Raw genomic sequence first — 113297 nt, forward strand, 5'->3', positions numbered from 1 at the left:
CTCGGTCACGGCCTCCGCGGCCGGTGCGGGCACGGTCGCCGCGCCCTCGGTGAGGGCCGAGCCGCCACGGGTGCGGCGGCGCTGACGCGGCGTGCGCGGCGGGCGCTCCTCGCGGACGGCGGGGGCCGAGGCGGCGGCGGACTTGCGGCCGCGGCCGCCCGTCTCACCGAGGTCCTCGATCTCCTCGGCCCGCAGACCGGCCCGGGTGCGCTCGGCGCGCGGCAGGACACCCTTGGTGCCGGCCGGGATGTCGAGGTCCTCGTACAGGTGCGGGGACGTGGAGTACGTCTCCGGCGGGTCCGGGAACTTCAGGTCCAGGGCCTTGTTGATCAGCTGCCAGCGCGGGATGTCGTCCCAGTCGACCAGCGTGATCGCGATGCCCTTGGCGCCCGCGCGGCCGGTCCGGCCGATGCGGTGCAGGTAGGTCTTCTCGTCCTCGGGCGACTGGTAGTTGATGACGTGCGTGACGCCCTCGACGTCGATACCGCGGGCGGCGACGTCGGTGCAGACCAGCACGTCCACCTTCCCGTTGCGGAAGGCCCGCAGCGCCTGCTCGCGGGCGCCCTGGCCGAGGTCGCCGTGGACCGCGCCGGAGGCGAAGCCGCGCTTCTCCAGCTGCTCGGCGATGTCGGCCGCGGTGCGCTTGGTACGGCAGAAGATCATCGCGAGTCCGCGGCCCTCGGCCTGGAGGATGCGCGAGACCATCTCGGGCTTGTCCATCGAGTGGGCGCGGTAGACGTACTGCGCCGTGTTCTTGACGGTCGTGCCCTCGTCGTCGGGCGAGGTGGCGTTGATGTGGGTCGGCTGCGACATGTAGCGGCGCGCCAGCGAGATGACGGCGCCCGGCATGGTGGCCGAGAACAGCATGGTCTGGCGCTTGGCCGGCAGCATCGTGATGATGCGCTCGACGTCGGGCAGGAAGCCCAGGTCCAGCATCTCGTCGGCCTCGTCGAGGACCAGCGCGCGAACCTTGGAGAGGTCCAGCTTGCGCTGGCCCGCCAGGTCGAGCAGCCGGCCCGGGGTGCCGACGATCACGTCGACACCCTTCTTGAGGGCCTCGACCTGCGGCTCGTACGCCCGGCCGCCGTAAATCGCGAGGACCCGCACGTTACGCACCTTGCCGGCGGTCAGCAGGTCGTTGGTGACCTGCTGGCACAGCTCGCGGGTGGGTACGACGATCAGGGCCTGCGGGGCGTCGGTCAGATCCTCGGGCCGGGCGCGGCCCGCCTCGACGTCGGCGAGGACGGTGACGCGCTCCAGCAGCGGCAGACCGAAACCGAGCGTCTTGCCGGTGCCGGTCTTGGCCTGCCCGATGACATCGGAGCCGGAGAGGGCGACGGGGAGCGTCAGCTCCTGGATGGGGAAGGGGGACATGATGCCGACGGCCTCAAGGGCCTCGGCCGTCTCGGAAAGAATCCCGAGGTCTCGGAACGTAGTCAGGGTGCTGCCTCTTCTGTGAGACGCGGTCCGAGGCGAACGAAGGGGGTCGTACCGTGCCGGGGGTTGGTCATCCGGCCGGAATAGGCCGGGTGGCGCGGGACCACTGCCGTCGCTCGAGCGCTCGTGCCGCTGAGGGGGCCCCTCACTGTGCGGTCGTACGTGTCGCACACACCGCGTGGAGGGCTGTCGGGTCGGAGCCGATCGGGCCACCGACCGGGCATCCTCATTCAATTTCGCGCCACGAGCAGATGCAAAGTGCTCAGTAAGCGCATTACCACTGTACCCCGGATTCGCGCATCTGTGTTGGGCGAATTCGTCGGAACGGTGTGACGCCGGTCGACGACCGCACCCTTCCGCTGGTCTGCGGGCGGGCTATTCTGCGCTGCATGGAGACGCCTGACAACGCCACTGAAGCCCCCGCGATCACCCGAATCGCCGACCAGGACTGGACCACCGCGTCCGCGCAGCCGCAGTACCGGGCTGCCGTGGTCGACCTGCTGGGAGCGCTCGCCTACGGGGAGCTGGCGGCCTTCGAGCGGCTCGCCGAGGACGCCAAACTCGCGCCGACCCTGGCCGACAAGGCGGAGCTGGCGAAGATGGCGTCCGCCGAATTCCACCACTTCGAGCGGCTGACGGAGCGGCTGACGGCCATCGAGGTGGAGCCGACCGGGGCGATGGAGCCGTTCGCCAGGGCGCTGGACGAGTTCCACCGCCAGACCGCGCCCTCGGACTGGCTGGAGGGCCTGGTCAAGGCGTACGTCGGCGACTCGATCGCCAGCGACTTCTACCGGGAGGTCGCGGTCCGGCTCGACTCCGACACCCGCTCCCTCGTCCTCGGCGTGCTCGACGACACCGGCCACGGCAACTTCGCCGTCGAGAAGGTGCGCGCCGCGATCGAGGCGGAGCCGAGGGTCGGCGGCCGGCTCGCGCTGTGGGCGCGGCGGCTGATGGGCGAGGCGCTGTCGCAGGCGCAGCGCGTGGTCGCGGACCACGACGCGCTGTCGACCATGCTGGTGGGCGGGGTCGCCGACGGCTTCGACCTGGCCGAGGTCGGCCGGATGTTCTCGCGGATCACCGAGGCGCACACCAAGCGGATGGCCGCCCTGGGGCTGGCCGCGTAGGTCGTCAGGCGGCGGCAGACCGGCCCAGCCGGCGGCTGCGCGGCCGGATCAGCAGGGACACCGTCACCGCCGCGATCAGCACCGCGCCCACCACCGTGGCCGCCCCATGGCCGGAGCCGAGCACCGAGTGCATGAGGGAGGCGCCGAACAGGGCCCCGAGCGCCCCGGCGCCGAACACGGTGCGGCGGGCCGGGAGGCGGCCGGGCAGCGAGCGCAGGGCCGCCCAGGAGAGGGCCACTCCGAGCACGACGGCGCTCAGCGTTTCCAGGATCACAGACGATCACCTCGCAGGATGGCGGGACGGGTATATCGGTCCTGGTCGTACTACCCGTGACCGGCCGGTCACAACCCTCCCGCGCACAAGGTTCGCTCAGCCGCCGCACAGCGAAGCCGGACGGGGGAAGCGGAGAGCGGGCAGCGCGAACGGAGAGCGGCCCGGCGGGATTCCGCCGGGCCGCTCTCCGCGGTTTCTGTGTCCGTACGCCGCTACAGCGTGCCGAACCCCACCCGTCGTGCGCTGGGCTCGCCGATCTCCACGTAGGCGATCCGGTCGGCCGGCACGAGGACCTTGCGGCCCTTCTCGTCCGTGAGGCTGAGCAGCTGCGCCTTGCCGGCGAGAGCCGCGGACACCGTGCTCTCGACCTCTTCGGCGGAAAGCCCGCTCTCCAGAACGATCTCCCGGGGCGTGTGCTGCACCCCGATCTTGACCTCCACGGCTATGTCCCTCCGACGGTCAGTCCCTGCGCGGTGAACCGCGCCGTACGCAGCACACATTAGCCCGCTGAGGGGACTCGTCCGGGCGCCGTGGGCCACGCCCGCAGCGAACACGGGCGCCGCCCGTCGGTCAGTGCTGATCGATGCCGTGCAGCGGGAAGCCCGCGATGCCGCGCCAGGCCAGCGAGGTGAGCAGCTGGACCGCCGTGTCGCGCGGAATGGCCGACTGGCTGGAGAGCCAGTAGCGGGCGACCACCTGGGACACCCCGCCGAGGCCCACCGCGAGCAGCATGGACTCGTCCTTGGACAGGCCCGTGTCACCCGCGATCACGTCGGAGATCGCCTCGGCGCACTGGAGCGAGACCCGGTCCACCCGCTCGCGGACGGCGGGCTCGTTGGTCAGGTCGGACTCGAAGACGAGCCGGAAGGCGCCGCCCTCGTCCTCGACGTACGCGAAGTACGCGTCCATGGTCGCGGCCACGCGCAGTTTGTTGTCGGTGGTCGACGCCAGCGCCGTACGCACCGCCTGGAGCAGTGACTCGCAGTGCTGGTCGAGAAGGGCCAGGTACAGCTCCAGCTTGCCCGGGAAGTGCTGGTAGAGCACCGGCTTGCTGACCCCGGCCCGCTCCGCGATGTCGTCCATCGCCGCCGAGTGGTAACCCTGCGCGACGAAGACCTCCTGCGCGGCTCCCAGCAGCTGATTGCGTCGGGCGCGGCGGGGCAGGCGAGTGCCCCGCGGGCGCGCCGCCTCGGTCTGCTCGATGGCTGTCACGCCGCCTCCCAAATTCGTGGTCCGACACAGCCGTTCCGTACACGCCGTGCCATACCGACATCGTACTTTTGGGTAACCCCGGTATGCGCGGCGCGGACGCAGAATTTCACGGACCGGACGGCTGCGGAAGCCGGAGGTCGCTCGGCTCCCGCCGCAGAGCGGGACGTATCAGCGGTAATCGTCCTCATCCTGCGGCACGACGCGGGCCTGGTCGGCCGCATCGCCCTCGCTGACGTCGTCGCGGTCGTGGTCCGTGAGCGGTTCGTCGTCCTCCGGGCGCAGGTCCGTCTGCTGCTCCGCGGCGTCCGCGTCGGGCGTCTCCTGGTCGGGCTCGTCCGGCTGGACGTCCTCGAAGGTCTCGGGGTCCCTCGGGTCGACCGTCATGGTGACTCCCTTCGTTGGTTCGAGCCTATGAGGTACCCCCGAAAGCCGCTATGCGATCTGTGACGGCGAACACATGAATCGTCGTGTGATCATCTCGTAACATTGCCGCATGTCTTCGACCGAGCTGCCGGGAGTCCGCGCCGCCGCCGCAGCGGTGGCACCCACGGTGAGCACCGTCAGGGTCTCGGAGGGGGAGCGGCTGCGCTCCGTCGAGCTGCCGGGGCTGACGCTCACCATCCGTTCGCGGCCCTCCCGGCGGCCCGGACTGCCGCCCGCCCTCTTCGTCCACGGGCTCGGCGGCTCCTCGCAGAACTGGACGGCCCTGATGCCGCTCCTGGAGGACGTGGTGGACTGCGAGGCGGTCGACCTGCCCGGGTTCGGCGACTCCCCGCCGCCCGACGACGGCAACTACTCGGTCACCGGGCACGCCCGCGCGGTGATCCGCCTGCTGGACGCCCAGGAGCAGGGCCCCGTCCATCTGTTCGGCAACTCGCTGGGCGGCGCGGTGGCCACCCGGGTCGCCGCGGTCCGCCCCGATCTGGTGCGCACCCTCACCCTGATCTCGCCCGCGCTGCCCGAGATCCGGGTCCAGCGCTCAGCCGCCCCGACCGGGCTGCTCGCACTCCCGGGCGTCGCCTCCCTGTTCGCCCGGCTGACCCGGGACTGGAGCGCGGAAGACCGCACCCGCGGAGTCATGGCACTCTGTTACGGCGATCCGGCACGGGTCTCCGAGACGGGCTTCCGCGACGCGGTGGCCGAAATGGAGCGCCGGCTGGAACTGCCGTACTTCTGGGACGCCATGGCGCGTTCCGCCCGTGGCATCGTCGATGCGTACACCTTGGGCGGACAGCACGGGCTGTGGCGCCAGGCCGAGCGGGTGCTCGCGCCGACCCAGCTGGTGTACGGCGGACGGGACCAGCTCGTCTCGTTCCGGATGGCCCGCAGGGCGTCCGCGGCCTTCCGCGACGCGCGCCTGCTGACACTGCCCGACGCCGGGCACGTGGCGATGATGGAGTACCCGGAGGCGGTCGCCCAGGCGTTCCGGGAATTGCTCGACGAATGCGGCGGGAGCTGATTCAGGGCGTGGGACGACACAGCCGTAAGGGCCCTGCGCCCAGGGTGCCCGAGACCGGGCAGGCGGAGGCGAACGAGGCGGGGCGCGAGGCCGCCCGGCCCGCCGCCGGCAGCGGGCGGCGCAGACGGCAGGCCGAGCCGGCCGGCCCAGGACCGTTCCCGGGCGCGCCCGAGGTGCGTGGCGGTCACCCCGAACAGCGTGAATCCGGCGGCGGTTGGGGCGCAGGACCCATGAGCCGCGCCACCGACGGTCCGGGCCCGGGCCGGCCCGGCCTCCAGGCGCCCGCGCCCGGCGGCCGCCCCGGCGTTGCGCGCCCCGCGCACCAGCCTCAGGACCCCGCGCGCGACCAGCGGGCGACCTCCACGCGGTCGCTGATACCGGGCCCGCGGCGCGAGTTCGTCGAGGCCTTCGACAACCCGCCCGCACCGCCCGCGCCGCACCGGCAGGCAGCGGCGCCCGCCGACCCGTACGGCTCCGTCACCGAGTGGGACGAGCGCCCGCCCGGGCGCGGGCGCGACGAGGCGGCCCCGGCCAGGGACGCCAGGGGCGGCAAGGGCCGTACGTTCACCGGCATCGCCGCCGCCGCGGTCACCACCGTGCTCGCGGTCGTCGTGGCCGGTCAGGTCGCCCACGACAGCACCGGCGGCAGCGGCACCGCGCAGGCCGCAGGCGTGGACCGGGACGAGGCCGACGACGCCTCCCGGTCGGACAGCCGGAACACCCCGTCCCCCGAGACGGCGGCGGTCAAGCCCCTTACGTATGAGCAGAAAATGGCCAAGCCTTATCCGCTGGCACCGACGCTCATGGGATCGGGGGACTTCGAGACCGTCCCCGGCTCGGCCGAGGCGCCGGGCAAGGGCACGAAACACCGCTACCGCATCGACATCGAGAAGGGGCTCGGGCTCGACGCCCAACTGTTCGCCCAGGCCGTGCAGAAGACCCTCAACGACGACCGGAGCTGGGCGCACGGCGGCGATATGACCTTCGAACGGATTTCCAAGGGTGATCCGGATTTCGTCATCACGCTGGCAAGTCCCGGCACCACCGGCAAGTGGTGCCGGAAATCGGGCCTGGACACCACCGAGGACAACGTCTCCTGCGACTCGGCCGCCACCGAGCGCGTGATGATCAACGCCTACCGCTGGGCGCAGGGTTCGGCCACCTTCGGGCCGGACAAGCTGTACTCCTACCGGCAGATGCTGATCAACCACGAGGTCGGCCACCGGCTCGGCCACAACCATGTGAGCTGCGGTACGGAGGGCGCCCTCGCGCCGGTCATGCAGCAGCAGACCAAGACGCTGGACATCGACGGCATCAAATGCCGCCCCAACCCCTGGGTGTATCCCCAGGGCTGAGCGGGCGTCAGGAGTCCGGTGTGCGGGCAGCCTCCGCCGTGCCATGAGCCTGACCCTGAGTGACCATCCTCCTCCATAGCGCGACTGAACGCTATCGGGGCGGGAAAGTTACGCCGGTTCACCCCTTTCGGTGGTGCGACGGACAACCGTCCGTCGCACCACCGGCGTATCCGCTTACGGTCGTCCCGCCGCGAGTCGCCGATCCAACGGCGGCCGCTCACAAGGGAGATCGGGGGTGCACTCGTGCGGATCGGACTGCTCACCGACGGTGGTTATCCGTACGCGACCGGTGAATTCCGGCTCTGGTGCGACCGTCTGGTGCGCGGGCTCGCGCAGCACGAGTTCGACCTCTTCGCGCTCAGTCGTACCGCCGAGCAGGAGGCGCGGGGCTGGGTCCGGCTCCCCTCCCGGATCGGCCATGTGCGTACGGCCCCCCTGTGGAGCGCCGACGAGGAATCCCTCGGCCTGCACGCACCCAGGGGCCTGCTCGGGCGGCTGCTGACCGGCGGGGGCGCACGGGCCTACGCCCGGCGCGAACGGCGGCGCTTCGCCACACACTTCACGGCCCTCGCGGCTTCGGTCTGCACGGCCGGCGCCGCGGGCACCGAGCGCGGCGACGCGGGCCCGGACACCGTACGGACCGCTGCCGGTACGCGGGTCGTCGCCGATCTCCGGACCGGCGACGAGCAGTTCACGCAGGGCCTCTACGGACTCGCCGAACTGGCCTGGGAGCACGGCGGACTGCCCGCCGCCCTCCGCTCCGAGACCGCGGTGCGCATCCTGGAGGCCGCCTGCCGCGCCCCCGGCACCGGACGCACCGTGCAGACCGCCACCGTCGCCGACCTCCTCGCCTTCACCGCGGAGCTGGACCGGGCGCTGCGCCCGCTCTCCCTCGACTGGTACGACGAGGACGGCCTCGGTGCCGTCGACCTCTGCCACGCCACATCCGGCGGTGCCGCCGCCCTGCCGGGCCTGCTGGCCAAACGCTTCTTCGGGGTGCCGCTGCTGGTCACCGAGCACTCCGTGCAGGTGCGGGCGCACTACCTCTCGTCGGGCGGTACGCCCGTCAGCGCGCCGGTGCGCGCCCTCCTGGCGAACTTCCACGGGCGGCTCGCCACCGAGGTGTACCGGCAGGCCGCGCTCATCACCCCCGGCAACACCCACGCCCGCCGCTGGCAGGAGCGCTGCGGCGCCGATCCCGCCAAGGTGCGGACCGTGTACCCGGGCATGGAGTCCGCCCGGTTCGCCGCGCTCGGCGAACGCGAGGACGACGGCGGCCCCGACACGCTCGTCTGGGTCGGCCGGATCGAGCCCGCCAAGGACCTGATCGCGCTCCTGCACGCCTTCGCCGAGGTGCGCCGGGCCGAGCCGAATGCCCGGCTGAGGATCATCGGGGCGCCGGCCCCGGGCCCTGCGGGCGCCACCTATCTCGCGCACTGCCGGGCCGTGGCCGCCGAGCTCTTCCCCGACGAGGCGGCAGGTACGCACACCGCGGACGGGGGCCCGGTCTCCTTCGAGGACATCGGCGGCGCCGAGGTGCCTGGCCTCGCCCAGGCGTACGCGGCGGGCGGTGTCGTGGTGCTCTCCAGCGTGGTCGAGGGCTTCCCGATCAGCCTGGTCGAGGCGATGTTCTGCGGCCGGGCCACCGTCTCGACGGACGTCGGCGCGGTCGTCGAGGTCATCGGCGGTACGGGGCTCGTGGTCCCGCCGCGCAACCCCCGGGCGCTCGCGGACGCCTGCCTCGCGCTGCTGCGTGACCCGGAGCGCCGTGCGCGCCTGGGCGCGGCGGCGCGCGCCCGCGCCCTCGAACTCTTCACCGTCGAACAGAACCTCGCGGCCTTTCGCGGCATTTACCTGGAGCTGATCGCGCAGGCGCCGGTACGCACCAGGCCGCTCCCGGAGGCCGACGACGGACCGCGCCCCTTCGCCACCCCGCCGGAGGCCCACGTCCTGGGCCTCTGGCCGGAACCGGTACCCGAGTCGAACCCCGGCGACCGCACCCCCAGCTGGGCGGGCGCGCCGGGCGCGGGGGAGAGCGATGCGTGACCAGGAGACGGCCGGCCCGGCCCGCCCGGGACCGCACGAACACCGGCCGGGACCGCACGAACAGCAGCACGGAGGAACGACGATGGGCCCCCAGACGGACGCCCGGACGGACGCCAGGGAAGACGCCGGGGCGGGGGTGGCGGGCGCGCCCGCCACCCCCGCGCCCGCCACCCCCGCTCCGGCGCCCGCGCCCGCCACCCCGGCGCACGCCCCCATCCGAGCGGGCGCCGACGCCTCCTCCGGCGCGCCCGCGCACACGCCCGCGCGCGCCCCCGAGGTGGCCCACACCTCCCCTGACGCCCCCGCGCGCAAGGCCGTCGGCGGGCGGCGCGGAACCGCCGACCCCGTGAAGGCCCTCATGCACCGGCACCGTGAGCTGTGCGAGCGGGCCGTCGATCCGCTGGAGATCGCCGCCGGGCTCGAAGCCCACGGGGTCACCGACCGCACCGCCGCCCGCTACCGGCACCGCGACGTGTTCTCGCTCGCCGAAGAACTCTTCGCGCGGGTACCGGCGGTCGCGGGGGAGCCCGCCGCGGTCGGCCCCGCTCCGGCGCGCGACATCGAGACGCGCGCCGCCTGGTCGCTGCGCGCCCTGCTGCCGGGTGCCGCCTGCCTGGCCACCTTCGTCGCACTGCGGCTCACCGACGGAGTCCTCGGCGGCGACGCACGGCTCGCCATCGGCTCCGGTGGCACGCTGCTCGCGCTCATCGGCCTCGCCCTCGCCCTGCGCACCGGCCCGCTCAGCGCCCCGGGCGGCTCCTCGGGCACCGCCGCCCTCTGCGCCTGCTGGCTCCTCGGCTACGTCCTGTACGGCGACGCCCTGCTCCACCAGGTCCTCAGCGGCGGCCCCGAAGGCCCCTGGACGCTGACCCCGGCGCCCCTGCTCGGGCTCGCCGTCGCGGTGGCCCCCGCTGCCTGGTGTGCCCACCTCTTCTCCCTGTACGCGCGCCGCAGACTCCACGGCAGCCGCGCGCTGGACGAGTTCGCCGCCGGCGTGCGCCCCCTGCTCTTCGGCGTCGTCGCGCTCTTCCTCTGCGTCCTCGCCGTACTGCTGTACCTCGCCCGGCTCGGGCTCGGCACCGGCGGCGCACCGGCCGGGGCCGCCGCCCTCGGGGTGCTGCTCCTGCTGGCCCGCCTCCTCACCGTCCACGGCTTCCCCGAACCGGCCGCCACCGGACTCGCCGCCGCCTGCGCGGTCGAGGCCGCGGCCCCCGCCCTGATCCTGGCCGGGCGGCTGCCCGGCCTCGACCCGCTCGCCCGCCCCGTCGACGCCCTCGTCGAGACGGCGGGCGCCGGGGCCGTACCCGCGCTCGCCTGCGGCGCGGCCGCACTCGGCCTGCTGACCACCGCCACACTCGCCCTCTCCCGGGCATCCGCCCACACCGCCGCCTGAGGCGCCCAGAACTCCCCGCGGAGCCGACGCCGCGGGTCGTCACCACCCGTTCAGCCCGTAACTGCCCCAAGGAGACACCGGACATGACCCCCCAACCCCCCGCACCGGCAACCCGCCGTCGGCTCCGAGGCGGTGCGCGATGAGGGTGCTGCTGCTCGGAGCCAACGGATTCATCGGCCGGTTCGTGGCCGACCGGCTGCTCGCCGACCCCGCCGTCCACCTCACCGCGCTCGGACGCGGCGACGACGCCGACGTACGGTTCGACCTCGCCGGCGGCAGCCCCGGAGCGCTCACCCGCTTCCTGGACGCCGTCCACCCCGGAGTCGTCGTCAACTGCGCCGGCGCCACCCGGGGCGGGGCGCGCGACCTCACCCGGCACAACACCGTCGCCGTCGCCACCGTCTGCGAGGCGATGCGGCGCAGCGGCTGCACCGCCCGCCTCGTCCAGGTCGGCTGTGCCTCCGAGTACGGGCCCTCGCAGCCCGGCTCGTCCACTGCCGAGGACGCCATCCCGCGCCCCGGCGGCCCGTACGGCGTCAGCAAGCTTGCCGCCACCGAACTCGTCCTCGGCTCCGGCCTCGACGCGGTCGTGCTGCGGGTCTTCTCCCCGGTCGGCCCCGGCACCCCGGCCGGCTCCCCGCTCGGCCGACTCGCCGAGGCGATGCGGCGCACCATGCAGTCCGGCGACGGCGAGCTCAAGCTCAGCGGCCTCGGCGTGCAGCGCGACTTCGTCGACGTACGCGATGTGGCGCGGGCCGTGCACGCCGCCTCGCTCTCCGCCGCGCAGGGCGTCGTCAACATCGGCACCGGCCGGGCCGTCCGGCTCCGCGACGCGGCGGCCGTCCTCGCCAAGGTCGCCGGATACGCCGGCGCGCTCCACGAGCTGGACACGCCCCCCGCCCGCCTCCCCATCGGCGCCCCCCGCACCTCCGCCGAATCGGTCATCGAACACCTCTCGGCCACCCCGTCCCCGTACCCGGACGGCTGCGGCGCCTGGCAGCAGGCCGACGTCCGCACCGCCCGCGACCGGCTCGGCTGGCGTCCCCGGATCAATCTGGAGGAGTCGCTCGCCGACATCTGGATGGAGGCGGCGTGCCGTATCTGACCAGCACCGGCACCGCCCGGCGGAGCAGCGGCGCCGAACAGCTCGGCTTCGGCGTCCCCGGCTACGCGCACCCGCTGCTCGCGGCGGCCGAGTGGGCCGAGCTCGCGCGCCCCGGCACCCCGCTGCACTGGGCCGTCCTCAACATCGACAACGGCCCCGGCAGCCGGCCCGACCCGCACTGCCTGGAGGCCGCGGGCCGGCTCCGTAACGCCCGCGCCCGCGCGCTGCACGGCGGGCAGCCGCTCGACACCGTGCGGGCGGCGGGCGGCCGGCTGCTCGGGCAGCTCGACCTCGCGCACGGCCGGCGGCCCTTCGCGGAGCTGCTGGCAGACGCCCGGTCCTTCCTGGAGTGGTACCGCGTGGACGGCTTCTACCTCGACCGCTGCCCGGCCGACCGCGCCGATCTGCCGGCCGTCCGCCGTCTCACCGGCACGCTGAGGGCCTTCCTCACGGACGCCGACGGGCCGCTCGTGCTGGGGCACGACACCCACCCGTACCCCGGGTACGCCGAGGCCGCCGACCAGCTCGTGACCTTCCGCGGCGCGTGGAGCGACTACCGCTGGTCGCAGGTGGCGGAGTGGACCGCCGCCTACCCGCCCGGCCGTTTCGCCCACTTCGTCCACGGCGTCCCGCGCACCCACCTGGAGGAGGCCATGCGGATCGCCCGCTGGCAGGGCGCCGGGACGATCTTCTTCACCGACCGCGGCGGGCAGTCGGAATCCGGACGCGGTCGCGGACAAAGCGACCCATTCGCGGCACTGCCCAGCTACTGGGACGAAATTGTCTCGCGGATCGGACCTGGTATCTCGGAATGAGAGGGGGCGTGGCAGTGTTACGGCAAGAACAACCGTACGTAGTCGAAGTACGTAGAAACCGACCACCTGCATTGTTGAGGTTCCTGTGTCGCTGCCACCCCTGGTCGAGCCAGCTGCTGAGCTCACCGTCGACGAGGTCCGCAGGTACTCCCGCCACCTGATCATCCCGGATGTCGGGATGGACGGGCAGAAGCGGCTGAAGAACGCGAAGGTGCTCTGTGTCGGCGCCGGGGGCCTCGGCTCGCCGGCCCTGATGTACATGGCCGCCGCCGGTGTCGGCACGCTCGGCATCGTGGAGTTCGACGAGGTCGACGAGTCGAACCTGCAGCGCCAGGTCATCCACAGCCAGGGTGACATCGGCAAGTCCAAGGCCCTGTCGGCCAAGGAGACCGTGCAGGGGATCAACCCCCTGGTCGACGTGGTCCTTCACGAGGAGCGGCTGGAAGCCGACAACGTGATGGACATCTTCTCCCAGTACGACCTGATCGTGGACGGCACGGACAACTTCGCCACCCGCTATCTCGTCAACGACGCCGCGGTCCTGCTGAACAAGCCCTACATCTGGGGCTCGATCTACCGCTTCGACGGCCAGGCGTCCGTGTTCTGGTCCGAGCACGGCCCCTGCTACCGCTGCCTCTACCCGGAGCCGCCCCCGCCGGGCATGGTTCCGTCCTGCGCCGAGGGCGGCGTCCTCGGTGTGCTCTGCGCCTCCATCGGCTCCATCCAGGTCAACGAGGCCATCAAGCTGCTCGCCGGCATCGGCGACCCGCTGGTCGGCCGGCTGATGATCTACGACGCCCTGGAGATGCAGTACCGCCAGGTCAAGGTCCGCAAGGACCCCGACTGCGCGGTGTGCGGCGAGAACCCCACCGTCACCGAGCTCATCGACTACGAGGCCTTCTGCGGCGTCGTGTCCGAGGAGGCCCAGGAGGCGGCGGCCGGTTCCACGATCACTCCCAAGCAGCTCAAGGAGTGGATCGACGCCGACGAGAAGATCGAGATCATCGACGTCCGCGAGCCGAACGAGTACGAGATCGTCGCGATCCCGGGCTCCCGGCTGATCCCGAAGAACGAGTTCCTGATGGGCAACGCCCTCCAGGACCTCCCGCAGGACCGGCGCATCGTCCTGAACTGCAAGACGGGTGTCCGCAGTGCGGAAGTCCTCGCGGTCCTCAAGTCGGCGGGCTTCGCCGACGCGGTGCACGTGGGCGGCGGCGTGATCGGCTGGGTCAACCAGATCGAGCCCGAGAAGCCGGTGTACTAGAACGACTCGAAGGGGCCGGTCCGCGTCTGCGGGCCGGCCCCTTCGGCGTGTGCGGAGCCGCTACGAGCAGGTCTTGCCGTCCGCCGGGACCTTCCCGTCCAGGAAGTAAGCGTCCACGGTCGAGGTCACACAGCTGCTGCCGCCGTAGGCGCCGTGCCCCTCGCCCTTGTTGGAGAGCAGGACGCCGACGCCCTTGCCCAGCTCGTCCGCCATCTTGCGCGCACCCTCGTACGGCGTCGCCGGGTCGCCCGTCGTCCCCACGACGAGGATCGGACCGGCGCCCGGGGCGCTCGCCTCGGGCGTGTCGTGCTCGCCCTTCACCGGCCAGTCGGAACACCAGCCCGCCGTGTCCCAGGCCAGGAACGCCCCGAAGACCGGGGACAGCTTCTCGAACTCGGGCAGCAGCGCCTTCGCCTCGGCCACTGTGGGCCGGGCCTTGCTGTCCGCGCAGGAGATGGCCCGCTGGGAGTGGTTCTGGGTGTCGTAGTGCCCGTTCTCGTCACGGCCGTTGTACGAGTCGGCGAGCTGGAGCAGCGTGGTGCCGCTCCCCTTCTCGGCCTCGTCCAGGGCCTGGGTGAGGACCGGCCAGTTGTCCTTGGAGTACAGGGGGAGCACGATGCCGGTGACCGCCAGCGACTCGTTCAGCTCGCGGTCGGTGCCGGTCGGCAGCGGCTTGGCGTCGATGCGCTTCAGCAGGGCGGCGATGCGCCGGGTCCCCGCCTTCGGGTCCTGGCCGCGGTCCTTGAAGTAGTTCTCCAGCGCCCGCTGGAAGCCGGTCGCCTGGTTGCGGGCGTGCCCCGTGTTGTCCGCGGTCGGGTCGACGACCGCGTCGAAGACCGTACGTCCCACGTTCTCCGGGAAGAGGTGGGCGTACGTGCCGCCCAGCTCGGTGCCGTACGACATGCCGAAGTAGGTCAGCTTCCGGTCCCCGAGGACCTCGCGGATCAGGTCCATGTCGCGGGCGGCGTTCGTGGTGCCGACGTAGGGGAGGACCTTGCCCGAGAGCCGTGCGCAGCCGGCTCCGAAGTCGGCGCCGTCCTTCATGAACGCGGTCTCCTCGGCCGCCGTGTCCGGGGTCATGTCGACCTTCCGGTAGGCGTCCTCCTGCTCCCGGTCGCTGCGGCACCGCACCCCGGCGCTCTCCGCGACCCCGCGCGGGTCGAAGCCCACCAGGTCGTAACGGGAGTTGAGGTTGGTGTACGAACCGGCGGCGCCCGGCAGTATCGAGACGCCCGAGCCGCCGGGCCCGCCGAAGTTGAACAGCATGGAGCCCAGGCGCCGGCTCTTGTCGCGGGCCTCCTTGCGGATCAGGGCGATGCCGATCGTGTCGCCCTTGGGCTTCGCGTAGTCCAACGGCACCTTCACCTTCGCGCAGCGCCACTGCGCCCCCGGCGTGCTGCCGCCCTCGGGGGCCTTGCAGCGGGTCCAGTCCAGGCGCTGCGAGGTGAGGGAGGCGGGCAGCGCCGGCAGCCCGCCCGCGTCAGGGGAGGAAGCGGCGGACGGCGAGGCGGCCGATGAGGCCGTGCCACCGTCCGCCCGCTTGCCCGGCTTGTCGTCCGAACCGTCCTCGCAGCCCGCGAGCACCCCCGTCAGGAGCAGTGCGGCGGCGGCGAGTGCCCCGGCCCGTGCGTGTGCGACCACGTGTGCGTACCTCCCCGTTGAGCCCTGCCCGTCCGGCAGTTCGCCCATGGTAGGCGCGCGCGGGAGCTGCCTATCCGCAGACCGTTCCGTCGGCCGGCACCTTGCCGTCCAGCAGGTAGCCGCCCACCGCCTTCTGCACGCAGGCGTCGCCGCTGTTGTACGCGCCGTGCCCCTGGCCCTTGTACGTCATCTCCACGCCGACGCCCTTGCCCAGCTTCTCGGCCATCGCCTTGGCGCCCGCGTACGGGGTCGCCGGGTCACCGGTGTTGCCGATGACCAGGACGGGGGCGGAGCCGGGGGCGCTGACGTCCGGGGTCTTCCAGGCGCCCTTCACGGGCCAGTCGGTGCAGCCCATCAGGCCCCAGCCCAGGTAGTCGCCGAAGACCGGCGAGGCCTCCCGGAAGGCGGGGAGCTTCGCCTTCGTCTGCTCCAGGGTGAACCGTTCCCGGGAGTCGGCGCAGCTGATCGCGGTGTAGGCGGCGGCCGAGTTGTCGTAGCGCCCGTCCTCGGAGCGGCCGTTGAGGGAGTCGGCGAGCGCCAGGAGCAGCGAGCCGTTCCCGCCGTCGGCCTCGTCCACACCCTGTTCCAGCAGCGGCCAGGTCTCCTTGGAGTAGAGGGCCGCCGCGATGCCGGTGGTGGCCTGGGTCTGCGTCAGCTTGCGGGCGCCGATGCCCTTGACGGGCTTCTTCTCCAGCCGGTCCTGCAGGTCGACGATGCCCTGCTCGATCTCCTTCGGGGTGGACCCGGGCAGCTTGCAGGCGTCGCCCCGGTCCGCGCAGTCCTTCGCGAAGTTGTCCAGGGCGAGCTGGAAGCCCTTGGCCTGGCCGAGCGAGGACTGCTCGGCGTCCTCGGTCGGGTCGACCACCGCGTCCAGCACGGACCTGCCGACGTTCTTGGGGAACAGGTGCGCGTAGACGCCGCCCAGTTCGGTGCCGTACGAGATGCCGAAGTAGTGGAGCCGGTCGTCGCCGAGGACCTGGCGCATCAGGTCCATGTCGCGGGCCGCGTCGGTGGTGCCGACGAAGGGGAGCTGCTCGCCGGACCTCTTCTCGCAGGCGGCGGCGTAATCCTTGGTGTCCTTGACGAACGCCTTCTCCTCCGCCGCGTCGTCCGGTGTGCCGTCCTCCTGGTAGCGCGCGTCCAATTGCTTGTCGGTCTCGCACTCGACCCCGTCGCTGTTTCCCACCCCGCGCGGGTCGAAGCTCACCAGGTCGTAGCGGGCGCGCAGCTTGTCGTACTGCGTGCCGAACGCGGGCAGGGTGGCGACGCCCGAGCCGCCGGGGCCGCCGAAGTTGAAGACGAGCGAGCCGATCCGCTTCTTCCGGTTGATCGCCTTGGCGCGGATGAGGGCCAGCTCGATGGTGTCGCCGTCCGGCTTCGCGTAGTCGAGGGGGACCTTCATCGAGGTGCACTCCCAGGCGGCCCCGCCGGGCAGCGGGGAGGGCGCTTTTCCACCGCCCTGTGCCTGGGAAGGGGCGGGGCACTTCTTCCACGTCAGCTTCTGGGAGGCGAGGCCGGACGGGCTGCCGGTGGCGGCGTTCGCCGCGCGCGGCGGGCTGGTCGAGCGGTCGGTCGCGTCCTTGTCACCGCCGTCCGCACAGCCGGCGAGGGGAATCAGCACGGTCACGGTGGCGGCGAGGGCCGCGGCGCGCAGGGCAGGGGAGGTCCTCATCGCTCCATGCTGCGGCGGCGCCGGGGCGGGTGCACGGGGTGCCGGTCCAAGCGGGTGGCCGGTGCGTTGTTCAGAGCTCGCCCTTGCGGGTGAGGTGGTTGAAGCAGAGCCAGCCGGGAAGGACCGGCAGCCACAGGGTCAGCAGCCGGAACAGCAGCACCGCGGGGGCGGCGACCTCCTTCGGCAGCCCGACCGCGATCAGACCCAGCGTCAGCGCGCCCTCGACGGCGCCCATGCCGCCGGGCGTCGGGGCCGCCGAGCCCAGCGCGTTGCCGGCGAGGAAGACGACCGCGATGCTCGCGTAGCTGAGGTGTGGGGTGTCCGGTCCGCTGAACGCCCGCACCGACGCGTCCAGGCACATCACGAACACGCCGGTCAGCAGCAGCATCCCGCCGATGCCGGTGAGCAGCTTCTGCGGCCGCTGCACGACGTCGAGCATGCGCGGGACGACGCCGGCGAACAGCGACCGCACCCGGGTCACCACGAACTTCCGCAGGAACGGGATCGCCGTCACCACCAGCACCAGCACGGCGACCGTCAGCAGCCCCGCGATCACGGTCCTGGACGGGGTCAGCGAGGACGGGGTCTTCTCGGTGCCGGTCAGATAGCCGAAGGCGCCGAGCAGCAGGATGTGGCAGCCCAGGCCGAACAGCTGCGAGGCGCCCACACTGGCGACCGCGAGTCCCGGCCGGACCCCGGAGCGCTGGAGGAAGCGGGTGTTCAGCGCGACCCCGCCGACCGCCGCCGGGGCCACGATCTTCACGAACGAACCGGCGACCTGCGCGAGGACCGTCTTGGCGAACGACACCCGCTCGGGCACGAAGCCCAGCAGGCTCATCGCGGCCGCCACATAGCTGAGCGCCGAGAAGCCGACCGCGGCCGCCACCCAGCCCCACTCCGCCTGTTCGACCACCGCGCCGAAGTCGGCCTGGGTGACCTGGGAGATCAGGAAGTACGCGGCGATGGCACCGGCGATGAAGCTGAACAGGGTGCGCGGCTTGATGCGCTCCAGGCGGATCGGTTCGACGGGGGCCTGCGGCCGGATCAGCAGGACCTCCCGGCGGATCTGGGTGAGCAGGTCCTCCTCGCGCGCCTCCTCCAGCGCGTCGTCCATGGCCCGCTTCTCGGCCTGCTTCTCGGTGCGCAGCGACTTGCGGTCGGCCTTGCGGCCCCCGTCCCCGTCCTTGGACAGCTCCTCGGGGGCCTCCCCTTCCCCGGCCCTGGCCCGCTTCGCCGCGTCCGACGCGTCGAGCACGGCCTCGCGCTCGCGCTGCGACCGCTCCCGGGCGAGCCTGCGCAGGTGCGCCCGGGTGGACCGGCTGAGCGCGATCGGCTGGAGCAGGGGGAGGCTGTCGGCGACGGCGTCCGGGCCGAGTACGGCGAGCGCGGCGGCCACGGCCCGCTCGGGGCCCACCCGCAGACCGGTCGTCGTGAGCAGCTGCGCGACGTCCATCCGCAGCACCAGGTCACCGGCCGCGATCTCCCCGCCGCGCAGATCGGTGACGAACACCTTGCCGAAACGATCCACCAGGATGGCGTCTCCGGTGAGCCTGCGGTGCGCGATCCGGCGCGACTGGAGGGCCTTCACCTGGTGCCAGGCGCCGCGCACCAGCTCGTCGGTGATCTCGGCGTCCTCCAAGGCGTCCAGGGACCGGCCGCCGATGTGCTCGTAGACCAGCATCACGGCGTCCGGGCCCAGCTCGGACGTGGCGATCAGCTTGGGCGCGTTGGCCCCGGCGGCGATCGCGGCGTACGCGAGCAGCGCCTCCTGCTCCAGCGCCTGGCGCAGCGACTGGATGGATCGCCGCTGGGTGATGCCGCGCAGGGTGAGCCTGCGCCACACCCGGTAGAAGAAGCCCTGGGCCTGCTGCTCGCGGTCGACGACCGTCACATCCAGCGGTGGCCCGTCCTCCAGCGAGACCAGATAGCGGCGCCCCCGGTCGCTCTGGTCGCCGGAGTCGGGGGCGTCCTCGGCCCGCATCGCGGTGACCGGGCGGAAGCCGACGTGGCGCAGCCCGGCCATCAGGTGCTGCCCGGTCGGGCGGACGTTCGGTGAGCCGACCGCGTACAGCGTGCCGTACGCCACCGACCAGCCGATCAGGACCGTCAGGACGATGGAGAACGGGGTGGTGTAGCCGCCGACCAGCATGGCGAACGCGTCGAGCAGCAGCACCACCCACAGCACGACCCGCCAGCGTGGCCGTCGCGCCATCCCCACCGCCGTCATATAGGCGATCACGGGGGCGAGGTAGCCGTGCACGGGGTCGGTCACCGCGTCACCGGGCGTCGGCTGGGTCAGCGCGTCCTGCACGGTGCCGGATGCGGACTTGGCGACCCACAGATCCGTGGCGAGCGTCACGCCGTGCGCCAGCACCGCGGCCAGCACCCCGTCCGCGATCCGCAGCCCGTCCCGTTTGATCAGCCGCTCGATGGCGAAGGCGACCGGCACCAGGAGCACGGCGATGCTGGAGACCAGACCGGCCAGCTTGATGAGCAGGTCGGGGGCCTGGCCGGTGCCCTTGTTGATGTCCTGTTCGAGCCCGGTGGTCGTGCCGTGGGCGAAGGCGGCGACGGAGAACAGCACGACGACCAACAGCACCCCGATGAGCAGGCGCAGCAGGTCGGAGGGGCGGTGCACCCGGGCGGGCAGCAGGGGTTCGTCCCCCGAGACGCGCTCGGCGAGCGCCTCCTCGGAGGTGGCGAGCGTCGAGCCGGTCAGATGTCCGGAAGAGCTCTCCGCGTCCGTGTCCGGCTCCTGCCGGGCCTTGTCCGGACGCGGCTCGGCATCGGAGGCGTCGTCGGCCGCCTTCGGTGGCTGCACGCCCTGCTCCTTCGTCGCCTCTGGTTGGTCTTCGTGGTCTCGTATCACCGGTCACCGCCCGCATGATGGTGGCACGGCCGACGAGCACAGGGGGGCATCAGGGTGCGATGCGGGGGCGTGCGATGCGCAAGATACGCTCCTTTTCCGCCGCGCGCACGCTGCGTGTGCGCCCGGACACGCACCCCGCCGGGCTGTCGGTGGCGTACGGCAGGATGGGCCCGGTGAGCGAACACCCGACGGGCGACGCGCTGCCGGAGTACGCGGAGCGCGTGCTCGACGTCGCCGATCTGATCCCGCCCGGCCGCGTCATGACCTACGGCGACATCGCGGAGTGGCTGGGCGACGGCGGCCCGCGCCAGGTCGGCCGGGTCATGGCGCTGTACGGGGGAGCGGCGCCGTGGTGGCGCGTGGTGCGCTCCGACGGCGCGCTGCTGCCCGGCCACGAACTGCGCGCCCTGGACCACTACCGAGAGGAGAACACCCCGCTGCGCGAGGCCCCCCGCAGCGCGGAGGGCCACCTCCCGCGCCTGGACATGCGGCGCGCGCGATGGGACGGCGTGACGGGCGGCGGCGGTGGGGGAGCTCACACCTGACAGCTTCGGCCATCCGACGGCGTATCGGGCGGAGCCCGGTCCGTACGGTGTGCGCGGAGCGCGGCGCTGAACCGGGGCGCCGCCGTTCGCGGAACGTGACGATCCCCGCAGCCCTCCCGCCGCATTCGCGGTCCGCGCCGGAGTAGCGTCGTCAGTTCGCGGCAGACACCGCGCCCTCACCACCCGTACACCCACCAGGACCGGCGATCCCACGTGAGCACCTCCTCCACCACCCGGCACAGTCCTCGCCGTCAGGCACGGCAGGGGGCCCAGGGCCCGTACCGGCTGGTGCGCACCCTGCCGGGTTCCGTGGAGCCCCCTCTCCTGGACGCGGCGCAACGCGCGGTGGTTGACCATCCCGGCGGCCCGCTCCTGGTGCTCGCCGGACCCGGTACGGGCAAGACGACCACGCTCGTCGAATCCGTCGCCGCCCGCATCGCCCGGGGCGCCGACCCGGCGCGCGTGCTCGTCCTCACCTTCAGCCGCAAGGCCGCCGTCGAACTGCGCGACCGGATGGCCGCCCGGCTCGGCGCCGCCCGGGGACCGCAGGCCACCACGTTCCACTCCTTCTGTTACGCCCTGGTCCGCGCCCACCAGGACGCCGACCTCTTCGCGGACCCGCTGCGCCTGCTCTCCGGACCGGAACAGGACGTGACCGTCCGCGACCTGCTGGCCGGCCAGCTCGACCTGGAGAAGGAGGGCCGCCCGCACATCCGCTGGCCCGACGAGCTGCGCGCCTGCCTGACCACGCGCGGCTTCGCCGACGAGGTGCGCGCGGTGCTCGCCCGCAGCCGCGAGCTGGGCCTCGGCCCGGACGCCCTCGCCGACTTCGCCCGGCGCACCGGCCGGCCCGACTGGGGCGCCGCCGCCCGCTTCCTCGCCGAATACCTCGACGTGCTGGACGCCCAGGGCGTGCTGGACTACGCCGAGCTGGTCCACCGCGCGGTGCTCCTCGCGGAGCGCCCCGAGGTGTCGGCGCTGCTGGCCGGGAAGTACGACGCGGTGTTCGTCGACGAGTACCAGGACACCGACCCGGCCCAGGTGCGGCTGCTGCACGCGCTGGCCGGCAACCGGGGCAGCGCTCCGGGAGGCGGCGGCGGACGCGACCTGATCGCCTTCGGTGACCCGGACCAGTCGATCTACGCGTTCCGGGGCGCCGACGTGAACGGCATCCTCGACTTCCCGGAGGTCTTCCGGCGCGCGGACGGCGCCCCGGCCCCGGTCGGCGTCCTCACCACCTCGCGCCGCTCCGGCGACCGGCTGCTCGCCGCCACCCGCCTGCTCACCCGGCGGATGCCGCTCACCCGGCTGCCGTCGGCGAAGGTCCGCGCCCACCGGGATCTGGGCGCGGTCCGCGAGGGCGGCAGCGTCGAGACGTACACCTACCCGACCGCCTCCACCGAGCTCGACAACATCGCCGACCTGCTGCGCCGGGCGCACCTGGAGGACGGTGTGCCGTGGCACGAGATGGCGGTGCTCGTCCGGGCCGGCGGCCGCACGCTCCCCGCCCTGCGCCGGGCCCTGACCTCGGCGGGCGTTCCCCTGGAGGTGGACGGCGACGACCTGGCCCTGCGCCACGAACCCGCGGTGGCCCCCCTCCTGACCGCCCTGCGCGCGGTGGCCGCGGCGGCCCTGCACGGGGGAGCGGCCGAAGGGGAGGAAGCCGCCTGGCTCGACACCGAGACCGCCCTGGCCCTGCTCGCCTCGCCCCTCGGCTCCATGGACGCCGCCGATCTACGCCGGCTCGGCCGCGCCCTGCGGGACGAGGAGCGCGCCGCCGGGAACCGGGTGCCCGCGCCCTCCGGCGAACTGCTGGCCCGCGCACTCGCCGAGCCGGAGCGGCTTGTGGCGCACGATCCGGCGTACGCCCGTGGCGCCCAGCGCCTGGGCGCGCTGCTGCGCACGGCGCGCGAGCTGCTCGAAGCCGGCGGCACCGCCGAGGAGGCCCTGTGGACGCTGTGGTCCGGCACCCCGTGGCCCGGCCGGCTGGAGCGCGCGGCCCTGCGCGGGGGCGCGGGCGGGCGCAACGCCGACCGTGACCTCGACGCGGTCTGCGCCCTCTTCGACACCGCCGCCCGCGCCGAGGAGCGCATCGGGGGCCGGGGCGCGCTCAACTTCCTGGAGGAGGTCGACGCCCAGGACATCGCGGCCGACACCCTCTCCCGGCGCTCGGTGCGTCCCGACGCCGTACGGCTGATGACCGCCCACCGGTCCAAGGGCCTGGAGTGGCGCATGGTCGTCGTCGCGGGCGTGCAGGAAGGCCTCTGGCCCGACCTGCGGCGCCGCGGCTCGCTCCTCGAAGCCGACCGGATCGGCCGCGACGGCCTCGCCGAACCCCTCACGCCCGGCGCCCTCCTCGCGGAGGAGCGGCGGCTGTTCTACGTGGCGGCGACCCGGGCCCGCGAGCGCCTGGTCGTCACCGCGGTCAAGGCCCCCGCCGACGACGGCGACCAGCCCTCCCGCTTCCTGACCGAGCTGGGCGTCGAACCCCGGGACGTCACCGGCCGCCCGCGCCGCCCCCTCGCCGTCGCCGCGCTCGTCGCCGAGCTGCGCGCCACCACCGTCGACCCCGCCGCCTCCGACGCCCTGCGCGAGGAGGCCGCCCACCGCCTCGCCCGGCTGGCCGCGCTCACCGACGACGACGGCCAGCCGCTCGTGCCCGCCGCCCACCCGTACCGCTGGTGGGGGCTGTACGAGCCGACGCGCTCGGCGGTACCGCTGCGCGACCGGGACCAGCCCGTCGCCCTGTCCGGGAGCGCGCTCGACCAGCTCGCCAACAGCTGTGCGCTCCAGTGGTTCCTGGGCCGCGAGGTGAAGGCCGACGCGCCCGCGACGGCCGCCCAGGGCTTCGGCAACGTCGTCCACGTCCTGGCCGACGAGGTGGCTTCCGGCCGTACGCCCGCCGACCTGGCCGTCCTGATGGAACGGCTCGACTCGGTCTGGGACGGGCTGGTCTTCGACGCCCCCTGGAAGTCGCACCAGGAGAAGGAGCAGGCGCGCGCCGCCCTCGAACGCTTCCTGCGCTGGCACGTCATGGACCGGGCCGGCCGTACGCCTGTGGCCAGTGAGCACGACTTCGACGTGACGCTGGCGGCGGGGGAGTTCGAGGTACGCATCCGGGGCTCCATGGACCGCGTGGAGCGGGACACCGAGGGCCGGGCCTATGTCGTCGACTTCAAGACCGGCAAGCAGTCCCCGACGAAGGACGAGGTCGCCCGCCACCCCCAGCTCGCCGTTTACCAGCTGGCGGTCCGGGAAGGGGCGGTCGACGACGTCTTCGACGGTACGCGGCCCGAGCCGGGCGGCGCCGAACTCGTACAGCTGCGCCAGGCCGCCCCCAAGAAGGAGGGGGGCGACGCCGCGCCCAAGGTGCAGGCGCAGGCGCCGCCGGACTCCGAGTGGGTCTCCGACCTGCTGGCGACCGCCGCGGGCCGGGTCCTGGACGAACGGTTCACCCCGACGACCGGCCAGCACTGCACCCACTGCACCTTCCGGGCCTCGTGCAGCGCGCAGCCGGAGGGCCGGCACGTCCTGGAGTAGGAGCGGGGTCAGTGCTTGCGCGCCACCAGGCCGTACACGCTGACGTCCGCGTCGGTGACGTCGTTGATGTCCTGGTAGCGCGTACGGTCCAGCTCGTCCAGGCCCGCCACGAACTCCGGGTCGGGGTTCCTGGCCTCCGGCAGGTCGGTGACCTGCTCGGGGCGCCAGCGGTGCACGGGGACGATGCCGGGGTCGAGCAGTTCCAGTCCGTTGTCGGTGACGAAGCGTTCCATCTGGGCGTACGAGCGGCGGACCATGGCGAAGCCGCGCTCCTTGAACCCCTTGGTGATGCTGCCGACCTGCTCCGTGTTGAGGTCCGCACTCACATTGCTCAGGACGACGACGCTGCCGGGTGCGAGGGAGTCGACCAGCTGCCTCACGACCGGGTAGGCCGTGTCGTCCTCGATGAAGTGGAGGACGGCCGCCAGGACGAGGGTGACCGGGCGGTCGAAGTCGAGGCTGCGGCGGGCGGCCTCCAGGATCTTGCCCGGCTCGCGCAGGTCCGCCTCGATGTAGTCGGTACGCCCCTCGGGCCCGCTGGTGAGCAGGGCCTGCGCGTGGACGAGGACGACCGGGTCGTTGTCGACGTAGACCACCCGTGCGTCGGGCGCGATGGCCTGGGCGATCTGGTGCACGTTCTGCTGGGTCGGCAGCCCGGTCCCGATGTCGAGGAACTGCCGGACGCCGTCCTTCGCCGCGAGGGTCACCGCCCGCCGCATGAAGTCCCGGTTGTGCCGCACGGTGAGGTACCCGCGCGGGTTGGCGGCCAGGGCCATGGCGGCGGCCTCGCGGTCGGCCGGGTAGTTGTCCTTGCCGCCCAGGAAGACGTCGTAGACCCGTGCGGGGTGCGCCTTCGTCGTGTCGATGCGCTTCCGGAGCCCGGAGGCGTCAGGGGCGGGTGCGTCGGCGCTCATGTGACCGTCCTCGTAAAAATGTTGATGCGACAAGCGGATGATTTACGGGCCTTCACGGCTTGCGCGCCACGAGGACATAGATGTTGACGTCCTCGTCCGTCGCGTCGGAGATGCTGACGTACCGGCCCCCGTCCAGGTGGTCCAGCTCTTCCGGCGCCGGCCCCCGCGTCTCGGTCGCGTCGGCCGCGTGGTCCGGGCGCCAGTGCCGCGACGGGACGATGCCGGGGTCGAGCAGTTCCAGGCCGTTGTCGGTGACGAAGCGCTCGATCTCCTCGCGCCGGCGCAGCACGAAGGAGAACCCCCGCTTGCGGAACGTCTCGGCCACCTTGTTGATCGGCACCGGGTTCATGTCGGCGGTGAGGTGGCTCAGGACGAGATGGCTGCCGGACGGCAGTGCGCCGAGGAGCCGGGCGACGACGGGGTAGGCCTCGTCGTCATCGATGAAGTGCAGGATGGCGGCGAGGACGAGGGTGACCGGGCGGTCGAAGTCGAGGGTGCGGCGGGCGGCCTCCAGGATCTTGCCCGGTTCGCGGATGTCCGCCTCGATGTAGTCGGTGCGGCCCTCGGCGCTGCTGGTGAGCAGGGCCTGCGCGTGGACGAGGACGATCGGGTCGTTGTCGACGTAGACGACCTGTGCGTCCGGGGCGATGGCCTGGGCGATCTGGTGCACGTTCTGCTGGGTCGGCAGCCCGGTCCCGACGTCGAGGAACTGCCGGATACCCGACTCGCCCGCGAGCACGGTCACAGCCCGCCGGACGAAGTCCCGGTTGTGCCGGACGTCGAGATGGCCGCGCGGATTGGCCTTCGCCGCCATGGCGGCGGCCTCGCGGTCGGCCGGGTAGTTGTCCTTGCCGCCCAGGAAGACGTCGTAGACCCGTGCGGGGTGCGCCTTCGTCGTGTCGATGCGCTTCCGGAGCCCGGAGGCGTCAGGGGCGGGTGCGTCGGCGCTCATGTGACCGTCCTCGTAAGGCTGTTGGTGCGACCAGCAGATAATTTAGACCCATCCGGGATTCCTGCGTCCCACCGGGAGGCGGAGACAGCTGCGCACTCCGGGGCTTCGCGGGTTGTCGGTGGCTCCGGTTAGCCTCTGTGGAGTGTCCCCGCGCCTGACCGACCCCGAGCAGCTCAAGGAGCTTCTCGGCATCCCCTTCACCCCGGAGCAGACGGCCTGCATCACCGCGCCGCCCGCCCCGCAGGTGATCGTGGCCGGGGCCGGGTCGGGGAAGACCACGGTGATGGCGGCACGCGTGGTGTGGCTGGTCGGCACCGGCCAGGTCGCCCCCGAGCAGGTCCTCGGGCTCACCTTCACCAACAAGGCGGCCGGCGAGCTGGCCGAGCGCGTACGCAGGGCCCTCGTCGCGGCCGGCGTCACCGACCCGGACGCCATCGACCCGGACAACCCCCCGGGCGAGCCCGGCATCTCCACGTACCACGCCTTCGCCGGGCGGCTCCTGACCGAGCACGGGCTGCGCATCGGACTCGAACCCGCCACCCGCCTCCTCGCCGACGCCACCCGCTACCAGCTCGCCGCCCGCGTGCTGCGCGAGGCCCCCGGCCCCTACCCCGCCCTGACCAGGTCCTTCCCGACCCTGGTCAGCGACCTGCTGGCCCTCGACGCCGAGCTGGCAGAACACCTCGTACGCCCCGAACAGCTCGCCGCGTACGACACCGAACTGCTCGGCACGCTGGAGACCGCCAGGCTCAGCAACGCCGAACTGCGCAAGATCCCCGAGACCGCCGAGGCCCGCCGCGAACTGCTCTCGCTGACCCGGCGCTACCGCGAGGGGAAGCGCAGCCGCGACCTCCTCGACTTCGGCGACCAGATCGCCCTGTCCGCCGAGCTGGCCCTCACCCGCCCCGAGGTCGGCGCGATCCTGCGCGAGGAGTACCGGGTCGTCCTGCTCGACGAATACCAGGACACCTCCGTCGCCCAGCGCCTCCTGCTTGCCGCCCTCTTCGGCAGCGGGCCCGACGGCACCGCCTCCGGGCACGCCGTCACCGCCGTCGGCGACCCCTGCCAGGCCATCTACGGCTGGCGCGGCGCTTCCGTCGCCAACCTGGACGACTTCCCCAGCCACTTCCCGCACGCCGACGGCACCCCCGCCACCCGCTACTCCCTCAGCGAGAACCGCCGCAGCGGCGGCCGCCTCCTTCACCTCGCCAACGGACTCGCCGCCCCCCTGCGCGCCATGCACGAGGGCGTCGAGGCCCTGCGCCCCGCCCCCGGCGCCGAGCGCGACGGCCTCGTCCGCTGCGCGCTGCTGCGCACCCACGCCGAGGAGATGGCCTGGCTCGCCGACTCCATCGCCCACCTCGTGCGCACCGGCAAGGCCCCCGGCGACATCGCCGTCCTGTGCCGCACCGCCGGTGACTTCCCGGAGATCCAGGCCGCGCTGGTCGCCCGGGACATCCCGGTCGAGGTCGTCGGCCTCTCCGGGCTGCTCCACCTCCCCGAGGTCGCCGACCTCGTCGCCGTCTGCGAGGTGCTTCAGGACCCCGGGGCCAACGCCGCCCTGGTCCGCCTGCTCACCGGTCCCCGCTGGCGGATCGGCCCCCGCGACCTGGCCCTGCTCGGCCGCCGGGCCCGTCTCCTCGTCCACCGCGCCGCCCACGGCGACGACGAGGACCCCGACCGCCGGCTCGCCGAGGCCGTCGAGGGTGTGGACCCGGCCGAGGTGATCTCCCTCGCCGACGCCCTGGACACCTTCCTCGACGCTGGCGGCGAGGAGGACGACCGGCTTCCGTTCTCCGCCGACGCCCGGGTCCGCTTCGCCCGCCTCGCCGCCGAACTGCGCGACCTGCGCCGCTCGCTCGCCGACCCCCTGATGGACGTGCTCCACCGGGTCCTGGCCACCACCGGCCTGGAGGTCGAGCTGTCCGCGTCCCCGCAGGCCCTCGCCGCCCGCCGCCGCGAGACCCTGGGCAACTTCCTCGACGTCGCCGCCCGCTTCGCCGCCGTCGACGGCGAGGCCACCCTGCTCGCCTTCCTGGGCTTCCTGCGCACCGCCGCCCAGTACGAGAAGGGCCTGGACAACGCCCTGCCCGGCGGCGAGAACACCGTCAAGGTCCTCACCGCCCACAAGTCCAAGGGCCTGGAGTGGGACGTCGTCGCCGTGCCCGGCCTGGTCACCGGCCAGTTCCCCAGCGGCCAGTCCCGCGACGCCTGGACCTCCCAGCCCCAGGTCCTCCCGCACGCCCTGCGCGGCGACAGGGCCACGCTGCCCGCCCTCCACGCCTTCGACGCCAAGGGCCTCAAGGGCTTCAAGGAGGAGATGAAGGAGCACCAGCACACCGAGGAGCTCCGCCTCGGCTACGTCACCTTCACCCGCCCCCGCACGCTGCTGCTCGGCTCCGGCCACTGGTGGGGCCCCAGCCAGAAGAAGCCGCGCGGCCCGTCCCCCTTCCTGCACGCGCTGTACGAGCACTGCGCCGCCGGGTACGGCGAGATCGAGGCGTGGGAGGACGAGCCGGCCGAGACCGAGGAGAACCCGGCCCTGTCCGAGGCCGCCGCCGACCACGCCTGGCCGCTCCCCCTGGACGCCACCGCCCTGACCCGCCGCCGGGCGGCCGCGGACACGGTCCTGGACCACCTGGCGGCGCTGGCGGGGAAGGCTCCGTTGCCCGAGGGGGCGAGCGTCACGGAGGAGGCGCCGCTGCCGGAGGAGACCCGTTTCCCGGACGGGGGCGCGCGCCCGGACGCGGTGCCCTTCCCGGACGGGGTTCCGCTGACGGACGAGGTGCCCTTCCCGGACGAGGCGCCCTTCCCCGACGAAGCGTCCTACCTGGACGACGAGCCGTTCCCCGACGAGCCGCCTTTCCCGGACGAGGCGCCTTTCCCCGACGAGGCCCCCTTCCCCGACGATGACAGTGACGACGACGCCCCGCCCCCGCCGGCTCCGGCGCCCTCGCCGGCCCCGCACGTCCCGGCGGCCCGTACCCCCGCTCCCGCCCCCGCGCGGCTCACGCCCGAGGAGGTCCGCACCCTCGCCTCCTGGGACCGCGACCTCGAGGCCCTCGCCGGGGAGCTGCGCCGCGCCCGCGCCACCGTGCGCGACGTCCTCGTCCCCGCCTCCCTCTCCGCCACCCAGCTGCTGCGCCTGGCCGACGACCCCGACGGCTTCGCCCGGGAGCTGGCCCGGCCCATGCCCCGCCCCCCGCAGCCCGCCGCCCGCCGGGGCACCCGCTTCCACGCCTGGGTCGAGTCCCGCTTCGAGGAGCTGCCGCTGCCCATGCTCGGCCCCGACGAACTGCCCGGCGGCGACGAGAGCGACGCCGACATCGCCGACGAGCGCGACCTCGCCGAACTCAAGGAGGCATTCGAGCGCACCCCGTACGCCCGCCGCACCCCGTACCGCGTGGAGACACCCTTCCAGATCACGCTGGCCGGGCGGGTGATCCGGGGCCGTATCGACGCGGTGTACCGCACGGGTAACACGTACGAGATCGTCGACTGGAAGACCAGCCGCACCCACACCGCCGACCCCCTCCAGCTCGCCGTCTACCGGCTGGCCTGGGCCGAACTGCACGGGCTGCCGCTCACCGACGTCACGGCCACCTTCCTCTTCGTCCGCAGCGGTGAGAGCGTCCGCCCGGCACGGCTCCCGGGCCGCCCGGAGCTGGAGCGCATCCTCCTGGACGAGCCACCTCCGTCGGACGGATAAGCTGAAGGTCATGAGCGACACCCCGGACAGCGCTGTCCGTACGTACACCGAGCAGCACCGCACGGCCTTCCTCGACGACCTCGCCGAGTGGCTGCGCATCCCCTCCGTATCCGCTCAGCCGGAGCACGAGGGCGACGTACGGCGCAGCGCCGAGTGGCTGTCGGCGAAGCTGAAGGAGACCGGTTTCCCGGTCGCCGAGGTATGGGAGACGGACGGGGCGCCCGCCGTCTTCGCCGAGTGGCCGTCCGACGACCCGGCAGCCCCCACGGTCCTGGTGTACGGACACCACGACGTGCAGCCCGCCGCCCGCGAGGACGGCTGGAGCACCGAACCGTTCGAGCCGGTGATCCGCGACGGCCGGATGTACGGACGCGGCGCGGCCGACGACAAGGGGCAGGTGTTCTTCCACACCCTCGGCGTCCGGGCCCACCTCGCCGCGACCGGCCGCACCACTCCCGCCGTCCACCTCAAGCTCATCGTGGAGGGCGAGGAGGAGTCCGGCTCCCCGCACTTCCGCGCACTGGTCGAGCAGCACGCCGACCGCCTCGCAGCGGACGCGGTGATCGTCTCCGACACCGGCATGTGGAACGAGACCACCCCGACCGTCTGCACCGGGATGCGCGGCCTCGCCGAGTGCGAGATCGAGCTGCACGGGCCGGAGCAGGACATCCACTCGGGCTCGTTCGGCGGCGCCGTCCCCAACCCCGCGACCGAGGTCGCCCGCCTCGTCGCGGCGCTCCACGACACCGACGGGCGGGTCGCGGTCCCCGGCTTCTACGACGGCGTGGCCGAACTCACCGACACCGAACGCGCCCTCTTCGCCGAGCTGCCGTTCGACGAGGACACCTGGCTGCGCACCGCCAGGTCCGGGGCGGCGTCCGGCGAGGCCGGGTACTCCACGCTGGAGCGGATCTGGGCCCGCCCCACCGCCGAGGTCAACGGCATCGGCGGCGGATACCAGGGCGCGGGCAGCAAGACGATCATCCCGTCGTCCGCCCGCGTGAAGATCAGCTTCCGCCTGGTCGCGGGCCAGGACCCGGACCACGTCCAGCAGGCCGTACGGGCCTGGGCCGAGGCCCGCGTCCCGGCCGGAATCGGCCACCGGATCACCTTCCTCCCCGCCACCCGCCCCTGCCTGACGCCCCTGGACCACCCGGCGCTGCAGGCCGTCGCCCGCGCCATGGGACGGGCCTTCGGCCAGAAGATCCTCTTCACCCGGGAAGGAGGCTCCGGTCCCGCCGCCGACCTCCAGGACGTGCTCGGCGCGCCCGTCCTCTTCCTCGGCATCTCCGTACCGTCCGACGGCTGGCACGCTCCCGACGAGAAGATCGAGCTCGGCCTGCTGTTCAAGGGCGTGGAGACCGCCGCCCACCTCTGGGGCGAAATGGCGGCCGCCCTCCGCTGAATCCTCTGAACACCCGATCCATCCCGGGGGAGTAGGAAGCACCTGTGAGCACCTTCGACAACGCCACCGCAGACCGGCCCATCGGTCTGACCGCGCCGAGCGGCATCGACCGCGCCGCGCACCACCGCCTCGACGAGGCATGGCTGTCCGCCGCGTGGAGCCACCCGACGACCCGGGTCTTCGTCGTCTCCGGCGGCCAGGTGCTGATCGACGACACCGACGACGGCACCGAACTCGTGATGACTCCCGCCTTCGAGGCGCCCGTCACCGAGACCCACCGCTACTTCCTCGGCACCGACGCGGACGGCGTCAGCTACTTCGCCCTCCAGAAGGACACCCTGCCGGGCCGCATGGACCAGTCGGCACGGCCCGCCGGGCTGCGCGAGGCCGGGATGCTCCTCGGCGCCCGCGACGCCGGTCTGATGGTGCACGCGGTGGCCCTGGAGAACTGGCAGCGGCTGCACCGCTTCTGCTCCCGCTGCGGCGAGCGCACGGTCATCGCCGCGGCCGGCCACATCCGCCGCTGCCAGGCCTGCGGCGCCGAGCACTACCCGCGAACCGACCCGGCGGTCATCATGCTCGTCACCGACGACCAGGACCGCGCCCTGCTGGGCCGCCAGGTCCACTGGCCCGAGGGCCGCTTCTCCACGCTCGCCGGGTTCGTCGAGCCGGGCGAGTCGATCGAGCAGTCCGTGGCGCGCGAGGTCTTCGAGGAGGCGGGCATCACGGTCGGCGAGGTCGAGTACGTCGCCAGCCAGCCCTGGCCGTTCCCCTCCAGCCTGATGCTCGGCTTCATGGCCCGCGCCACGACGTCCGAGATCAACGTCGACGGCGAGGAGATCGAGGAGGCGCGCTGGTTCTCCCGCGAGGAGCTGACGGCCGCCTTCGAGTCCGGCGAGATCCTGCCCCCGTTCGGCATCTCGATCGCGTCCCGGCTGATCGAGCTCTGGTACGGCAAGCCGCTCCCGAAGCCGGTCCGCGCGGCGGGCTGACCGGGCCCGGACGCAGCAACGCCCCCTCCGGTGCGCTGACCGGAGAGGGCGGGGTGGGCGCGGGGCGCGGGGGTCCTCAGACGGCGAGGGCCTGCTTCACCTGGGCCAGGCTCGGGTTCGTCATGACGACGTCGTCACCGCCGTCGGCGGGGACCACCAGAACCGTCGGGACCGTCTGGTTCCCGCCATTGGCCTTCTCGACGAAGGCCGCCGACTCCGGGTCCTGCTCGATGTTGATCTCGGTGTAGGCGATGCCCTCACGGTCCATCTGGCCCTTGAGCCGACGGCAGTAGCCGCACCACGTGGTGCTGTACATCGTCACAGTGCCCGGCATGTCTTCGCGCTCCTCTGTCTCATCGGTCCCGGCAACCCCTCACGCCCGGACGCGGGTCCGGTGCGTCGCACAGGGGCCGGGACGTGCGTTGCCGCACGCAGGGTGAACGTACGGAACCCGGTTGCCATTCCCGGTGCCGGGGTCCGCATACGGCGGCGGCCGCCGTGCCCGGGTCCGGCCGCCGTGCCGGGCGGCGCGTGCTGAGCGCGGCGGCCGTGCTGTGCGGCGCGTGCTGAGCGCGGCGGCCGTGCCGTGCGGCGTGTTCCGGGTGCGGCCGCCGTGCCGTGCGGCGTGTTCCGAGCGCCGGGTGCCGCCGCCGCATTAGTACGACGGATACGTCACCCCTGTGGACAACCACCGCACCCGCCCCGTGCGACCTGGCAGCATGGCGGGGTGACATCAGCAACGCACTCCACCCTCTTCCCCCAGGTCCCCGACTCCGCCGACGCCGTCCTGGACGGACTCGACCCCGAGCAGCGCGAGGTCGCCACGGCCCTGCGGGGCCCGGTGTGCGTGCTGGCCGGAGCCGGTACGGGCAAGACGCGGGCCATCACGCACCGCATCGCCTACGGAGTGCGCGCCGGGATACTCCAGTCGTCGAGCGTGCTGGCTGTCACGTTCACCAACCGGGCCGCCGGCGAGATGCGCGGCCGGCTGCGGCAGCTGGGAGCCGGCGGGGTGCAGGCGCGCACATTCCACTCGGCGGCGCTGCGGCAGCTCCAGTACTTCTGGCCGAAAGCAGTCGGTGGCGATCTGCCCCGGCTGCTGGAGCGCAAGGTCCAGCTGGTGGCCGAAGCGGCGGCCCACTGCGGCATCCGGCTCGACCGCAACGAGCTGCGGGACGTCACCAGCGAGATCGAGTGGGCCAAGGTCACGCAGACCGTGCCCGCCGACTACCCCGCCATGGTCGCCAAGTCCCAGCGGGAAGCCCCGCGCGACCCGGCGGAGATCTCCCAGGTCTACGCGATGTACGAGCAGCTGAAGCGCGAGCGGACGGTGATCGACTTCGAGGACGTGCTGCTCCTGACGGTCGGCATCCTGCAGGACCGGCACGACATCGCCGACCACGTCCGCCGCCAGTACCAGCACTTCGTGGTGGACGAGTACCAGGACGTGAGCCCGCTCCAGCAGCGGTTGCTCGACCTCTGGCTCGGTGACCGGGACAGCCTCTGCGTCGTCGGCGACGCGGGCCAGACGATCTACTCCTTCACCGGGGCCACCCCCGACCACCTGCTGGGCTTCCGCACCCGCCACCCCGGGGCCACCGTCGTCAAGCTCGTCCGCGACTACCGCTCCACCCCCCAGGTCGTCCACCTGGCCAACGGGCTGCTCGCCCAGGCCACCGGCCGGGCCGCCGAGCACCGCCTCGACCTGGTCTCCCAGCGCGAGCGCGGCCCCGAGCCCGCCTTCGTGGAGTACGCGGACGAGCCCGCCGAGGCCGAGGGCACCGCCCGCCGCATCCGCGACCTGATCGCTGCGGGCGTCCCGGCCGGTGAGATCGCCGTGCTCTACCGGGTCAACGCCCAGTCCGAGGTCTACGAGCAGGCCCTCGCGGACGCGGGCGTGCCCTACCAGCTCAGGGGCGCGGAACGTTTCTTCGAGCGCGCGGAGGTGCGGGAGGCGGGCATCGCCCTGCGCGGTGCCGCCCGCGCGGGGGGCAACGACTCCCTCCTGGACGACGCGGAGGGCCTGCCCGCCGAGGTGCGGGCGGTGCTCTCCACGAAGGGGTGGCGCAGCGAGCCGCCCGCCGGTTCCGGCGCGGTGCGCGACCGCTGGGAGTCCCTGGCCGCCCTGGTCAGGCTCGCCGAGGACTTCGAGCGGGCCAAGCCGGGCGCGACCCTCTCCGACCTGGTCGCCGAGCTCGACGAGCGGGCCGCCGCCCAGCACGCCCCCACGATCCAGGGCGTGACACTCGCCTCGCTGCACTCGGCGAAGGGCCTGGAGTGGGACGCCGTGTTCCTGGTCGGACTGACCGAGGGCATGATGCCGATCACCTACGCCAAGACCGCGGAGCAGGTCGAGGAGGAGCGCCGGCTGCTGTACGTCGGAGTCACCCGGGCCCGCTACCACCTCACGCTGTCGTGGTCGCTGTCCCGTTCGCCCGGCGGCCGGCCCGGACGCCGGCCGACCCGGTTCCTGAACGGGCTGCGCCCCGGCTCGACCGGGCCCGGCGCCCGCAGCGCGGCGGGCGGAGCGGGTGGGGCGGGTGGAGGCGGCGGCGTCGAGCGGCCGGTCGTGGCCCGTCGCAAGCCCCGGGGGCCCGCGCGGTGCCGGGTCTGCGGCAAGACGCTGACGGACGCCGGCGAGATGAAGCTGATGCGCTGCGACGACTGCCCGTCCGACATGGACGAGGCGCTGTACGAGCGGCTGCACGACTGGCGCGCCGGCCGGGCGCGGGAGATCGGCCAGCCCGCCTATTGCGTGTTCACCGACAAGACGCTGATGGCCATCGCGGAGGCGGTGCCCCACAGCGAGGGCGAACTCGCCGGGATCTCGGGGGTCGGCGCGCGGAAGCTGGGCCGCTTCGGCGCCGCCGTTCTGGACATCTGCGCAGGTGGGGACGGGAGCGAGGAGATCGCGGAGGCCGACGGGGAGATGTGAGAAAAACTCGTCGAAAAAATAGTTTGCGCCCGCCCCAGTCATCACCATAGGTTCTTAACCACGGAAACAGCGGCTTCTCCGAAGCGCTGGCTCTGTGCTGTACTTATCCGAATACGCAGGACCGGCTCGCCGGTCCCTCCGAGACGCCGAGAGGAGGCGATTGAAGTGATCAGCATCTTTGAGACCAACAAAATGACCGATCTCTCGGTCGTCTCCGCCTGCTCGCTCGGCCTTCTCGCCCGTTCCTCGAAGTCCTCGCTGCGTGCCACCGGTGTGTCCGGCGTCTCCGCCGTCGTCCCGATGTCCCTGGCCGGCCTTCCCGTGCGGGAGCGCAATGAGCGACCGACCCAGGCACCGGCAGCAGCAGTAGCGAAGGGACAGGCCCAGGCCTATGCCTTTGGGGCCGTCGGTGCGGGAGCGGAAGCCGGCGTCACCGAGCAGACGATGCACCACCACACGATGTGGGCCTTCCGTGGGCCTGAACCCTGGAGTGATCCAGCCTGATCCATCATCAGGCCGGCGCCTTCAGGGCCGCGGAACCCCACTCGGGTTCCGCGGCCCTTTTGTTTTGTCCGAACGGACGGGACAGCGCGAAGGAGCCTCGGGACAAGCAGGACCTGGTACCAGCCGCCCCCCGGCCAACAGGCCGGAAACGACCAGACGAGGACACCACCACCGTGCAACTCGAAGCGCACGCCCCGTCAGTACCGCCTTCCGACACGATCTCCCCGCCCGGCCTCACGGAGGACTCCACCTTGACCCCCCTCACCGCGCTCACCGCGCTCGACGACGCCATCGAGAACCTCGGTGTGCCCGTCCCCTGCCGTGCCTACGACCCGGAGGTCTTCTTCGCGGAGTCGCCGGCCGACGTCGAGTACGCCAAGTCCCTCTGCCGCACCTGCCCGCTCGTCGAGGCCTGCCTCGCCGGCGCCAAGGAGCGCCGCGAGCCGTGGGGCGTCTGGGGTGGCGAGCTCTTCATCCAGGGTGTCGTCGTTGCCCGCAAGCGGCCGCGTGGCCGCCCGCGCAAGAACCCGGTCGCGGCGTGACCGCCGACCTGGGGGTCACGGCCCCCAAGCCCATGAAGCGCATCGGAACCATCGACCGTCCCCTCACCCACGACCCCCGAAACCAGGCTCCAATGACCATCCCCACGTCAGAGCCCGTCGGCTCCGCGACACCAGACGTCACCATCATCGGCGCGAACGACTCGCGTCAGAACAGGACCCGCGAAATGCAACTCATCCCAGAAGCCCTGGCCCGTGCGCATATGCACGACCGCATGCGCGAAGCCGAAGCGGACCGTCAGGCCGTGCGCCTGATCTCCGCGCGGCGGATGCAGCGCCGGGCCGAGCGCGCCTCGATGCGCGCCCGCCGCGCGCTGGCCATGGCTGTCATGAACTGACCCGCAACACCCCGGCCCGAACAGGTCGGACGAGGCCGGTCACCAGCGGTGCCCGTCGGCGCGCAGCCGCTCTCTGCGCCCCGCCGGGCCGCACCTGGCCGGCAGCACCCACCCAGCAGTACCCCTGTCGCGGGGCCGGTCCGTCCAACGGACCGGCCCCGCGGCCGTTCCGCCTACCTGCTTCCGCCTACCTGCTTCCGCTACCCGGCGTCCACCGTCTCGGCGGCGCCGGCCACGGCCTCCTTGCCCACGGATTCCTAAGCCACTGGCTCGTCCGCCACTGGCTGTTCCGCCACGGGTTCTTCGGCCGAGGGTTCCTCGTCCAACTCCTCCTCTGCCGCGGGGTCTTGCTCCTGCTCAGGCTGGTCCGTCTCCTCGGACGGGTGGAACCCCGGGAGCCAGGACTCCAGTTCGTCGCGCAGCCGGACCGTGGCGCCGAGCTGGCACAGCACCCCGATCGTGCTCAGCGTCACCCGGTGTATCAGCAGGTAGGAGGGCGGCAGGTTCAGCTGCTTGCCCAACTGATGGGCGGGGGAGCGCGGATCGGCTATCCGGGCGGCCTGGTGGCGCATCCAGCTCCGGCTGAAGGTGAACTCCTCCACCTCGGCCGGTTCGATGATCGGCAGGAGGTAGTCGAGCACCGCGTCCGGCTCCAGGTCGATCGAGTCCTTGACGAACCCCTCCGCCCGCAACATCTCGTAGACCGCGTTGGCGTCCCCTCGCAGCGTCAGTCGCAACGAGTCCCCGATGGTCTGCGGCAGTCCGCCCGGCAGCCGGTCCACCGTCCCGAAGTCGAGCACCCCGAGCCGCCATTGAGCCGCGTCGTCGGTCACCTCCCCAGTCTCCCCGGCCTCGACGGTCTCCCCGGCCTCGACGGTCTCCCCGGCCTCGACGGTCTCCCCGGTCTCGTCGGTCTCCCCGGTCTCGTCGGCCTCCGCCGTGGTGGCGGGCAGGGCCGGGGGCAGCAGCCGGAAGTTGCCCGGGTGCGGATCGGCGTGCAGCAGACCCGTGCGCGCGGGGCCGGAGAAGAGGAACCTGGCGAGCAGCTGACCGGCCCGGTCGCGCTGTCCGGCCGTTCCGCCGACGATCACCTCGGCCAGCGGGACCCCGTCGATCCACTCGGTGACCAGTACCTGGGCGGACTGGTGGACCACCCCGGGGATCACGACATCGGGATCGTCAGCGAACTCCAGCGCGTGCTCATGCTGGGACCGCGCCTCCTGCTCGTAGTCCAGCTCCTCCGACACCCGGTCGCGCAGCTCCGTGATGAGCGGCTTGATGTCCATGCCCGGGACCAGCGGGCCGAGCAGCCGCGCGAACCGGCTGAGCTGGGTCAGGTCCGAGAGCAGGGCCTCGCCCGCGCCCGGATACTGCACCTTCACCGCCACGTCCCGGCCGTCGTGCCACACCGCCCGGTGCACCTGCCCGATCGAGGCGGCGGCCGACGGCTTGTCGTCGAAGGTCAGGAACAGCTCCCGCCAGTCCTCGCCCAGCCGCTCCGCCAGCACCGCGTGCACCGTGCCGCTCGGCATGGGCGGGGCGGCCTCCTGGAGTTTGGTGAGGGCCGCACGGTAGGGGCCCGCGACCTCCTCGGGCAGCGCGGACTCGAAGACCGACAGGGCCTGGCCGAGCTTCATCGCCCCGCCCTTCAGCTCGCCGAGCACCTTGAAGAGCTGGTCGGCGGTACGCTGCTGCACCTCACGGGCCACCAGCTCCGCGGACTTCCCGCCGATGCGCTTGCCCAGGCCCCAGGTGGCGCGGCCGGCGAACCCCAAAGGCAGCGCGGCCAGCTTGGCGGTTCGGGTGACCGCCTTCCGGGGAAGATCAGACATATGCCCCTCCAAATCCCAGACTGCCGCGCTGCGTGCGACGGTTACCCGGCCATTGTGTCGTGCGCCCTGCCGGCTCCGGAGGCGCGGACCCCCTCAGTGTGACCGGCGGCCCCACAAGAACAGTCGAGGTGAGCCCCGATCCGTTCCGACCTCCAGTCCAACAGCGGCAGCGCCGCCTCCCACCGGGACCCGGTGCTCGCCGGAAGCTCACCGTCGAGGAAGGCCAGCGCGTGCGCCGCCGCGAGACCCGCCACCGCCGTCGCCAGCCCCAGGTCGCACGCCTGCACGGCACCGCGACGCCCGGACTGCCACTGCGCCAGCATGCGCGGCCACTGAGGGTCCCGGTCCCGCCGGTTCAGATGCAGGCAGCCGGCACAGGCCGTGCCCCCGGGGAGGACCAGTGGCCCGACGAACCCGGTGGCCTCCATCACCCCGGCGTACAGATGGGGCGTGCCCGACGAGATCCACGGCTCAGCCGTGCCCGGATCGGGGACGTACCCGGACAGACCGTCGCGCGGGGCGACCACGATCAGGGACAGACCGGGCTCCCGGCCGGCCGGACCGGTGCCCGCCGCCCCGGGTGCTCGCGGAGCCGGGCCGGGAGCGGAGCGGCGTACCAGCTGCCGGGCCGCCATGTCCCTGCGCTCGCCGACGGCGGAGGCGGGCAGCCCGCCCGGCGCCACGTCACCGGGGACCGCGCATCCGCCGTCCAGCACCTCGACCCGCCCCACACCGGCTCCGGAGAGCACCGCGGCGACGGCCGCGCCGACCCGGCCCGCGCCCCTCACCTGCACGCGCATCGAGCGGCGGGCCGCCAGCCGGCGCATCGCCGCGCCGGGCTCGGGATGCACGACGGAGAGCGACGCCAGGTCGGGGCGGTGGCGCTCCAGGATGTCCGCCCTGTTCCGCAGGGTGTCGGCTTCGGGGCCGCCCGCCCGTACGTCGTCGACCAGGCCGGCGTCCATCAAGCGCATGACTAACGCGTCCACATGACGTTCGCTCAGGTCCATCGCCCGTGCTTCCTCGCGCAGCAGAGGCATGCCCCGCGTTCCGTCGAGCAGTTCCATGAAACAGCCCGTCGCGATATCCATCGGGCCCACCTTCACCGCATGCGCGGGCGTCACTCCGAATTGCACGGTGTCGCGTCCGCGCCATGCGCGGCGCAGTGCGGGCTTCAACATCGGATGCACGGCTTCCCCCGGTCTGTGTGCGGTCTGTGTGGCTGTGACTGCTGTGCGACTTGCATTGCCAGAATGCAGCGGACCGCCGAGGTGTGCGGAAAGTTATCCACAGGCGTGGGCATTAGTCGTTCAAATGGTGCAAGGCGTGGAGCCGATCATGCGGAACGGTCCCCGGGGCGGGACTTCCCGCCCTGGCAGCGGGTAACGTCGTGCCGTGCCCGCCGACCCGTCGCCCGGCTCCGCCGGGGAGCCTGCCGCGCCCGGCGCCGGAACCCACCGGCGCAGTGCGGCGGACCATGCCCGCCGCGCCTCGGCGACGAGCGCCGTCGAGGTCCGCAGGAGCGCCCGTCGCAGCAGAACGGTCTCCGCGTACCGGGAGGGCGACCGCACGATCGTGCTGATTCCCGCCCGGATGTCCGAGGCCGAGGAGCGGCGCTGGGTGAGCGTGATGCTCGACAAGCTCGCGGCCCAGGAGGACAAGCGGATCATCGGCGACACCGAGCTCGCCGAACGAGCGGAGCGCCTGTCCGCCCAGTATTTCGAGGGCCGGGCCAGGCCCGTCTCGGTTCGGTGGGTGACCAATCAGAACACCCGGTGGGGCTCCTGCACCCCGGCCGAGGGCAGCATCCGTCTGTCGCACCGGCTGCAGGGCATGCCGGAGTACGTCGTGGACTACGTGCTCGTCCACGAACTGGCACACCTCCTGGTGCCCGGGCACGGACCGCGGTTCTGGCGGCTCCTCGACGCCTATCCGCGCACCGAACGCGCGCGTGGCTATCTCGAAGGGGTGGTGGCGGCCGACCGGCTGCCGCACCTGCCGGCCGCGCGCGGTGAGTGACGTCGGGCGCTTCTGTACCGGGTCTGTACCGGCTTCGTCCGACGCCCGAGTTTGCGGATAGCCTGACGCGACGCATTCAGCTTCCGGATGGGGGACGGTCGTTACGCATGGCCAGGGAATTCCAACGCGGCCACAAGGCCAAGATCAGCGATCTCACGCCGGGGACGGACCTGTACGTAGGGGTGCAGATCGCCGGCCCGGGACTGACCTTTGACATCAGCTGTTTCGGGCTCGATGCCAATGAGCAGCTCTCCGACGACCGTTATTTCATCTTCTTCAACCAGCCGAAATCCCCCGAGGAGTCCATTCAGCTCCTCGGTGCCCAGGCCGGTGACACAGAGTCGTTCCGCGTCACGCTGGATCGCATTCCGGCGAACATCCACAAGCTGTCGTTCACCGCGACGGTGGACGGCGCCGGGCAGATGTCACAGGTCGGCCCCGGCTACATCCGGATCGTCGCGGGCGGCGAGGAAGTCGTCAGGTACGCGTTCACCGGCTCGGAGTTCAGCACCGAGCGCGCGGTCATGCTGGGCGACTTCTACCGCAAGGACGTCTGGCGGTTCGCCGCGGTCGGCCAGGGCTTCGACGGCGGCCTGGAGGCGCTGCTGAAGAACTTCGGCGGCGAGGTCGCCGAGGAGGAACCGGCCGCCCCGCAGCCGCAGACCGCCGTTCCGCCGTTCGCCCCGCCCGCCCAGGCAACCCCGGCCCCGTCGTTCGGCACCCCAGCAGCACCACAGGCCCCCCAGGCACCGCAGCCCGCACCGTCCTTCGGCACCCCACCCGCCCCCGCTCCGCCCCCCGCCCCGCAGCCGCAGATGCCCGCCGCCCAGCAGCAGATGCACGCCGCGCCGACGATCGTGGCCCCCCTTGCTCCGCAGGGCGGCACCGTACCCCCGCCACCGCCGCCCCCACCGGCCCCGTACGGGCAGCCGGGGCAGCAGTTCGGGCAGCCGCCCCAGCAGCCGCAGTTCGGACAGGTCCCGGGCCAGGCCTCCGGACCGTACGGGCAGCCGGCCCCGGCCCCGTACGGGCAGCAGCCTCCCGGGATGCCGCCGGGCGGGCAGCAGGGCGTGCCGCAAGGCGTTCCGCAGGCCGGCGCGGGGCTGCTGGCCGCGCTCCAGCCGTACAAGGAGACCGCCACCGGTCAGCGCTGGACCTCGCAGAACAGCCAGCTCATGCGGGTCGACCTCACCATGAGCGGCGGTGCCGGAGTGCTGGCCCGGCAGGGCAGCATGGTGATGTACCAGGGCAAGGTCGACTTCAGCTACAAGGGCGCGGGTTTCGCCGGCCGCATGGTCGGTAACGCCACCGGCCAGGAAATGCAGCTGATGCGCTGTACCGGCCGCGGACAGGTCTTCCTCGCCGAGGACGGCACCCATCTGCACGCCATCGAGCTCCAGGGCGACGGCATCTGCGTCTCGGCCGAGAACGTACTGGCCTTCGACGAGTCGCTTCAGTACGAGGTCCGCAGGATCGAAGGCCACGGCATCCCCGGCGGCGCCCTGTTCACCATGCAGTTCCAGGGCACCGGCACCATCGTCGTCAAGACCCACGGCACCCCCGTGGTCCTGCCGGTCACCCCGACCACTTTCGCCGACTGCAACGCCGTGGTGGCCTGGTCGTCCGCTTCCCAGGTGATCGTCTCCAGCCAGGTCCGGCTGCGCCGCAACGCCTACCCCGGGCACAGCGGGGAGACCGTGAACCTCCAGTTCCGGGGCGCCCCCGGCAACTTCATCGTCGTCCAGCCCTACGAGGTCTGAGGGAGCCCGTCATGAACCAGCAACTCGCGGGCTACGCCCCGACCCCGGTCACGGCCCGGATGGAGAACCACGGCCATTCCATGCTGAAGGTCGCCATGGCGACCGGCCAGGACCTCTACGCGCGCACCGGTTCGATGGTGGCGTACGAGGGCTTCATCCAGTACGAGCCCAACCCGCCCGCCGTCCGCCAGATCGCCTCGCAGTGGATCACCGGCGAGGGTGCGCCCCTGATGAAGTGCACCGGGGACGGGCTGCTCTACCTGGCCGACTACGGCGCCGATGTCGTCGTCATCAACCTCAACGACGACTCCCTCTCGGTCAACGGCACCAACGTCCTGGCCTTCGACGGCCACCTCACCTGGGGTGTCGAGCGGGTCAAGGGGCTGGCGAAGTTCGCCGGTCAGGGCCTGTGGAACGTGTGCATCTCGGGTACCGGCTGGGTCGCGATCACCTCGCGCGGCACGCCGATCGTCGTCGACTGCGGACGCGGCGAGGACGAGACGTACGTGGACCCCGACGCCCTCGTGGCCTGGTCCCCGAACCTCAAGGTGAAGGGCAAGCGCAGCTTCAAGGCCTCCTCGCTCATCGGGCGGGGCAGCGGCGAGGCGTTCCAGATGGCCTTCTCCGGCCAGGGGATCGTCGTCGTCCAGCCGAGCGAGGACAGTACCGACCGCCTGCGCATTCGGAACTGACGGGGAGGGAGAACACACCATGCAGAGTCCGCTTTTCAACTACACGGAACAGCAGTCCCAGGACCGGTACACGGTCCAGAACCCGCAGCTCCTGCGGGTCGCGCTGGCCGGCCGCGACGACGTCCTCGCCCGCAAGGGCGCCATGGTCGCCTACCAGGGGCTGATGGAGTTCGACGCCGAATACCAGTCGAACGCGCAGCTCCTCGCCCGCGCCCACACCGGTGAGGGCCTCGACCTGATGCGCTGCTCCGGGCAGGGCACCGTCTTCCTCGCCAACCTGGCGCAGTACATCCACGTGGTGGACGTCGACCACGACGGCCTGACGGTCGACAGCTCCTACGTCCTGGCGCTCGACTCCTCGCTGCACACCGAGGTCATCGCCGTGGACAGCCAGTACGGCATCTCGGGCACCGGCAAGTACCAGCTCAACATCTCCGGCACCGGCAAGGTCGCGCTGATGACCTCGGGCCAGCCGCTGATGATGCAGGTCACGCCCGACAAGTACGTCAGCGCCGACGCCGACGCGATCGTCGCCTGGTCCAGCTCCCTGCGGGTGCAGATGCAGGCCCAGACGCACTCCTCGGGTGTCTTCCGCCGGCGCGGCAACACGGGGGAGGGCTGGGAGCTCAGCTTCCTCGGACAGGGCTTCGCCCTGGTGCAGCCGAGCGAGCTGCTGCCGCCGCAGAACGCCCAGATCGGGCAGGGTCTCGCCGCCCAGTTCGGCGTCGGCCAGCACGGCGCGCACGGCCAGAACCAGAACAACTCCTGGGACTGAGCCACACCGCCAGCAGTGACCACACCACCATCGGTAAGGGGCGGCCTCCCAGGAGGCCGCCCCTTACCGATGGTGTCGTACGGGCGGCTACCGGCCGCCGTCGATCGCCGCGCGCGTCCGCTCCACCAGCCGGACCACCGAGGCGTCGGCGACCCGGGCCACCTCGTCATAGGGGAACCAGCGCAGGTCGAGGGACTCCTCGCTGATCCGCTCCGTGGAGCCCGACGGGGCCAGCGCCGCGTACTGGACGTCCAGGTGCCAGTGGCACGGGGCGGGGATCGGATGACGGTCCAGGACCACCGGCCCGCCCGGCAGCAGGGTCAGCCCGGGGATGCCGGACTCCTCCGTCGCCTCGCGCAGCGCCGCCGCGGCCGGCGTGGCGTCGCCGGGCTCGCAGTGGCCGCCCATCTGCAGCCACATCCGCAGCTTTCGGTGCAGCGTGAGCAGCACCCGGCCGCGCTCCGGGTCGACGACCAGGGCGCTGGCCGTCAGATGCCCGGCCCCGCAGGCCTTCCACATGCCGTCCGGATGGAGCGCCAGGTGCTCCAGGTAGGCCTCGCGCAGCTCCTGCTGGGCGGTGTCGGCCCCGGTTTCGTAACCCTTCAGTACGAGAACGGCTTCGTCGTGCAGGCTCACTTGTCGGTGTTGTCCTTGCCGTCGTCCTCGCCGTCGCTCTTGCCCTTGCTGTCGCTGTCGCCGTCCTCCGAGGTGTCCGCACCGGGCGCGGGCTTCCGCGGCCCGTTCGCCGCCTCGCCGAGCATCTTGTCCAGCTCGGAGAAGTCCAGCTGCTCGTGGTGGACGAAGCCGTCCGGGTCGTCCAGGTCGTGCGCCGTCGGGAGCATGTCGGGGTGCTCCCACAGCGCGTCGCGCCCGTCCAGCCCGCGCGCGTCCGTGAGCGAGGCCCACAGCCGCGAGGCGTCACGCAGCCGCCGCGGACGCAGCTGGAGGCCGATGAGCGTGGCGAACGTCTGCTCGGCGGGGCCGCCGGACGCGCGCCGCCTGCGCATCGTCTCGCGCAGCGCGTCGGCCGAGGTCAGGCGGGACTTCGCGGCCGCGTGCACCACGGCGTCCACCCAGCCCTCGACGAGGGCGAGCGCCGTCTCCAGCCGGGCCAGGGCCGCCTTCTGCTCCGGGGTCTCCTCCGGCTGGAACATGCCCTGCTGCAGCGCCTCCTGCAACTGCTCGGGCTGCGACGGGTCGAACTGGCCGACCACGTCCTCCAGCTTGCTGGTGTCCACCTTGATGCCACGCGCGTAGCCCTCGACCGCACCGAACAGATGCGAGCGCAGCCACGGCACATGGGCGAAGAGCCGCTGGTGGGCGGCCTCGCGCAGCGCCAGATACAGCCGCACCTCGTCCTGCGGAACGCTCAGGTCCTTGCCGAACCGCTCGATGTTCAGCGGAAGGAGCGCGGCCCGCCCGGCCGGGCCCAGCGGCAGTCCGATGTCGGTCGAGCCGACCACCTCGCCCGCCAGCACGCCGACGGCCTGCCCGATCTGCTGGCCGAACATCGCGCCGCCCATCGACCGCATCATGCCGATCAGCGGTCCCGCCATCGCCTGCATCTCCTCGGGCAGCACATCGCCCATGGCGAGGCCGACGCGCTCGGCGACCGGGTCGACCAGCTGCTGCCAGGCGGGGAGCGTCGCCTCGACCCACTCCGCACGGCTCCACGCCACGCTGGAGATCGAACCGGAGGGCAGCGACGTCGCCCCGTCCAGCCAGAGATCGGCCAGGCGCAGCGCCTCGTCGACCGCGGCGCGCTCGGCGGGGCCCACGCTCGCGTCCTTGGAGCCGTCCGGCGTGCCCTGCGACACCGTCTGGCGGGCGATCTGCTTGGCCATGTCCCAGTTCACGGGACCGCCCTCGTAGCTCAGCATCTGGCCGAGCTGCTGGAACGCCGCGCCCAGGTCGTTCGGGTTCATCGAGCCGAACATGGCGGCGAAGGGGTTGTCACCGCCCGCGCCGGGGCCGAAGCCGAACGGGTTCGCCGGACCGCCCGAACCCTGCCCACCTCCGGTGGGGTCGTTCTTCTTGCCCTTGTCGCCGTCGTCCGGCTCCTCCGGCGGAAGGCCGAATCCGAATGGGGTGTCACTCACGGGTTTCCTCGGCTCGTAGGGCCGCCGGTGGGAACCGACGGCGACTGCCCGACATCACCATCCAGCGTAGACACCAAGTCCGCTCAGGGCCTCAGTGCTCCGTCGGCACCGGCCCTGCGGCAGGATGGACGCCACCTGGTACGTACGTGTCACGCGGGTACGTACTGAAGACAACCGCTGGAGACGCCCGGTGAGTTCCCCAGATCCGCAGGTTCGCGCAGCGCGAAACCTGGCCGACCCATCGCCCGAGAAGATCCCCGAGAACAAGTCCGTCCCCGGCCGCCCCAGAAGCCGCGGCCCCGTCGTGGCCGTCACCGGAGCCGCGAAGGGCGTCGGTGAACTCCTCACCGCGCGCCTCGCCGCGTCCGACGAGATCAAGCAGGTCATCGCCATCGACGAGCGCCGGGGCGACGTCTCCGACGCGACCTGGCACCTGCTCGACGTGCGTGACCCGGCCATCGCCGAGAAGCTGCGCGGCGCGGACGTCGTGGTGCACCTGGCGCTCGACCTCGACCTGGAGACGGACCCCGCCGCGCGCACCGCCTACAACGTCCGCGGCACCCAGACCGTGCTGACCGCCGCCGCGGCCGTCGGCGTGCACCGCGTCGTCCTGTGCACGTCCGCGATGGTCTACGGGGCGCTGCCCGACAACGACCTCCCGCTCGCCGAGGACGCCGAGCTGCGGGCCACCGCCGAGGCCACGGGCGTCGGCGACCTGCTGGAGATCGAACGGCTCGGCCGCCGCGCCCCGCGCGCCCACCCCGGGCTCCAGGTCACCGTGGTCCGCCCCACCGTGCTCGTCGGGGGCACGGACACCGCGCTGACCCGCTACTTCGAGTCGCCCCGGCTGCTCGTCGTGGCCGGTTCCCGGCCCGCCTGGCAGTTCTGCCACGTCGACGACCTGGTCACGGCGCTGGAGTACGCGGCGCTGGAGAAGATCGACGGGGAGTTCGCGGTCGGCTGCGACGGCTGGCTCGAACAGGAGGAGGTCGAGGAGCTGAGCGGGGTGCGCCGGATGGAGCTGCCCTCCGCCGTAGCGCTCGGCGCCGCCGCCCGGCTGCACCGGATCGGCCTCACCCCCTCGCCCGCGGGTGACCTGGCGTACACGATGCATCCCTGGGTGGTCAGCGTGAGCCGGCTGCACGACGCCGGATGGCGCCCGAGCTGGACCAACGAGGAGGTGCTGGCCGCGCTCCTGGCGGAGGTGGAGGGGCGCCACACCGTCGCCGGCCGCCGGCTCGGCCGCAAGGACGCCACCGCGGCCGGAGCCGCCGGTGCGACCGTCGCCCTCCTCGGCACCGCCGCCCTGGTCCGCCGCGCCCGCAAGGCCCGCCGCCGCATCTGAGGGCACCGGCCCGCGGTCCGGCGGCTGTAGGAGGCTCCAAGGCGCGGCGCGGCCCGCCGGGTGAATGGGCAATTCCGTGTTGTCGGTGCGGTACGGCACGATGGTGGTCATGGCACTCACGTACGACCACCCGGGCGAGCAGACGGCACTGGACCCGATCCGGCTGCTGGACATCCGTGACACGCCGCTGTCGGTGGACGAGGTCTTCGGGGCGGTCGGCGACGACGCCGCGGGCGGCACCGCGCTCTTCGTCGGCACCGTGCGCAACCACGACGGCGGCCAGGACGTCGACGCCCTCGGCTACTCGTGCCACCCCTCGGCCGGTGACGAGCTGCGCCGGGTGGCGGAGAAGGTCGTCGCGGACTTCCCGGTCCGGGCGATGGCGGCGGTCCACCGAGTGGGTGACCTGCGGGTGGGTGATCTCGCCGTGGTCGTGGCGGTCTCCTGCCCCCATCGCGCGGAGGCGTTCGCGGCCTGCCGCAAGCTCATCGACGACCTCAAGCACGAGGTTCCGATCTGGAAGCACCAGCACTTCTCGGACGGTACGGAGGAGTGGGTCGGAGCCTGCTGAACGCAAACCGGAACGGCGCGCATCAGCCCCGATTTGCGTAACCGCACCCCGGCCGTGAGCGTTGGTCCTGCAGATGGTTAATCTGCTGATCGGTCAGTTGCGACCGCTCATGGGGCAGGGAGGTCGGCATGGCAGCACTCGCCTGGTTGTTGATTCCGCTTTTCGCTGCGTTCGGAGCAGCGATATGGGGAAGCTGGGCCGCCCGTAATCGCACAGCCGGTGACGTCACCGAACTAGCCGGGTACGCACGGTTCCGTGAAGCGATGGAGAAGTCGCACTCCGCTTCCGAACCGGTCGAGCAGATATCGAACGTCTGAGGCCGCGGAAACCGCCCCTCACCGCACCCGCCCCGGCCCCCGTACGGACCGGCCCCGGCGGTGCACTGACAGACCCTTCCCGTACTGTCGTTCCATGCCACGCCGCACCGCGACGATGCTCGCATCCACGTTGATCCTGATCGCGCTAATCTGTGCAGGCGTGCCGTTCAAAGTGCCGTACTCGGAGATGTCCCCCGGCCCGACCGTGAACACGCTCGGCACGGTGGGGGGCGAGCCCGTCCTGCGGATCACCGGCCACGAGACGTACAAGACGTCCGGCAACCTCAACATGACCACCGTCAGGGTCACCGGCGCCGACTACAGCATGAACCTCGTGGAGGCCGTCTACGGGTGGCTGGCCCACGACAGTGTGGTCGTACCGCATGGCACGCTCTACCCGGACGGCAAGACCGAGGAGCAGTCGACGCAGGAGAACGCCGAGGAGTTCAGCCAGTCCCAGGAGAGCGCCAAGGTCGCGGCCCTCACCGAACTGGGCATCCCGGTGACATCGCACGTCGTGGTCTCCACCGTCGTCAAGGACAGCCCCTCCCAGGGCAAGCTCCACGCGGGCGACATCGTCGAGGACGTCGACGGCACGGCGGTCGAGCAGCCCGAGGACGTCGCGAAGCTCGTCACCCGGCACAAGCCCGGCGAGGACGTCACCTTCACGGTGATCCCGGCCAAGACCGCGGCGGCGGCCGAGAAGGCCGGCAAGGAGCCCGAGGGCTCCGAGAAGGTCACCATCACCACCCGCAAGGCCCCCAAGGAGAACCGCGCGATCGTCGGTATCCAGGCGGGGACGGACCACACCTTCCCCTTCGACATCGACATCAAGCTCGCCGACGTCGGCGGTCCGAGCGCCGGTCTGATGTTCGCCCTGGGCATTGTCGACAAGCTGACCCCGGGGCAGCTGACCGGCGGGAAGTTCATCGCCGGCACGGGCACCATCGACGACGACGGCAAGGTCGGCCCGATCGGCGGGATCAACATGAAGCTGGTCGGCGCGCGGAACGCGGGCGCACGCTACTTCCTGACCCCCGACGAGAACTGCAAGGCCGCCGCCGCCGACACCCCCGACGGGCTCACCCTGATCCGGGTCAGGACCATCGGCGACGCCAAGAAGTCCCTGGACAAGCTCCGCGCGGGGGACACGGCCGGACTGCCGAGCTGCTCGGCGGGCTGACCGCGCCCCCGTACCGGGTGGAGCGGGACGGTCAGGACTCGAAGGTCGCGGCCAGGGCCTCGGCCAGCCCCGGAACCAGGCCGGCGCCGGTCAGCACCTCGCTCGGCGAGTCCTTCTCGCGCAGGCGTACGGCCGACTCGCGCGCCCCGTCCCGGAGCACGGCCACGGTCATCCGGACCTCCTGCCGGTCCGGGTGCTTGGCGACCCAGTCGGTCAGCCGGGCATCGTCGAGACCTTCCGGCACGGAGGCCTCGGCGGACGGCGGCAGCATCAGCCGCTCCACCGTCATCGCGCACCCGACGACGGCGTCGGGCCAGGCGATCGTGGCGAGGAACTCGTCGAGCGCGGTGCCCGCCGGAAGCTCCTCCTGCTCGATGGGGGTCAGCGCGGCGGGCTTCGAGCTGTCGTCGTCCAAGCCGAGCTGGGCGGCGAGCCCCGGCTCCTGGACCCGCAGCCGCGCGGTGTCGACCAGGGCGAAGAGCCGGGCGGGCTGGTCCCAGCCGAGGTTGGAGATGTACTCGTCGATTTCGAGCACCGCGACGGTGAGCGGGCTCGCGGCCATCGGGGGGCCTGAGGGGGAAACGTTGGGCATGGACAACATCCTGCCTCCTTCCGCCCCGGGAACGGGAACTAGGTAAAGCATCAGTAAGTTGAAGGGATGGGCTCTACGATCGCTGGGCCCGCTCCACACGACCCGCGAACTTCGAGGTGCGCACGTTGGCTTTCCAGATGCCGGACCGCGGCGGAGGCCCGACCGGGCCACGGATCAGAGTCGGCCGCCCGTCCCGGCGCGCCCGAACCCTGCTCATGACACTCGGCGTCCTGGCGATTCTCGCCATGGCGTTCGTCATGTTCGCCGGGTTCTGGACGGACTGGCTCTGGTACCGGTCGGTCGCGTATTCGTCCGTCTTCACCACCACCCTGTGGACCAAGATCGGGCTGTTCCTCGTCTTCGGACTGCTGATGGCCCTGGCCGTCGGTCTGAACATCTGGCTCGCGCACCGGCTCAGGCCGCCGCTGAGCGCGATGTCGCTGGAGCAGCAGAGCCTGGACCGCTACCGGATGAGTCTCGCCCCGTACAAGAAGTGGGTGCTGCTCGCGATCACCGCGCTCGTCGGTCTGATCGCCGGGGCCTCCGCCTCGGGCCAGTGGCGTACCTGGCTGATGTATGTGAACGGCGTGTCGTTCGGCCAGAAGGACCCCCAGTTCCATCTGGACGTGTCGTTCTACGCCTTCGACCTGCCCTGGTACCGCTTCCTGCTCGGCTTCGGCTTCGCGGCCACCGTCCTCTCGCTGATCGCCGCCGCGCTGACCCACTACCTGTACGGCGGGCTGCGCATCACCAGCCCCGGCGCGCGGGCGACGGGTGCGGCCACCGGCCACCTCTCGGTGCTGCTCGGCGTCTTCGTGGCGCTGAAGGCCGTGGCGTACTGGCTGGACCGCTACGGCCTGGCCGTGAAGTCCAGTGACTTCAAGGCCACGGACAACTGGACGGGCCTGCGGTACGTCGACGCCAACGCCTACCTGCCGGCGAAGACGATCCTGTTCTGCATCGCCGCGATCTGCGCCGTGCTGTTCTTCGCGACGCTCTGGCGGCGCACCTGGCAGCTTCCGGTGATCGGCTTCGGGCTGATGGTCCTCTCGGCGATCCTGATCGGCGGGCTCTACCCGGCGATCGTGCAGAAGTTCCAGGTCCAGCCGAACGAGCAGGCCAAGGAAGCCCCGTTCATCCAGAAGAACATCAAGGCCACGCGCGAGGCCTACGACATCGACGACGCGCAGGTCACGGACTACACGGGCAAGTCGACCGAGGACGACGACGCCAAGCTCCGGGCGAGCGCGGACTCCGCGGCGAGCTACCGGGTGATGGACCCCAACGTCGTCTCGCCGGCCTTCCAGCAGCTCCAGCAGAAGAGGAACTACTACCAGTTCCCCAAGACGCTGGACGTCGACCGCTACAAGGACGCGTCCGGCAAGGAGCAGGACACGGTCATCGGTCTGCGCGAGCTCAACATCCAGGGCATCCCCAAGCGCAACTGGATCAACGACCACTTCACCTACACCCACGGCTACGGTGCCATCGCCGCCCGGGGCACCACGACCGGCAAGAACCCGAAGGGATCTCCCGACTTCACCGAGTCCGGCCTGCCGACCACCGGCGACCTGGGCACGTACAAGCAGGAGATCTACTACGGCGAGAAGACCGAGCAGTACTCCATCGTCGGCGGGCCCCAGAAGGAGCTCGACTACGAGGAGGACGGCGAGAAGACCACCAGCTACCAGGGCGACAGCGGGGTCAGTCTCTCCAACGCGTTCAACCGGGCCGCGTACGCGGTGGCGTTCAGCGAGCCGCAGATCCTGTACTCGGGAGCCATCGGCGACGGTTCGCGGATTCTCTACAACCGCACGCCCAAGGAGCGCGTCGAGGCGGTGGCCCCCTGGCTCACCATCGACGGCGACGCCTACCCGGCCGTGGTGAACCACCGCATCCAGTGGGTGGTCGACGCCTACACCACGACCAACGGCTACCCGTACGCCTCGCGCACGACGCTCGGTGACACCACGGCCGACTCGCTGACCACCAACCAGCGCGCGGTCGTCGCCCAGCAGAACCAGGTCAACTACATCCGCAACTCGGTGAAGGCGACCGTCGACGCGTACGACGGCACGGTCACGCTGTACGAGTGGGACACCAAGGACCCGGTCCTCAAGACCTGGCGCAAGGCGTTCCCCGGGACCGTGAAGCCCAGGGCGGACATCCCCCAGGAGCTCATGGACCACCTGCGCTACCCGCAGGACCTGTTCAAGGTGCAGCGCGAGCTGCTGACCCGCTACCACGTCACGAGCCCCGCCCAGTTCTACAGCGGCAGTGACGCCTGGCAGGTCCCGGACGACCCGACCAACAAGGAGTCCGGTTCCGTCCCGCCGTACTACCTGAGCATAAAGATGCCGGACCAGTCGGCTCAGAAGTTCTCGCTGACCACGACGTTCACCCCCAAGGGACGGCCCGACCTCGGGGCGTTCATGGCGGTGGACGCGGATGCGGCCGGCAAGGACTACGGCACGATAAGACTCCTGAGAGTCACCGGTGCGGTGAAGGGCCCGGGCCAGGTACAGAGTGAGCTCAACGGCAACGACGACGTCGCCGAGTTCGTGAGAAACCTCAAGGGCACCGACTCCGACATCGAGTACGGCAACCTGCTGACCGTGCCGCTCGAAGGGGGCTTCCTCTACATCGAGCCGGTCTACACGCGCGGTGGCACGCAGAACTACCCGCTGCTGCGCAAGGTCGCCGCCTCCTACGGCTCGAAGATCGTCTTCGAGAACAGTCTCGGTGAGGCGCTCAACGCCGTCTTCGGCGCCGAGGGTTCCGATACGAGCGAGCCACCGTCCGACACCACCGAGCCACCGGACACCTCCCAGCCGCCGGCCACCGGTGACGCCGCCCTCAAGAAGGCGATCGCCGATGCGCAGAAGGCGTACACGGAGGGTGAGGCGGCCCTGAAGAAGCAGGACTGGTCGGCCTACGGCAAGGCGCAGACCGATCTCCAGGACGCGCTGGAGCGGGCGGCCGCGGCCCAGTCCAAGGCCGACAGCGACAGCAAGAGTGACAAGCCCGACAAGAGCGACAAGACTGACAAGAGCAACAAGGCTGACGCCTCGGACAAGTCGGGTGAAGTAGATGATGCGGCGAAGGGTGACAGTGGGGGCTGAGTGACCCGGTAAAGCTTCACCTCCGCGTCGTGGTACGGTTTGAACACAACGACGCGGGGTGGAGCAGCTCGGTAGCTCGCTGGGCTCATAACCCAGAGGTCGCAGGTTCAAATCCTGTCCCCGCTACTGAAAGACGAAGGCCCGGATCTCCTCCAGGGGAGATCCGGGCCTTCGTCGTGTCGCGGCGACTCTTTCGTGTGGTGGGCGTGAAGTGCGGTTCGCGGGGCACGAGTTGGCCGCGGACGTGTTTGACTTGTCTCTCTGTGGGCATGTCGACAAAACGCTGAAGTGACCTCACTGGCCGCGATATACCAGGTGTACGCGGGTTGCAGGTGGTGCGACGATGGTATTTATGGGGGACAGGGCAACTCTGTTGAAGACAGGGCGGTTTGTGCAGGGTCACGTCCATCCGGCGGAAAAAATGGCGGATGTGGTGTTTGCCGCTGCCACCGCGCAGTACAACGACATCATCGAGAGCGCCGAGACTGCGGAGCGTGCCGCGAGCGTCGAGAGTGCAGAGACCGCTGAGACCGCCGACGGCGTGGAGAACGCCGAGGGAGCGGAGACCGCGGCGAGCGCGGACAACGCCGAGAGCGAGGCCCGCCACCGCCGCGCCGCCGACGCCGGGGACACCGCTTCGATGAGCGTGCTCGGCGCGCTGCTGCTGCGCCGCGGCGACCTGGCCGGCGCCGAACCCTACCTGCGCGCCGCCACCGCCGACGGCGACCGGGCCGCGGCCAACAACCTGGGCGTCCTGCTGCACCAGCGCGGATACCCCGACGAGGCCGCGGGCTGGTGGCGGACCGCCGCCGTCGCCGGCTCCGCCGCCGCCGCGCACGCCCTGGGCCGTCACCTCCGCGAGCGCGGGGACGAGCCCGGCGCCGAGTACTGGCTGCGCCAGTCCGCCGAGCAGGGCCACGCCCTGGGCGCGTACGCCCTAGCCGACCTCCTGGAACACCGCAGCGACGTCGGCGCCGAGCGCTGGCTGCGCGCCGCCGCCGAGCAGGGCCACCGCGAGGCGGCCTACCGGCTCGCGCGCATGCTGGAGCGCAACGCCGCCGAAGCCGACCACGACGTGTTCGGCCGCACCGGCCTCGGCCCCCGCACCGGCACGGGCCCCCGCACCGGCACGGGCCCCCGCACCGGCACGGGCCCCCGCACCGGCCTCGGCCCCCGCACCGGCACCGGCCACGGGGCGGGCCCGGCCGCGCCCCGGCGCACCGCCGCACGCAAGGGCGACAGCCCGGTCGCCGGGCCCGAACCGGCCGGCACCGGCGAGGCAGAGCAGTGGTACCGGCAGGCCGCGGCGCGCGGCCACCGGCGCGCCGCCCTGCACCTCGGCGCCATCCTCGAACAGCGCGGCGAGCTCAGGGAGGCCGGCCGCTGGTACCTCATCGCGGCCAAGGCCGGTGAGGCCCGGGCCGCCTGCGCGCTCGGTTTCCTGCTGCGCGACGCGGGCGACCGGGAGAGCGCCGCCGTGTGGTGGCTGCGCGCCGCCCAGGACGGCGACGGCAACGCCGCGAACGCCCTCGGCGCGCTGCACGCGGCCCGGGGCGAGCAGCAGACCGCCGAGCGCTGGTACCGCGCGGCGATGGACGCGGGCGACGTCAACGGCGCGTACAACCTCGGGCTGCTCTGCGCCGCCCAGGACCGCACGGCGCAGGCCGAGCAGTGGTACCGCCGCGCCGCCTACGCGGGCCACCGCGAGGCCGCCAACGCGCTGGCCGTGCTCCTGCTCCAGGCCGGCGACCCGGTCGGCGCCGAGCCCTGGTTCTCCAAGGCGGCCGAGGCGGGCAGCGTCGACGCCGCCTTCAACCTCGGCATCCTGTACGCCGGGCGCGACGAGGACCGCACGGCCCTGCTCTGGTACGAGCGGGCCGCGGCGGCAGGCCACACCGAGGCGGCGCTCCAGGTCGGCATGGCGCTGCTGCACCACGGCGAGGAGCGCGAGGCCGAGAGGCATCTGCGCTGCGCGGCTGGCGGCGGCAGCGCGGAGGCGGCCTTCCGGCTTGCCGGGGTGCTCGACTCGCGGCAGCCGCCGCCCGGACCGCCCGCGCTGGGCGAGCCGCTGCCGGAGAAGACCGAGTGCGAGGAGTGGTACGAGCGGGCGGCCGAGCAGGGGCACCGCCGCGCCCAGGTCCGCGTCGGCATGCTCGCCGCGTCCCGGGGGGACGTGGAGAGCGCCGGCCGCTGGTACCGCGAGGCGGCCGAGGCGGGCAGCCGCAACGGGGCCTTCAACCTCGGCCTGCTGCTCGCCCGCGAGGGCAGTGAGCGCGAAGCCGCCCTGTGGTGGACCCGGGCCGCCGCCGAGGGGCACGGGCGGGCCGCGCTGCGCCTCGCCCTGCTGGCCGCGCGCCGCGGTGAGCTGACCGAGGGGCAGCGCTGGTGTGCGCGCGCGGTCGAGCTGGGGCCCGCAGAGGTCGCGGAGCGCGCGGCGCGGCTGCGCGAGGCGCTGCACCAGGAACTGACCGCCTAGGCACCCGCGCAACGAATTTGCGCTGGTCCGAGGGGTGCCGTAGGGTTATGAACACAACGACGCGGGGTGGAGCAGCTCGGTAGCTCGCTGGGCTCATAACCCAGAGGTCGCAGGTTCAAATCCTGTCCCCGCTACTGAAGACAGAAGGCCGGATCTTTTCGAAGATCCGGCCTTCTGTGTATGTGCCGCACACGCGCCGAAGGGAATGTCCGGCGTAGGCGGCGGGAAGCGCGTGGTTCAGGCGGCCGCGGCGCACTCCGGGCAGACGCCCCGGTAGGTCATCTCGACGCCGGAGATCGTGAAGCCGAAGCGCTCACCGGACGGCAGGTCCGCCAGCGGGTCGCCCGACGGGTGCACATCGCGGATGGCGCCGCACTTCGCGCACACCAGGTGGTGGTGGGCGCGGTGGGCGTTGGGGTCGTAGCGCTTGGCGCGGCGGTCGGTGGAGACCTCGATGACCTCGCCGAGGGTCACCATCTCGCCGAGCGTGTTGTAGACGGTGGCGCGGGAGATCTCGGGCAGCTTGGCCACCGCCCGTGCGTGGACCTCGTCGGCCGTCAGGTGCACATGGTCCCCGTCGAGGACCTCGGCCACGACGCGCCGCTGTGCGGTCATACGCCAGCCGCGTCCTCGAAGTCGTTCCAGCAGGTCACTCATGGGCGCCAGTCTAGCAGCGCGCGAGCCATATCTTGAATAGGTGCGACTTTGGATGTCTGCTTGACTTGGATTTTGTCTATTGTAGGATCGCTTAAGGCATCGGCCGGAGGACAGGAAGGCCGCGAAGCCGTGCACGCATGAGGACATGACGTGCGGAAACGACTCAGGAGGCGCACGTGACGCAGGGACCGCTCACCACGGAGGCCGGCGCACCGGTCGCCGACAACCAGCAGAGCGAGACCGCGGGTGTCGGCGGTCCGGTCCTGGTGCAGGACCAGTCGCTGCTGGAGAAGCTCGCGCACTTCAACCGCGAGCGCATTCCGGAGCGCGTGGTGCACGCACGCGGCGCCGGCGCGTACGGCACGTTCACGCTGACCCGTGACGTATCGCAGTGGACGCGGGCCAAGTTCCTCTCCGAGGTCGGCAAGCAGACGGAGACGTTCCTGCGCTTCTCCACCGTCGCGGGCAACCTCGGCGCCGCCGACGCCGTACGGGACCCGCGCGGCTTCGCGCTGAAGTTCTACACCGAGGAGGGCAACTACGACCTCGTCGGCAACAACACCCCGGTGTTCTTCATCAGGGACGCCATCAAGTTCCCCGACTTCATCCACACCCAGAAGCGCGACCCGTACACCGGCTCCCAGGAGGCGGACAACGTATGGGACTTCTGGGGGCTGTCGCCCGAGTCCACCCACCAGGTGACCTGGCTCTTCGGTGACCGCGGCATCCCCGCCTCGTACCGCCACATGGACGGCTTCGGCTCGCACACCTACCAGTGGAACAACGAGGCGGGCGAGGTCTTCTGGGTCAAGTACCACTTCAAGACCGACCAGGGCATCAAGAACCTCACCACCGACGAGGCCAACCGCCTCTCCGGTGTGGACCCCGACAGCCACCAGCGGGACCTGCGCGAGTCCATCGAGCGCGGCGACTTCCCGTCCTGGACCGTGCTGGTGCAGATCATGCCGGCGGCCGAGGCGGCGACGTACCGCTTCAACCCGTTCGACCTCACCAAGGTGTGGCCGCACGCGGACTACCCGCCGATCGAGATCGGCAAGCTGGAGCTCAACCGCAACCCGCAGAACATCTTCGCCGAGGTCGAGCAGTCCATCTTCAGCCCCGCGCACTTCGTGCCCGGCATCGGCCCGTCCCCGGACAAGATGCTCCAGGGCCGTCTGTTCGCGTACGGCGACGCGCACCGCTACCGCGTCGGCATCAACGCCGACCACCTGCCGGTGAACCGCCCGCACGCCACCGAGGCGCGCACCAACAGCCGTGACGGCTACCTGTACGACGGCCGCCACAACGGCGCGAAGAACTACGAGCCGAACAGCTTCGGCGGCCCCGCCCAGACCGACCGGCCGCTGTGGGAGTCCACCCCCGTCACGGGCGGCACCGGCCACCACGAGACCCCGCGCCACGCCGAGGACGACGACTTCGTGCAGGCCGGAAACCTGTACCGGCTCATCTCCGAGGACGAGAAGATCCGGCTGATCGACAACCTCTCCGGGTTCATCGCGAAGGTCTCGCGCGACGACATCGCCGAGCGCGCGGTCAACAACTTCCGCCGGGCCGACGAGGACTTCGGCAAGCGGCTGGAAGCGGCCGTGCAGGCGCTGCGCGCCTGAACCCCTCGTCGCACCATGACCGGCCCGGCCCCCGCACCCGGGGGCCGGGCCGGTCATGTGTGCGGTGCGGTGCGGTCAGCCGACCAGTTCGGCCGGGTGGCGGCGCAGCGGTGACCAGCAGCGGATGATGTCGCGCACCGAGACGATCCCGACCGGCCCGTCGTCGTCCAGCACGATCAGGTGGCGGAAGCCGCCGTGCGTCATGGCCGCCGCGGCCTCTTCGAGGGTCCAGACAGGTGCGGCGAAGACCACGTCGTTGGTGGTGTGCGCGGATGCGGTCTCGGTGTCGGGGTCCTGGCCCGAGCCGACCGCGTCGAGGATGTCGCGCTCGGTGAGGATGCCGAGCCCGCTGGTATCGGGGTCGTGCACGACGGCCGCTCCGATCCGGCGGGCCGACATCAGCCGGGCGGCCTGGCGCAGGGTATGGGCCGGGCCGATGGTGAGGACCACCGTGCTCATGGCGTCACGGACGAGCATGAAGAGAGTCACCTCCTCGGTGAAGCGACCACGCGAGCCGATTCACAAGTTCACAAGTGGGGGAGCTCTCAGAGTCGCACCGATACGAGAGGGCAACAAGGGGTCGCGAAGATCACTGGAGGGGCGTGCGGGCGTGCGGCACGCCCCTCCGGTGTCGGGTACGCCGTCCGGCGGGATCGGGTACGCCGTCCGGCAGGCGGGGAAGCGGTCAGTAGCGCTGGTTCAGATAACCCAGCAGCTCATGGTGGAGCGTGCCGTTCGACGCCGCGGCGTTCCCGCCGCCCGGCCCGCTGACACCGTCCAGACTGGTGAAACTGCCCCCCGCCTCCTGGACGATGACCGCGTTCGCCGCCATGTCCCAGAGCGAGAGCTCCGGCTCCGCGCAGATGTCCACGGACCCCTCGGCGACCATCATGTAAGGCCAGAAGTCCCCGTAGCCACGGGTGCGCCAGCAGGCCCGGGTCAGGTCCATGAACCCGTCGAGCCGGCCCTGCTCCTCCCAGCCGGTCAGCGAGGAGTACGCGAACGAGGCGTCCGCGATCCGCTCCACCTTCGACACGTGCAGCCGGGTCGCGGAGGTCAGGCTGCGGCCGGTGAACGCCCCCGCGCCCTTCGCCGCCCACCAGCGCCGGTTCAGCGCGGGCGCCGACACCACCCCGACCACCGGCTGGAAGCCCTCCTCGCCGGCCTCCATCAGCGAGATCAGCGTCGCCCAGACCGGCACGCCCCGCACGTAGTTCTTGGTGCCGTCGATCGGGTCGACCACCCAGCGCCGCGGCCCCGTGCCTTCGATCCCGTACTCCTCGCCCAGGATCGCGTCGCGCGGGCGCGCCCGGTGCAGATGCCCCCGGATCAGCTCCTCGGCGGCCTTGTCGGCCTCGCTCACCGGCGTCATGTCCGGCTTGGTCTCGACCTTGAGGTCCAGGGCCTTGAACCGGTCCATGGTCACCGCGTCGGCGGCGTCCGCCAGCACGTGGGCGAGGCGCAGATCATCGTGGTAATCGGGCATGCCGTCACAGTATCGACCCGCGGGTGACCCGGGCCACAGGGCCCCGGAGCGGTCAGTGGGCGGAGCCCGAGAGCTGGAGGCCGATCACGCCGAGGATGACCAGCGAGATGGAGATCAGCTTGAGCACCGAGACCACGTCGTTGAGGAAGATCATGCCGTAGATCGCCGTGCCCGCCGCGCCGATGCCGGTCCACACCGCGTACGCGGGCCCGACGTCGAGCTTCTTCAGCGACAGGGTCAGCAGGCCGAAGCTGCCGAGCGCGAAGGCACAGAACGCGATGGTCGGCCACAGCCGGGAGAAGCCGTGCGAGAGCTTCAGGCAGACCGCGAAGCCGGTCTCCAGAAGTCCCGCGACCACGACCAGCAGCCACGCCATCGTCAGTGCCCTCCCGCATCGGTGACCGCCTGGTGGCGCCCGGTGCCGCCGGGCGTGATTCGTGATTATGCACTTACCGGCGGCGAGTGATCGCAAACGTACCCGGCCCGGTCGTCTCGCGTCGCATCCGGCCCCCCGGGGACCGGTCGTCCGCGCCTCGTACCCGGACCGGGCAGACCCTAGTCGCCCTCGCGCCGGTTGCGGGTGGACAGCAGCCGGCGCAGCGAGTCCAGCCGCGCCGGGTCCGCGTGCCCCGCCGCCACCCAGGCGTCCAGCGCGCATTCCGGTTCGTGGCTGTCGTGGGTGCAGCCGCGCGGGCACTCCTCGGTGCCGGGCTGGAGGTCGGGGAAGGCGTTGATGACCCGGGACGGGTCGACGTGGTGCAGCCCGAACGAGCGGACGCCCGGGGTGTCGATCACCCAGCCCCGGTAGTCCGGCAGCGGCAGGGCAAGCGCCGACGTCGTGGTGTGCCGGCCCCGGCCGGTGACCGCGTTGACGACCCCGGTGGTGCGCCGCTTCTCCTTCGGCACCAGCGCGTTGACCAGGGTGGTCTTGCCGACGCCGGAGTGCCCGACGAAGGCGGTCACCCGGTCCTTGAGCTGCTCGCGGACCCGGTCGGCCGCGTCCCCGTTCTCCAGCTCCTCGCGGCTGGTGACGACGAACGGCACGCCCAGCGGGGTGTACGCGCTCAGCAGCTTGTCCGGCGAGGCCAGGTCGGACTTGGTCAGCACCAGGAGCGGGGAGAGCCCGCCGTCGTACGCGGCGACCAGGCAGCGGTCGATCATGCGCGGGCGGGGTTCCGGATCGGCCAGTGCGGTGACGATCGCCAGCTGGTCCGCGTTGGCCACGACCACCCGCTCGAACGGGTCGTCGTCGTCCGCCGTCCGGCGCAGCACCGAGCGGCGCTCACCGATGCGCACGATCCGGGCGAGGGTGTCCTTGTCGCCGGACAGATCGCCGACCAGGGAGACGGTGTCGCCGACCACCGCGGCCTTGCGGCCCAGCTCGCGGGCCTTCATCGCGGTGATCGTGCGGCCGTCCACGAGACAGGTGAGGCGGCCCCGGTCCACGGTGAGGACCATGCCCTCCTCGGCGTCCTCGTGCTTGGGCCGGATGTGGGTACGCGGCCGGTTGCCCTTGCGGTTGGGGCGGACGCGGATGTCGTCCTCGTCGGGGTTCTTGCCGTAGCGGCGCATGTCTCAGGCCCCGAGCATTCCGGTCCACATCTGCGGGAAGTCGGGCAGGGTCTTGGCGGTCGTCGCCACGTTCTCGATCTCCACTCCGGGGACGGCAAGGCCGATGATCGACCCCGCGGTGGCCATCCGGTGGTCGTCGTACGTATGGAAGGTACCGCCGTGCAGCGGTCGCGGCCGGATGTGGAGTCCGTCCGCGGTCTCGGTGACGTCGCCGCCCAGCTCGTTGATCTCCTTGGTGAGCGCGGCCAGCCGGTCCGTCTCGTGGAGCCGCAGGTGGGCGACGCCGCTCAGCGTCGAGGGGGAGTCGGCCAGGGCGGCGACGGCCGCGATGCCCGGGGTCAGCTCGCCGACCTCGCCGAGGTCCACGTCGATGCCGTGGACGCGGCCCGAGCCGGTGAGGGTGAGCCCGTGCTCGGTCAGCTCGCAGCTGCCGCCCATCGCGGTGAAGATCTCGCGCAGCGCGTCACCGGGCTGCGTGGTGCGCAGCGGCCAGTCCGGGATGGTGACCCGCCCGCCGGTGACCAGCGCCGCGGCCAGGAACGGCTGGGCGTTGGAGAGGTCCGGCTCGATGGTCAGGTCGCGGCCGAGCAGGGCGGAGGGGGAGACCCGCCAGACGTTCGGCTCGCCGCCCGTCTCCGGCTCGTCCACCTGCGCGCCCACGGCCCGCAGCATGTCGACGGTCATCCGGATGTGCGGCATGGAGGGCAGCCGGTCGCCGATGTGGCGGACCTCCACGCCCTGGTTGAAGCGCGGCGCCGACAGCAGCAGCGCCGAGACGAACTGGGAGGACGAGGAGGCGTCGATCGCGACCGGGCCGCCGTCCAGCGCCCCGCTGCCGTGCACGGTCATCGGCAGCGAGCCCCGGGAGTCGTCGTCGATCCGGGCGCCGAGCACCCGCAGGGCGTCGATCACCCCGGTCAGCGGGCGCTCGTAGGAGCGCGGGTCGCCGTCGAAGCGGACCTCGCCCTCGGCGAGCGTGGCGACCGGGGGCAGGAAGCGCATGACCGTACCGGCGTTGCCGACGTCCACCGTGACCGGGCCGTGCAGGGGGGCGGGGATGACCCGCCATGCCTCGCCCGCGGCCTGCGGGCCCTCGGCGCCGTCCGTCGCCGCGGAGCTGGACGACACCGTCTCCTCGATGCGTACGCCCATGGCGCGCAGCGCGTCCGCCATCAGCAGGGTGTCGCGGGAACGCAGCGGGCGGCGCAGCCAGCCCGGCTCCGAGGAGAGCGCGGCGAGCACCAGCGCGCGGTTGGTGACCGACTTGGAACCGGGCACGGTGACGGTCGCGTCGACGGCCCCGCTCGCGTGGGGGGCGGGCCAGAGGGCGGGATGCACGGCGCTTTCGGTCATGCGCTCACTTTAGAGGTTCGGGCCGTGGTGGGCCCGGTCACAGCCCCAGCAGCCAGCGGCCCCCGCCGATCAGCGAGCACAGCGAGACCGCGTGGAACAGGAACAGCCAGAGCGCGGCCGGTACGTCGGTCAGCCGGGCCAGCTGGTCCGCGTCCGAGTCCGGGGCCCCGCCGCGCCGCCGCTTCGACTGCAGCTCGAACGGCGGGCGCACCCCGCCCAGCAGCAGGAACCAGACCGCGCTGTAGGCGAACAGCGACTGCCAGGCCGGCGAGGCCAGCCAGGACACGAGCAGGAAGAGCGAACCGGTGAAGATGACCGTCAGCGCCCCGTACACGTTGCGGATCATCACCAGCATCACCGCGAGCAGGGCCGTGGCCACCCACAGCAGCAGCGTGATCCGGCCGTCCACCAGCAGCCAGGCGCCGCCGAGCCCGAGCAGGGAGGGCGCGGTGTAGCCCGCCGCCGCGGTCAGGACCATGCCGATGCCGGTCGGCTTGCCCCGGCTGACGGTCAGCCCGCTGGTGTCCGAGTGCAGCCGGATACCCGAGAGCTGCCGGCCGGCGAGCAGGGCGACCAGACCGTGGCCGCCCTCGTGGGCGATGGTGATCGCGTTGCGGGACAGCTGCCACAGGGCGTTCGGGACGACGGCGATGAGGGCCGCCGTGGCGGTGACCACCACCAGCCACTGCTCGGGCGCGGGCTGGGTGCCGACGACGCGGTCCCACAGATTGCCGAGATCGGTGCTGTCCATGGGGTGGGCGGCTCCTTGCGGGAATGGGGTCCGGTCGGGACGGCGGTCGTGGCAGTCTGGCACTTATGTGCGGACGGTATGCAGCGAGTCGGCGGCCCGAGGATCTGACCGGACTCTTCCAGGTGGAGAGGTGGGAACCGGTCGAGACGCTGGAGCCCGACTACAACGTGGCGCCGACCAAGGAGGTCTACGCCGTACTGGAACGTCCTGTGAAAGACGCGGACGACCAGCGTCCGGTTCGCCAGCTGCGCGCCCTGAAATGGGGGCTGGTCCCGTCCTGGGCCAAGGGCCCCGAGGGCGCCGCCCGGATGATCAACGCCCGCGCCGAGACGGTCCACGAGAAGCCGTCCTTCCGCCGCCCCTTCGTCTCCCGGCGCTGCATCCTGCCCGCCGACGGCTATTACGAGTGGGTGACCGGTGCCGAGGAGAGGCAGCTGGAGGAGAAGGGCCGCCGCAAGCGCCCCCGTAAGCAGCCCTACTTCGTGACCCCCGCCGACGGCTCGGTCTTCGCCATGGCCGGTCTGTACGAGTTCTGGCGCGACCGGACCCTGCCCGACGACCACCCGCAGGCCTGGTGGGTGACCTGCTCGGTGATCACCACCGAGGCGGAGACCGGCCCGCTCGCCGTGGCCCCCGCCGACGGCCCGGCCGCGCTCGCCGACATCCACCCCCGGATGCCGCTGATGCTCACCCCGGACCGCTGGGACGACTGGCTGGACCCCTCGCGCACCGACATCGAGGAGCTGCGCGGCCTGCTCGCACCGCCGCCCCCGGGCCTGATGCGCGCCTACCCGGTGGCGACCGCCGTCAGCAACGTCCGCAACAACGGGCCCGAGCTGAAGGACGAGCTGGCCGAGCCCGAGGTGAGCACGCTCTTCTGACCCACGCGCCACCCGCGTACCGCGCACCGGAGTTGGTTGGATGGGAGCCGTGAACACCGACGGCACGACACCGCCCACCGAAACGGTCGAGACCGAGGCCGGGACCGCCCGGATCACCTGGCTGACGGCCACCGCGCCGCGTCTCCTGCTCGCGCTCGGCCACGGCGCCGGCGGCGGCATCGAGGCCCGCGACCTGAAGGCCCTGGGCGCCGCCCTGCCCGCGCACGGGGTGAGCGTCGCCCTGGTGGAGCAGCCCTGGCGGGTCGCCGGCAAGAAGCTCGCGCCCGCACCGAAGACCCTGGACACCGGCTGGCGCGGCCTGTGGCCCGCGCTTGCCGCCCCCGGGCTCCCGGTCGTAGCCGGCGGGCGCAGCGCCGGGGCCCGGGTGGCCTGCCGCACCGCGGCCCCGCTCGGCGCCCGGGCGGTCCTCGCGCTCAGCTTCCCGCTGCACCCGCCGGGCCGCCCCGAGAAGACCCGCGCGGACGAACTGCTGGGCTGCCGGGTGCCCGCGCTCGTCGTCCAGGGCGGCAACGACCCGTTCGGCAGGCCCGCCGAATTCCCCCCGGGCGACTACCGGATCACCGAGGTGCCGCACGGCGACCACGGCTTCGCGGTACCCAAGAGGTCCGGCCTGACCGAGGCTCAGGCGATGGAGTCCATCACCGCGTCCGTCACCGAGTGGCTGGCGGACATCGTGTGACGTGCGTCGCGGCGTTCCCCCGCCCGCACGGCCCGGGAATGCCCGGCACAGGGCCGCTGTTGTTCCGGACATCGGTACACCAACGTCGTATGTGGAGAGGGAGTCCGTCGCATGGGTTCGACCATCTGCCCGCGTCGCTCGAACACCGCTGACCTGGAGTGGACGGTCCTGCATGCGGCCAGGACCGCCCCCGAGCGGTCCCTCGGCGCGACGGAACGACAGCCCGCGCCGGACCAAGGTCGACTATTCTCCGATGCGAGCGGGTCCGGTTTCGGCTCCGCCCCAGCGTTGGAGGAGGTGGGTCCGGTCACTGGGACCGACACAGGGACCGACGACGGCCGCCCGCAGGAGACGACGGCCGAGCGCAACGCGCGCTTCGAGCGCGACGCCCTCGGTTTCCTCGACCAGATGTACTCGGCGGCGCTGCGCATGACGCGCAACCCCGCGGACGCCGAGGACCTGGTCCAGGAGACGTACGCCAAGGCGTACGGCTCCTTCCATCAGTTCCGTGAGGGCACCAACCTCAAGGCGTGGATGTACCGCATCCTGACGAACACCTTCATCAACACGTACCGGAAGAAGCAGCGCGAACCCCAGCGCAGCGCCGCCGAGGAGATCGAGGACTGGCAGCTGGCCCGCGCCGAGTCGCACATGTCGACCGGGCTGCGCTCCGCCGAGTCGCAGGCCCTCGACCACCTGCCCGACTCGGACGTGAAGTCCGCACTGCAGGCGATCCCGGAAGAGTTCCGCATCGCGGTCTATCTCGCCGATGTCGAGGGCTTTGCCTACAAGGAGATCGCGGACATCATGGGGACTCCCATCGGTACGGTGATGTCCCGACTGCACCGGGGCCGCCGTCAACTGCGCGGCATGCTGGAGGACTACGCCCGTGACCGCGGGCTCGTCCCCGCCGGCGCCGGTGAGTCGGACGATCGGAAAGGCTCGGGCTCATGAGCTGCGGAGAGCCGCACGAGACGGAGTGCGCAGAGGTCCTCGATCACCTCTATGAGTTTCTCGACCGGGAGATGCCCGACAGCGACTGCACCAAGTTCGAGGCGCATTTCGTCGAGTGTTCCCCCTGCCTGGAGAAGTACGGCCTGGAGCAGGCCGTCAAGAAGCTGGTGAAGCGCTGCTGCGGTCAGGACGACGTCCCGGCCGACCTGCGCTCGAAGGTGATGGGCCGCATCGACCTCATCCGTTCGGGACAGGCGGTGCCGGAACAGGACGTCACGGTCTCCGGCACCGAGGTGCCGACCGCCGCCAAGGAATGACGCTTCACCCGAACGTGCTAATCGCCCCCATCCGCACCCGCCCGTAAGGCCCCGCTCGCTAGCGTGGCCCCTCCACGGGCGATGCTGGGGGCGAGCGCAGGGTGAGAGCCACACGCGGGGCGGCGCGGGCCCATATCGCCGCCGTCGCCCTCGGCGCCACCCTGTGCGTCCGGCCCGCGCTGGCCCCCGGCGCCGACACTCCGTGGCTCACCCTCGCACTGCTCACCGGGCTCTACCTCGCCTGCGAACTCCCGGGCCGCTGCCCGCTCTTCGGCGGCTCCATGCCGGTCGGCGCGGGATCGTTCTTCCCCCTGCTGCTCGCCGCCGCCTTCCTGCTCCCGCCGTCCGCCGCCGCGCTCGTCGCGATCCCCGGCTCGCTCGTGGGCCGGGTGGACGAGCCCCCGGCCGCCGCCCGCCGGATCTGGCGCGCCGCGCAGCTGGCCGTCACCGTCTGGGCGGCCGCCACCGTCCACACCCTCCTCGGCGGACCCGCCGCGCTCGGCGCCCCCGACCCCGGCCGGCTGCCCGACCTCCCGTACGCCCTCCTGCCGGTCTGCGCGGCCGCCCTCGCCTTCAGCGCCGTGCTCGCCGCCCTCGACGGCTCGATCCTGGCCGCCGCCGAACAGCTGCCGCTGCGCCGCGCCTGGCGGGGGCTGCTGCCGCGCTCGCTCGCCCCGCACCTGGTGCACGGCCTCGCCGGGCTCATGATGGCCGTCCTGTGGAACAGCCCGTACGGACCGCTGGCCGCGCTCTTCGTGCTCCTGCCCATGTACATCTCCTGCTGGGTCTTCGCCCAGTACCACCGCGAGCACGCCGCCCACCGGGCCACGATCAGGGCCCTCGTACAGGCCGTCGACATCAAGGACACCTACACCCGGGGCCACAGCGAACGGGTCGGCCGCGCCTCCGTCCTCATCGCCAGGGAACTCGGCATGGCGCGGGAGCGCGTCGAAGTGCTCCGGTTCGCCGGCATCCTGCACGACGTGGGCAAGCTCGGCGTGCCCACCCGGGTCCTGCGCAAGGACGGCCCGCTGACCCCCGAGGAGCGGCGGGTGATCGAGCTGCACCCGGAGTACGGGCACGAGATCGTGCGCGGCATCGGCTTCCTCGGCGAGGCACGGGCCGCGATCCTGCACCACCACGAACGGCTCGACGGCAGCGGCTACCCGTACGGACTCGCCGGCCGCGCCATCCCCGAGTGCGCCCGCGTCGTCGCCGTCGCCGACGCATTCGACGCGATGACGTCGACCCGCTCCTACCGGCCGGGGCGCCCGGTCCCGGTCGCCGTGGAGGAGCTGAAACGGTGCGCCGGCACCCAGTTCGACCCGCAGATGGTGCGGGCGCTGGCGCGCGCCCTGGAACGGTACGGATGGTTCGGGGCCGTGACGGCGGACGATGTGCGGGTACCGCCGCCGCGGGGCGAAAAAGGCCACCGGGGCGCGGGTGCCGGGGTCGCCCGACTGCCGGAGGGCCTTGAGGGGAAGGCGCCCCGGTGACCCTCCGGTGGGCCCGGCAGGCGCCCGCGACCCTCGGAGTGCGCGGCGCCGCCCTCGTGCTCGCCGTCGCCGGACTCGGGCACACCCTCTGGCGCGGCGTCCACGAACCGGGGCACGCCCTCGCCTTCGGGGCCCTCATCACCATCGGCGAGCTGGCCCGCTGGGGCGCCCTGCCTGGGGAACGGGAACCCGCGCCGCTCGGTGCCGCCGGGGCCCTCGCGTACGCGCTGCTCGGGCGCAGCGGCGGTCAGCCCACCAGCCACGGGGTGCTCCAGGTGGTCGCCGTGCTGGCCGCGGCCCAGCTCGTCGCCTCGGTGCCGCAGGTGGCGCGCGACGCGGGGCCGGGCGCCGACCAGGCGGCCCGGCGCCTGCTCACCGTGACCTTCGCGGCGGTCTGCTTCCAGCCGCTGTACAACTCGGGCCGCTGCGAGGACTGGTTCGGTGTCGGCCCCTACTACGCGGCCTTCCTGCTCCTGCTGCTCGGGCTCACCGCCCTGTGCGACGCCGTCCTCACCGCCCTGCTGCTGCGCGCCCGCACCCGGCCGCCCGGCTCACGCGCCACCCCCGCCCCCTACGGTCCGCTGCTCCGGGACGAGCTGCGGGCCCTGACCGGCATCGGGTCCGCGGTCTGTGCGACCGGCGCGGTCATGGCGCTGGGGGTGGCCGCCGCCGGGCTGTGGGCGCTGCCCGTGCTGTGCGTACCGCTGCTGCTCACCCAGCTCTCGTTCCGCCGCTTCACCGCCGTGCGCACCACCTACCGGCAGACCATCGCCTCGCTCGCCCGGTCCACCGAGATCGCCGGCTACACCCCGCACGGCCATGCCCGCAGGGTCGCCGAGCTGTGCACGGCCGTCGGGCGCGAGATGGGGCTCTCCGGGCCCGAGCTCACCGTCCTGGAGTACGCGGCGCTGATGCACGACATCGGCCAGCTCTCCCTGGTCGACCCGGTGCCGGCCGGGGCGACGGCGGTGCTGCCGGTCACCGAGCAGCGCCGGATCGCCCTGCTCGGCGGGGCGGTGGTCCGCCAGACCGGGGTGGACGCGAAGGTGGCCGTCGTGGTGGAACAGCAGGCCGACCCCTACCGCGAGCAGCCGCTGTCCGCCAGGATCGTCCGGGCGGTGAACGCATACGACGACCTGTGCGGGGAAAGTCTCTCCGGGCCGCTGGGTGCGCTGGAGCAGCTCAGGCTCGGGACCGGGCACGATTTCCAGCCGCAGGTGGTGGAATCGCTGGCCCGGGTTCTGGCCAGGGGCGGTCTGACCCCCGTCCCGCCCGGGTAACCGATGGGTAATGAGCGGGCGTCCGGCCGGGCATGGTTGGATGCGAAGAGAGCGGTAGAACGAGGGTGTCCAGTCGGGACAGGCGGGAATCGTGAGGATCTTCGGGAAGGTACGGCATCGGCCGTCCGCCTCTTGGCGGCAGGCCACGGACCGCGCGTTCACGCTGATCGGCGACGGCCGGTACGAGGACGCGGGCGCGCTGCTGACACGTGCGGCGGACCTGGAACCCTGGCTCTCGGAGTCGTGGTTCAACCTGGCGCTGCTGCATAAATTCCGGCACGACTGGGAACAGGCGAGAGCCGCCGGTCTGCGGGCCGTCGCACTGCTCGACAAGGAATCCGGCGCCCCGGACTGGTGGAACGTCGGGATCGCCGCGACCGCGCTCCAGGACTGGCCGCTCGCGCGCCGGGCCTGGCAGGCCTACGGGCTCAAGGTCCCCGGCGGCGGGCAGCAGACCCCGGCCGCGGGCAGCGAACCGGTCGGTATGGAGCTGGGCAGCGCGGCCGTGCGGCTGTCGCCCGAGGGCGAGGCCGAGGTCGTCTGGGGCCGCAGACTGGACCCGGCGCGGATAGAGGTGCTGTCGATCCCGCTGCCGTCCTCCGGGAGGCGCTGGGGCGAGGTCGTGCTGCACGACGGTGTGCCGAACGGCGAGCGGATCACCGCGGCCGGCCCGTCCTATCCCGTGTTCGACGAGATCGAGCTGTGGGCCCCGTCGCCCGTGCCCACCTGGGTGGTGCTCCTGGAGGCGGCCACCGAGGCGGACCGGGACGCGCTGGAGCAGCTGGCGTCCGACGCCGGCTTCGCCGCCGAGGACTGGTCCTCCTCCGTGCGGCTGCTGTGCCGGTCCTGCTCGGAGAGCCGGATGGAGAGCGACGAGGGCGACGGCGAACACCTCGACCCGCACGACCACAGCGAACCGGGCCATCCGGGGCCGCTGGGCCACCGCACGGCCGGTGAACTGTGGGTGCCGGAGCGCGAGTGCGGCCTCGCGGCGCCGGCCGGCCTGGTGCGCGGGCTCCTGGACGGCTGGGTGGCGGACAGCCCGGACAGCCGCGAGTGGCGGGATCTCGAAGAAGTCTGCTGACCGGTGCCCGTAGGCTGTACGCGCACCGATTCCGGTGCTCGGGCGCCCGCGTTCCAGCGAGCCGCGGCCCCGGGTTTCAGGTTGTGAGGAAGGCGTACGGCGGACATGGCGCAGCAGGAGACGGACGAGCAGATCAGCGTCGACGAGGAGGGCTTCCTGGTCGACACCGAGGACTGTGAGGCGCGCGAGACGGCCCACCGCGAGCGCGGCACCTCCCGCCCGATCACGGTCGTGGGCAACCCGGTCCTGCACAAGGAGTGCAAGGACGTCACCGCGTTCGATGACGAGCTGGCCGCGCTGATCGACGACATGTTCGCCAGCCAGCGGACGGCGGAGGGCGTGGGCCTGGCCGCCAACCAGATCGGCGTGGACCTCAAGGTCTTCGTCTACGACTGCCCGGACGACGAGGGCGTGCGGCACGTCGGGGCCATCTGCAACCCGGTGCTGGAGGAGCTGCCGCCCGAGGGCCGGGTCCTGGACGACTCCAACGAGGGTTGCCTGTCGGTCCCGACGGCGTACGCCTCGCTGGCCCGCCCGGACTACGCGGTGGTACGCGGACAGGACGCGCACGGCAACCCGGTCAGGGTGCGCGGCACGGGCTACTTCGCGCGCTGCCTCCAGCACGAGACGGACCACCTCTACGGCTACCTGTACATCGACCGGCTCTCCAAGCGCGAGCGCAAGGACGCGCTGCGGCAGATGGCGGAGAACACCCCGCGCTACGAGGTCGTCCCGAACGACTGACCCCGCTCCACGCGCCGCCGCGCGGGCCCGTCCCGGTGTGCCGAGGAGGGCCCGCGACGGCTCGTACGGGCCCGCCACCACCGGCCGTCGCCGTCGCGCGCTTCCAGGCCGCCCACGGGCCGGCCGCCGACGGCATCGCGCGCCCCGCCGGAACCAGGCGAGCCCCACGGCCGTGCCGGTGCGCAAAGGCGCGGCCGGGGAGCGTCAGGCGACTTCGGTGACCGCGGACGGCCCCCGGAAGGTGCGCCGGTAGGCGTGCGGCGTGGTGCCCAGGGAGCGTACGAACTGGTGGCGCAGGGCGGCGGCGTTCCCGAAGCCCGTCCGCCCGGCGATCGTGTCCATCGTCTCGTCGGACGTCTCCAGCAGGTGCTGGGCCAGCAGGACCCGCTGGCGCAGCAGCCAGCGGTACGGCGTGGTGCCGGTCTCCTGCTGGAAGCGGCGGGCGAAGGTGCGCGGCGACATGTGCGCCTGGGCGGCGAGCTGTTCGACGGTCATCTCCCGGTCGAGGTGGCGCTCCATCCAGACGAGCGTGTCGCCCACCGTGTCGCAGCGGGTGCGCGGCAGCGGGCGCTCGATGTACTGCGCCTGCCCGCCGTCCCGGTGCGGCGGCACCACCATTCGGCGGGCGATGGTGTTGGCGGCGGCCGGACCGTACGCCTGGCGGACCAGGTGCAGGCAGGCGTCGATCCCCGCCGCCGTCCCCGCCGACGTGATGACCGGGCCCGCGTCCACGTACAGCACGTCCGGCTCCACGGAGCACCCGCCCACCGCAAACGACCGACGCCGCACGGCCGGTGAGGGCCGCACGGCGTCCGTACGTCAGGAGCTGGGCCAGGATCTAGATCCAGGTCCTAGAAGTCGTCGTCGAAGCCGACCGTTCCTTCGACGGCCACCTGGTAGGCGGACGGGCGCCGCTCGAAGAAGTTCGTCAGCTCCTGCACCCCCTGGAGCTCCATGAACGAGAACGGGTTCTGCGATCCGTACACCGCGGGGAAGCCCAGCCGGGTGAGCCGCTGGTCGGCGACGCACTCCAGGTACTCGCGCATCGACTCGGTGTTCATGCCGGGCAGCCCGTCGCCGCACAGGTCGCGGCCGAACTGCAGCTCCGCCTCGACGGCCTCCTTCAGCATGTCGGTGACCTGCTGCTCCAGGGCGTCGTCGAAGAGCTCCGGCTCCTCCTTGCGGACGGTGTCCACGACCTCGAACGCAAAGTTCATGTGCATGGTCTCGTCGCGGAAGACCCAGTTGGTCCCCGTGGCGAGACCGTGCAGCAGACCGCGCGAGCGGAACCAGTACACGTACGCGAACGCGCCGTAGAAGAACAGCCCCTCGATGCACGCCGCGAAGCAGATCAGGTTCAGCAGGAAGCGGCGGCGGTCGGACTTCGTCTCCAGCCGGTCGATCGATTCGACCGAGTCCATCCACTTGAAGCAGAACTGCGCCTTCTCGCGGATCGAGGGGATGTTCTCGACCGCCGCGAACGCCGCGGCCCGGTCGTCCGGGTCGGGCAGATAGGTGTCCAGCAGCGTCAGATAGAACTGGACGTGCACGGCCTCCTCGAACAGCTGCCGCGACAGGTACAGCCGCGCCTCGGGGGAGTTGATGTGCTTGTACAGCGTCAGTACGAGGTTGTTGGCGACGATCGAGTCACCGGTCGCGAAGAACGCCACCAGCCGGCCGATCAGGTGCTGCTCGGCGGGCGACATCTTGGCGAGGTCCGCCACGTCGGAGTGGAGGTCGACCTCCTCCACGTGCCAGGTGTTCTTGATCGCGTCCCGGTAGCGCTCGTAGAAGTCCGGGTAGCGCATGGGCCGCAGGGTCAGTTCGAAGCCCGGGTCCAGCAGGTTCTTGTTGTTGGAGCTCATCACTGGCAGGCCTCGCAGGACTCGGGGTTTTCGAGGGAGCAGGCGATGGCGTCCGCGTCGGGCGCCTGTGCCTGCTGTACGGGAATGGGCGCGGCGGCCGCGGCCTGGCCGGACGCGGCGCGGGCGATGCGGGTCGCCGGGCGCGAACGCAGGTAGTACGTCGTCTTCAGCCCCTGCTTCCAGGCGTACGCGTACATCGAGGAGAGCTTGCCGATCGTCGGCGTCTCCAGGAACAGGTTCAGCGACTGGCTCTGGTCGAGGAAGGGCGTACGGGCCGCCGCCATGTCGATCAGGCCGCGCTGCGGGATCTCCCACGCGGTGCGGTACAGCGCCCGCACGTCCTCGGGAATCCACGCGAAGCCCTGCACCGAGCCGCTGGCCTCGCGCAGCGCCTCACGGGTCCGCGCGTCCCACACGCCGAGCCGCTTCAGCTCGTCCACCAGGTAGCCGTTGACCTGGAGGAACTCACCGCTCAGCGTCTCGCGCTTGAAGAGGTTGGACACCTGGGGCTCGATGCACTCGTAGACCCCCGCGATCGAGGCGATCGTCGCGGTCGGGGCGATGGCCAGGAGCAGCGAGTTGCGCATCCCGGTCTCCGCGATCCGGGCGCGCAGGGCCTCCCAGCGCTCCGGCCAGTTCAGCTCGGTGTCGTAGTGGTCGGGGTGCAGCACTCCGCGCGCGGCCCGGGTCTCGGACCAGGCGGGGAGGGGCCCCGACCGCTTGGCGAGATCGCAGGACGCCTCGTAGGCGGCGAGCATGATCCGCTCGGAGATCTTCGTGGAGAGCGCGCGGGCCTCGGGGGAGTCGAAGGGCAGCCGCAGCTGGAAGAAGACGTCCTGGAGGCCCATGGCGCCCAGGCCCACCGGCCGCCAGCGGGCGTTGGACCGGCCGGCCTGCTCGGTCGGGTAGAAGTTGATGTCCACGACCCGGTCGAGGAAGGTGACAGCGGTACGGACGGTGGCGTCCAGGCGCTCCCAGTCGATCGTGCCCTCGGTGACGAACGCGCCGAGGTTGACCGATCCGAGGTTGCAGACGGCCGTCTCGCCGTCGTCGGTGACCTCCAGGATCTCGGTGCACAGGTTCGACGAGTGCACGACGCGGCCCGGCTCGGCGGTCTGGTTCGCGGTCCGGTTGGAGGCGTCCTTGAACGTCATCCAGCCCTGGCCGGTCTGCGCGAGGGTCCGCATCATCCGGCCGTACAGCTCGCGCGCCGGCAGGGTCTTGCGGGCCAGGCCCTTCGCCTCGGCCGCCCGGTACGCGGCGTCGAACGCGTCGCCCCACAGGTCGGTCAGCTCGGGCACGTCCGCCGGGGAGAACAGCGACCAGGTGCCGTCCGCGTCGACCCGGCGCATGAACTCGTCCGGAATCCAGTGGGCCAGGTTCAGGTTGTGCGTACGGCGCTGGTCCTCGCCCGTGTTGTCGCGGAGCTCCAGGAACTCCTCGATGTCCGCGTGCCACGTCTCCAGGTAGACGGCGGCGGCGCCCTTGCGCCGGCCGCCCTGGTTGACGGCGGCGACGGAGGCGTCGAGCGTCTTCAGGAACGGGACGATGCCGTTGGAGTGCCCGTTGGTGCCGCGGATCAGCGAACCCCGGGCGCGGATACGGGAGTACGAGAGGCCGATGCCGCCCGCGTGCTTCGACAGGCGCGCCACCTGGTGGTAGCGGTCGTAGATCGAGTCCAGCTCGTCCAGCGGCGAGTCCAGCAGGTAGCAGGAGGACATCTGCGGGTGGCGGGTGCCGGAGTTGAAGAGCGTGGGGGAGGAGGGCAGGTAGTCCAGCCGGCTCATCAGCCCGTACAGCGCGGCGACCTCGTCCAGGGCGCGTTCGGAGTTGTCCTCGGCGAGCCCGGCGGCGACCCGGAGCATGAAGTGCTGCGGCGTCTCGATGACCTGGCGGGTGTGCGGGTGGCGCAGCAGGTAGCGGCTGTGCAGGGTGCGCAGTCCGAAGTAGCCGAAGCGGTCGTCGGCGCCGTCGGCGAGCGACCGGTCCACCAGCGCGTCCAGGGCCGCGGCGTGCAGCGACACGAACTCGGCGGTGCGGTCCGCGATCAGGCCCTCGCGGTGCCCCACGGCGACCGAGGCGGAGAACGACGTCGAGCCCTGCCCGGCGGCCTCGTCCGCGATGGAGCGGGTGAGGAGGCGGGCGGCCAGCCGGGAGTAGGCGGGGTCCTCGGAGATGAGGCCCGCGGCGGCCTCGGTGGCCAGCGAGCGCAGCTCCGCCTCGTCCGACCGGGCGTTGCGGCCGCGCAGGGCCGCGGCGGCGACGCGCCCGGGGTCGGTGTCGGGCAGATCGGCGGTGAGGTCGGTCAGGGTCCGCAGCAGTGCGGTGCCCGGTCCGTCCTGCGCGGGGCCGGTCGCTGCGGACTCGGCCGCTTCGGACGTGGCCGCTGAGACCGGATCGGCTGGCGCGATGGTCACGTGGTGCTCTCCCTCGCTCGGCTCTGGGCCGGCGGGGGAGCGGGGGCAGCCGGGCGGGGCGGGCCCGGACAGGGCAGCACTCCGTGCGGCGTCCACCGGCCCATCCACGAGGCCCGGACGTCTGGGCGTCCGGTTCGGTCGAGCCGGACGCGCTGTCGGCAGGTCCTCGGACTCATGGGTGCGCAAAAGCACACCGAACACACCGTTGCGGGACAGTTCCGGATTCGCACCGGATTCCCCTGCGGCGACAGCGAGCACGAGCATACATGTGGGGGCCGCCCGATGAGGCGGCCCCCACATGTTGTGTCGCGTGACGTAATGGTGTGCGGTCAGTGACCGCCCGGAGCCCCGGCCGTGGCCGGCGGCAGCTCGGTCTGGACGCCCGGGTCGCCCGCGTCCCCGGTGTAGTCGCCCGGAGCGGTCTCGTCGACCCCGGCGGGCGCCTTCGCGGCGTTCAGGACGAAGGTCAGCACCACGGTGACGACGATGTTCAGCACGAAGGCCGTCAGGCCGATGTAGCCGATCTCACCGAGGCCCGGGATCTCCTTGGAGGACCCGCCGAAGTGCTTCTGCGTCGGACTCGCGACCCCGTACGCGGCGGCCGTTCCGTAGATCATGCCGACCGCCCAGCCGGCGAGCAGCGCCCAGCGGTGGAACCAGCGGGTGAACAGGCCGCCGACCAGGGCCGGCATCGTCTGGAGAATCCAGATCCCGCCGAGCAGCTGGAAGTTGATCGCGACGGTCTTGTCCATGGTGAGGACGAAGGCGAGGGCGCCGACCTTGACCAGCAGCGACACCACCTTGGAGACCTTGGTCTCCTGCTCGGGGGTCGCGTCGGGCTTCAGGAAGTCCTTGTAGATGTTGCGGGTGAAGAGGTTCGCCGCGGCGATGGACATGATCGCGGCCGGCACCAGCGCGCCGATGCCGATGGCGGCGAAGGCCACCCCCGCGAACCAGTCGGGGAACATGTTCTCGAACAGCTGAGGGATGGCCAGCTGGCCGTTGTCCACCTTGACGCCCGCGGCGATCGCCATGAAGCCGAGCAGCGCGAGCAGGCCCAGCATCAGCGAGTACAGCGGCAGGATGGTGGTGTTGCGGCGGATCACCTCACGGCTGCGGCTGGAGAGCGTCGCCGTGATGGAGTGCGGGTACATGAAGAGCGCCAGCGCCGAGCCGAGCGCCAGGGTGGCGTAACCCCACTGGCCCGCCTCGGCCGGGGCGAGCGCGCCGGTCGGCTTGGAGCCGGGCGGTCCGGCGAACTTGTCCTGGGCGGCCGAGAAGATGTCGTCGAAGCCGCCGAGCTTGATCGGGATGTAGATGATCGCCACGACGATGACCAGGTAGATCAGCCCGTCCTTGACGAACGCGATCAGCGCCGGCGCGCGCAGCCCGGAGGAGTACGTGTACGCGGCGAGGACCGCGAACGCGATGAGCAGCGGCAGGTCCTTGACGAACCAGTTGGTGTTCTCGCCGCCGCCGACGCCCATCACGTCCAGCACCGCCTGGATGCCGACGAGCTGGAGCGCGATGTAGGGCATCGTGGCGAGGATGCCGGTGATCGCGACGGCCAGCGACAGCCCCTTCGAGCCGAAGCGGCCGCGGACGAAGTCCGAGGTGGTGACGTAGCCGTGCTTGTGCGAGACCGACCACAGGCGCGGCAGGAAGGTGAAGATCAGCGGGTACACCAGGATGGTGTAGGGCACCGCGAAGAAGCCGGACGCGCCCGCCGCGTAGATCGCCGCGGGGACGGCGACGAAGGTGTACGCGGTGTAGAGGTCGCCGCCGAGCAGGAACCAGGTGACCCAGGTGCCGAACGACCGTCCGCCCAGGCCCCATTCGTCGAGGGTGGCCTCGTTCTCGGCCTTGCGCCAGCGGGCGGCCAGGAAGCCCATGACCGTGACGGCCAGGAAGAAGAAGATGAAGACGCCGAGCGCGACGCCGTTCACGCCGTCCTTCATGCCGACGCACCCCCCTTGCGGGAGCGCTGGTCACGTTGCCACAGCTTGTACGCGATCACGGTGAGGGCGGTCGAGATCAGCACCCACAGCATCTGGTACCAGTAGAAGAACGGGATACCGATGAAGGTCGGGTCGATCTTCGCGTACGAACTCACCCAGAGCATCGCGACGAACGGCGCGACGAGGCAGAGGGCGATCACCACCCGCAGCGGTGTGACGGTGGGTGGCTTTCCCTCTGGTTCTTCCGGCATGGCGGCGACTCCGTCCCCTCGCTGATCACCTGGTGCGATGCGCAGGAAATCTAAGGGAGGCCGTCGGCCAGCGTCACCCCCTGTCCGCATTGCGGTCCGGCAACGGTTGCCGCAGGTCGGGCGGATGGTCGAAAACGCGGCAAACGTCCGGGACTTGGTCCGGTCCTGGAGGTGCCGGCGGGCGCGCGGAACGCCGAACAGCCCCCGGGGCGGGCCCGGGGGCTGTTCGGCGCGCACATACGTACGGTGGGTCAGTCCAGGGGCCGCTTCAGGCGGGCCACGAACTTGTAGCGGTCACCGCGGTAGACCGAGCGCACCCACTCGACGGGTTCGCCCTGCTCGTCCAGCGAGTGGCGGGACAGCATCAGCATCGGCAGGCCCACGTCCGTGCCGAGCAGTCCGGCCTCGCGCGGGGTGGCGAGCGAGGTCTCGATGGTCTCCTCGGCCTCGGCCAGCCGGACGTCGTACACCTCGGACAGCGCCGTGTAGAGCGAGGTGTACTTGACCAGTGAACGGCGCAGCGCCGGAAAGCGCTTGGCCGACAGGTGCGTGGTCTCGATGGCCATCGGCTCGCCGCTCGCCAGGCGCAGGCGCTCGATCCGCAGGACCCGGCCGCCCGCGCTGATGTCGAGCAGCCCGGCGAGGGTGTCGTCGGCGGTGACATAGCCGATGTCCAGGAGCTGCGAGGTGGGTTCGAGACCCTGGGCCCGCATGTCCTCGGTGTACGAGGTGAGTTGCAGGGCCTGGGAGACCTTCGGCTTGGCGACGAAGGTGCCCTTGCCCTGGATGCGTTCCAGCCGGCCCTCGACGACCAGCTCCTGGAGCGCCTGGCGCACGGTGGTGCGCGAGGTGTCGAACTCGGCGGCCAGGGTCCGTTCCGGTGGTACGGGGGTGCCCGGCGGCATGGTGTCCGTCATGTCGAGGAGATGTCGCTTCAGCCGGTAGTACTTCGGGACGCGCGCGGTACGCGCACCGGCGCCCGCGCCCGTCTCGTTCTCCGAACTGCCCCCGTCGGCACCCATGGCCCGCCTTCCCGACTGCTGCGTTGCTGCCGTCACCGGCTCCTCCGTCTGTCGCGGCTCACATGGTGGCACGGTCCGGTCACGGCTCGTCGCCCTCCCTCAGGTGTCGGTCCTATAACGGACGCGAGTGCACTTCTTATACACCCTTGACACCCCTAAAGGTCTAGGCCAAGCTCCCGGTACTGGTCTAAACCATTAAAGACCAGGTCCCAGCCCCAGTAGTACTCGTCGACGTTTCTGCGCGGTGGGGGAGGGGGTTGCAGCATCCCTGAGGAGGGTGGCGTGAAGCGCAAGCTCATCGCGGCGATCGGCGTCGCGGGCATGTTGGTTTCCATTGCGGCATGTGGTGGTTCGGACGACAAGTCGTCCTCGAAGGACCCGAAGGACCGCAAGGAAGACCTGACTGTCTGGCTCATGGGCGAGGCCCAGTCGACCTGGCCGGAACTGGTCAAGGACGTCAACGCCCAGTTCAACAAGAAGTACCCGAACGTCAAGGTCAAGATCCAGTACCAGGGCTGGGCGGACAAGGTCAAGAAGCTCGACACCTCCCTCGGTGGCGACAAGTTCCCGGACGTTGTCGAGCTCGGCAACACCGAGACCATGCAGTACATCCTCAACGGTGCGCTCGGTGAGATCGACACCGCGAAGTACGAGAACTCGGACTCCTGGATCAAGGGTCTGAAGGACACCTGCTCCTTCGAGGGCAAGATCTACTGTGTCCCGTACTACGCCAGTGCCCGTCTGGCGGTCTACAACAAGGACATGCTGAAGGCCGGCACCGGCAGCGACACGCTTCCGCAGAACGAGGACGACTTCCTCAAGGCCATGGACAAGGTCCAGGCCGAGCTCGCGAAGAAGGACAAGCGCGCCTCGTCCCTGTACTACCCGGGCCGTTACTGGTACGCCGCCATGTCCTACGTCGCGGCCGAGGGCGGCCAGATCGCCAAGTACGACGAGGGCTCGAAGGAGTGGAAGGCCACCCTCTCCGCCCCCGAGGCGCAGAAGGGCATCCAGCACTTCATCGACCTGGTCAAGAAGTACAACAAGGCCGACCAGACGAAGGACGAGCAGGACCACGCCAACGTCATGGCCAACGAGAAGGCCGCGGTCATCTACGGCCAGGCCTGGGAGGCCGGCAGCGTCACCACGGGCGAGAACGGCAACCCGAAGCTCGACGGCAAGATCGCCACGGCCGGTATGCCCGGCCCGAACGGCAAGGCGCTCCCGTCCTTCATCGGCGGCTCCGACCTCGCCACGATCTCCAAGTCGAAGGTCCAGGACCTCGGCCAGGAGTGGATCTCCCTCTTCACCAACGCGAAGTCCATGGACGTCCTCGCGTCGAAGAACATCCTCCCGAACAACGAGAAGCAGCTCGAGCCGCTGAAGGCCAAGCCCGAGACGGCCGCCATCGCCAACGCGGTGCCGGACGCCTGGTTCACGCCGATCGCGCCGGGCTGGGCCTCCGTCGAGAAGGAGGAGATCCTGCAGAACATGCTCCTGAAGATCCTCAAGGGCACCTCCGTCGCCGACGCCACCAAGAAGGCCGACAGCGAGATCGACGCACTGATCAACAAGAAGGCCTGAGCCTTCTGATCGCCAGGCGGGGGCCCGGCACTGCGCCGGGCCCCCGCTCCTTTACCAGCAACGCCGTGACTTCCGGGGGCTGCCTCGGACCCGCGATGGAAGGTCAGCCACGTGACTGCCGCCGATACCAAGGCCGCCGGGCCACCGGTCCCCGTACCACGTGATCCCAAATCGGCCGTGAGCCCGCTGCCCATCGAGGGCGGCAAGGGCCCCCGCGCACCGAAGAGGAAGCGGAAGAAGGGTGAACTCCTCCCCTACTTCCTGATCCTCCCGGCGATCGTGGCGATCGCCGCCGTCTACCTCTACCCGCTCGCCAAGACCGTCATCATGTCCTTCCAGGACATGGGCCGGCGCGAGCTGTGGACCGGTGATCCCGCACCCTGGGTCGGCTTCGACCAGTTCACCAACATCCTCGGTGACTCCGATTTCTGGTGGGTGACCTTCCGCACCGTCGTCTTCATGGCCGTCTGCGTGACGCTCACCATGGGCCTCGGTCTGCTGATCTCCCTGCTGATGCGCCGGCTGTCCAACTGGGTGCGGCTCATCCTGACCTTCTGCCTCATCGCCGCCTGGGCGATGCCGCTGATGGTCGCCGCCTCCATCTTCCGGTTCATGGCCGACTCCGACTACGGCCTCATCAACACCCTCATCGCGAAGGTCGTCGGCGAGGACTGGCTCGGCCACAACTGGTACCTGGACCCGCTCCAGGGCTTCGCGATCATCACCCTGCTGGTGGTCTGGGGCGCCATCCCCTTCGTCGTCGTCACCCTGTACGCGGCCCTCACCCAGGTCCCCCAGGAACTGGAGGAGGCCGCCTCACTCGACGGCGCCACCGGCTTCGGCATCTTCCGCTACGTGACCTGGCCGGTCATCAAGCCGGTGTTCAGCATGGTCTCCACGCTGTCGGTGATCTGGGACTTCAACGTCTTCGGCCAGATCTGGCTGCTGCGCGGCAGCAAGCCGGAGCCGGAGTACGAGACCCTCGGCCTCTACTCCTACTCCAAGGCCTTCGAGTCCACCTCCTTCAGCCAGGGCACCGCGATCGCCCTGATCACGGTGATCCTGCTGTCCGCCGTGGCCGTGTACTACCTGCGCCAGCTCATGAAGACGGGAGAGGTCGAATGAGCACCACGACCGACACGCCACAGGTCCTGCGCCCGGACCGCAAGAAGTCCCGGGTCGGCCTGAACATCCTCGGCCTCGGCATCGCCCTGGTCATGTTCTTCCCGGTCTACTGGCTGGTCATCAGCGCCCTGCGGCCCAGCCGCGAGATCCGCTCCTACGACCAGACGCTGTGGCCCTCGTCGATCACCTTCGACAACTTCTCCCGGGCCATGAACCAGCCGAACTTCGGCACCGCGGTCCAGTCCAGCCTGATCGTCTCCATCACCGCCGTCGTCGGCGGCATGATCATCGCCACCCTGGCGGCCCTCGCCATCGGCAGGTTCCGCTTCTTCGGCCGCAAGCCCCTGCTCCTCATCCTCATCCTGGTCCAGATGCTGCCGCCGACGGCGATGCTCATCCCGATCTACGCCCAGCTCAACGCCATGGGCGGCATCGACGAGTACTGGAGCCTGATCGTCGTCTACCTGGTCTCCACGCTGCCGTTCGCGACGATCATGATCCGCGGCTTCGTGGTGAACATCCCGGTGGAGCTGGAGGAGTCCGCCATGGTGGACGGCTGCACCCGCTTCGGCGCCTTCCGCCGCGTGATCCTGCCGCTGCTCGCCCCGGGCCTCGCCGCCGCGTCGATCTTCGCCCTGGTGAACGCGTGGAACGAGTACCTCTTCGCCTACATCCTGATCAACGACAACTCCAAGTACACGCTCAACGTGTGGCTGATGACGTTCACCAGTGAGCGCGGTACGGACTACGGTGCCCTCATGGCGGCGTCGACCATGATCGCCCTTCCGGTCGTCATCTTCTTCATGTTCGTGCAGAAGAAGATGGCCGCGGGCCTCACCTCCGGCGCCGTGAAGGGATAACGCCGCCCCATGACCACCCTCATATCCACCACGGACACCGTCACCCGTGACGCGCTGGCCGTCCTGCAGCCCGGCTTCACCGGCACCACCGCGCCGGAATGGCTGCTGCGCAGGGTCGGCGAAGGGCTGTCCTCCGTCGGCCTGTTCGGCCGCAACATCGAGACGCCCGAGCAGCTCGCCGCGCTCACCGCCCAGCTGAGGGCCGAGCGTGACGACGTGCTCGTCGCGATCGACGAGGAGGGCGGCGACGTCACCCGGCTGGAGGTGCGGCATGGCTCTTCCTTCCCCGGCAACCTGGCGCTCGGTGCCGTCGACGACACCGAGCTGACCCGGGCCGTCGCCCGCGAGCTGGGCCGCCGGCTCGCCGAGTGCGGGGTCAACCTCAACTGGGCCCCGTCCGCGGACGTCAACTCCAACCCGGGCAACCCGGTCATCGGCGTCCGCTCCTTCGGCGCCGACCCCCAGCTGGTCGCCCGGCACACCGCCGCGTACGTCGAGGGCCTCCAGGCCGCCGGCGTCGCCGCCTGCACCAAGCACTTCCCGGGACACGGCGACACCGCGGTCGACTCGCACCACGCGCTGCCGCGCATCGACGTGGACCTGGAGACGCTGCACGCCCGGGAACTGGTGCCGTTCCGGGCCGCCATCGCGGCCGGCTCCAAGTCGGTGATGAGCGCGCACATCCTGCTGCCCGCGCTCGACCCGCACCGCCCGGCGACGCTGAGCCCGCAGATCCTGACCGGTCTGCTGCGCGAGGAGCTGGGGTACGAGGGCCTTATCGTCACCGACGCGGTGGAGATGCAGGCCATCGCCTCCACGTACGGGATCGAGCGCGGCTCGGTGCTCGCCGTCGCGGCCGGTGCCGACGCGCTGTGCGTCGGCGGCGGGCTCGACGACGACAGCACCGTGCTGCGGCTGCGGGACGCGCTGGTCGCGGCGGTGCGCTCCGGTGAGCTTCCCGAGGAGCGGCTCGCCGACGCCGCTGCCCGGGTACGGGCCCTCGCGTCGTGGACGCGGGAGGCCAGGGGGGCTGTCCGGGAGCCGGGCGCGGCAGTGCAGGAGGGGACCGCGCCCGGCACCGTACGGAGCGCGGGCGTCGCCTCGGACATCGGCCTGGTCGCGGCCCGCCGCGCGGTGAGGGTGACCGGTACGGCGCAGCCGCTCACCGGCCCGGCCTACGTGGCCGCCTTCACCCCGGTCGCGAACATCGCGGTCGGCGACGAGACCCCGTGGGGCCTCGCGGCCGAGCTGACCCGGCTGGTGCCGGGCACCGGTACCGACACCTACGACAGTGAGTCCGAGGCCCCGGCCGAGGCCGCGCTGCGGGCGGCGGGGGAGCGGCGCATCGTCGCGGTGGTCCGCGACGCGCACCGCCACGCGTGGATGACCGAGGCCCTGGACGCGCTGCTCGCGGCGCGCCCGGACACGGTCGTGGTCGAGATGGGCGTCCCCCAGGCCGAGCCCCGGGGAGCCCTGCACATCGCCACCCACGGCGCCGCCAGGGTCTGCGGCCAGGCTGCGGCGGAGATCATCGCCTCGCGGTAGGCCAGATCAAGCCCGTCCGGCGATCGAGGACAAAGCGCCCGGCAGGACGCATCGGCGCAAACGTGAGGGCCGGGACACCACCAGGTGCCCCGGCCCTCACGCGTACCGCGAAGACCTACAGCCCCTGCCAGGCCGGCTTCGCCGCGAACGTGGCGCGGAAGTAGTCCGCCAGCTTCAGCTTCGAGGCCGCCGCCTCGTCGACCACCACGGTCGCGTGCGGGTGCAGCTGGAGCGCCGACGCGGGCACGACCGAGGCGACCGGCCCCTCCACCGTCTGCGCCACCGCGTCCGCCTTGCCCTCGCCCGTCGCGAGCAGGATCGGGTGGCGGGCCTCCAAGATCGTGCCGATGCCCTGGGTGATGACGTGGTGCGGCACCTGGTCGATGTCGTTGTCGAAGAAGCGCGCGTTGTCGACCCGGGTCTGCTCGGTGAGCGTCTTGATCCGGGTGCGGGAGGCGAGCGAGGAGCACGGCTCGTTGAAGCCGATGTGCCCGTCGGTGCCGATGCCGAGCAGCTGGAGGTCCACCCCGCCGGCCTCGGCGAGCGCCTTGTCGTAGGCCTCGCAGGCCGCCTGGACGTCCTCGGCGGAGCCGTCGGGGCCCATGAACGAGGACTCGGAGAGACCGAGCGGTTCGACGACCTCGCGCAGCACCACGGAGCGGTACGACTCCGGGTGGCCCGCCGGCAGCCCGACGTACTCGTCGAGCTGGCAGATGCGGGCGCGCGAGGCGTCCACGGCACCGGTACGGACCTTGTCCGCGAGGGCCTGGTAGATGGGCAGCGGGGTAGAGCCGGTGGCAACGCCGAGAAGGGCGTCGGGCTTGCGGCTCAGCAGGGCGCCGATGGCCCCCGCGATCAGTTCGCCGCCTGCCTTGGCGTCCGGGACGATGACAACTTCCACGCGGGGCCTGCCGATCCGATTGAAGGCTGAAGGGTGTGTGGTATAGACCAATCAACTGCCCAATCTAGCAGACCCGGCCCGCCGTGACACGGCCCGTACCGCCCTTCGGACGAACGGTCCGCTCTCCGGGCTCCATACCCCCGGCCGCCGCCCGCTGGCGGCCCCTCGGCGCCCCGTGTTCGACTTGTCCGACGCATCGCGACCACCCGGGAGGCCTCAGACATGTCCGCCCCGTACCCGGCCGGCGACGACGCCGAACGGCCCGGCCGCATCATGTCCGGCGAGATGGCCGAGCAGCCCGCGGTGCTCCGGCGCATCCTCGAACGCGGCGCACCCGTCATCCGGGAGACCGCCGAGCGGATCGCGGCCAGGAACCCGCGCTTCGTCCTGCTCACCGCCCGCGGCACCTCCGACAACGCCGCGCTCTACGCCAAGTACCTGCTGGAGATCAGGCTCGGGCTGCCCTGCGGGCTGGTCTCGATGTCCACCACCACCGCGTACGGCGCGAAGCCCGACCTGCGGGACGTCCTCGTCATCACCGTCAGCCAGTCGGGCGGCTCGCCCGATCTGGTGGCGTCGACCCGGGCGGCCCGCGAGGCGGGCGCGGTGACGCTGGCCGTGACCAACAACCCGGACTCGCCCCTCGCGGCCGTCTCCGAGTACCACATCGACATCCTGGCCCGGCCGGAGAAGGCGCTGCCGGCCACCAAGACGTACACCGCGTCCCTGCTCTCGCTGTACCTGTTCGTGGAGGGGCTGCGCGGCGGCGACGGCGCGGCGGCCGGCGTCCTGCCCGACCTCGCCGAGGAGGTGCTCGCCCGCAAGGACGAGGTGAAGGCCCTGGCCTCGCGCTACCGGTTCGCCGAGCGCATGGTCATCACCTCGCGCGGCTACGGCTATCCCACGGCCAAGGAAGCGGCCCTGAAGCTCATGGAGACGAGCTACATCCCCGCCCTGTCCTACTCCGGCGCCGACCTGCTGCACGGCCCGCTCGCCATGGTCGACAACATCTCGCCGGTGATCGCCGTGGTGACCGACGGCCGGGGCGGCGAGGCCCTTCGGCCCGTCCTGGACCGGCTGCGCGGCCGGGGCGCCGACCTCTTCGTCGTCGGCCCCGAGGCCCAGGTGGCGGCGGCCTCCGCGGGGTTCGTGCTGCCGACGGCCGGGGTGGCGGAGGAGGTCCAGCCGGTCCTGGAGATCCTGCCGCTCCAGATGCTGGCCTACGAGGTGACGATCGCCCGGGGCCAGGACCCGGACGCGCCGCGCGCGCTCGCGAAGGTCACCGAGACCCGCTGACCCGGGCCCGCCGGGCAGGAAGGCCCCCGGAAACACCCGCGGGCCGCGGCGCCGGGCCGGGACCCTCAGCCCGACCAGCACCGCAGCCCGGAGTAGGGCCGCCCTCGCGGGCGGCCGGCTCGGCCGGCGGTGTGCGGTGCCCCCGGCCGGGGAGAGGCACCGGCGCAGTCAGGGCAGAGAGCGCGGTACCTCGATCCGCTCTCCTGTGCGGGGAGAGCGGAGGCTCTTACATCAAGCATTGTGGACTAGACCATTAGTCCCTGTCCATCCGTGGGCCCCGCCGATGCCGGCGCCTTGCTCCAGGCACGTACGCGCTCGGCTTCCGGTTCGGACCCGGCGCACATCCACGGGTACGCTCGCACACGTGCCCTCCATGAACGACCTCGTACGCCAGCACACCGCCCTCAGCGACACCGACCTCGAGTGGCTCCACCTGCTGGTCTCGGAGTGGCAGTTGCTCTCCGACCTCTCCTTCGCCGACCTCGTCCTGTGGGTTCCCACCCGCGACGGCACCCGCTATGTGTCCGTCGCGCAGATGCGGCCCAACACCGGCCCCACCTCCTACCAGGACGACATGGTCGGCCACCTGGTGCCGCGCGGCCGCCGCCCGCTGCTGGACGCGGCCCTGGACGAGGGCCGGATCGTGCGCGAGGGCGACCCGGAGTGGCGCGAGGAGGTCCCCGTACGGGTCGAGTCGATCCCCGTACGCCGGGAGGGCCGGGTCCTCGGCGTCATCGCCCGCAACACCAACCTCCTCACCGTCCGCACCCCGTCCCGGCTGGAGCTGACCTACCTCCAGTCCGCGTCCGACCTGGCCCAGATGATCGCCGCCGGGGCCTTCCCCTTCCCCGGCCAGCAGGTCGACATGGACGCCTCCCCGCGCGTCGGCGACGGCCTCGTCCGGCTCGACGCCGACGGGGTCGTCCAGTACGCCAGCCCCAACGGCCTCTCCGCCTACCACCGGCTCGGCCTCGCCTCCGACCTGGTCGGCCAGCACCTCGGCCAGATCACCACCGAACTCGCGCCCTCCCGGGGCCCGGTGGACGAGGCCCTGGTCAAACTCGCCAGCGGTTACGCGCCCCGTGAGTTCGAGGTGGAGTGCGCCGGCGGGGTGATCCAGCTCCGGGCGATCCCGCTCAAGCCCAAGGGGGTCCGCATCGGCTCTCTGGTCCTGCTGCGGGACGTGACCGAACTGCGCCGACGCGAGCGCGAGTTGATCACCAAGGACGCCACCATCCGGGAGATCCACCACCGGGTGAAGAACAACCTCCAGACCGTTGCCGCCCTGTTGCGGCTGCAGGCCCGCCGGATGGACTCCGCGCAGGGCCGCGAGGCGCTCAACGAGGCGGTGCGGCGCGTCGGTTCGATCGCCATCGTGCACGAGACGCTGTCCCAGAACCTGGACGAGCGGGTGGAGTTCGACGACATCGCGGACCGGGTGATCGCGATGGTCGCCGAGATCTCCCCGGGCAAGGTCACCTGCCGCCGCACGGGACGCTTCGGCGTGCTCGACGCCGAGGTGGCCACCCCGCTGGCGATGGTCCTCACCGAAGTCCTGCAGAACGCCCTGGAGCACGCGTTCGGCGTCGCCGAGTCCGGCACGGTCGAGGTCTCGGCGGTCCGGGGCGGTTCGCCCACCGAGGGGCGGCTGCTCATCACCGTCCAGGACGACGGCTGCGGTCTGCCGGAGGGTTTCGACCCGCAGCGGGCCGGCAATCTGGGCCTCCAGATCGTGCGGACGCTGGTGGAGGGCGAGTTGAGCGGCTCGTTCGGCATGGTCCCGGCGCCGGAACGCGGTACGCGGGTCGTCCTCGACATCCCGGTCCGCGTCGACAAGTAGCCCCGCCCCCCGCACAGCAGAGAGCCCGGACCGTCGATGAACGGTCCGGGCTCTCTGGTCAAGCATGCGCTTCGGGGGTACTGCGCGCTGCGACTCGGGGGGCGGGGTGGTACGTACGCGCTGTACGCGCCGCCTGGCTGAGGTTCGTAGCGGTGGCGTCGGTCAGGCGCTGGCGTTGCGCGCCCGGTTGCGAGCGGCGCGGCGCTTCATTGCGCGGCGCTCGTCCTCGCTGAGGCCACCCCAGACGCCGGAGTCCTGGCCGGACTCGAGCGCCCACTGCAGGCACTGCTCCATGACGGGGCAGCGACGGCAGACGGCCTTGGCTTCCTCGATCTGCAGCAGCGCAGGACCGGTGTTGCCGATGGGGAAGAACAGCTCCGGGTCTTCCTCACGACAAACGGCGTTGTGACGCCAGTCCATGGCTGCTACCTCTCCTTGGTATTACGTACTGTGGCTTGTGAATGTGAACGCTTTCACGAATCCCCCCGCAGGTACAGGGCCGACGCCCAGATGAACTGGTTGTGGTCCTGTGCAGTGAGGAGGGGTTCTGGCTTTCAGTGGAGGCCGTTGTTGCGGGCCGTCCCGATCGCCATGTAGAGATTCGCAAACCTCGGCTGCGGATACAACCCCTTCAGGAAAGTTTTTTTTGATTCCTCGGTGTCGGCTAGGTCACAGCCGTACTTCTAGAGGGTGGAAGCCAGTCCAAACGTTCGAGTTAAAGGACTTTGGTCCCTTCCACTCACACAATCACACGCAGTGCACGGCGTACGCCTGTGAACGTCACACTCGTACGCACTCCGAGGTGGTCACCGTCCATCTGGAAGGGCAGTGGCACCTTTGAATGCAAGGTGAAGTCCGTGAGGTCGTGCCGTGCAACCGCGTGCTTGCCGCGAGGGCCCTTCTCGGGGCTCGAAGTGAGCAGTTGGGTGGCGTAGCGGCTGACCGCCGCCGTGGACAGTTTCCGCAGGCCCAGCACGTCCAGGGCGGTGTCGAAGGAGGCCTTCGGGGCCGCGTAGATCGGCCGGTTCCCCAGGTACGTCCAGGGGGCCGTGTTGCAGATTATGGAGAGCGCGAGGTCGGTGACCGGCTCCTGGCCGGGCGCGTCGAGCGTTATCACACCCTGCCGCCGGTGTGGCTCGTCGAGGAACTGCCGGACCACCTGGCGCACGTACAGCGCATGGGTCGAACGCTTGCCGCGCTCGCGGTGCTGTTCGACCCGGCCGATCACCCCGGCGTCGAATCCGAGGCCGGCGCAGAAGGTGAACCAGCGTTCCGGCACCGATTCGTCCTCCGTGCCCGGCGTACCGGCCGCGAGGCCGAGGCCGACCGTGCGCTCCGTCCGGTCGGCCAGCGCGTCCAGAATGGCGCCGGTCGCCTCCACCGCGTCGTTGGGCAGCCCGAGGGCGCGCGCGAAGACGTTGGTGGAGCCGCCGGGCACCACGGCCAGCTTCGGCAGGCGGTCGAGGTCCGGGCCCCGGTGCAGCAGGCCGTTCACGACCTCGTTGACCGTACCGTCGCCGCCCAGCGCCACCACGAGATCGATGTCGTCGCTGTCGGCGGCCCGTCGCCCCAGGTCGCGGGCGTGCCCGCGGTACTCCGTGGTGACGGCCTCCAGCTTCATCTCGCTGGCCAGCGCGTGGATCAGCACGTCACGGGTCCGCGCACTGGTGGTGGTGGCAGCTGGGTTGACCACAAGAAGTGCGCGCATGACTGCCAGCCTACCTACCGCGGGGTTTCGGCCCGAAGTCCTGCCCGGTGGTCCTCACGCTCGGTGACGGTACGGGAGCGGGGCGGCGGCGCACCTCTCCCGTACGGGTGGTGCGGCGACCCCCGGGTTTCCTTTCCCGGGGCCGGGATGCCAACCTGCAAGGGTGAGTACTCAGCGACACGCGCCCTCGCCGGCCCCCTCGGCCGAGCCCGCGAAGCCGGCCAGGATCACGCTGGTGGCCGGGCTGAACGCCCTCGAAGGCGCGGCTCTGGCCGTCGGCGGGATCTACATGCTGGTGATGGGGCTGCTCGGCCGCCCCGACAGCCCGGAGCAGGCCGAGATGGGCGGGCTGACGGTGATCGCGCTGGGGCTGATCCCGCTCTTCGCCGCGCGCGGACTGCTGCGGCGGCGCAGCTGGAGCCGGGGCCCCGCGCTCATCACGCAGATCATCGCACTGCCGGTGGCCTGGACGCTGCTGCGGTCCCACGGGGTCCTGATCCCGGCCGGGGTCGTCCTCGCGGCGGTGGCGCTGACCGCGCTCTACCAGCTGGTCAGGCCCGCCACCATCGAGGCCCTCGGCATCCGCGGGCCGGGCGCGACGCCCGACGCGGACACCACCGACGCCTGACGCGCGCGAGGCCGCCGGGACGCCCCGGCAGCCTCGGTGGGCCGCGCCGCCTACTCCTCCACGAGCAGCCGCTCGCGCAGCTGCGCCAGCGTGCGGGCCAGCAGCCGCGAGACGTGCATCTGCGAGATGCCGACCTCCTGCGCGATCTGCGACTGGGTCATGTTGCCGAAGAACCGAAGCAGCAGAATCCGCTTCTCCCGCGGCGGCAGGTCCTCCAGCAGCGGCTTCAGCGACTCCCGGTACTCGACGCCCTCCAGCGCCTCGTCCTCGGAGCCGAGGGTGTCCGCTACGGCGGGGGCCTCGTCGTCCGTGTCCGGCACGTCCAGCGAGAGCGTGCTGTACGCGTTGGCCGATTCCAGGCCCTCCAGGACCTCTTCCTCGGAGATCCCCAGCCGCTCCGCCAGCTCGTGCACCGTGGGCGAGCGGCCGTGCTGCTGGGAGAGCTCCGCGGTGGCCGTGGTCAGCGAGAGCCGCAGCTCCTGGAGGCGGCGCGGCACCCGCACCGCCCAGCCCTTGTCGCGGAAGTGGCGCTTGATCTCCCCGACGACGGTGGGCGTCGCGTACGTGGAGAACTCGACGCCCCGCTCCGGGTCGAACCGGTCGACGGACTTGATCAGCCCGATCGTGGCGACCTGGGTCAGGTCGTCCAGCGGCTCCCCGCGGTTGCGGAAGCGGCGGGCCAGATGCTCCACCAGCGGCAGGTGCATCCGCACCAGCCGGTTGCGCAGCTCCGCCTTCTCCGGCGAGCCGTCGGGGAGCTTGCCCAGCTCGATGAACAACGCCCGCGCCCCGCTGCGGTCGTTTGGATCGTGGTGCCCGTGCTCGCTCATCTGGCCTGCCCGCTCCGCCTGCGACTGCTCCACCGCGACCGTAGTGCCGGCGGACCCGTCCGCCCCGTCCACCGCACGGGGCAGGTCCGCCCCGTCCACCGGATGAGGCAGGGCCTGCTGCTCCGGGATGCCTGCTGCGCGCACCACCCCTGGTCGGATCGTCTCGTCCCGCACAGGACCGTCCCCGTTCCCGTTGCTCACGCCGGCCCGGGTCCCGCGCCGCGCTGTTTGTACAGGCTGATGCTGACCGTACGGTCGTCGGCGACCGAGGAGTCGACCTTCCCGGCCAGGGCGGAGAGCACCGTCCAGGCGAAGGTGTCGCGCTCCGGGGCGCGGCCGTCCGTGGTCGGGGCCGCGACCGTCACCTCGAGTGAATCGTCGATGAGACGGAACACGCAGCTGAGGACGGAGCCGGGCACGGCCTGCTGGAGCAGGATCGCGCAGGCCTCGTCGACCGCGATGCGAAGGTCCTCGATCTCGTCGAGAGTGAAGTCCAAACGTGCTGCGAGACCGGCCGTGGCCGTGCGCAGCACCGACAGGTAGGCACCCGCAGCGGGCAGCCGGACCTCTACGAAGTCCTGATTCCCGGGCTCGCCTGCGATCTGGGACACCCTCACCTCCAAGGTGGCACAAACTCATTCGAGGTTCCGGGAAGGGCGCCCGGAGCCATGCGGTACGTCTTCGGTTCCAGTCCCGGCGACGCTATCGCCATCCATGATGCCGTGTCGCCGGAACCCCCTCCCGCGACTGTCACTCATGGTAGGCCCATGCGTACACACAGTGGGTAGGGGTCTGCGCCGGTCAATTACGAACGACGGGCGCCGGTTTGACGTACCCAGACGTCAGACGATCGAACCGTCCACGAAGCACCAACGCCAGTTCTCGCCGGCCTCGAAGCTCCGCATCACCGGGTGACCGGTCTCCTGGAAGTGCCCCGTGGCGTGCCGCGCGGGCGACGAATCGCAGCAGCCGACATGGCCGCAGTCCAGGCACAGTCGCAGTTGCACGGGCTGGGTGCCCGCCGCCCGGCACTCGAGACAGGTGTCGCTCAGGGGCGCGGGCTCGGGGCGCGGCAGGTCCGATACATGCGGGCACACACTCATGATGGCCAGGTTACGACGGATGCGAGGACGGTGAGATGGACGCATTGCCCCTGGTTGCACTGGTCGCGGCCAGTGCGGCGACGGCGGGTCTCGCCCGCCGCACGCCGGTGCCGGCCCCTCTCCTGCTGGTGGCCGTGGGGCTGATCGGCTCCTACGTGCCGGGGGTGCCGACGTACACCCTGGACGCGCACGTCGTGCTCCCGCTGCTGCTGCCGCCCCTGCTTTACACGGCCGCCGTGGACAGCTCCTACCTCGACCTGCGGGCCAACCTGCGGCCCGTCGCCCTGCTGTCGGTGGGCTACGTGCTGTTCGCGACCGTCGCGGTGGGCTGGCTGGCCTACCGGCTGGTGCCCGACCTGCCGCTCACCGCCGCCCTGGTGCTGGGCGCGGTGATCGCCCCGCCGGACGCCGTCACGGCCGCGGCCATCGCCCGCCGGGTCGGGCTGCCCGCGCGCGTCACGACGATCCTCCAGGGCGAATCCCTCGTGAACGACGCGACCGCGATCACCGCCTTCAAGGTCGCGCTCGCCGCCGCCGTGGGCGAGGGCATCAGCTGGGGCGCCGGGGTGGGCGAATTCCTCCTCGCCTCGGTCGGCGGCGTCGGGGTCGGCCTCCTGCTCATGGTGCCGCTGCACTGGCTGCGCACCCACCTCAGGGAGCCGCTGCTCCAGAACACCCTCTCGCTCCTGATCCCGTTCGTGGCGTACGCGGCGGCCGAGCGCGTGCACGCCTCCGGGGTGCTCGCCGTGGTCGTCGTCGCGCTGTACCTGGGCCACCGTTCCTGGCAGGTCGACTTCGCCACCCGGCTCCAGGAGGCCGCCGTCTGGAAGATGATCGCCTTCGTCCTGGAGTCCGCCGTGTTCGCGCTGATCGGCCTCCAGTTGCCGTTCGTGCTGAAGGGGCTCGGCACGTACGCCGTGGCGGAGGCCTTCGGATACGCGGTGGCGGTGTTCCTCGCCGTCGTCGTGGTCCGCTTCGTCTGGGTCTACCCGGCGACCTACCTGCCGCGGTGGCTGTCGCGGCGCATCAGGGAACGGGAGCCGCTGACGGACTGGACCTCGCCGCTGATCGTGGGCTGGGCCGGGATGCGCGGGGTCGTCTCGCTCACCATCGCCTTCTCCATCCCGCTGGTCACGTCCGACGGCGCGGCCTTCCCGGCCCGCAACCTGGTCCTGTTCCTGACGTTCACCACCGTCATCGGCACGCTCGTCATCCAGGGGCTCACGCTGCCGCTCCTGGTGCGCGTACTGAAGCTCCCGGGCCGCGACAGGCAGGCCGAGACGCTCGCCGAGGCGCAGGCCCAGAGCGAGGCGTCCACGGCCGCCGAAGCCCGCCTGGCGGACCTGCTCACCGACGAGCGCAACCGCCTGCCCCAGCCGCTCACCGACCGGCTGCGCACCGTCCTGGAACGCCGCCGCAACGCCGTGTGGGAGCGGCTGGGCGCGGGCAACCCGGTCACCGGCGAGTCGGCGGACGACACCTACCGGCGGCTGGCCGGCGAGATGATCGAGGCCGAGCGCGAGGTCTTCGTACGGCTGCGGGACGAGCGCAGGATCGACGACGAGATGATGCGGACCCTGCTGCGCCGCCTCGATCTGGAGGAGGCGGCGGCCTACCGGGAGGACGACGACAGGCCCTAACCGTCGGCGCCGGGGTCCGGGCGGCCGGTGATCACGGCCGCGACGCTGCTCCCGGCGGGGAACGCGCCCTCCTCGGCCAGCACCGTGAGCGCGTGCAGCATTTTGGCCACATACAGTCGCTCGACGGGCAGCCCGTGGCGGTCCTCGAAATCCTGTGCGAAGGCGTGCAGGGCGGGAGTCGTACGGGCGTAGCCGCCGAAGTGGAAGCGCTCGTCGAGCCACCAGTCGCCGGCCGGCCCGCCGAACGCCTCGCGTTGCAGCTCCCGTACCGCGTCACCGAGGAAGCCCCCGCGCAGGACCGGGACGCCGAGGGCGCGCTGCCCCGGTGCGAGGCCGGCGGCCAGCCCGGCCAGGGTGCCGCCGGTACCGCAGGCCACCGCGGCCACGTCGGCCACGCCCCGCAGTTCGCGCCCGAGCGCGGCGCAGCCCCGGGCCGCGAGGGCGTTGCTGCCGCCCTCGGGGACGACCTCGCACTCCCCGTGGGCGTTTCGCAGCTCGGCCAGGACCGCCGGATCGGCCTTGGCGCGGTAGGTGCGCCGGTCCACGAAGTGCAGCCGCATGCCGTCGGCCGCGCACCGGGCGAGCGAGGGGTTCAGCGGGCGGTCGGCCAGCTCGTCGCCCCGGACGACACCGATCGTGCGGAAGCCCAGCAGCCGGCCCGCGGCGGCGGTGGCCCGCAGGTGGTTGGAGTAGGCACCGCCGAAGGTCAGCACGGGGCGCCCGGCGGCGGCCGCCAGGTTGGGAGCGAGTTTGCGCCATTTGTTGCCCGGCAGGTCCGGGTGGATCAGGTCGTCGCGTTTGAGCAGCAGTGTCACGTCGTGCCGGGCGAAGCGCTCGTCCTCCACCCGCTGCACGGGCGAGGGGAGCACCGGGCGCAGCCGGGAGAGTCCGGGCATGTCGGGCGGCGGGGCGGGCGCATCGGGCATGCCGCCATTGTGGGTGTACGCTCCCGCCGCCCGAGCCCGAGGCGGCTACTTGAGGCGGTCGTGGACGCGGTCCCGCATGTCGGCCATCGTGAAGCCGCGCGGGTCCACCTTGCCGGGCTGCCACTCCAGGTGCCCGATGACCGAACGGGCGGTCCAGCCGTGGTGCCGGCAGATCGCCGCCGCGGCCTTCTCGATGGCTTCGAGCTGGGCGTCGGGCCACGGGTCCTTGCCGTCGCCGAGGTTCTCGCACTCGAAGCCGTAGAAGTGCCGGTTTCCGTCGGTGTTGGTCTCGTTGTCGCCGGGAAGGTGCTTCTTCTCGGCGACGACGGCACGCAGGACGTCGTCGTCGCCCAGTCCCGCGTGGTTGGTCCGTCCGTAGCCGACCAGGTGGACCCGGCCGTCCTTGGCGATGACGCCGTGGCACAGCGGCCCCGGCAGGTCGGGGTGGCCGTCGCGGCACATCCGTACGGTGGCGTCGGTTCCCTCGGTGGCGGAGTGATGGATCATCACACCGTTGACGGGGCCCCAGGAGCCCTTGTGGTTGCGGTTGTGGCTGCGCCAGTCGCCGACCTGGACGACGGTGAGCCCTTCGTCCTTCAGGGCGGCGAGGAAAGCGCTCGCGGACATGGGTGAGGACATGACCGACTCCTTTGGTGCGTGGGGGAGTGTGTCCGTACAGCGCTTCTACCCGTCGGGCAGGGCCCCGACCGGTCGCGGAGCAACCGCGGGGCCCTGTTCGGATGCTGTGCGAGCCGATCCGGTCAACTCGGCGAGGGTCGTGCGGTGGTCAGGAGGCGAGCCACAGGTCGGGGCCGAACACCTCGTAGTGGATGTCGGACGCCGGGACGCCCTTGGCGAGCAGCTGGGTGCGCACGGACCGCATGAAGGGCAGCGGACCGCAGAGGTAGGCGTGTGTGCCCGAGGCGATGACCAGGCCGCTCAGGTCGACCAGGCCGGTCCGGTCGGCGGGGTGGCCGTCCTGCGGGTCCTCGTACCAGAAGTGGGCCGCCGCGTCGGGGAGCTTGCCGGTGAGCGCGGCGTGGTCGCCGCGCATCGCGTGGTCGGCGGGGGAGCGGTCGCCGTGCACGACGGTGACCGGGGTGCGGTGCCCGGAGTCGGCGAGGTGCTCCAGCATCGACAGGATCGGGGTGCAGCCGATGCCCGCGGAGGCGAGCAGCAGGGGGGCGTCGGCGGACTTCAGCACCAGGTCGCCGTACGGGGCCGAGACCCGGAGCCGGTCACCGGCACGGACCCGGTCGTGCAGCTGCCGCGAGACCTCGCCGTCCGGGGCGCCGCCGCCGTGCACCCGCTTGACCGTGATCGAGCGGAGCGCCGAGCCGGGGGCGCAGGAGAGGCTGTACTGGCGTATCTGGCGGGCGCCGTCCGGCAGTTCTACCTGTACGGAGACGTACTGGCCGGGGCGGAAGGCGGGGGCCGGCGAGCCGTCGGCCGGGCGGAGGCGGAAGGTGGCGACGTCCTCGGTCTCCTCGGTGCGCGAGACGACCTCCCAGTCGCGCCAGACGTCACCGGCGACGACGCCCTGCTGCGCGTACAGCCGTTCCTCGATGGCGATCAGGGCGTTGGCCATCAGCCAGTAGACCTCGTCCCAGGCGGCGGCGACCTCGGGGGTCACCGCGTCGCCCAGGACCTCGGCGATGGCGGCGAAGAGGTGGGTGTGGACGACGTCGTACTGGGCGGCGGTGACGCCGAGCGAGGCGTGCTTGTGCGCGATACGGCTGAGCATCACGTCCGGACGTGTGTCGGGGTGCTCGATCAGCTGGGTCGCGAACGCGGCGATGGAACCCGCGAGTGCCTGGCGCTGGGCGCCGGAGGCCTGGTTGCCGCGGTTGAACAGGTCGCGCAGCAGCTCCGGGTGGGCGTCGAACAGCTTGCGGTAGAAGAGATCGGCGATGTCCCCGATGGCAGCGCCCACGGCGGGGAGGGTGGCGCGGACGGTGGCGGTCGACGACTCGGAGAGCATCGGTGACTCCTCGGATGTTGAATTGGCATCTGAGATGCGTATTTATGAGCAGTGTAGGAACCGGTCCCAGGGCCCGGTACGGCGGGGTGGGTCGAGAGGGTTGGGCCGGGCCCGGCGCCGGAGGCTCAGTCGCCGGGCGGGGGGCCGCTGCTGATGCCGATCAGGAGCGGGCCGGTGGGGGTGGCGACCAGTTCGGCGACGGTGAGCGGGTCGAGCGAGGCGTAGAAGGCATCCTCGGCCTGGCGCAGGGCGCCACGCAGCCGGCAGGCCGACCGCAGCGGGCACGGGGTGCCCCCCTCGCAGTCGACGACGTCTCCGGGCCCCTCCAGCTCGCGCACGAGACCGCCCACCGAGGCGGACCGGCCGGCGTCGGTGAGGGTGAGCCCGCCGCCGCGCCCGCGCCGGGCCTCGACCAGGCCGAGGTGCTGGAGGCGGGCCACGACCTTGGCGGCGTGCGAGTACGGCACCTGCATCGTCGCCGCCACCTCGCGGGTGGTCGGCGGGTCCTCGTGCTTCACGACGGCGAGGCGCATCAGCACGCGCAGCGCCACGTCCGTGAATCTCGTCAGCCGCATGACGGCGAGGCTAGGTTAATTTGCATGCGAGATACAAATTAGGGATCGGTCGGGGCATCGCGCAGCGTTGTGCCCAGCCCAAAGGCCGATTAGTCACACTCTTTTGTGTAATGGCGTGCCGCCTCCTCGTGCTGGAAGTCTTCTTCTCGCAGGTCAGCCGATAAATCGAGAGGACGACAGATGTCCGTTGGTGAAGAGGTTCAGAACGCGCAGGTGCCGCCGCAGCAGAGTCTCGGCACGGCGGCCGCGCGGAACCTCGCGACGACCACCAAGTCCGCTCCGCAGATGCAGGAGATCACCTCACGGTGGCTGCTGAAGATGCTTCCGTGGGTCCAGGTGCAGGGCGGTACGTACCGGGTCAACCGCCGGCTGAGCTACTCGGTCGGGGACGGCCGCGTGACGTTCGTACAGACCGGGGACCGGGTGGCGGTCATCCCGGCCGAGCTCGGTGAGCTCCCCGCCCTGAGGGACTTCGGGGACGAGGAGGTCCTCGCCGAACTGGCCAGGAGGTGTGAGCAGAGCGACATCCCCGCCGGGCAGCTCCTGGCCACGGCGGGCGAGGAGGCGGACCGGGTCTACCTGCTGGCGCACGGCAAGGTCGAGAAGATCGGCACCGGGCCCTACGGGGACGAGACGGTGCTCGGCGTCCACGCGGACGGGGCCTACTTCGGGGACCACTCCCTCATCGAGGGCGACGCAGTCTGGGAGTACACGGCCCGCGCCGTCACCGCGTGCACGGTGCTGACGCTCAGGCGGGCCGACGTGCTCAACCTCGCCGAGCGGGCCGAGCCGCTGCGCGACCACCTCGCCGGCCTGCTGGCCGTCCCGCAGCAGCGCACCAACAAATACGGCGAGGCGGAGATCGACCTGTCCGCGGGCCACGTCGGCGAGGCCGTCGTCCCGCACACGTACGTGGACTACGACGCCGCGCCCCGCGAGTACGAACTGAGCGTCGCCCAGACCGTCCTGAAGGTCCACAGCCGCGTCGCGGACCTCTACAACCAGCCGATGAACCAGACCGAGCAGCAGTTGCGGCTCACGGTCGAGGCGCTGCGCGAGCGCCAGGAGCACGAGCTGATCAACAACCGCGAGTTCGGCCTGCTCAACAACTGCGACTACGGCCAGCGGCTCCAGCCGCACGACGGGGTGCCCAGCCCCGACGACATGGACGAACTGCTCTCGCGCCGCCGCGGCTCCAAGCTCTTCCTCGCCCACCCGCGCGCCATCGCCGCCTTCGGCCGCGAGTGCAACAAGCGCGGACTGGTGCCGGAGAGCGTCGACATCGGCGGACACCGCGTGCCGGCCTGGCGCGGGGTGCCGATCTTCCCGTCCAACAAGATCCCGGTCAGCGACGCCCGCACCACCTCGATCATCTGCATGAGGACCGGTGAGGCCGAGCAGGGCGTCATCGGCCTCCAGCAGACGGGCATCCCGGACGAGATCGAGCCCAGCCTCTCGGTCCGTTTCATGGGCATCGACGAACAGGCGATCATCTCCTACCTCGTGACGGCCTACTACTCCGCGGCGATCCTCGTCCCGGACGCCCTCGGCGTCCTTGAGAACGTCGAGGTCAGCCGCTGGCGGTGAGCTCAGGGCGGCCCGGACCCGGCGGGGTCCGGGCCCCCGGCCCGCAGCGCGCGCAACCACAGCAACCACCCACGTCCCCGGCCCCCGGCGCGACAGCGGCCGAGGCGGGACGGCAACGACAGGGGTGACCGATTGACCATGACCCGAACAGACGCCGCGACCGAGGGCAACGAGGCCGCGGCCCTGCTGGAGTACACCCGTACCCTCGTCGACCCCCACCTGCGCGCCGCCGTCGCCTCCCTGCCCGGATCGCTCCGGCGGGTCGCGATGTACCACTTCGGCTGGGAGCACGCCGACGGCAGCCCGGCCGCGGGCGGCGCGGGCAAGGCGATCAGGCCGGCGCTCGTCCTGGCGGCCACCCGCGCGCTGGGCGGCGACCCCGAACAGGCCGTACGGGCGGCCGTCGCCGTGGAGCTGGTCCACAACTTCACCCTGCTCCACGACGACGTCATCGATGAGGACCACACCCGCCGCCACCGGCCCACCGCCTGGACGGTGTTCGGGGTCGCGGACGCCGTCATCGCCGGCGACGCGATGCTGGCCCTCGCCCAGCGGCTGCTGGCCGAGGACGACAGAGCGGTCTCGGCCCGCGCCTCGGCCAGACTCTCGACGTGCGTCATCGAGCTGTGCGCCGGCCAGCAGGCCGACTGCGCCTTCGAGGAGCGTGATCCGGACCAGGTCTCGCTGGACGAGTGCCTCACCATGGCCACGGCGAAGACGGGCGCGCTGCTGGGCTGCGCCTGTGCACTGGGGGCGCTCTACGCGGGCGCCGACGAACGGGCCGTCGGGGCGATGGACGGCTTCGGCCGGGAGGCCGGGCTCGCCTTCCAGCTGATCGACGACCTGATCGGCATCTGGGGGGACCCGGCGCAGACCGGGAAGCCGGTCGGCGCGGATCTCAGCGCCCACAAGAAGTCGCTGCCCGTGGTGGCCGCGCTCACCGCGGGCGGCCCGGCCGCGGCGGAGCTCGCCGCCCTGTACCGGGGTGCGATGAACACGCATGCCGAGGTGAGCCGCGCCTCGGCGGCCGTCGACAGAGCCGGCGGCCGGGACTGGGCGCAGGGCTGCGCCGGGGACCGGATGGCGCGCGCGGTGCACCACCTGTCCCGGGCGGTCCCTGACCTGTCGGCGGCGGGCGATCTGCTGGCCCTGGCGGAGTTCGTCACACGCCGCACGCACTGAGAATCCGGAGGCATGTGTGAGTGAGGGAAGGGGACGATCTACGGCAAGGCCACGGGGGTCGGGGGGACAACCGGAGGGGCAACCGGAGGGCGGCAGAGGTGTTGTCGGAGGCAGGGGCTACAGTCCCTGCTCATGACAGATGAGTCGTGGGCAGGGTGGTACCGGGACCGGCAGGGCTCCGACGCCGTCATCCTCACCACCGACGGGCAGCAACTCCGCATCCGTATCAGGGGCGTGGACTTCGAGGGCACGAGCTTCGACGGCCTGCGCCCGGTGGCCGGCGGACCGGTGGAGAGCGAGTTGTTCGCCCTGACGGACGGGGCGCTCAACGACTGCGTCCTGGAGTGGGACCTGCCGTTCCCCGTCACCGCGGAGGGGACGGAACGTCAGGCGACGCTCAGCTGCCTGTTGTCGTTGCGCAGGCCCGACCCGTATCTGTATCTGGAGCTGCAGTTCGGCGGGGCGGCCTTCCGGTCGCACCGGGCCGAGAACGACTTCGGGTCCGCGCTGGCCACGATCCAGCGGGAGCTGCCGCCCGGAGTCATGCTCAGGACCTGCATAGCCTGCGCCTTCTCCGACTACTTCCCGGCCCAGGACCCGGCCCCCGGGCGCGGCCTCTCCGGCGGGCTCGCCTGCTTCCGGGGCGCGAAGGAGGAGTACCGGGGCACGGCCGGTGAGCAGGACGTGCTCGGCCTGTGGGACCGGCGCACCGGCTTCGTCCAGGAGGTCTGGAGCTGCCGCGAGTTCGAGCCCCGGCCGACGGCGGGCGCGGGCACGGGGCACCGCGGAGCGTTCCCGCTCGAAACGGCCTGACCGCCCACCCCACCGGGGCTCGTTCTCTCGAACGCCGGACCGCCCGACGGCCTTGCGCCGCCGGGCGGTCCGGCGTTCCCGGCATCGCACCGCAGCTCCCCCTCTCGTCGCCATGGCCACATGTTTCGTTGCCACGGCCATGTTGTTTCGTTGCCACGGCCGCCTTGTTCTACTAGCATGCGAACAATGGAGGTTTTCATGAATCGGAAGCACGTCGGCCGCGTGGTCCTCGCCGCCCTGCCGTTCCTGCTCGCACTCGCCGCCGACCTGATCCTCTTCGCCTCCCGACGCGACCGGCTGCCCACGCAGCTGGCCAGCCATTTCGTGGGCAACGGCCGGGCGGACGACTACGCGGGCCAGACCTCGTACGTCGTCGTCACCACGCTGCTACTGCTCGGCACCGGCGTCCTGTGGACGCTGATGGCGGGCCTGGGGAAGTACTACGGCACGGCGGCCCGCACACTGATCGCCTCCGGCTACGCCGTCGCCGCGCTCCTCGGCTACCTGATGGCGGTCGTCATGCTCATCAACGTGGACGCGGCCGAGGACGCGCGGGGTCGGGGGCAGGACGTGTCGTTCCCCCTGTGGCACCTGGCCGTGGCCGTCGGGGTGGCCGCCGTCGCCTTCGGGCTGGGATTCCTGGTGACCGCGCTGGCCCCCGCGTCCGAGCCGGACGAGGGCGACGGGGCCGCCGGGGAGAGGAAGCGGATCGCGCTGCGTGCCGGTGAGGTCGCCGGGTGGGGGCGCGGCGCCGGCTCCTGGTGGCTGCCGCTCACCGCGCTCCTGATCCTCGGCTCGGGCGTCGCTCTGCTGTTCACCGTGAGCTGGCCCTTCGGCGTACCGGTCCTCGTCCTCGGGCTGCTCGCCGCGAGCTTCGTCCGCCCGTACGTGACCGTGGACCGGCGCGGGATCACCGTCTCCGGCCTGCTGCCCTGGCCGCGCGTCCACATCCCGCTCGACCGGATAGAGGGGGCGACCAGCCGCGACATCAACCCGCTCACCGAGTACGGCGGCTGGGGCTACCGCATCCGCCCCGGCCGCACCGGCGTCATAACCCGCTCCGGGGAGGGCATCGTGGCGCGCCTGGTCAACGGCCGGGACTTCGCGGTGACCGTGGACGACTCGGCGACCGGCGCCGCGCTGCTCAACACCCTGATCGACCAGCGCCGGACGGAACACTGACCATGCTCTTCCGGGTCGACCCCACCTCCACCGTGCCGCTCGGGGACCAGATCGCGGCCTGCGTCCGCCGCGCCGTGGCCGACGGCGCGGCGGCCCCCGGGGAGCGGTTGCCCGCCGCCCGGGTCCTCGCCGAGTCGCTCGGCGTCAACGTGCACACGGTCCTGCGCGGCTACCAGCGGCTGCGCGAGGAGGGCCTGATCGAACTGCGCCGGGGACGGGGCGCAGCCATCGCCGACGGCGCGTCCCCGCACCGCGCCCGCCTGGTGGAACGGGTGCGCGAGACGGTCGGCGAGGCCCGCGGCCTGGGGCTGACGCTGGACGAGCTCCAGGCTCTCGTGAGTAACGAATTCGGTGCCGGCTGACGGCCGGTGGGCCGCCCCGTCCTGCGAGGCGGCCCACCGGCGGGACCGGTACGGTCAGGAACCGCCGGCGGTGAGCGCGGCCGCGAAGCCGTACTGCCACAGGTAGTTCACCTGGTTGCGCTCGTTGGCGTCCGGATACGGGTTGGTGCAGGACGGGCCGGGGCCGCCGCCCGACATCAGCTCGCTGCACGGGCCCGTGTAGTGGTCCGGCAGACCGAGCACGTGCCCGGTCTCGTGGGTGGTGACCCGGGTCGAGTCGTACTGCTGGTTCTGCGCGTAGTCCAGGAATATGTAGCCGCTGCCGTGCCCGTCGGTGCTCGCGTAGGAACCGCTCGGGTCGTTGCCCTCGTAGTAGGCGAAGTCGGCGTTCGAGCCCTCCTGGAGCCGGACGTTGGAGACCGAGCTGTTCCAGATCTGCGCGCTGTTGGCTATCTGGGTGCGGAAGCTCGGGGCGTTGGCGGTGCTGTAGACGATGGTGACGGCCTGGGCGCCCGGGTGGGCGGCCCGCTTCTCGGCCACCGACTTCGCGACCGTCTCGAAGAACGCCTTGTTGGCGGCGGCGCTCTCGTGCGAACCGGGGTGGGCGGAGTACGCCACGTGCGCGGTGGGGGCGGCGGACGTGGGGTTGGCGATCGCGGGGGCGGTGCCCAGCGCGGCGGCGATGCCGAGGCCGAGGCCGAGCACGGCCGACATGACGGTCCTGGGGTGTCTCATGTGGGGGGTCTCCTACCAGTTACCTGTCAGAGGAACCCGTCCGATGATCGGACTCGGACGGGGTCGGTACGCAGAGAGTGTCGGGGAAGCGGAGCCCGGGCGGATGATGTCAGCCGGTGATAGCGCCGCACTATCACTCGCGTACGGCCCACGGGCGCACGCGCCGTACACACCCGGTGCACGCTCCCCGTCCACCGCCCCGACCGCCGGTGAATTGCGCGCCTTTGACAGGGTTACGGCCCGTGGTGCGCTCGGTCGGGTCGCCCTACCCTCGGCAGCATGGAGCTTGAGGTGAGGCACCTCAGGGCGCTGTGCGCCATCGCCGACACCGGCAGCCTGCACCGGGCCGCCCGCACACTCGGCGTGAGCCAGCCCGCGCTCACCACCCAGCTGCGCCGGATCGAGAACGCGCTGGGCGCCGAACTCTTCAGCCGCGGACGCACCGGCTGCCGCCCCACCCTCCTCGGCCGCGCCGTCCTCAGCCGCGCCCGCCCCCTGGTCGACGGCATGAGCGCCCTGGTCAGCGACGCGAAGGCGGAGGTGGACGCCGCCCGGGCCGAAGGGCCACGGCTGCGCATCGGCTGCACCGCGAGCCGGGTCATCGGCGGCTGGCTGCGCCGCCTGCGGCTGCGACTGCCCGGCACGGACATCTCGCTGCGGGTCGACGTGTCCGCCCACGCCCTGCTGCGCGCGGTCGGGGCGGGGCGGCTCGACGTCGCCTTCGTGCACGAGGTGGAGGGCTGCCCGCTCGCCGTACCGGAAGGCCTGGAACAGCGGGTGCTCGTAGACCGCGAACCGCAGTTCGTCTCCATGGCCCGTGACCACCCGGCCGCCGCGCTGCCCGTCGTCGACCTCACCGACCTGGCCGCCGACCGGTGGATGGTCGACCCCACGGTGGACGGCGAGTGGGACGGGCTGCGCCGGGTGTTCAGCGCGGCCGGGGTGGCGCCCGCCGTGCTGCACGGCGACTACCTGACCGCAGCCTCCCTCGTCGTCCTCGGCGAGGCGGTCGCCCCGTGCCAGCCGACCTCGGGCCCGCGCGACGACATGGCGATCCGCCCCCTGCGCGACGACCCGCTCGGCGTCCGGCTGCTCCTCGTCTCCCGGCCGGGCGCCGACACGGCGGCGGTCTACGGCGAACTCGAGGCCGCCTACCGCGAGGCGGCCCGGCGGGTGGCCGGATACCACCAGTGGCTGCTGCGCCACCGCAGCCCGCTCCTGACGTCCACCGCCTCCGCCGAGTTCCCGGTCCGGTCCGATTCCGCCGAGAGCGTGGACCGTTCCGGACCGCCGCGCCGCAGGGCAGAGTCACCATCATGAGGCTTCTGATGCTGGGTGGTACACAGTTCGTCGGCCGGGCCGTCACCGAGGCGGCGCTCGCGCGCGGCTGGGAGGTCACCGTCTACCACCGGGGCCACCACGCGCCCCCGCCCGGGGTGGCCGAGCTGATCGGCGACCGCACCGCCGACGACGGTCCGGCCGCGCTCGCCGCAGCCGACGCGCCGGACGCGGACGGCCACACCTGGGACCTGGTCGTCGACACCTGGAGCGGCGCGCCCTCGGCGGTGCGGGACGCGGCCCGCCTGCTCTCCGGCCGGGCCGCCCGGTACACGTACGTATCCAGCCGTTCCGTGTACGAGGACCCGGCACCGGCCGGCCTGTCCGAGGACGGTCCGGTGGTGGAGGGCGCCTCGCCGGACGCCGGCGACGGCGAGTCGTACGCCTTGGCCAAGCGCGGTGGCGAACTGGCCGTGCTGGACGCCTTCGGTGACCGGGCGCTCCTCGCCCGCGCCGGCCTGATCATCGGCCCCTGGGAGAACATCGGCCGACTGCCCTGGTGGCTCAACAGGATCGCCCGCGGCGGCCCCGTGCTGGCGCCGGGCACCCCCGACCTGGGCCTCCAGTACATCGACGCCCGCGACCTCGCCGGCTGGCTGCTCGACGCGGCGGAGCGCGGGCTGCACGGCCCGTACAACCTGGTCAGCCGGCCGGGGCACACCACGATGGGGGAGCTGCTCGAAGCCTGTGTGCGGGTCACCGGTTCGGACGCCGAGCTGCGCTGGACCGATACGGAGAAGATCCTCGCGGCGGGCGTCGAGCCGTGGACCGACCTGCCGGTCTGGCTGCCGCCGGGGGAGCTGTACGACACCCTGCACCAGGGCGACGTCAGCCGCGCGCACGCGGCGGGGCTGCGCTGCCGGCCGGTCGGCGAGACGGTCGCCGACACCTGGGCATGGCTCCGCGAGCTGGGCGGTACGGCACCGCAGCGCCCCGACCGGCCCGCCCCGGGGCTCGACCCCGAGACCGAGGCGAAGCTCCTGGCGGGCTGAGCGGCCGAGGGGCCCGGGGGCCTGTACGGCGGACCTTGCCCGGCCGCCCGGCGTGGCACGGCCGGTGCTGGACCCGTGACGCTGCATATTGCGCTCCATGGGAACAAAACTCATCAAAGGTGATAAAAGGCGTCGCATGGCGGTGACCGTCGCGGCAGCGGCGGTCGTGCTGGGCGCTGCGGCGCCCGCCGCCTTCGCCGCCCCGCTGCCCGGCGGGCTCGGGCCGTGCCTGGGTGACGACTGCCCCACCACGTGGAACGACCCGAACAACAACCCGGTCGTCAACCACGACAGCAACATCAACGTCTACGTCGGCGGCGACTACCTGGTCAGGGAGGCGGCGGCCGAGGCCGAGGGCAAGATCGTCACGCTCGGCGACTTCGACATGAACAAGCGGGCCGGCGCCTCGCAGATCTACAACGTCGGCGTCGCGGGCGGCGGTTCGCGTGTGCCGCCGCCCAACGGCAGCGACTACCTGACCGTGGGCGGCGACATCACCATCACGAGCGGCCAGCGGATCGTCGCCGTGGAGATGCGGAACACCGGCCGGGTCCGGCACGCGCAGACACTGACCGGCACCGTCGACCCGGCGGACGCCCCGGTCCACGACCCCGCCGCGACCGAACCGTACGCCGGGCTGCGCGACCAACTCACCGCGGCCAGCCACTGCTACGCGTACGACGACGACGCGGACCACCGGCGCCCGGTGACGGGGACCACCGTGAACGACGGCTTCGAGACCGTCTTCACCGGTGACGGCACCTCCGCCCTCCAGGTCTTCGCCCTCGACGCCGACGTGGCGAGCGGCTCGGGCGGCGACCAGGGCATCGTCTTCGCGGGCATCCCGGACGGTGCGACCGTGCTGGTCAACGTCTACGGCGACGCCCGCGACATCAGTACGTACATGGGCTCGCTGCCGCAGTCGGGCCTGCGCGAGCACCTGATGTGGAACTTCCCGGACGCCGCCACGGTCGGACTGAAGGGTTCCGGCCAGTTCCAGGGCAGTGTGCTGATCGGACAGCAGTCGAGCCGGGCCACGGTCAGCGTGAGCGGTGTCAACGGCCGCTTCTACACCGCGGGTTCCCTCACCCACACCTCGGCGGGCGAGTCGGGCGGGCAGGAGCTGCACTCCTACCCGTTCGACGGCGACCTGCCGGACTGCGGCGACGAGCCGTCACCGTCCCCTTCACCCACGGACTCCCCGTCCCCGTCGCCCACGGACTCCCCGTCCCCGACGGATGCGCCGACCCCGACTCCGGCCCCGACCGACGAGTCCCCGACTCCGACTCCGACGCCGACGCCGACTGACGAGTCCCCCACGCCGGCGCCGTCCCCGTCGCAGCCCACGCCCGGCCCGGAGCCCACCCACACCTGGCCGCACCGCCCGCACCACCCCGGTGGTGAGCTCCCGAACACCGGTTCGCGCGGCGGTGAACGGGTGATGGGCGGCATCGCGGCGGCACTGCTGGCCGCCGGTACGGCCGCCACGGTGATGGCCCGCCGGACGCGGCGACGCGGTTAGCGGTTATCCACAGGGCCGGGCCCGGCGCCGTTCCCGGCGCTAGCCTCGGCCCATGGCCGAACTGCTGCACCTCACCGAAGGCCCGCTGTGGGAGGCGGCCCGCGGGATCGGGACGTACGAGATGTCCACCCGCGGCCGCACCCTGCACGAAGAGGGCTTCATCCACTGCTCGCTGCCCCACCAGCTCCCCGATGTGGCCGAGATGCTGTACGGCGCGGGAAGCCGGGCCGGAGCCGTTGACCAGGACCTCGTGGTGCTCGTCATCGACACCGGCCGGCTGCCCGCCCCCGTGCGGTACGAGGCCGCATCGCCCGGCGGCGAGGAGTTCCCGCACATCTACGGGCCGCTCCCGGTCGACGCGGTCGTGGAGGTGCGCCCCTGGCCGCACGAGGAAGGCACCCCCGCATGAACGCACCCGACCCCACCCACGAACCCAACCCCACCCACGCATCCGACGCCCTCACCAGCGGCCCCCTCACCGCCGTCACCGGCGCGAGCGGCGCGCTCGGCGGCCGGGTCGCCACCCGGCTGGCCCGGGCCGGAGTCCCCGTCCGGCTGCTGGGCCGAGACCCGTCCCGGCTGCCCGAACTCCCCGGCGCAGACCCGGCACCCCCCGCCCCCTACGGCGACGGCGAGGCCATGCGCCGGGCCCTGGCCGGGGCGCACACCCTGTTCCTCGTCTCGGCGCATGAGAGCCCGGACCGGGTGCGCGAGCACACGACGGCCGTGGACGCGGCGGTCGCGGCCGGCGTCGAACGGATCGTCTACGTCTCCTTCCTCGGCGCCGCACCCGACGCCACGTTCACCTTCGCCCGGGACCACTGGGAAACCGAGGCGCACATCCGGACCACCGACGTCCGCTACACCTTCCTGCGCGACAGCTGGTACCTCGCCGGGCTCCCGGCGATGACCGGCGCCGACGGCGTGCTGCGCGGCCCCGCCGGTGACGGCCGGGTGGCGGCGGTGGCCCACGAGGACATCGCCGACGCGGCGACCGCCGTGCTGCTCGCGGACACCGATGCCACCGGCCCCTCCCACGACGGGCAGACGTACGAGCTGACCGGCCCCGAGGCGTTCACCCTCGCCGAGGCCGCCGAGGAGCTGAGCCGGGCCGCCGGACGCACCATCACCTACGAGCCGCAGACCCGCGAGGAGGCCTACGCCTCACGGGCCCACTACGGGGCTCCGGACTGGGAAGTGGCCGGCTGGGTGACCTCGTACGAGGCCATCGCGGCCGGTGAGATGGCCACCGTCTCGGCCGCCGTACCGAGGCTCACCGGCCGCCCGGCCAAGAACCTCGCCACCTACCTGCGCGAACACCCCGACAGCTACCGCCACCTCCTCACGCCGGGCTGACCGCCATGCGCACGGACACCCCCTGGGGCCCCTGGGACCCGCCACCGCTCGCCGAGGCCGTCCGCCTGCTCGCCCCGCTGCGCACACCGTGGTGGATCGCCGGCGGGTACGCGGTCGAGCTGGCCGTGGGCCGCGCCTTCCGGGACCACGGCGACATCGACGTACTCCTGCTGCGCCGAGATCAGTCGGAGATCCAGCGGATTCTGCCGGGCTGGGAGTGGTGGGCCGCCGACCCGCCCGGCACACTGCGGCCCTGGCGCCCCGGCGAGATCCTGCCTCCCGGCGTCCACGACATCTGGTGCCGACCGGGCCCGGACGAGCCGTGGCGCCTGCAGTTCATGCTGGACGACGCGGAGGGCGACGACTGGGTCTTCCGCCGCGACCCCAGGGTCCGCCTGCCGCTGGACCGGCTGGGCCGGGTCTCCGAGGACGGTGTCCCGTACCTCGCCACCGAGGTCCAGCTCCTCTACAAGTCCAGGGCCCGGCGGCCCAAGGACGAGCAGGACTTCGATGCGGCGCTGCCCGTCCTCGACGACGACCGGCGCGCCTGGCTGGCCGAGACGATCACCCTGGCGCAGGGCGCGGCCCACCCGTGGGCGGCCCGGCTGCGCACACTCCTGGCGGCGTGAGGGAGCCCAGATCCCCGTTCAGTTGACCTACGCGCCGGCCTTCGCGACGAGGCCGGCGGCTTCGGCGGCCGGGCGGTGGGCCGCTACGGCACCCCCGCGCCCCATCGTCACCAGCGGCGTCGGCACCCACACACACGACCGCACCCGGCCCACGAAAGGCCGGGTGCGGTCATCCGCGCTGCCGTTGAACGGCTCGACGCGAGGTCAGGCCTTCTTGGTCTCCCAGAAGATCTTGTCGATCTGGGCGATCAGGTCCAGCGCCTTCTGGCCCGTGGCCGGGTCGTTCGAGCCCTTGGCGGCCGAGAGGGCCTTCAGGGTGTCGTTGACCAGCTGGTGCAGCTCCGGGTACTTCTCGAAGTGCGGGGGCTTGAAGTAGTCGCTCCAGAGCACCGAGACGTGGTGCTTCGCGAGCTCGGCGCGCTGTTCCTTGATCAGGATCGCGCGAGTGCGGAAGTCCGCGTCCTCGTTGGCCTGGTACTTCTCCTGGACGGCCTTGACGGACTCCGCCTCGATGCGGGCCTGGGCCGGGTCGTACACGCCGCAGGGCAGGTCGCAGTGGGCGCTGACCTTCACCTTGGGGGCAAACAGGCGGGAAAGCATTGAGCTGTCCTTCCTCGTGATCGTCTTCTCAGGTGGGACATTACTCCGTGAGAAGCCTCTTTTTGCGGGTGCCCCCAGGGGCTTAGGCCAAAAGTCCGGCATGAGGGTGGGACCAGTGGCCGAATGTACGAAACCCTGTCGTGGACGGTGTACTGGACGGACTGGGGAGGTGCCGGAGGAGATGAGGGAGGTGCCGGAGGTGCCGGAGCTGGCCGATGAGCAGCCCGCGCGGGGGTTGGCGGCGCGGGTGCCGTTCCAGGTGGTGGAGGTGACGGGGCCCTCGATGGTGCCCACGCTGTACCACGGGGACTGGCTGCTGGTGCAGTACGGGGCGCCGGTGCGCCCCGGGGACGTGGTGATTCTGCGCCATCCGTTCCAGCAGGACCTGCTGGTGGTCAAGCGGGCCGTGGAGCGGCGGGCCGGGGGCTGGTGGGTGCTGGGGGACAACAGTTACGCGGGCGGGGACAGCACGGACTACGGGACGGTTCCCGAGGAGCTGGTGCTGGCCCGGGCCCGGGCCCGCTACCGGCCGCTGACGAAGGATCAGCGCTCGGTGCGCGGGGTGGTGGCCTGGGCGGTCTCCGCGCTGCGGCCGGTGTCGGCGGCGCGCTCGGTCTCCAGGCGCTTGCGGGCCCGGTAGGCGGCCACGTTGGCGCGGGTCGCGCAGCGGTCCGAGCAGTAGCGGCGGGAACGGTTGGTCGAGGTGTCGAGGTAGGCGTTGCGGCACGGCGCGGCCTCGCACAGGCCGAGCCGGTCCACGCCGTACGAGGTGAGGTGGAAGGCCAGGCCCATGGCGGCGATCGCGGCGTAGCCCGCGGTGGCGTTGGACGGGTGGTCGGCCAGGTGCATGTGCCAGTCCGGCTTGCCGTCCGCCTCGCGGATGTCGTGGTCGGAGATCTGCGGGCTGACCGGGAACTCCAGCAGCAGCGAGTTGAGCAGGTCGACCGCCAGCCTCTCGTCCCCGTCGTCGGCCGCCTCGAAGACCGCGCGCAGCCGGGCCCGTACGGACCGGAAGCGGGTGACGTCCGCGTCGGTCGCCCGCCGGGCCGCCTGGCCGTTGGTGCCGAACAGGTCCCGTACCGCGTCGACCGAGGTGAGGACGTCCTTGTTGCGGGCCGGCTCCTCGGTGTTGACCAGGCGCACGGCGTAGTCCGAGTAATAGGCCAGTTCCACGAATAGTCCTTACGGAGTCGGTCCACGGGCTGTGCGGTACGGGCGTAATGGGTCGTTAAGGGTACAGGGTATTACGGGTCGGGGGTGCCTGGTTGCCTGTGCCGGGTGGTGGTCCCGTCTCCCGTTTTTCTTCCAGGACTTCTGCAACCTGCCCTGCCCCCCACCGCACTGGAAGGGTGAGACGGTCCGCACCCGCGGGCCGGAGGAAGGACACCGAGGATGCGGAGCGATGACCACGCCGCGCTGCACGCCTTCGTCGAGAGCAGACGCACCGCCCTGTTCCGCAGTGCGTTCCTGCTCTGCGGCGACCGGCACGAGGCCGAGGACCTGGTCCAGACGACTCTGGTCAAGGTGGTGCTCGGCGGGCGGCGGCACGGGCGGCTCGACAACATCGAGGCGTACGCACGCAAGACCCTGGTTAACACCTTCATCGCGGCCCGCCGCCGGTTCTGGCGGCGCGAGCAGGCGTACGGGGAACTGCCCGACCGTGCCGCCCAGGCACCCGACACGGACACCGGCCTGGCGGTACGGGCGGCGCTCGCCCGGCTCACGCCCAGGCAGCGGGCGGTCCTGGTGCTGCGCTACTGGGAGGACCTGAGCGTCGAGGCCACCGCCGAGATGCTCGGGATGCGGGAGAACACGGTCAAGAGCCATGCGGCTCGGGGATTGGCGGCGCTGCGCGCCGAGATGGCGGAGGCATTGGTATGAACGACGTGCGTGAACTGCTGGGACGGGCCGCCGAGGAGGCGGGGCGTCCGGTCATCAGTACGGAGGCGGTCTACGCCAAGGCCGCGCGGGTGCGGTGGCGGCGCCGGGCCGCGGTGTCGGCGGGGGCGGTGTGCACGGTGGCGCTGGGGGCGTTCGTCGTGCCCCAGCTCTCCTCCTCAGCACCGGAGTCGCCGCGGACCTCGTCCGTCGCGGCACCGGTCAAGTCGCCGGGCCATACCGGACGGGCCGCGCGGCTGACCGAGCTGCTGCCCGGTGGCGTCGGTGCGATAGAGGAGGTGTCGTTCGCCGACATCATCAAGCACGCGTCGCCGCTCCCGCCCGAGCCGCCCAGGACCGGGCCGCTGGACGGGCAGTACGCGGTGCGCCGGGACGGTGGCGTCGGCTATCTGACCGTCGACGTCAGGGACGCTAAGGCGGTGAAGCGGAAGCTGGGCGGCAGCCCGCGGGTCAAGGACCTGTGCAAGCCGGGGAACGGGGAGCCGGCCCGTACCGACTGTGTGCGCGAGGTGCTGTCGGGCGGGCGGGTGCTCACCATCTGGAGCGACGCGATGGACTACGGCGACGGCACCCCGCAGTGGGGGCCGGAGCTGACCGCCCGCCTCACCCTCGCCGACGGCGGTGAACTGGCCGTGCGCGACAGCACCGGCTTCGAGGCCGACATCGTGCAGGGGCCGCTCCTCAAGACCCCGCCCCTCACCCGCGCCCAGCTGCGGGAACTGATGCTCCGTCCGGAGCTGCTGCCGAAGAAGTGAGACGGATACGGGTACGGGGGTGGGGAGGCGGTCCGCACCGCCTCCCCACCCCCGTATCCGCCCTCGTGGCTAGAGCACCTTGGAGAGGAACGACTTCGTCCGGTCGTGCTGCGGGTTGGTCAGGACGTCGCGCGGGTGGCCCGACTCGACCACCACCCCGTCGTCCATGAAGACCAGCGCGTCGCCGACCTCGCGGGCGAAGCCCATCTCATGGGTGACCACGATCATCGTCATGCCGTCCTCGGCGAGGCCGCGCATCACGTCGAGCACGTCACCGACCAGCTCCGGGTCGAGCGCCGAGGTGGGCTCGTCGAAGAGCATCAGCTTCGGCTCCATGGCCAGGGCCCGGGCGATGGCCACCCGCTGCTGCTGCCCGCCGGAGAGCTGCGAGGGATAGTTCTTCGCCTTGTCGCCGAGGCCGACCCGGTCCAGCAGCTTCTCGGCCCGGGCCCGGGCGACCGCCTTGGACTCGCGCTTCACCTGGACCGGGGCCTCCATGACGTTCTCGATCGCCGTCATGTGCGGGAAGAGGTTGAAGCGCTGGAAGACCATGCCGATGTCCCGGCGCTTCAGGGCGACCTCGCTGTCCTTGAGCTCGTAGAGCTTGTCGCCCTTCTGGCGGTAGCCCACCAGCTCGCCGTCCACGTACAGCCGGCCGGCGCTGATCTGCTCCAGGTGGTTGATGCACCGCAGGAACGTCGACTTGCCGGAACCGGACGGGCCGATCAGGCAGAAGACCTCGCGCGGGGCGACCTCCAGGTCGATGCCCTTGAGGATGTGTGCGGCGCCGAAGGACTTGTGGACGCCCTCGGCCTTCACCATGGCGGTCATGCCATGCCTCCCTTCGGGCGGCCGAACGACAGCAGCGTGGCCCGGACCTTCTGCAGCGGGGTGGGCGGCAGACTCCGGCTGGAGCCGCGCGCGTAGTACCGCTCCAGGTAGTACTGCCCGACGCTCAGCACCGAGGTCATGATCAGATACCAGGCCGCGGCCAGGAAGTACATCTCCACCGGCGCCCCCGAACTCTGCCCGATGTCCTGGGCGTATTTGAAGAGTTCGTAGAACTGCACGGCCGCCACCAGCGAGGTGGTCTTCAGCATGTTGATGACCTCGTTGCCCGTGGGCGGCACGATCACCCGCATGGCCTGCGGGATCACGACGCGCCGCAGGGTCCTGCCGTGGCTCATGCCCAGCGCGTGCGATGCCTCCGTCTGGCCCTCGTCCACCGAGAGCAGACCGGCCCGGCAGATCTCCGCCATGTACGCGGCCTCGTTGAGGCCGAGGCCGAGCAGCGCCGTCAGCAGCGGCGTCATGAAGCTCGACCAGTAGTCCTTGTAGATCGGCCCGAGGTTGATGTACTCGAAGACCAGACCCAGGTTGAACCACACGAACAGCTGGACCAGGACCGGCGTCCCGCGGAAGAACCAGATGTAGAACCACGCGATGGACGAGGTCACCGGGTTCTTCGACAGGCGCATGACGGCGAGCAGAATGCCGCCGACCACGCCGATGACCATCGACAGGGCGGTCAGCAGCAGGGTCTGCCCGACGCCCTTGATGATGCGGTCGTCGAAGAAGTAGTCCGGGACCGCGCCCCAGTTGATCCTGCCCTGGCTGAAGGCGTAGATGATCGCGACGAGCGCGGCGATGGCGACGAGCGCCGAGACGTACCGGCCGTAGTGCCGGACCGGGATGGCCTTGATGGCCTCCGGTCCGGACGCCGGCGCGGCGGGGGGTGCGGGCGGCTCGACCGCCGGGCCCGTCTTCTTCTCGATGTCAGTCACGGCTGATGCCTTTCCGGTCGGAATCCGGTCAGGACCCGCCGTTCACCTTGGCCTCGGTGACCGCACCGGCCTCGACGCCCCACTTGGCGATGACCTTCTCGTACTCGCCGCTCTTGATGATGGCGTCCATGGCCGCCTTGATGGCCTTGGTGAGCTGGTCGTTGCCCTTGGCGACGGCGATGCCGTACGGGGCCGCCTCGACCTGGTCGCCGACGATCTGGAAGTCCTTGCCGCCGCCCGAGGTCTTCACCGCGTACGCGGCGACCGGGAAGTCGGAGGAGCCGGCGTCGGCGCCGCCCGAGCGCAGCCGGGTCTGGGCCTCCAGGTCGTTGTCGTACGGCTCGATGGCGATCTTCTTGCCGCCCGAACACTTCTTGGACTCGGCCTTGGCCAGGTCGTGCGAGACGGTGTTGCGCTGGACGGCGATCTTCTTGCCGCAGAGGTCGGACCAGTCCTTGATGCCCTGGTCGTCACCCTTCTTGGTGTAGATCGAGACACCGGCGGTGAAGTAGTCGATGAAGTCGACGCCCTCGCCGACCTTCTTCTTCGTCTCCGGGTCGATGCCCTCCTGGCGCTCCTTGGTGTCGGTCATCGCCGACATCGCCAGGTCGTAGCGCTTGGAGCGCAGGCCGGTGATCAGGGTGTCGAAGGTGCCGTTCTCGAACTGGAACTCCACGCCCAGCTCCTTGCCGAGCGCGTCGGCGAGGTCGGGGTCGATACCCACGGTCTTGCCGGACTTGTCCTTGAACTCGACCGGCGGGTACGCGATGTCCGAGCCGAC

General features: G+C 71.8%; 102 protein-coding genes, 2 tRNA genes, 1 pseudogene and 1 riboswitch (1 of these 106 running past the window's edge). Of the genes and pseudogenes, 60 read left to right on the forward strand and 45 right to left on the reverse strand.

Annotation, left to right across the window (positions count from 1 at the left end; translation table 11 throughout):
- Window positions 1-1374 (reverse strand): DEAD/DEAH box helicase (locus E6P78_RS09690; protein ID WP_136203138.1); only part of this gene is annotated, 1374 nt, incomplete at its 3' end.
- Between the two features lie 452 nt (window positions 1375-1826).
- On the opposite strand from E6P78_RS09690, the gene E6P78_RS09695 reads away from it, so the two are divergent.
- Complete coding sequence (locus E6P78_RS09695) at window positions 1827-2561, forward strand: ferritin-like fold-containing protein (protein ID WP_136203139.1); 735 nt, start codon at window positions 1827-1829, stop codon at window positions 2559-2561.
- A gap of 4 nt (window positions 2562-2565) precedes the next feature.
- Here E6P78_RS09695 and E6P78_RS09700 read toward each other — a convergent pair whose 3' ends face one another.
- The 4 genes from E6P78_RS09700 to E6P78_RS09720 all read right to left on the reverse strand — a co-directional run bounded on the left by E6P78_RS09700 (window position 2566) and on the right by E6P78_RS09720 (window position 4431).
- Window positions 2566-2835, reverse strand: coding sequence for a hypothetical protein (locus E6P78_RS09700; protein WP_136203140.1), 270 nt, complete (start codon window positions 2833-2835; stop codon window positions 2566-2568).
- Between the two features lie 212 nt (window positions 2836-3047).
- Window positions 3048-3275, reverse strand: a complete 228-nt coding sequence (locus tag E6P78_RS09705; protein WP_206307768.1) for a DUF3107 domain-containing protein — start codon at window positions 3273-3275, stop codon at window positions 3048-3050.
- Between the two features lie 130 nt (window positions 3276-3405).
- The gene (locus E6P78_RS09710) at window positions 3406-4047 is read right to left on the reverse strand and encodes a TetR/AcrR family transcriptional regulator (protein WP_030915445.1); all 642 of its coding nucleotides are present in this window, start codon (window positions 4045-4047) and stop codon (window positions 3406-3408) included.
- A gap of 168 nt (window positions 4048-4215) precedes the next feature.
- Window positions 4216-4431 (reverse strand): hypothetical protein, encoded by a 216-nt coding sequence (locus E6P78_RS09720; protein WP_136203143.1) that lies wholly within the window; start codon window positions 4429-4431, stop codon window positions 4216-4218.
- A gap of 109 nt (window positions 4432-4540) precedes the next feature.
- Between E6P78_RS09720 and E6P78_RS09725 the strand changes: the two genes are divergently transcribed.
- The 7 genes from E6P78_RS09725 to moeZ all read left to right on the forward strand — a co-directional run bounded on the left by E6P78_RS09725 (window position 4541) and on the right by moeZ (window position 13484).
- Complete coding sequence (locus E6P78_RS09725; RefSeq protein WP_136203144.1) at window positions 4541-5506, forward strand: alpha/beta hydrolase; 966 nt, start codon at window positions 4541-4543, stop codon at window positions 5504-5506.
- Complete coding sequence (locus E6P78_RS09730) at window positions 5491-6861, forward strand: DUF3152 domain-containing protein (protein WP_136203145.1); 1371 nt, start codon at window positions 5491-5493, stop codon at window positions 6859-6861. Before E6P78_RS09725 ends, E6P78_RS09730 begins: the two co-directional genes overlap by 16 nt.
- 243 nt (window positions 6862-7104) lie before the next feature.
- Window positions 7105-8907 (forward strand): DUF3492 domain-containing protein, encoded by a 1803-nt coding sequence (locus E6P78_RS09735; RefSeq protein ID WP_136203146.1) that lies wholly within the window; start codon window positions 7105-7107, stop codon window positions 8905-8907.
- An 82-nt stretch (window positions 8908-8989) separates the two neighbouring features.
- Complete coding sequence (locus E6P78_RS09740; protein ID WP_136203147.1) at window positions 8990-10300, forward strand: hypothetical protein; 1311 nt, start codon at window positions 8990-8992, stop codon at window positions 10298-10300.
- Between the two features lie 139 nt (window positions 10301-10439).
- Window positions 10440-11405: an NAD-dependent epimerase/dehydratase family protein gene (locus E6P78_RS09745; protein ID WP_136203148.1), complete on the forward strand. Its 966-nt coding sequence runs from the start codon at window positions 10440-10442 to the stop codon at window positions 11403-11405.
- A complete protein-coding gene (locus E6P78_RS09750) occupies window positions 11393-12220 on the forward strand; it encodes a spherulation-specific family 4 protein (protein ID WP_136203149.1) in 828 nt (275 codons plus the stop codon). The genes E6P78_RS09745 and E6P78_RS09750 overlap by 13 nt, the downstream gene beginning before the upstream one ends.
- Window positions 12221-12305: 85 nt before the next feature.
- Window positions 12306-13484: an adenylyltransferase/sulfurtransferase MoeZ gene (gene moeZ / locus E6P78_RS09755; protein WP_136203150.1), complete on the forward strand. Its 1179-nt coding sequence runs from the start codon at window positions 12306-12308 to the stop codon at window positions 13482-13484.
- A 60-nt stretch (window positions 13485-13544) separates the two neighbouring features.
- On the opposite strand, the gene E6P78_RS09760 is transcribed toward moeZ, so the two are convergent.
- The 3 genes from E6P78_RS09760 to E6P78_RS09770 form a co-directional block, all read right to left on the reverse strand.
- On the reverse strand, window positions 13545-15125 hold the full coding sequence (locus E6P78_RS09760) for an alpha/beta hydrolase (RefSeq protein ID WP_136203151.1): 1581 nt from the start codon (window positions 15123-15125) through the stop codon (window positions 13545-13547).
- Window positions 15126-15195: 70 nt separating this feature from the next.
- Window positions 15196-16797, reverse strand: coding sequence for an alpha/beta hydrolase (locus E6P78_RS09765; protein ID WP_136203152.1), 1602 nt, complete (start codon window positions 16795-16797; stop codon window positions 15196-15198).
- A 70-nt stretch (window positions 16798-16867) separates the two neighbouring features.
- The gene (locus E6P78_RS09770) at window positions 16868-19618 is read right to left on the reverse strand and encodes a lysylphosphatidylglycerol synthase domain-containing protein (protein ID WP_136203153.1); all 2751 of its coding nucleotides are present in this window, start codon (window positions 19616-19618) and stop codon (window positions 16868-16870) included.
- Window positions 19619-19830: 212 nt separating this feature from the next.
- Between E6P78_RS09770 and E6P78_RS09775 the strand changes: the two genes are divergently transcribed.
- Together E6P78_RS09775 and E6P78_RS09780 are read left to right on the forward strand one after the other, a co-directional pair.
- Entirely contained in the window at window positions 19831-20211 is a 381-nt protein-coding gene (locus E6P78_RS09775) for an MGMT family protein (RefSeq protein ID WP_276607215.1), read from the forward strand.
- 213 nt (window positions 20212-20424) lie between these two features.
- Complete coding sequence (locus E6P78_RS09780) at window positions 20425-23751, forward strand: ATP-dependent DNA helicase (RefSeq protein ID WP_136203154.1); 3327 nt, start codon at window positions 20425-20427, stop codon at window positions 23749-23751.
- An 8-nt stretch (window positions 23752-23759) separates the two neighbouring features.
- On the opposite strand, the gene E6P78_RS09785 is transcribed toward E6P78_RS09780, so the two are convergent.
- Window positions 23760-24665: an SAM-dependent methyltransferase gene (locus tag E6P78_RS09785; RefSeq protein WP_136203155.1), complete on the reverse strand. Its 906-nt coding sequence runs from the start codon at window positions 24663-24665 to the stop codon at window positions 23760-23762.
- A 52-nt stretch (window positions 24666-24717) separates the two neighbouring features.
- Window positions 24718-25617, reverse strand: a complete 900-nt coding sequence (locus E6P78_RS09790) for an SAM-dependent methyltransferase (protein WP_136203156.1) — start codon at window positions 25615-25617, stop codon at window positions 24718-24720.
- 142 nt (window positions 25618-25759) lie between these two features.
- On the opposite strand from E6P78_RS09790, the gene E6P78_RS09795 reads away from it, so the two are divergent.
- Genes E6P78_RS09795 through nudC form a run of 3 tightly spaced genes read left to right on the forward strand, consistent with a single transcriptional unit; the run spans window position 25760 to window position 31723 of the window.
- Window positions 25760-29326, forward strand: coding sequence for an ATP-dependent DNA helicase (locus tag E6P78_RS09795; protein ID WP_136203157.1), 3567 nt, complete (start codon window positions 25760-25762; stop codon window positions 29324-29326).
- A gap of 10 nt (window positions 29327-29336) precedes the next feature.
- Entirely contained in the window at window positions 29337-30731 is a 1395-nt protein-coding gene (locus tag E6P78_RS09800) for a dipeptidase (protein WP_136203158.1), read from the forward strand.
- A 44-nt stretch (window positions 30732-30775) separates the two neighbouring features.
- Window positions 30776-31723 (forward strand): NAD(+) diphosphatase, encoded by a 948-nt coding sequence (nudC, locus tag E6P78_RS09805; protein ID WP_136203159.1) that lies wholly within the window; start codon window positions 30776-30778, stop codon window positions 31721-31723.
- 76 nt (window positions 31724-31799) lie between these two features.
- Here nudC and E6P78_RS09810 read toward each other — a convergent pair whose 3' ends face one another.
- Complete coding sequence (locus E6P78_RS09810; RefSeq protein WP_136203160.1) at window positions 31800-32057, reverse strand: mycoredoxin; 258 nt, start codon at window positions 32055-32057, stop codon at window positions 31800-31802.
- Window positions 32058-32450: 393 nt separating this feature from the next.
- Between E6P78_RS09810 and E6P78_RS09815 the strand changes: the two genes are divergently transcribed.
- The 4 genes from E6P78_RS09815 to E6P78_RS09830 all read left to right on the forward strand — a co-directional run bounded on the left by E6P78_RS09815 (window position 32451) and on the right by E6P78_RS09830 (window position 36060).
- A complete protein-coding gene (locus E6P78_RS09815; protein WP_136203161.1) occupies window positions 32451-34658 on the forward strand; it encodes an ATP-dependent DNA helicase UvrD2 in 2208 nt (735 codons plus the stop codon).
- Between the two features lie 165 nt (window positions 34659-34823).
- Window positions 34824-35162, forward strand: a complete 339-nt coding sequence (locus E6P78_RS09820) for a hypothetical protein (protein WP_136203162.1) — start codon at window positions 34824-34826, stop codon at window positions 35160-35162.
- Window positions 35163-35335: 173 nt separating this feature from the next.
- Window positions 35336-35704, forward strand: coding sequence for a WhiB family transcriptional regulator (locus E6P78_RS09825; protein ID WP_018105532.1), 369 nt, complete (start codon window positions 35336-35338; stop codon window positions 35702-35704).
- A gap of 32 nt (window positions 35705-35736) precedes the next feature.
- Entirely contained in the window at window positions 35737-36060 is a 324-nt protein-coding gene (locus E6P78_RS09830) for a hypothetical protein (RefSeq protein WP_136203337.1), read from the forward strand.
- A 257-nt stretch (window positions 36061-36317) separates the two neighbouring features.
- Here E6P78_RS09830 and E6P78_RS09835 read toward each other — a convergent pair whose 3' ends face one another.
- Both E6P78_RS09835 and E6P78_RS09840 read right to left on the reverse strand, forming a co-directional pair.
- Window positions 36318-37892 (reverse strand): AarF/ABC1/UbiB kinase family protein, encoded by a 1575-nt coding sequence (locus E6P78_RS09835; RefSeq protein ID WP_136203163.1) that lies wholly within the window; start codon window positions 37890-37892, stop codon window positions 36318-36320.
- A gap of 41 nt (window positions 37893-37933) precedes the next feature.
- A complete protein-coding gene (locus E6P78_RS09840; RefSeq protein ID WP_136203164.1) occupies window positions 37934-39082 on the reverse strand; it encodes a ThiF family adenylyltransferase in 1149 nt (382 codons plus the stop codon).
- Between the two features lie 205 nt (window positions 39083-39287).
- Between E6P78_RS09840 and E6P78_RS09845 the strand changes: the two genes are divergently transcribed.
- From E6P78_RS09845 to E6P78_RS09860, 4 genes are all read left to right on the forward strand, one after another.
- Complete coding sequence (locus E6P78_RS09845; protein WP_136203165.1) at window positions 39288-39911, forward strand: M48 family metallopeptidase; 624 nt, start codon at window positions 39288-39290, stop codon at window positions 39909-39911.
- Window positions 39912-40018: 107 nt separating this feature from the next.
- Window positions 40019-41671, forward strand: coding sequence for a TerD family protein (locus E6P78_RS09850; RefSeq protein WP_136203166.1), 1653 nt, complete (start codon window positions 40019-40021; stop codon window positions 41669-41671).
- 11 nt (window positions 41672-41682) lie between these two features.
- Complete coding sequence (locus tag E6P78_RS09855; RefSeq protein WP_136203167.1) at window positions 41683-42363, forward strand: AIM24 family protein; 681 nt, start codon at window positions 41683-41685, stop codon at window positions 42361-42363.
- Window positions 42364-42382: 19 nt separating this feature from the next.
- Complete coding sequence (locus E6P78_RS09860; RefSeq protein WP_136203168.1) at window positions 42383-43138, forward strand: AIM24 family protein; 756 nt, start codon at window positions 42383-42385, stop codon at window positions 43136-43138.
- Between the two features lie 87 nt (window positions 43139-43225).
- Here E6P78_RS09860 and E6P78_RS09865 read toward each other — a convergent pair whose 3' ends face one another.
- Both E6P78_RS09865 and E6P78_RS09870 read right to left on the reverse strand, forming a co-directional pair.
- On the reverse strand, window positions 43226-43774 hold the full coding sequence (locus tag E6P78_RS09865) for an NUDIX hydrolase (protein ID WP_136203169.1): 549 nt from the start codon (window positions 43772-43774) through the stop codon (window positions 43226-43228).
- Window positions 43771-45237 (reverse strand): zinc-dependent metalloprotease, encoded by a 1467-nt coding sequence (locus E6P78_RS09870; RefSeq protein ID WP_136203170.1) that lies wholly within the window; start codon window positions 45235-45237, stop codon window positions 43771-43773. The genes E6P78_RS09865 and E6P78_RS09870 overlap by 4 nt, the downstream gene beginning before the upstream one ends.
- Before the next feature lie 190 nt (window positions 45238-45427).
- On the opposite strand from E6P78_RS09870, the gene E6P78_RS09875 reads away from it, so the two are divergent.
- The 4 genes from E6P78_RS09875 to E6P78_RS09890 all read left to right on the forward strand — a co-directional run bounded on the left by E6P78_RS09875 (window position 45428) and on the right by E6P78_RS09890 (window position 48653).
- Window positions 45428-46582 carry an SDR family oxidoreductase gene (locus tag E6P78_RS09875; RefSeq protein WP_136203171.1) on the forward strand — a complete coding sequence of 385 codons (1155 nt, stop codon included), beginning with the start codon at window positions 45428-45430 and terminating at the stop codon, window positions 46580-46582.
- 109 nt (window positions 46583-46691) lie between these two features.
- A complete protein-coding gene (locus E6P78_RS09880) occupies window positions 46692-47153 on the forward strand; it encodes a molybdenum cofactor biosynthesis protein MoaE (RefSeq protein ID WP_136203172.1) in 462 nt (153 codons plus the stop codon).
- 128 nt (window positions 47154-47281) lie between these two features.
- Window positions 47282-47470 carry a hypothetical protein gene (locus E6P78_RS09885; protein WP_136203173.1) on the forward strand — a complete coding sequence of 63 codons (189 nt, stop codon included), beginning with the start codon at window positions 47282-47284 and terminating at the stop codon, window positions 47468-47470.
- Between the two features lie 94 nt (window positions 47471-47564).
- Entirely contained in the window at window positions 47565-48653 is a 1089-nt protein-coding gene (locus E6P78_RS09890; RefSeq protein WP_136203174.1) for a PDZ domain-containing protein, read from the forward strand.
- Between the two features lie 31 nt (window positions 48654-48684).
- Here E6P78_RS09890 and E6P78_RS09895 read toward each other — a convergent pair whose 3' ends face one another.
- Window positions 48685-49254 (reverse strand): PPA1309 family protein, encoded by a 570-nt coding sequence (locus E6P78_RS09895; RefSeq protein ID WP_240799131.1) that lies wholly within the window; start codon window positions 49252-49254, stop codon window positions 48685-48687.
- A 128-nt stretch (window positions 49255-49382) separates the two neighbouring features.
- Between E6P78_RS09895 and E6P78_RS09900 the strand changes: the two genes are divergently transcribed.
- The 4 genes from E6P78_RS09900 (at window position 49383) to E6P78_RS09915 (ending at window position 54977) form a co-directional block, all read left to right on the forward strand.
- Complete coding sequence (locus E6P78_RS09900; RefSeq protein WP_206307779.1) at window positions 49383-52367, forward strand: UPF0182 family protein; 2985 nt, start codon at window positions 49383-49385, stop codon at window positions 52365-52367.
- Window positions 52368-52419: 52 nt separating this feature from the next.
- Window positions 52420-52493, forward strand: a tRNA-Met gene (locus E6P78_RS09905).
- A gap of 217 nt (window positions 52494-52710) precedes the next feature.
- Window positions 52711-54843 (forward strand): tetratricopeptide repeat protein, encoded by a 2133-nt coding sequence (locus tag E6P78_RS09910; RefSeq protein ID WP_206307771.1) that lies wholly within the window; start codon window positions 52711-52713, stop codon window positions 54841-54843.
- A gap of 60 nt (window positions 54844-54903) precedes the next feature.
- Window positions 54904-54977: transfer RNA gene (locus E6P78_RS09915), tRNA-Met, on the forward strand.
- Between the two features lie 103 nt (window positions 54978-55080).
- Here the strand turns inward: E6P78_RS09915 and E6P78_RS09920 are convergent.
- Window positions 55081-55500, reverse strand: a complete 420-nt coding sequence (locus E6P78_RS09920) for a Fur family transcriptional regulator (RefSeq protein WP_136203177.1) — start codon at window positions 55498-55500, stop codon at window positions 55081-55083.
- 176 nt (window positions 55501-55676) lie between these two features.
- Here E6P78_RS09920 and E6P78_RS09925 point away from each other — a divergent pair, with 176 nt between their 5' ends.
- Window positions 55677-57128 (forward strand): catalase, encoded by a 1452-nt coding sequence (locus tag E6P78_RS09925; RefSeq protein WP_136203178.1) that lies wholly within the window; start codon window positions 55677-55679, stop codon window positions 57126-57128.
- Window positions 57129-57203: 75 nt separating this feature from the next.
- Here the strand turns inward: E6P78_RS09925 and E6P78_RS09930 are convergent, their stop codons facing one another.
- From E6P78_RS09930 to E6P78_RS09955, 6 genes are all read right to left on the reverse strand, one after another.
- Window positions 57204-57605 (reverse strand): CBS domain-containing protein, encoded by a 402-nt coding sequence (locus E6P78_RS09930; protein ID WP_136203179.1) that lies wholly within the window; start codon window positions 57603-57605, stop codon window positions 57204-57206.
- Window positions 57606-57813: 208 nt separating this feature from the next.
- Entirely contained in the window at window positions 57814-58614 is an 801-nt protein-coding gene (gene hisN / locus E6P78_RS09935; protein ID WP_136203180.1) for a histidinol-phosphatase, read from the reverse strand.
- Window positions 58615-58666: 52 nt separating this feature from the next.
- Window positions 58667-58990: a multidrug efflux SMR transporter gene (locus E6P78_RS09940; RefSeq protein ID WP_136203181.1), complete on the reverse strand. Its 324-nt coding sequence runs from the start codon at window positions 58988-58990 to the stop codon at window positions 58667-58669.
- Window positions 58991-59169: 179 nt separating this feature from the next.
- Window positions 59170-60186, reverse strand: a complete 1017-nt coding sequence (rsgA, locus tag E6P78_RS09945; protein WP_136203182.1) for a ribosome small subunit-dependent GTPase A — start codon at window positions 60184-60186, stop codon at window positions 59170-59172.
- 3 nt (window positions 60187-60189) lie between these two features.
- Window positions 60190-61539 (reverse strand): 3-phosphoshikimate 1-carboxyvinyltransferase, encoded by a 1350-nt coding sequence (gene aroA / locus E6P78_RS09950; RefSeq protein ID WP_136203183.1) that lies wholly within the window; start codon window positions 61537-61539, stop codon window positions 60190-60192.
- Between the two features lie 37 nt (window positions 61540-61576).
- Window positions 61577-62290, reverse strand: a complete 714-nt coding sequence (locus E6P78_RS09955; RefSeq protein WP_136203184.1) for a M50 family metallopeptidase — start codon at window positions 62288-62290, stop codon at window positions 61577-61579.
- A gap of 65 nt (window positions 62291-62355) precedes the next feature.
- Between E6P78_RS09955 and E6P78_RS09960 the strand changes: the two genes are divergently transcribed.
- The 8 genes from E6P78_RS09960 (at window position 62356) to def (ending at window position 69746) form a co-directional block, all read left to right on the forward strand.
- Complete coding sequence (locus tag E6P78_RS09960) at window positions 62356-63171, forward strand: SOS response-associated peptidase (protein WP_136203185.1); 816 nt, start codon at window positions 62356-62358, stop codon at window positions 63169-63171.
- Window positions 63172-63211: 40 nt separating this feature from the next.
- Window positions 63212-63871 carry an alpha/beta family hydrolase gene (locus E6P78_RS09965; RefSeq protein ID WP_136203186.1) on the forward strand — a complete coding sequence of 220 codons (660 nt, stop codon included), beginning with the start codon at window positions 63212-63214 and terminating at the stop codon, window positions 63869-63871.
- Window positions 63872-64168: 297 nt separating this feature from the next.
- The gene (locus E6P78_RS09970; protein WP_168712595.1) at window positions 64169-64825 is read left to right on the forward strand and encodes a sigma-70 family RNA polymerase sigma factor; all 657 of its coding nucleotides are present in this window, start codon (window positions 64169-64171) and stop codon (window positions 64823-64825) included.
- Entirely contained in the window at window positions 64822-65142 is a 321-nt protein-coding gene (rsrA, locus tag E6P78_RS09975) for a mycothiol system anti-sigma-R factor (RefSeq protein ID WP_136203188.1), read from the forward strand. The genes E6P78_RS09970 and rsrA overlap by 4 nt, the downstream gene beginning before the upstream one ends.
- Window positions 65143-65243: 101 nt before the next feature.
- Window positions 65244-66638, forward strand: a complete 1395-nt coding sequence (locus E6P78_RS09980) for an HD-GYP domain-containing protein (RefSeq protein WP_136203189.1) — start codon at window positions 65244-65246, stop codon at window positions 66636-66638.
- Entirely contained in the window at window positions 66635-67918 is a 1284-nt protein-coding gene (locus E6P78_RS09985; RefSeq protein WP_136203190.1) for an HD domain-containing protein, read from the forward strand. The genes E6P78_RS09980 and E6P78_RS09985 overlap by 4 nt, the downstream gene beginning before the upstream one ends.
- A 91-nt stretch (window positions 67919-68009) precedes the next feature.
- Window positions 68010-69002 (forward strand): hypothetical protein, encoded by a 993-nt coding sequence (locus tag E6P78_RS09990; RefSeq protein WP_018549909.1) that lies wholly within the window; start codon window positions 68010-68012, stop codon window positions 69000-69002.
- 105 nt (window positions 69003-69107) lie between these two features.
- Window positions 69108-69746: a peptide deformylase gene (gene def / locus E6P78_RS09995; RefSeq protein ID WP_136203191.1), complete on the forward strand. Its 639-nt coding sequence runs from the start codon at window positions 69108-69110 to the stop codon at window positions 69744-69746.
- A 204-nt stretch (window positions 69747-69950) separates the two neighbouring features.
- Here def and E6P78_RS10000 read toward each other — a convergent pair.
- From E6P78_RS10000 to E6P78_RS10025, 6 genes and pseudogenes are all read right to left on the reverse strand, one after another.
- A pseudogene (locus tag E6P78_RS10000) lies at window positions 69951-70499 on the reverse strand (helix-turn-helix domain-containing protein); the annotation flags it as partial.
- Between the two features lie 98 nt (window positions 70500-70597).
- Entirely contained in the window at window positions 70598-71611 is a 1014-nt protein-coding gene (locus tag E6P78_RS10005; protein WP_136203192.1) for a ribonucleotide-diphosphate reductase subunit beta, read from the reverse strand.
- Entirely contained in the window at window positions 71611-74028 is a 2418-nt protein-coding gene (locus tag E6P78_RS10010; protein WP_136203193.1) for a ribonucleoside-diphosphate reductase subunit alpha, read from the reverse strand. The genes E6P78_RS10005 and E6P78_RS10010 overlap by 1 nt, the downstream gene beginning before the upstream one ends.
- A 139-nt stretch (window positions 74029-74167) precedes the next feature.
- Window positions 74168-74305: riboswitch (cobalamin riboswitch) on the reverse strand.
- A 52-nt stretch (window positions 74306-74357) separates the two neighbouring features.
- Window positions 74358-75986, reverse strand: a complete 1629-nt coding sequence (locus tag E6P78_RS10015) for a sodium:solute symporter family protein (protein ID WP_136203194.1) — start codon at window positions 75984-75986, stop codon at window positions 74358-74360.
- Window positions 75983-76237: a DUF3311 domain-containing protein gene (locus E6P78_RS10020; protein ID WP_168712592.1), complete on the reverse strand. Its 255-nt coding sequence runs from the start codon at window positions 76235-76237 to the stop codon at window positions 75983-75985. The genes E6P78_RS10015 and E6P78_RS10020 overlap by 4 nt, the downstream gene beginning before the upstream one ends.
- Before the next feature lie 251 nt (window positions 76238-76488).
- Complete coding sequence (locus E6P78_RS10025) at window positions 76489-77259, reverse strand: GntR family transcriptional regulator (protein ID WP_136203340.1); 771 nt, start codon at window positions 77257-77259, stop codon at window positions 76489-76491.
- 282 nt (window positions 77260-77541) lie between these two features.
- Here E6P78_RS10025 and E6P78_RS10030 point away from each other — a divergent pair, with 282 nt between their 5' ends.
- The 4 genes from E6P78_RS10030 to E6P78_RS10045 all read left to right on the forward strand — a co-directional run bounded on the left by E6P78_RS10030 (window position 77542) and on the right by E6P78_RS10045 (window position 82373).
- A complete protein-coding gene (locus tag E6P78_RS10030; protein WP_136203195.1) occupies window positions 77542-78843 on the forward strand; it encodes a sugar ABC transporter substrate-binding protein in 1302 nt (433 codons plus the stop codon).
- Window positions 78844-78954: 111 nt separating this feature from the next.
- Window positions 78955-79968: a sugar ABC transporter permease gene (locus E6P78_RS10035; RefSeq protein WP_136203196.1), complete on the forward strand. Its 1014-nt coding sequence runs from the start codon at window positions 78955-78957 to the stop codon at window positions 79966-79968.
- Entirely contained in the window at window positions 79965-80828 is an 864-nt protein-coding gene (locus E6P78_RS10040) for a carbohydrate ABC transporter permease (protein WP_136203197.1), read from the forward strand. The genes E6P78_RS10035 and E6P78_RS10040 overlap by 4 nt, the downstream gene beginning before the upstream one ends.
- 9 nt (window positions 80829-80837) lie before the next feature.
- Window positions 80838-82373, forward strand: coding sequence for a glycoside hydrolase family 3 protein (locus E6P78_RS10045; RefSeq protein ID WP_136203198.1), 1536 nt, complete (start codon window positions 80838-80840; stop codon window positions 82371-82373).
- A 115-nt stretch (window positions 82374-82488) separates the two neighbouring features.
- Here E6P78_RS10045 and nagB read toward each other — a convergent pair whose 3' ends face one another.
- Entirely contained in the window at window positions 82489-83274 is a 786-nt protein-coding gene (gene nagB / locus E6P78_RS10050) for a glucosamine-6-phosphate deaminase (RefSeq protein ID WP_136203199.1), read from the reverse strand.
- Window positions 83275-83496: 222 nt separating this feature from the next.
- Between nagB and E6P78_RS10055 the strand changes: the two genes are divergently transcribed.
- Both E6P78_RS10055 and E6P78_RS10060 read left to right on the forward strand, forming a co-directional pair.
- The gene (locus E6P78_RS10055; RefSeq protein ID WP_136203200.1) at window positions 83497-84570 is read left to right on the forward strand and encodes an SIS domain-containing protein; all 1074 of its coding nucleotides are present in this window, start codon (window positions 83497-83499) and stop codon (window positions 84568-84570) included.
- 373 nt (window positions 84571-84943) lie between these two features.
- The gene (locus E6P78_RS10060; RefSeq protein ID WP_136203341.1) at window positions 84944-86410 is read left to right on the forward strand and encodes a PAS domain-containing sensor histidine kinase; all 1467 of its coding nucleotides are present in this window, start codon (window positions 84944-84946) and stop codon (window positions 86408-86410) included.
- Between the two features lie 162 nt (window positions 86411-86572).
- Here E6P78_RS10060 and E6P78_RS10065 read toward each other — a convergent pair whose 3' ends face one another.
- Together E6P78_RS10065 and E6P78_RS10070 are read right to left on the reverse strand one after the other, a co-directional pair.
- The gene (locus tag E6P78_RS10065; RefSeq protein ID WP_003953983.1) at window positions 86573-86830 is read right to left on the reverse strand and encodes a WhiB family transcriptional regulator; all 258 of its coding nucleotides are present in this window, start codon (window positions 86828-86830) and stop codon (window positions 86573-86575) included.
- A gap of 319 nt (window positions 86831-87149) precedes the next feature.
- Complete coding sequence (locus E6P78_RS10070) at window positions 87150-88118, reverse strand: diacylglycerol kinase family protein (RefSeq protein WP_136203201.1); 969 nt, start codon at window positions 88116-88118, stop codon at window positions 87150-87152.
- Between the two features lie 235 nt (window positions 88119-88353).
- Here E6P78_RS10070 and E6P78_RS10075 point away from each other — a divergent pair, with 235 nt between their 5' ends.
- On the forward strand, window positions 88354-88746 hold the full coding sequence (locus tag E6P78_RS10075) for a hypothetical protein (RefSeq protein WP_136203342.1): 393 nt from the start codon (window positions 88354-88356) through the stop codon (window positions 88744-88746).
- 50 nt (window positions 88747-88796) lie between these two features.
- On the opposite strand, the gene E6P78_RS10080 is transcribed toward E6P78_RS10075, so the two are convergent.
- The 3 genes from E6P78_RS10080 to E6P78_RS10090 all read right to left on the reverse strand — a co-directional run bounded on the left by E6P78_RS10080 (window position 88797) and on the right by E6P78_RS10090 (window position 90679).
- Window positions 88797-89750 carry an RNA polymerase sigma factor SigF gene (locus E6P78_RS10080; RefSeq protein ID WP_136203343.1) on the reverse strand — a complete coding sequence of 318 codons (954 nt, stop codon included), beginning with the start codon at window positions 89748-89750 and terminating at the stop codon, window positions 88797-88799.
- Window positions 89751-89773: 23 nt separating this feature from the next.
- Window positions 89774-90187, reverse strand: a complete 414-nt coding sequence (locus E6P78_RS10085; RefSeq protein WP_018105584.1) for an anti-sigma regulatory factor — start codon at window positions 90185-90187, stop codon at window positions 89774-89776.
- A gap of 231 nt (window positions 90188-90418) precedes the next feature.
- Window positions 90419-90679 carry a UBP-type zinc finger domain-containing protein gene (locus E6P78_RS10090; protein ID WP_136203202.1) on the reverse strand — a complete coding sequence of 87 codons (261 nt, stop codon included), beginning with the start codon at window positions 90677-90679 and terminating at the stop codon, window positions 90419-90421.
- Between the two features lie 35 nt (window positions 90680-90714).
- Between E6P78_RS10090 and E6P78_RS10095 the strand changes: the two genes are divergently transcribed.
- Entirely contained in the window at window positions 90715-92319 is a 1605-nt protein-coding gene (locus tag E6P78_RS10095; protein ID WP_136203203.1) for a Na+/H+ antiporter, read from the forward strand.
- Here E6P78_RS10095 and E6P78_RS10100 read toward each other — a convergent pair.
- From E6P78_RS10100 to E6P78_RS10115, 4 genes are all read right to left on the reverse strand, one after another.
- On the reverse strand, window positions 92316-93245 hold the full coding sequence (locus E6P78_RS10100; RefSeq protein WP_206307772.1) for a pyridoxal-phosphate dependent enzyme: 930 nt from the start codon (window positions 93243-93245) through the stop codon (window positions 92316-92318). The two genes, E6P78_RS10095 and E6P78_RS10100, sit on opposite strands and share 4 nt — an antisense overlap.
- A 45-nt stretch (window positions 93246-93290) precedes the next feature.
- Window positions 93291-93884 (reverse strand): N-acetylmuramoyl-L-alanine amidase, encoded by a 594-nt coding sequence (locus tag E6P78_RS10105; RefSeq protein ID WP_136203204.1) that lies wholly within the window; start codon window positions 93882-93884, stop codon window positions 93291-93293.
- A 148-nt stretch (window positions 93885-94032) separates the two neighbouring features.
- Window positions 94033-95226, reverse strand: a complete 1194-nt coding sequence (locus tag E6P78_RS10110; protein ID WP_136203205.1) for a globin domain-containing protein — start codon at window positions 95224-95226, stop codon at window positions 94033-94035.
- A gap of 125 nt (window positions 95227-95351) precedes the next feature.
- Window positions 95352-95801 carry an Rrf2 family transcriptional regulator gene (locus tag E6P78_RS10115; protein WP_136203206.1) on the reverse strand — a complete coding sequence of 150 codons (450 nt, stop codon included), beginning with the start codon at window positions 95799-95801 and terminating at the stop codon, window positions 95352-95354.
- A 180-nt stretch (window positions 95802-95981) separates the two neighbouring features.
- Between E6P78_RS10115 and E6P78_RS10120 the strand changes: the two genes are divergently transcribed.
- The 5 genes from E6P78_RS10120 to E6P78_RS10140 all read left to right on the forward strand — a co-directional run bounded on the left by E6P78_RS10120 (window position 95982) and on the right by E6P78_RS10140 (window position 100927).
- Window positions 95982-97388, forward strand: a complete 1407-nt coding sequence (locus E6P78_RS10120) for a family 2B encapsulin nanocompartment shell protein (RefSeq protein WP_136203207.1) — start codon at window positions 95982-95984, stop codon at window positions 97386-97388.
- Between the two features lie 138 nt (window positions 97389-97526).
- Window positions 97527-98570 carry a family 2 encapsulin nanocompartment cargo protein polyprenyl transferase gene (locus E6P78_RS10125; RefSeq protein ID WP_136203208.1) on the forward strand — a complete coding sequence of 348 codons (1044 nt, stop codon included), beginning with the start codon at window positions 97527-97529 and terminating at the stop codon, window positions 98568-98570.
- A 132-nt stretch (window positions 98571-98702) separates the two neighbouring features.
- Window positions 98703-99383, forward strand: coding sequence for a DUF6304 family protein (locus E6P78_RS10130; RefSeq protein ID WP_136203209.1), 681 nt, complete (start codon window positions 98703-98705; stop codon window positions 99381-99383).
- A gap of 198 nt (window positions 99384-99581) precedes the next feature.
- Window positions 99582-100565, forward strand: coding sequence for a DUF1648 domain-containing protein (locus E6P78_RS10135; protein WP_136203210.1), 984 nt, complete (start codon window positions 99582-99584; stop codon window positions 100563-100565).
- Window positions 100566-100567: 2 nt separating this feature from the next.
- Entirely contained in the window at window positions 100568-100927 is a 360-nt protein-coding gene (locus E6P78_RS10140; protein WP_136203211.1) for a GntR family transcriptional regulator, read from the forward strand.
- A gap of 54 nt (window positions 100928-100981) precedes the next feature.
- Here E6P78_RS10140 and snpA read toward each other — a convergent pair whose 3' ends face one another.
- A complete protein-coding gene (gene snpA / locus E6P78_RS10145) occupies window positions 100982-101641 on the reverse strand; it encodes a snapalysin (protein WP_206307773.1) in 660 nt (219 codons plus the stop codon).
- Between the two features lie 279 nt (window positions 101642-101920).
- On the opposite strand from snpA, the gene E6P78_RS10150 reads away from it, so the two are divergent.
- From E6P78_RS10150 to E6P78_RS10175, 6 genes are all read left to right on the forward strand, one after another.
- Window positions 101921-102961: a LysR family transcriptional regulator gene (locus tag E6P78_RS10150; RefSeq protein ID WP_240799132.1), complete on the forward strand. Its 1041-nt coding sequence runs from the start codon at window positions 101921-101923 to the stop codon at window positions 102959-102961.
- Window positions 102962-102969: 8 nt separating this feature from the next.
- Window positions 102970-103971, forward strand: coding sequence for an NAD-dependent epimerase/dehydratase family protein (locus E6P78_RS10155; RefSeq protein ID WP_136203347.1), 1002 nt, complete (start codon window positions 102970-102972; stop codon window positions 103969-103971).
- 136 nt (window positions 103972-104107) lie between these two features.
- The gene (locus E6P78_RS10160; RefSeq protein WP_136203212.1) at window positions 104108-105493 is read left to right on the forward strand and encodes a choice-of-anchor A family protein; all 1386 of its coding nucleotides are present in this window, start codon (window positions 104108-104110) and stop codon (window positions 105491-105493) included.
- 52 nt (window positions 105494-105545) lie between these two features.
- Window positions 105546-105902 carry a DUF952 domain-containing protein gene (locus tag E6P78_RS10165; protein ID WP_136203213.1) on the forward strand — a complete coding sequence of 119 codons (357 nt, stop codon included), beginning with the start codon at window positions 105546-105548 and terminating at the stop codon, window positions 105900-105902.
- Window positions 105899-106849 carry an SDR family oxidoreductase gene (locus E6P78_RS10170; RefSeq protein ID WP_136203214.1) on the forward strand — a complete coding sequence of 317 codons (951 nt, stop codon included), beginning with the start codon at window positions 105899-105901 and terminating at the stop codon, window positions 106847-106849. Before E6P78_RS10165 ends, E6P78_RS10170 begins: the two co-directional genes overlap by 4 nt.
- 5 nt (window positions 106850-106854) lie before the next feature.
- Complete coding sequence (locus E6P78_RS10175) at window positions 106855-107478, forward strand: amino acid transporter (protein ID WP_136203215.1); 624 nt, start codon at window positions 106855-106857, stop codon at window positions 107476-107478.
- Window positions 107479-107682: 204 nt separating this feature from the next.
- Here E6P78_RS10175 and sodN read toward each other — a convergent pair whose 3' ends face one another.
- Window positions 107683-108078 (reverse strand): superoxide dismutase, Ni, encoded by a 396-nt coding sequence (gene sodN / locus E6P78_RS10180; protein ID WP_136203216.1) that lies wholly within the window; start codon window positions 108076-108078, stop codon window positions 107683-107685.
- 181 nt (window positions 108079-108259) lie between these two features.
- Here sodN and sodX point away from each other — a divergent pair, with 181 nt between their 5' ends.
- Entirely contained in the window at window positions 108260-108718 is a 459-nt protein-coding gene (gene sodX / locus E6P78_RS10185; RefSeq protein WP_206307774.1) for a nickel-type superoxide dismutase maturation protease, read from the forward strand.
- On the opposite strand, the gene E6P78_RS10190 is transcribed toward sodX, so the two are convergent.
- Complete coding sequence (locus tag E6P78_RS10190; RefSeq protein ID WP_136203218.1) at window positions 108622-109251, reverse strand: CGNR zinc finger domain-containing protein; 630 nt, start codon at window positions 109249-109251, stop codon at window positions 108622-108624. The genes sodX and E6P78_RS10190 overlap by 97 nt on opposite strands.
- 219 nt (window positions 109252-109470) lie before the next feature.
- On the opposite strand from E6P78_RS10190, the gene E6P78_RS10195 reads away from it, so the two are divergent.
- The gene (locus E6P78_RS10195) at window positions 109471-109959 is read left to right on the forward strand and encodes a SigE family RNA polymerase sigma factor (RefSeq protein ID WP_136203219.1); all 489 of its coding nucleotides are present in this window, start codon (window positions 109471-109473) and stop codon (window positions 109957-109959) included.
- Window positions 109956-110732 carry a hypothetical protein gene (locus E6P78_RS10200; protein WP_136203220.1) on the forward strand — a complete coding sequence of 259 codons (777 nt, stop codon included), beginning with the start codon at window positions 109956-109958 and terminating at the stop codon, window positions 110730-110732. Before E6P78_RS10195 ends, E6P78_RS10200 begins: the two co-directional genes overlap by 4 nt.
- A 69-nt stretch (window positions 110733-110801) precedes the next feature.
- Here the strand turns inward: E6P78_RS10200 and E6P78_RS10205 are convergent, their stop codons facing one another.
- The 3 genes in view from E6P78_RS10205 to E6P78_RS10215 are tightly spaced (at most 28 nt apart) and all read right to left on the reverse strand, a layout consistent with a single transcriptional unit that may run on beyond the window.
- Entirely contained in the window at window positions 110802-111563 is a 762-nt protein-coding gene (locus tag E6P78_RS10205; protein WP_136203221.1) for an amino acid ABC transporter ATP-binding protein, read from the reverse strand.
- Window positions 111560-112516, reverse strand: coding sequence for an amino acid ABC transporter permease (locus E6P78_RS10210; RefSeq protein ID WP_136203222.1), 957 nt, complete (start codon window positions 112514-112516; stop codon window positions 111560-111562). The genes E6P78_RS10205 and E6P78_RS10210 overlap by 4 nt, the downstream gene beginning before the upstream one ends.
- Window positions 112517-112544: 28 nt before the next feature.
- A protein-coding gene (locus E6P78_RS10215) for an ABC transporter substrate-binding protein (RefSeq protein ID WP_136203223.1) crosses the window boundary here: on the reverse strand, window positions 112545-113297 show its 3' portion. 225 nt of this gene lie beyond the right edge of the window; the window shows 753 of its 978 coding nt (coding positions 226-978); its start codon lies beyond the right edge, outside the window; the stop codon is at window positions 112545-112547.

It is taken from the genome of Streptomyces sp. A0958 (assembly GCF_004795035.1).
Classification (GTDB): Bacteria; Actinomycetota; Actinomycetes; order Streptomycetales; family Streptomycetaceae; genus Streptomyces.

What these genes read in the sequence shown, in the direction of transcription:
- E6P78_RS09695 (WP_136203139.1), top strand. Translation starts at nt 1,827, where the DNA reads ATGGAGACGCCTGACAACGCCACTGAAGCCCCCGCGATCACCCGAATC.
- E6P78_RS09720 (WP_136203143.1), bottom strand. Translation starts at nt 4,431, where the DNA reads ATGACGGTCGACCCGAGGGACCCCGAGACCTTCGAGGACGTCCAGCCG.
- E6P78_RS09725 (WP_136203144.1), top strand. Translation starts at nt 4,541, where the DNA reads ATGTCTTCGACCGAGCTGCCGGGAGTCCGCGCCGCCGCCGCAGCGGTG.
- E6P78_RS09730 (WP_136203145.1), top strand. Translation starts at nt 5,491, where the DNA reads ATGCGGCGGGAGCTGATTCAGGGCGTGGGACGACACAGCCGTAAGGGC.
- E6P78_RS09740 (WP_136203147.1), top strand. Translation starts at nt 8,990, where the DNA reads ATGGGCCCCCAGACGGACGCCCGGACGGACGCCAGGGAAGACGCCGGG.
- E6P78_RS09745 (WP_136203148.1), top strand. Translation starts at nt 10,440, where the DNA reads ATGAGGGTGCTGCTGCTCGGAGCCAACGGATTCATCGGCCGGTTCGTG.
- E6P78_RS09765 (WP_136203152.1), bottom strand. Translation starts at nt 16,797, where the DNA reads ATGAGGACCTCCCCTGCCCTGCGCGCCGCGGCCCTCGCCGCCACCGTG.
- E6P78_RS09775 (WP_276607215.1), top strand. Translation starts at nt 19,831, where the DNA reads ATGGGCCCGGTGAGCGAACACCCGACGGGCGACGCGCTGCCGGAGTAC.
- E6P78_RS09785 (WP_136203155.1), bottom strand. Translation starts at nt 24,665, where the DNA reads ATGAGCGCCGACGCACCCGCCCCTGACGCCTCCGGGCTCCGGAAGCGC.
- E6P78_RS09790 (WP_136203156.1), bottom strand. Translation starts at nt 25,617, where the DNA reads ATGAGCGCCGACGCACCCGCCCCTGACGCCTCCGGGCTCCGGAAGCGC.
- E6P78_RS09800 (WP_136203158.1), top strand. Translation starts at nt 29,337, where the DNA reads ATGAGCGACACCCCGGACAGCGCTGTCCGTACGTACACCGAGCAGCAC.
- E6P78_RS09810 (WP_136203160.1), bottom strand. Translation starts at nt 32,057, where the DNA reads ATGCCGGGCACTGTGACGATGTACAGCACCACGTGGTGCGGCTACTGC.
- E6P78_RS09830 (WP_136203337.1), top strand. Translation starts at nt 35,737, where the DNA reads ATGAAGCGCATCGGAACCATCGACCGTCCCCTCACCCACGACCCCCGA.
- E6P78_RS09835 (WP_136203163.1), bottom strand. Translation starts at nt 37,892, where the DNA reads ATGTCTGATCTTCCCCGGAAGGCGGTCACCCGAACCGCCAAGCTGGCC.
- E6P78_RS09850 (WP_136203166.1), top strand. Translation starts at nt 40,019, where the DNA reads ATGGCCAGGGAATTCCAACGCGGCCACAAGGCCAAGATCAGCGATCTC.
- E6P78_RS09855 (WP_136203167.1), top strand. Translation starts at nt 41,683, where the DNA reads ATGAACCAGCAACTCGCGGGCTACGCCCCGACCCCGGTCACGGCCCGG.
- E6P78_RS09860 (WP_136203168.1), top strand. Translation starts at nt 42,383, where the DNA reads ATGCAGAGTCCGCTTTTCAACTACACGGAACAGCAGTCCCAGGACCGG.
- E6P78_RS09880 (WP_136203172.1), top strand. Translation starts at nt 46,692, where the DNA reads ATGGCACTCACGTACGACCACCCGGGCGAGCAGACGGCACTGGACCCG.
- E6P78_RS09885 (WP_136203173.1), top strand. Translation starts at nt 47,282, where the DNA reads ATGGCAGCACTCGCCTGGTTGTTGATTCCGCTTTTCGCTGCGTTCGGA.
- E6P78_RS09890 (WP_136203174.1), top strand. Translation starts at nt 47,565, where the DNA reads ATGCCACGCCGCACCGCGACGATGCTCGCATCCACGTTGATCCTGATC.
- E6P78_RS09895 (WP_240799131.1), bottom strand. Translation starts at nt 49,254, where the DNA reads ATGTTGTCCATGCCCAACGTTTCCCCCTCAGGCCCCCCGATGGCCGCG.
- E6P78_RS09900 (WP_206307779.1), top strand. Translation starts at nt 49,383, where the DNA reads ATGCCGGACCGCGGCGGAGGCCCGACCGGGCCACGGATCAGAGTCGGC.
- E6P78_RS09910 (WP_206307771.1), top strand. Translation starts at nt 52,711, where the DNA reads ATGGTATTTATGGGGGACAGGGCAACTCTGTTGAAGACAGGGCGGTTT.
- E6P78_RS09920 (WP_136203177.1), bottom strand. Translation starts at nt 55,500, where the DNA reads ATGAGTGACCTGCTGGAACGACTTCGAGGACGCGGCTGGCGTATGACC.
- E6P78_RS09930 (WP_136203179.1), bottom strand. Translation starts at nt 57,605, where the DNA reads ATGCTCGTCCGTGACGCCATGAGCACGGTGGTCCTCACCATCGGCCCG.
- hisN (WP_136203180.1), bottom strand. Translation starts at nt 58,614, where the DNA reads ATGCCCGATTACCACGATGATCTGCGCCTCGCCCACGTGCTGGCGGAC.
- E6P78_RS09940 (WP_136203181.1), bottom strand. Translation starts at nt 58,990, where the DNA reads ATGGCGTGGCTGCTGGTCGTGGTCGCGGGACTTCTGGAGACCGGCTTC.
- rsgA (WP_136203182.1), bottom strand. Translation starts at nt 60,186, where the DNA reads ATGCGCCGCTACGGCAAGAACCCCGACGAGGACGACATCCGCGTCCGC.
- aroA (WP_136203183.1), bottom strand. Translation starts at nt 61,539, where the DNA reads ATGACCGAAAGCGCCGTGCATCCCGCCCTCTGGCCCGCCCCCCACGCG.
- E6P78_RS09955 (WP_136203184.1), bottom strand. Translation starts at nt 62,290, where the DNA reads ATGGACAGCACCGATCTCGGCAATCTGTGGGACCGCGTCGTCGGCACC.
- E6P78_RS09960 (WP_136203185.1), top strand. Translation starts at nt 62,356, where the DNA reads ATGTGCGGACGGTATGCAGCGAGTCGGCGGCCCGAGGATCTGACCGGA.
- E6P78_RS09965 (WP_136203186.1), top strand. Translation starts at nt 63,212, where the DNA reads ATGGGAGCCGTGAACACCGACGGCACGACACCGCCCACCGAAACGGTC.
- rsrA (WP_136203188.1), top strand. Translation starts at nt 64,822, where the DNA reads ATGAGCTGCGGAGAGCCGCACGAGACGGAGTGCGCAGAGGTCCTCGAT.
- def (WP_136203191.1), top strand. Translation starts at nt 69,108, where the DNA reads ATGGCGCAGCAGGAGACGGACGAGCAGATCAGCGTCGACGAGGAGGGC.
- E6P78_RS10005 (WP_136203192.1), bottom strand. Translation starts at nt 71,611, where the DNA reads ATGAGCTCCAACAACAAGAACCTGCTGGACCCGGGCTTCGAACTGACC.
- E6P78_RS10015 (WP_136203194.1), bottom strand. Translation starts at nt 75,986, where the DNA reads ATGAAGGACGGCGTGAACGGCGTCGCGCTCGGCGTCTTCATCTTCTTC.
- E6P78_RS10020 (WP_168712592.1), bottom strand. Translation starts at nt 76,237, where the DNA reads ATGCCGGAAGAACCAGAGGGAAAGCCACCCACCGTCACACCGCTGCGG.
- E6P78_RS10025 (WP_136203340.1), bottom strand. Translation starts at nt 77,259, where the DNA reads ATGGGTGCCGACGGGGGCAGTTCGGAGAACGAGACGGGCGCGGGCGCC.
- E6P78_RS10040 (WP_136203197.1), top strand. Translation starts at nt 79,965, where the DNA reads ATGAGCACCACGACCGACACGCCACAGGTCCTGCGCCCGGACCGCAAG.
- E6P78_RS10045 (WP_136203198.1), top strand. Translation starts at nt 80,838, where the DNA reads ATGACCACCCTCATATCCACCACGGACACCGTCACCCGTGACGCGCTG.
- E6P78_RS10055 (WP_136203200.1), top strand. Translation starts at nt 83,497, where the DNA reads ATGTCCGCCCCGTACCCGGCCGGCGACGACGCCGAACGGCCCGGCCGC.
- E6P78_RS10060 (WP_136203341.1), top strand. Translation starts at nt 84,944, where the DNA reads ATGAACGACCTCGTACGCCAGCACACCGCCCTCAGCGACACCGACCTC.
- E6P78_RS10065 (WP_003953983.1), bottom strand. Translation starts at nt 86,830, where the DNA reads ATGGACTGGCGTCACAACGCCGTTTGTCGTGAGGAAGACCCGGAGCTG.
- E6P78_RS10070 (WP_136203201.1), bottom strand. Translation starts at nt 88,118, where the DNA reads ATGCGCGCACTTCTTGTGGTCAACCCAGCTGCCACCACCACCAGTGCG.
- E6P78_RS10090 (WP_136203202.1), bottom strand. Translation starts at nt 90,679, where the DNA reads ATGAGTGTGTGCCCGCATGTATCGGACCTGCCGCGCCCCGAGCCCGCG.
- E6P78_RS10095 (WP_136203203.1), top strand. Translation starts at nt 90,715, where the DNA reads ATGGACGCATTGCCCCTGGTTGCACTGGTCGCGGCCAGTGCGGCGACG.
- E6P78_RS10100 (WP_206307772.1), bottom strand. Translation starts at nt 93,245, where the DNA reads ATGCCCGATGCGCCCGCCCCGCCGCCCGACATGCCCGGACTCTCCCGG.
- E6P78_RS10105 (WP_136203204.1), bottom strand. Translation starts at nt 93,884, where the DNA reads ATGTCCTCACCCATGTCCGCGAGCGCTTTCCTCGCCGCCCTGAAGGAC.
- E6P78_RS10110 (WP_136203205.1), bottom strand. Translation starts at nt 95,226, where the DNA reads ATGCTCTCCGAGTCGTCGACCGCCACCGTCCGCGCCACCCTCCCCGCC.
- E6P78_RS10115 (WP_136203206.1), bottom strand. Translation starts at nt 95,801, where the DNA reads ATGCGGCTGACGAGATTCACGGACGTGGCGCTGCGCGTGCTGATGCGC.
- E6P78_RS10120 (WP_136203207.1), top strand. Translation starts at nt 95,982, where the DNA reads ATGTCCGTTGGTGAAGAGGTTCAGAACGCGCAGGTGCCGCCGCAGCAG.
- E6P78_RS10125 (WP_136203208.1), top strand. Translation starts at nt 97,527, where the DNA reads ATGACCCGAACAGACGCCGCGACCGAGGGCAACGAGGCCGCGGCCCTG.
- E6P78_RS10130 (WP_136203209.1), top strand. Translation starts at nt 98,703, where the DNA reads ATGACAGATGAGTCGTGGGCAGGGTGGTACCGGGACCGGCAGGGCTCC.
- E6P78_RS10135 (WP_136203210.1), top strand. Translation starts at nt 99,582, where the DNA reads ATGAATCGGAAGCACGTCGGCCGCGTGGTCCTCGCCGCCCTGCCGTTC.
- E6P78_RS10140 (WP_136203211.1), top strand. Translation starts at nt 100,568, where the DNA reads ATGCTCTTCCGGGTCGACCCCACCTCCACCGTGCCGCTCGGGGACCAG.
- snpA (WP_206307773.1), bottom strand. Translation starts at nt 101,641, where the DNA reads ATGAGACACCCCAGGACCGTCATGTCGGCCGTGCTCGGCCTCGGCCTC.
- E6P78_RS10150 (WP_240799132.1), top strand. Translation starts at nt 101,921, where the DNA reads ATGGAGCTTGAGGTGAGGCACCTCAGGGCGCTGTGCGCCATCGCCGAC.
- E6P78_RS10155 (WP_136203347.1), top strand. Translation starts at nt 102,970, where the DNA reads ATGCTGGGTGGTACACAGTTCGTCGGCCGGGCCGTCACCGAGGCGGCG.
- E6P78_RS10160 (WP_136203212.1), top strand. Translation starts at nt 104,108, where the DNA reads ATGGCGGTGACCGTCGCGGCAGCGGCGGTCGTGCTGGGCGCTGCGGCG.
- E6P78_RS10165 (WP_136203213.1), top strand. Translation starts at nt 105,546, where the DNA reads ATGGCCGAACTGCTGCACCTCACCGAAGGCCCGCTGTGGGAGGCGGCC.
- E6P78_RS10170 (WP_136203214.1), top strand. Translation starts at nt 105,899, where the DNA reads ATGAACGCACCCGACCCCACCCACGAACCCAACCCCACCCACGCATCC.
- E6P78_RS10175 (WP_136203215.1), top strand. Translation starts at nt 106,855, where the DNA reads ATGCGCACGGACACCCCCTGGGGCCCCTGGGACCCGCCACCGCTCGCC.
- sodN (WP_136203216.1), bottom strand. Translation starts at nt 108,078, where the DNA reads ATGCTTTCCCGCCTGTTTGCCCCCAAGGTGAAGGTCAGCGCCCACTGC.
- sodX (WP_206307774.1), top strand. Translation starts at nt 108,260, where the DNA reads ATGAGGGAGGTGCCGGAGGTGCCGGAGCTGGCCGATGAGCAGCCCGCG.
- E6P78_RS10195 (WP_136203219.1), top strand. Translation starts at nt 109,471, where the DNA reads ATGCGGAGCGATGACCACGCCGCGCTGCACGCCTTCGTCGAGAGCAGA.
- E6P78_RS10200 (WP_136203220.1), top strand. Translation starts at nt 109,956, where the DNA reads ATGAACGACGTGCGTGAACTGCTGGGACGGGCCGCCGAGGAGGCGGGG.
- E6P78_RS10205 (WP_136203221.1), bottom strand. Translation starts at nt 111,563, where the DNA reads ATGACCGCCATGGTGAAGGCCGAGGGCGTCCACAAGTCCTTCGGCGCC.